98 protein-coding genes are annotated in these 98947 nt (G+C 67.7%); 38 read left to right on the top strand and 60 right to left on the bottom strand.

All coding sequences use genetic code 11. The annotated features are described in order from the left end of the window. Both ACI8U3_RS11590 and ACI8U3_RS11585 read right to left on the bottom strand, forming a co-directional pair. The coding region (locus ACI8U3_RS11590) for a dienelactone hydrolase family protein (protein WP_415015032.1) at positions 1 to 600 on the bottom strand (600 nt) is incomplete at its 3' end. Position 601: 1 nt separating this feature from the next. Then, entirely contained in the window at positions 602 to 2005 is a 1404-nt protein-coding gene (locus tag ACI8U3_RS11585; RefSeq protein ID WP_415015031.1) for a pyridoxal-phosphate dependent enzyme, read from the bottom strand. 118 nt (positions 2006 to 2123) lie between these two features. Between ACI8U3_RS11585 and rnr the strand changes: the two genes are divergently transcribed. From rnr to ACI8U3_RS11555, 6 genes are all read left to right on the top strand, one after another. Then, positions 2124 to 4433, top strand: coding sequence for a ribonuclease R (gene rnr / locus ACI8U3_RS11580; RefSeq protein WP_415015030.1), 2310 nt, complete (start codon positions 2124 to 2126; stop codon positions 4431 to 4433). A 60-nt stretch (positions 4434 to 4493) separates the two neighbouring features. Further along, on the top strand, positions 4494 to 5474 hold the full coding sequence (locus tag ACI8U3_RS11575) for a DUF4424 family protein (protein ID WP_415015029.1): 981 nt from the start codon (positions 4494 to 4496) through the stop codon (positions 5472 to 5474). A gap of 52 nt (positions 5475 to 5526) precedes the next feature. Continuing rightward, entirely contained in the window at positions 5527 to 6174 is a 648-nt protein-coding gene (locus tag ACI8U3_RS11570; RefSeq protein ID WP_415015028.1) for an NUDIX hydrolase, read from the top strand. A gap of 50 nt (positions 6175 to 6224) precedes the next feature. Next, positions 6225 to 6650, top strand: a complete 426-nt coding sequence (locus ACI8U3_RS11565) for a hypothetical protein (protein ID WP_415015027.1) — start codon at positions 6225 to 6227, stop codon at positions 6648 to 6650. A gap of 26 nt (positions 6651 to 6676) precedes the next feature. Continuing rightward, positions 6677 to 7204 carry a hypothetical protein gene (locus ACI8U3_RS11560; RefSeq protein ID WP_415015026.1) on the top strand — a complete coding sequence of 176 codons (528 nt, stop codon included), beginning with the start codon at positions 6677 to 6679 and terminating at the stop codon, positions 7202 to 7204. 165 nt (positions 7205 to 7369) lie between these two features. Next, positions 7370 to 7885 (top strand): hypothetical protein, encoded by a 516-nt coding sequence (locus tag ACI8U3_RS11555; RefSeq protein ID WP_415015025.1) that lies wholly within the window; start codon positions 7370 to 7372, stop codon positions 7883 to 7885. Here the strand turns inward: ACI8U3_RS11555 and recN are convergent. Together recN and ACI8U3_RS11545 are read right to left on the bottom strand one after the other, a co-directional pair. After that, positions 7842 to 9542 carry a DNA repair protein RecN gene (gene recN, locus ACI8U3_RS11550; RefSeq protein WP_415015024.1) on the bottom strand — a complete coding sequence of 567 codons (1701 nt, stop codon included), beginning with the start codon at positions 9540 to 9542 and terminating at the stop codon, positions 7842 to 7844. The two genes, ACI8U3_RS11555 and recN, sit on opposite strands and share 44 nt — an antisense overlap. Positions 9543 to 9631: 89 nt before the next feature. Further along, positions 9632 to 10492, bottom strand: coding sequence for an outer membrane protein assembly factor BamD (locus tag ACI8U3_RS11545; protein ID WP_415015023.1), 861 nt, complete (start codon positions 10490 to 10492; stop codon positions 9632 to 9634). Between the two features lie 175 nt (positions 10493 to 10667). Here ACI8U3_RS11545 and ACI8U3_RS11540 point away from each other — a divergent pair, with 175 nt between their 5' ends. The 4 genes from ACI8U3_RS11540 (at position 10668) to pth (ending at position 14309) form a co-directional block, all read left to right on the top strand. After that, positions 10668 to 11603, top strand: a complete 936-nt coding sequence (locus ACI8U3_RS11540; RefSeq protein WP_415015022.1) for a ribose-phosphate pyrophosphokinase — start codon at positions 10668 to 10670, stop codon at positions 11601 to 11603. Between the two features lie 92 nt (positions 11604 to 11695). Next, on the top strand, positions 11696 to 12772 hold the full coding sequence (locus tag ACI8U3_RS11535) for a hypothetical protein (protein WP_415015021.1): 1077 nt from the start codon (positions 11696 to 11698) through the stop codon (positions 12770 to 12772). A 151-nt stretch (positions 12773 to 12923) separates the two neighbouring features. After that, positions 12924 to 13607: a 50S ribosomal protein L25/general stress protein Ctc gene (locus tag ACI8U3_RS11530; protein WP_415015020.1), complete on the top strand. Its 684-nt coding sequence runs from the start codon at positions 12924 to 12926 to the stop codon at positions 13605 to 13607. An 84-nt stretch (positions 13608 to 13691) separates the two neighbouring features. Further along, positions 13692 to 14309 carry an aminoacyl-tRNA hydrolase gene (gene pth / locus ACI8U3_RS11525; protein WP_415015019.1) on the top strand — a complete coding sequence of 206 codons (618 nt, stop codon included), beginning with the start codon at positions 13692 to 13694 and terminating at the stop codon, positions 14307 to 14309. Here pth and ACI8U3_RS11520 read toward each other — a convergent pair. Further along, positions 14306 to 15016 (bottom strand): RlmE family RNA methyltransferase, encoded by a 711-nt coding sequence (locus tag ACI8U3_RS11520; RefSeq protein ID WP_415015018.1) that lies wholly within the window; start codon positions 15014 to 15016, stop codon positions 14306 to 14308. The two genes, pth and ACI8U3_RS11520, sit on opposite strands and share 4 nt — an antisense overlap. A gap of 68 nt (positions 15017 to 15084) precedes the next feature. On the opposite strand from ACI8U3_RS11520, the gene ACI8U3_RS11515 reads away from it, so the two are divergent. Then, on the top strand, positions 15085 to 15543 hold the full coding sequence (locus tag ACI8U3_RS11515; RefSeq protein ID WP_415015017.1) for a peptidylprolyl isomerase: 459 nt from the start codon (positions 15085 to 15087) through the stop codon (positions 15541 to 15543). A 46-nt stretch (positions 15544 to 15589) separates the two neighbouring features. On the opposite strand, the gene parC is transcribed toward ACI8U3_RS11515, so the two are convergent. Continuing rightward, the gene (gene parC, locus ACI8U3_RS11510) at positions 15590 to 17788 is read right to left on the bottom strand and encodes a DNA topoisomerase IV subunit A (RefSeq protein ID WP_415015016.1); all 2199 of its coding nucleotides are present in this window, start codon (positions 17786 to 17788) and stop codon (positions 15590 to 15592) included. Between the two features lie 136 nt (positions 17789 to 17924). On the opposite strand from parC, the gene ACI8U3_RS11505 reads away from it, so the two are divergent. Continuing rightward, complete coding sequence (locus ACI8U3_RS11505) at positions 17925 to 19649, top strand: cytochrome c biogenesis protein DipZ (RefSeq protein ID WP_415015015.1); 1725 nt, start codon at positions 17925 to 17927, stop codon at positions 19647 to 19649. A 162-nt stretch (positions 19650 to 19811) separates the two neighbouring features. Here the strand turns inward: ACI8U3_RS11505 and era are convergent, their stop codons facing one another. The 10 genes from era to folK all read right to left on the bottom strand — a co-directional run bounded on the left by era (position 19812) and on the right by folK (position 28152). Next, positions 19812 to 20762: a GTPase Era gene (gene era, locus ACI8U3_RS11500; protein WP_415015014.1), complete on the bottom strand. Its 951-nt coding sequence runs from the start codon at positions 20760 to 20762 to the stop codon at positions 19812 to 19814. Then, positions 20759 to 21466, bottom strand: coding sequence for a ribonuclease III (gene rnc, locus ACI8U3_RS11495; RefSeq protein ID WP_415015013.1), 708 nt, complete (start codon positions 21464 to 21466; stop codon positions 20759 to 20761). The genes era and rnc overlap by 4 nt, the downstream gene beginning before the upstream one ends. Before the next feature lie 4 nt (positions 21467 to 21470). Next, positions 21471 to 22355: a signal peptidase I gene (gene lepB / locus ACI8U3_RS11490; protein ID WP_415015034.1), complete on the bottom strand. Its 885-nt coding sequence runs from the start codon at positions 22353 to 22355 to the stop codon at positions 21471 to 21473. Positions 22356 to 22594: 239 nt separating this feature from the next. Beyond that, a complete protein-coding gene (acpS, locus tag ACI8U3_RS11485) occupies positions 22595 to 23020 on the bottom strand; it encodes a holo-ACP synthase (protein WP_415015012.1) in 426 nt (141 codons plus the stop codon). Continuing rightward, positions 23017 to 23772: a pyridoxine 5'-phosphate synthase gene (locus ACI8U3_RS11480; protein WP_415015011.1), complete on the bottom strand. Its 756-nt coding sequence runs from the start codon at positions 23770 to 23772 to the stop codon at positions 23017 to 23019. Before ACI8U3_RS11480 ends, acpS begins: the two co-directional genes overlap by 4 nt. Before the next feature lie 62 nt (positions 23773 to 23834). Beyond that, the gene (pyrE, locus tag ACI8U3_RS11475) at positions 23835 to 24422 is read right to left on the bottom strand and encodes an orotate phosphoribosyltransferase (protein ID WP_415015010.1); all 588 of its coding nucleotides are present in this window, start codon (positions 24420 to 24422) and stop codon (positions 23835 to 23837) included. Between the two features lie 46 nt (positions 24423 to 24468). Next, positions 24469 to 26625, bottom strand: coding sequence for a RelA/SpoT family protein (locus tag ACI8U3_RS11470; RefSeq protein WP_415015009.1), 2157 nt, complete (start codon positions 26623 to 26625; stop codon positions 24469 to 24471). A 131-nt stretch (positions 26626 to 26756) separates the two neighbouring features. Then, positions 26757 to 27116, bottom strand: a complete 360-nt coding sequence (gene rpoZ / locus ACI8U3_RS11465; protein ID WP_021698448.1) for a DNA-directed RNA polymerase subunit omega — start codon at positions 27114 to 27116, stop codon at positions 26757 to 26759. A gap of 98 nt (positions 27117 to 27214) precedes the next feature. Continuing rightward, the gene (locus ACI8U3_RS11460; protein WP_415015008.1) at positions 27215 to 27592 is read right to left on the bottom strand and encodes a hypothetical protein; all 378 of its coding nucleotides are present in this window, start codon (positions 27590 to 27592) and stop codon (positions 27215 to 27217) included. Beyond that, positions 27589 to 28152 (bottom strand): 2-amino-4-hydroxy-6-hydroxymethyldihydropteridine diphosphokinase, encoded by a 564-nt coding sequence (gene folK, locus ACI8U3_RS11455; RefSeq protein ID WP_415015007.1) that lies wholly within the window; start codon positions 28150 to 28152, stop codon positions 27589 to 27591. The genes ACI8U3_RS11460 and folK overlap by 4 nt, the downstream gene beginning before the upstream one ends. Here folK and ACI8U3_RS11450 point away from each other — a divergent pair. The 4 genes from ACI8U3_RS11450 (at position 28151) to ACI8U3_RS11435 (ending at position 30643) form a co-directional block, all read left to right on the top strand. Further along, the gene (locus tag ACI8U3_RS11450; protein WP_415015006.1) at positions 28151 to 28690 is read left to right on the top strand and encodes an NYN domain-containing protein; all 540 of its coding nucleotides are present in this window, start codon (positions 28151 to 28153) and stop codon (positions 28688 to 28690) included. The two genes, folK and ACI8U3_RS11450, sit on opposite strands and share 2 nt — an antisense overlap. Then, positions 28687 to 29328: a uracil-DNA glycosylase gene (locus ACI8U3_RS11445; RefSeq protein ID WP_415015005.1), complete on the top strand. Its 642-nt coding sequence runs from the start codon at positions 28687 to 28689 to the stop codon at positions 29326 to 29328. The genes ACI8U3_RS11450 and ACI8U3_RS11445 overlap by 4 nt, the downstream gene beginning before the upstream one ends. A gap of 59 nt (positions 29329 to 29387) precedes the next feature. Further along, positions 29388 to 30329 (top strand): hypothetical protein, encoded by a 942-nt coding sequence (locus ACI8U3_RS11440; protein ID WP_415015004.1) that lies wholly within the window; start codon positions 29388 to 29390, stop codon positions 30327 to 30329. A 122-nt stretch (positions 30330 to 30451) separates the two neighbouring features. Beyond that, the gene (locus tag ACI8U3_RS11435; RefSeq protein WP_415015003.1) at positions 30452 to 30643 is read left to right on the top strand and encodes a hypothetical protein; all 192 of its coding nucleotides are present in this window, start codon (positions 30452 to 30454) and stop codon (positions 30641 to 30643) included. Positions 30644 to 30651: 8 nt separating this feature from the next. Here the strand turns inward: ACI8U3_RS11435 and smpB are convergent, their stop codons facing one another. Together smpB and dapA are read right to left on the bottom strand one after the other, a co-directional pair. After that, positions 30652 to 31116: an SsrA-binding protein SmpB gene (gene smpB, locus ACI8U3_RS11430; RefSeq protein ID WP_415015002.1), complete on the bottom strand. Its 465-nt coding sequence runs from the start codon at positions 31114 to 31116 to the stop codon at positions 30652 to 30654. Further along, on the bottom strand, positions 31116 to 32003 hold the full coding sequence (gene dapA / locus ACI8U3_RS11425; RefSeq protein ID WP_415015001.1) for a 4-hydroxy-tetrahydrodipicolinate synthase: 888 nt from the start codon (positions 32001 to 32003) through the stop codon (positions 31116 to 31118). Before dapA ends, smpB begins: the two co-directional genes overlap by 1 nt. Positions 32004 to 32114: 111 nt before the next feature. Here dapA and ACI8U3_RS11420 point away from each other — a divergent pair, with 111 nt between their 5' ends. The 3 genes from ACI8U3_RS11420 to ACI8U3_RS11410 all read left to right on the top strand — a co-directional run bounded on the left by ACI8U3_RS11420 (position 32115) and on the right by ACI8U3_RS11410 (position 35983). Beyond that, positions 32115 to 34157, top strand: coding sequence for a transglycosylase SLT domain-containing protein (locus ACI8U3_RS11420; protein ID WP_415015000.1), 2043 nt, complete (start codon positions 32115 to 32117; stop codon positions 34155 to 34157). A gap of 159 nt (positions 34158 to 34316) precedes the next feature. Next, positions 34317 to 35243, top strand: a complete 927-nt coding sequence (locus ACI8U3_RS11415; RefSeq protein WP_415014999.1) for an NAD(P)H-dependent flavin oxidoreductase — start codon at positions 34317 to 34319, stop codon at positions 35241 to 35243. A 38-nt stretch (positions 35244 to 35281) separates the two neighbouring features. Further along, positions 35282 to 35983: a TorF family putative porin gene (locus ACI8U3_RS11410; RefSeq protein WP_415014998.1), complete on the top strand. Its 702-nt coding sequence runs from the start codon at positions 35282 to 35284 to the stop codon at positions 35981 to 35983. Between the two features lie 15 nt (positions 35984 to 35998). Here the strand turns inward: ACI8U3_RS11410 and ACI8U3_RS11405 are convergent, their stop codons facing one another. The 3 genes from ACI8U3_RS11405 to ACI8U3_RS11395 all read right to left on the bottom strand — a co-directional run bounded on the left by ACI8U3_RS11405 (position 35999) and on the right by ACI8U3_RS11395 (position 39302). Next, entirely contained in the window at positions 35999 to 36172 is a 174-nt protein-coding gene (locus ACI8U3_RS11405; protein WP_409751122.1) for a DUF1328 family protein, read from the bottom strand. A gap of 59 nt (positions 36173 to 36231) precedes the next feature. After that, positions 36232 to 38754, bottom strand: coding sequence for a DNA ligase D (gene ligD, locus ACI8U3_RS11400; protein ID WP_415014997.1), 2523 nt, complete (start codon positions 38752 to 38754; stop codon positions 36232 to 36234). 86 nt (positions 38755 to 38840) lie between these two features. Further along, positions 38841 to 39302, bottom strand: coding sequence for a hypothetical protein (locus ACI8U3_RS11395; protein ID WP_415014996.1), 462 nt, complete (start codon positions 39300 to 39302; stop codon positions 38841 to 38843). A 95-nt stretch (positions 39303 to 39397) separates the two neighbouring features. Between ACI8U3_RS11395 and ACI8U3_RS11390 the strand changes: the two genes are divergently transcribed. Continuing rightward, a complete protein-coding gene (locus tag ACI8U3_RS11390; RefSeq protein ID WP_415014995.1) occupies positions 39398 to 40801 on the top strand; it encodes a serine hydrolase domain-containing protein in 1404 nt (467 codons plus the stop codon). 118 nt (positions 40802 to 40919) lie between these two features. Then, positions 40920 to 41558, top strand: a complete 639-nt coding sequence (locus ACI8U3_RS11385; protein ID WP_415014994.1) for a DedA family protein — start codon at positions 40920 to 40922, stop codon at positions 41556 to 41558. A gap of 3 nt (positions 41559 to 41561) precedes the next feature. Here ACI8U3_RS11385 and ACI8U3_RS11380 read toward each other — a convergent pair whose 3' ends face one another. From ACI8U3_RS11380 to cysE, 13 genes are all read right to left on the bottom strand, one after another. Beyond that, positions 41562 to 43172 (bottom strand): SDR family oxidoreductase, encoded by a 1611-nt coding sequence (locus tag ACI8U3_RS11380; RefSeq protein WP_415014993.1) that lies wholly within the window; start codon positions 43170 to 43172, stop codon positions 41562 to 41564. Next, positions 43169 to 43594 carry a thiol-disulfide oxidoreductase DCC family protein gene (locus ACI8U3_RS11375; protein WP_415014992.1) on the bottom strand — a complete coding sequence of 142 codons (426 nt, stop codon included), beginning with the start codon at positions 43592 to 43594 and terminating at the stop codon, positions 43169 to 43171. Before ACI8U3_RS11375 ends, ACI8U3_RS11380 begins: the two co-directional genes overlap by 4 nt. Continuing rightward, positions 43591 to 43980, bottom strand: a complete 390-nt coding sequence (locus ACI8U3_RS11370; protein WP_415014991.1) for a RidA family protein — start codon at positions 43978 to 43980, stop codon at positions 43591 to 43593. The genes ACI8U3_RS11375 and ACI8U3_RS11370 overlap by 4 nt, the downstream gene beginning before the upstream one ends. A gap of 4 nt (positions 43981 to 43984) precedes the next feature. After that, positions 43985 to 45595 (bottom strand): M28 family peptidase, encoded by a 1611-nt coding sequence (locus tag ACI8U3_RS11365; RefSeq protein ID WP_415014990.1) that lies wholly within the window; start codon positions 45593 to 45595, stop codon positions 43985 to 43987. Positions 45596 to 45651: 56 nt separating this feature from the next. After that, positions 45652 to 47334 (bottom strand): M28 family metallopeptidase, encoded by a 1683-nt coding sequence (locus tag ACI8U3_RS11360; RefSeq protein ID WP_415014989.1) that lies wholly within the window; start codon positions 47332 to 47334, stop codon positions 45652 to 45654. A 248-nt stretch (positions 47335 to 47582) separates the two neighbouring features. Further along, entirely contained in the window at positions 47583 to 48371 is a 789-nt protein-coding gene (locus tag ACI8U3_RS11355) for a thiazole synthase (RefSeq protein ID WP_415014988.1), read from the bottom strand. Positions 48372 to 48472: 101 nt separating this feature from the next. After that, entirely contained in the window at positions 48473 to 49468 is a 996-nt protein-coding gene (locus ACI8U3_RS11350; RefSeq protein ID WP_415014987.1) for an aldo/keto reductase, read from the bottom strand. A 79-nt stretch (positions 49469 to 49547) separates the two neighbouring features. Further along, on the bottom strand, positions 49548 to 50543 hold the full coding sequence (locus ACI8U3_RS11345) for a DUF2272 domain-containing protein (protein ID WP_415014986.1): 996 nt from the start codon (positions 50541 to 50543) through the stop codon (positions 49548 to 49550). After that, positions 50528 to 52333, bottom strand: coding sequence for an aminopeptidase P family protein (locus ACI8U3_RS11340; RefSeq protein WP_415014985.1), 1806 nt, complete (start codon positions 52331 to 52333; stop codon positions 50528 to 50530). The genes ACI8U3_RS11345 and ACI8U3_RS11340 overlap by 16 nt, the downstream gene beginning before the upstream one ends. 34 nt (positions 52334 to 52367) lie before the next feature. Beyond that, positions 52368 to 53237: a 50S ribosomal protein L11 methyltransferase gene (locus tag ACI8U3_RS11335; protein ID WP_415014984.1), complete on the bottom strand. Its 870-nt coding sequence runs from the start codon at positions 53235 to 53237 to the stop codon at positions 52368 to 52370. Between the two features lie 60 nt (positions 53238 to 53297). After that, the gene (locus ACI8U3_RS11330) at positions 53298 to 53825 is read right to left on the bottom strand and encodes a hypothetical protein (RefSeq protein ID WP_415014983.1); all 528 of its coding nucleotides are present in this window, start codon (positions 53823 to 53825) and stop codon (positions 53298 to 53300) included. 111 nt (positions 53826 to 53936) lie between these two features. Then, a complete protein-coding gene (locus tag ACI8U3_RS11325) occupies positions 53937 to 54149 on the bottom strand; it encodes a DUF3126 family protein (RefSeq protein WP_021697123.1) in 213 nt (70 codons plus the stop codon). 77 nt (positions 54150 to 54226) lie between these two features. Next, the gene (gene cysE, locus ACI8U3_RS11320; RefSeq protein WP_415014982.1) at positions 54227 to 55051 is read right to left on the bottom strand and encodes a serine O-acetyltransferase; all 825 of its coding nucleotides are present in this window, start codon (positions 55049 to 55051) and stop codon (positions 54227 to 54229) included. Between the two features lie 135 nt (positions 55052 to 55186). Between cysE and ACI8U3_RS11315 the strand changes: the two genes are divergently transcribed. After that, a complete protein-coding gene (locus ACI8U3_RS11315; protein ID WP_415014981.1) occupies positions 55187 to 55780 on the top strand; it encodes a nitroreductase in 594 nt (197 codons plus the stop codon). Here the strand turns inward: ACI8U3_RS11315 and ACI8U3_RS11310 are convergent. Beyond that, positions 55764 to 56174, bottom strand: a complete 411-nt coding sequence (locus ACI8U3_RS11310; protein ID WP_415014980.1) for an NUDIX hydrolase — start codon at positions 56172 to 56174, stop codon at positions 55764 to 55766. The two genes, ACI8U3_RS11315 and ACI8U3_RS11310, sit on opposite strands and share 17 nt — an antisense overlap. Before the next feature lie 72 nt (positions 56175 to 56246). On the opposite strand from ACI8U3_RS11310, the gene ACI8U3_RS11305 reads away from it, so the two are divergent. From ACI8U3_RS11305 to ACI8U3_RS11290, 4 genes are all read left to right on the top strand, one after another. Next, positions 56247 to 57653: an FAD-binding oxidoreductase gene (locus ACI8U3_RS11305; protein ID WP_415014979.1), complete on the top strand. Its 1407-nt coding sequence runs from the start codon at positions 56247 to 56249 to the stop codon at positions 57651 to 57653. A 64-nt stretch (positions 57654 to 57717) separates the two neighbouring features. Beyond that, positions 57718 to 58491, top strand: coding sequence for a peroxide stress protein YaaA (yaaA, locus tag ACI8U3_RS11300; RefSeq protein WP_415014978.1), 774 nt, complete (start codon positions 57718 to 57720; stop codon positions 58489 to 58491). 84 nt (positions 58492 to 58575) lie between these two features. After that, positions 58576 to 59436: a 3-hydroxybutyrate dehydrogenase gene (locus ACI8U3_RS11295; protein WP_415014977.1), complete on the top strand. Its 861-nt coding sequence runs from the start codon at positions 58576 to 58578 to the stop codon at positions 59434 to 59436. 19 nt (positions 59437 to 59455) lie between these two features. Further along, complete coding sequence (locus tag ACI8U3_RS11290) at positions 59456 to 60505, top strand: patatin-like phospholipase family protein (RefSeq protein WP_415014976.1); 1050 nt, start codon at positions 59456 to 59458, stop codon at positions 60503 to 60505. Here ACI8U3_RS11290 and tatC read toward each other — a convergent pair. Genes tatC through tatA form a run of 3 tightly spaced genes read right to left on the bottom strand, consistent with a single transcriptional unit; the run spans position 60502 to position 62230 of the window. Beyond that, positions 60502 to 61383, bottom strand: a complete 882-nt coding sequence (tatC, locus tag ACI8U3_RS11285) for a twin-arginine translocase subunit TatC (RefSeq protein WP_415014975.1) — start codon at positions 61381 to 61383, stop codon at positions 60502 to 60504. The two genes, ACI8U3_RS11290 and tatC, sit on opposite strands and share 4 nt — an antisense overlap. After that, on the bottom strand, positions 61380 to 61988 hold the full coding sequence (gene tatB / locus ACI8U3_RS11280) for a Sec-independent protein translocase protein TatB (RefSeq protein ID WP_415014974.1): 609 nt from the start codon (positions 61986 to 61988) through the stop codon (positions 61380 to 61382). The genes tatC and tatB overlap by 4 nt, the downstream gene beginning before the upstream one ends. A 26-nt stretch (positions 61989 to 62014) precedes the next feature. Then, positions 62015 to 62230: a twin-arginine translocase TatA/TatE family subunit gene (tatA, locus tag ACI8U3_RS11275; RefSeq protein WP_415014973.1), complete on the bottom strand. Its 216-nt coding sequence runs from the start codon at positions 62228 to 62230 to the stop codon at positions 62015 to 62017. Positions 62231 to 62423: 193 nt separating this feature from the next. On the opposite strand from tatA, the gene ACI8U3_RS11270 reads away from it, so the two are divergent. Then, entirely contained in the window at positions 62424 to 63707 is a 1284-nt protein-coding gene (locus ACI8U3_RS11270) for an NAD(P)/FAD-dependent oxidoreductase (RefSeq protein ID WP_415014972.1), read from the top strand. A gap of 3 nt (positions 63708 to 63710) precedes the next feature. Here the strand turns inward: ACI8U3_RS11270 and ACI8U3_RS11265 are convergent, their stop codons facing one another. Both ACI8U3_RS11265 and ACI8U3_RS11260 read right to left on the bottom strand, forming a co-directional pair. Further along, positions 63711 to 64913, bottom strand: a complete 1203-nt coding sequence (locus ACI8U3_RS11265) for an exo-beta-N-acetylmuramidase NamZ domain-containing protein (RefSeq protein ID WP_415014971.1) — start codon at positions 64911 to 64913, stop codon at positions 63711 to 63713. After that, a complete protein-coding gene (locus ACI8U3_RS11260) occupies positions 64910 to 65485 on the bottom strand; it encodes a DOMON-like domain-containing protein (protein ID WP_415014970.1) in 576 nt (191 codons plus the stop codon). The genes ACI8U3_RS11265 and ACI8U3_RS11260 overlap by 4 nt, the downstream gene beginning before the upstream one ends. A gap of 151 nt (positions 65486 to 65636) precedes the next feature. On the opposite strand from ACI8U3_RS11260, the gene tyrS reads away from it, so the two are divergent. The 5 genes from tyrS (at position 65637) to ACI8U3_RS11235 (ending at position 69798) form a co-directional block, all read left to right on the top strand. Next, positions 65637 to 66932 (top strand): tyrosine--tRNA ligase, encoded by a 1296-nt coding sequence (gene tyrS, locus ACI8U3_RS11255; RefSeq protein ID WP_415014969.1) that lies wholly within the window; start codon positions 65637 to 65639, stop codon positions 66930 to 66932. 51 nt (positions 66933 to 66983) lie between these two features. Then, on the top strand, positions 66984 to 67334 hold the full coding sequence (locus ACI8U3_RS11250; protein WP_415014968.1) for a GIY-YIG nuclease family protein: 351 nt from the start codon (positions 66984 to 66986) through the stop codon (positions 67332 to 67334). Beyond that, a complete protein-coding gene (bcp, locus tag ACI8U3_RS11245; protein WP_415014967.1) occupies positions 67334 to 67798 on the top strand; it encodes a thioredoxin-dependent thiol peroxidase in 465 nt (154 codons plus the stop codon). Before ACI8U3_RS11250 ends, bcp begins: the two co-directional genes overlap by 1 nt. 226 nt (positions 67799 to 68024) lie before the next feature. Next, positions 68025 to 69179, top strand: a complete 1155-nt coding sequence (locus ACI8U3_RS11240) for a peptidoglycan DD-metalloendopeptidase family protein (RefSeq protein ID WP_415014966.1) — start codon at positions 68025 to 68027, stop codon at positions 69177 to 69179. Next, positions 69163 to 69798 (top strand): bactofilin family protein, encoded by a 636-nt coding sequence (locus tag ACI8U3_RS11235; RefSeq protein ID WP_415014965.1) that lies wholly within the window; start codon positions 69163 to 69165, stop codon positions 69796 to 69798. Before ACI8U3_RS11240 ends, ACI8U3_RS11235 begins: the two co-directional genes overlap by 17 nt. 187 nt (positions 69799 to 69985) lie before the next feature. On the opposite strand, the gene prfB is transcribed toward ACI8U3_RS11235, so the two are convergent. Both prfB and ACI8U3_RS11225 read right to left on the bottom strand, forming a co-directional pair. Continuing rightward, positions 69986 to 71111 (bottom strand): peptide chain release factor 2 gene (gene prfB / locus ACI8U3_RS11230; protein ID WP_415014964.1). Its coding sequence is split into 2 segments (ribosomal slippage): positions 69986 to 71041 and positions 71043 to 71111, totalling 1125 coding nucleotides; the frame shifts between segments, so codons are not numbered across the junction. Positions 71112 to 71184: 73 nt separating this feature from the next. Continuing rightward, complete coding sequence (locus ACI8U3_RS11225; RefSeq protein WP_415014963.1) at positions 71185 to 73638, bottom strand: penicillin-binding protein 1A; 2454 nt, start codon at positions 73636 to 73638, stop codon at positions 71185 to 71187. An 801-nt stretch (positions 73639 to 74439) separates the two neighbouring features. Between ACI8U3_RS11225 and ACI8U3_RS11220 the strand changes: the two genes are divergently transcribed. Continuing rightward, positions 74440 to 75018 carry a hypothetical protein gene (locus ACI8U3_RS11220; protein ID WP_415014962.1) on the top strand — a complete coding sequence of 193 codons (579 nt, stop codon included), beginning with the start codon at positions 74440 to 74442 and terminating at the stop codon, positions 75016 to 75018. Positions 75019 to 75023: 5 nt separating this feature from the next. On the opposite strand, the gene ACI8U3_RS11215 is transcribed toward ACI8U3_RS11220, so the two are convergent. After that, positions 75024 to 76205, bottom strand: a complete 1182-nt coding sequence (locus tag ACI8U3_RS11215; RefSeq protein ID WP_415014961.1) for an N-acetylmuramoyl-L-alanine amidase family protein — start codon at positions 76203 to 76205, stop codon at positions 75024 to 75026. A 484-nt stretch (positions 76206 to 76689) separates the two neighbouring features. Here ACI8U3_RS11215 and ACI8U3_RS11210 point away from each other — a divergent pair, with 484 nt between their 5' ends. From ACI8U3_RS11210 to ACI8U3_RS11200, 3 genes are read left to right on the top strand one after another with little or no spacing between them, the layout of a single operon-like run. Next, positions 76690 to 79233, top strand: a complete 2544-nt coding sequence (locus ACI8U3_RS11210; RefSeq protein ID WP_415014960.1) for an Rne/Rng family ribonuclease — start codon at positions 76690 to 76692, stop codon at positions 79231 to 79233. Between the two features lie 53 nt (positions 79234 to 79286). Beyond that, a complete protein-coding gene (locus ACI8U3_RS11205) occupies positions 79287 to 80732 on the top strand; it encodes a M48 family metalloprotease (protein ID WP_415014959.1) in 1446 nt (481 codons plus the stop codon). Between the two features lie 16 nt (positions 80733 to 80748). Further along, the gene (locus tag ACI8U3_RS11200; protein WP_415014958.1) at positions 80749 to 81606 is read left to right on the top strand and encodes a DsbA family protein; all 858 of its coding nucleotides are present in this window, start codon (positions 80749 to 80751) and stop codon (positions 81604 to 81606) included. An 81-nt stretch (positions 81607 to 81687) separates the two neighbouring features. On the opposite strand, the gene ACI8U3_RS11195 is transcribed toward ACI8U3_RS11200, so the two are convergent. Genes ACI8U3_RS11195 through petA form a run of 3 tightly spaced genes read right to left on the bottom strand, consistent with a single transcriptional unit; the run spans position 81688 to position 84448 of the window. Beyond that, positions 81688 to 82539, bottom strand: coding sequence for a cytochrome c1 (locus ACI8U3_RS11195; RefSeq protein WP_415015033.1), 852 nt, complete (start codon positions 82537 to 82539; stop codon positions 81688 to 81690). A 35-nt stretch (positions 82540 to 82574) separates the two neighbouring features. Continuing rightward, the gene (locus ACI8U3_RS11190) at positions 82575 to 83885 is read right to left on the bottom strand and encodes a cytochrome b (RefSeq protein WP_415014957.1); all 1311 of its coding nucleotides are present in this window, start codon (positions 83883 to 83885) and stop codon (positions 82575 to 82577) included. Between the two features lie 20 nt (positions 83886 to 83905). Then, positions 83906 to 84448, bottom strand: coding sequence for a ubiquinol-cytochrome c reductase iron-sulfur subunit (gene petA / locus ACI8U3_RS11185; protein ID WP_415014956.1), 543 nt, complete (start codon positions 84446 to 84448; stop codon positions 83906 to 83908). Positions 84449 to 84641: 193 nt separating this feature from the next. Between petA and ACI8U3_RS11180 the strand changes: the two genes are divergently transcribed. Then, positions 84642 to 85094, top strand: a complete 453-nt coding sequence (locus ACI8U3_RS11180; RefSeq protein ID WP_415014955.1) for a tRNA (cytidine(34)-2'-O)-methyltransferase — start codon at positions 84642 to 84644, stop codon at positions 85092 to 85094. On the opposite strand, the gene hflX is transcribed toward ACI8U3_RS11180, so the two are convergent. The 11 genes from hflX to ACI8U3_RS11125 form a co-directional block, all read right to left on the bottom strand. After that, entirely contained in the window at positions 85091 to 86395 is a 1305-nt protein-coding gene (gene hflX / locus ACI8U3_RS11175; RefSeq protein ID WP_415014954.1) for a GTPase HflX, read from the bottom strand. The genes ACI8U3_RS11180 and hflX overlap by 4 nt on opposite strands. After that, positions 86396 to 86641 (bottom strand): RNA chaperone Hfq, encoded by a 246-nt coding sequence (hfq, locus tag ACI8U3_RS11170; RefSeq protein WP_409693268.1) that lies wholly within the window; start codon positions 86639 to 86641, stop codon positions 86396 to 86398. Positions 86642 to 86753: 112 nt separating this feature from the next. After that, on the bottom strand, positions 86754 to 87617 hold the full coding sequence (locus tag ACI8U3_RS11165; RefSeq protein ID WP_415014953.1) for a D-amino-acid transaminase: 864 nt from the start codon (positions 87615 to 87617) through the stop codon (positions 86754 to 86756). After that, positions 87617 to 89035: a sigma-54-dependent transcriptional regulator gene (locus tag ACI8U3_RS11160; protein WP_415014952.1), complete on the bottom strand. Its 1419-nt coding sequence runs from the start codon at positions 89033 to 89035 to the stop codon at positions 87617 to 87619. Before ACI8U3_RS11160 ends, ACI8U3_RS11165 begins: the two co-directional genes overlap by 1 nt. A 9-nt stretch (positions 89036 to 89044) precedes the next feature. Further along, on the bottom strand, positions 89045 to 91315 hold the full coding sequence (locus tag ACI8U3_RS11155; RefSeq protein WP_415014951.1) for an ATP-binding protein: 2271 nt from the start codon (positions 91313 to 91315) through the stop codon (positions 89045 to 89047). A gap of 52 nt (positions 91316 to 91367) precedes the next feature. Next, positions 91368 to 92378 (bottom strand): tRNA dihydrouridine synthase DusB, encoded by a 1011-nt coding sequence (gene dusB, locus ACI8U3_RS11150; RefSeq protein ID WP_415014950.1) that lies wholly within the window; start codon positions 92376 to 92378, stop codon positions 91368 to 91370. Positions 92379 to 92387: 9 nt separating this feature from the next. Next, entirely contained in the window at positions 92388 to 93119 is a 732-nt protein-coding gene (locus tag ACI8U3_RS11145) for an RluA family pseudouridine synthase (RefSeq protein ID WP_415014949.1), read from the bottom strand. Between the two features lie 207 nt (positions 93120 to 93326). Next, positions 93327 to 93788, bottom strand: a complete 462-nt coding sequence (locus ACI8U3_RS11140) for a hypothetical protein (RefSeq protein WP_415014948.1) — start codon at positions 93786 to 93788, stop codon at positions 93327 to 93329. Positions 93789 to 93854: 66 nt separating this feature from the next. Beyond that, on the bottom strand, positions 93855 to 94229 hold the full coding sequence (locus tag ACI8U3_RS11135; RefSeq protein ID WP_415014947.1) for a DUF1622 domain-containing protein: 375 nt from the start codon (positions 94227 to 94229) through the stop codon (positions 93855 to 93857). Positions 94230 to 94288: 59 nt separating this feature from the next. After that, complete coding sequence (locus ACI8U3_RS11130; RefSeq protein WP_415014946.1) at positions 94289 to 94660, bottom strand: VOC family protein; 372 nt, start codon at positions 94658 to 94660, stop codon at positions 94289 to 94291. Continuing rightward, positions 94657 to 95973, bottom strand: coding sequence for a replication-associated recombination protein A (locus ACI8U3_RS11125; protein WP_415014945.1), 1317 nt, complete (start codon positions 95971 to 95973; stop codon positions 94657 to 94659). The genes ACI8U3_RS11130 and ACI8U3_RS11125 overlap by 4 nt, the downstream gene beginning before the upstream one ends. A gap of 188 nt (positions 95974 to 96161) precedes the next feature. On the opposite strand from ACI8U3_RS11125, the gene rnhA reads away from it, so the two are divergent. Then, positions 96162 to 96608, top strand: a complete 447-nt coding sequence (gene rnhA, locus ACI8U3_RS11120) for a ribonuclease HI (protein ID WP_415014944.1) — start codon at positions 96162 to 96164, stop codon at positions 96606 to 96608. 12 nt (positions 96609 to 96620) lie between these two features. Here rnhA and ACI8U3_RS11115 read toward each other — a convergent pair whose 3' ends face one another. The 3 genes from ACI8U3_RS11115 to ACI8U3_RS11105 form a co-directional block, all read right to left on the bottom strand. Then, positions 96621 to 97079 carry an NfeD family protein gene (locus tag ACI8U3_RS11115; RefSeq protein WP_415014943.1) on the bottom strand — a complete coding sequence of 153 codons (459 nt, stop codon included), beginning with the start codon at positions 97077 to 97079 and terminating at the stop codon, positions 96621 to 96623. Between the two features lie 3 nt (positions 97080 to 97082). Beyond that, on the bottom strand, positions 97083 to 98120 hold the full coding sequence (locus ACI8U3_RS11110; protein ID WP_415014942.1) for an SPFH domain-containing protein: 1038 nt from the start codon (positions 98118 to 98120) through the stop codon (positions 97083 to 97085). Between the two features lie 96 nt (positions 98121 to 98216). Continuing rightward, positions 98217 to 98947: DUF817 domain-containing protein (locus tag ACI8U3_RS11105; RefSeq protein WP_415014941.1), on the bottom strand; the 731-nt coding region annotated here is incomplete at its 5' end.

Genomic DNA, 98947 nt, shown 5'->3' with positions numbered 1-98947 from the left:
GGCGGCCCGGACACGCCGGGCCGGAACCACCGGATCATCCTCGGCGAAGACCATCAGCACCGGTGGACGGTGGGTGATCCTTTCCGGCACGGCGCCGCCGGCGACGGCGATGAAGGCGGATAGCCCGCCGTCAGCCAGAGCCACATTCAGGCCCAGGCCCGCCCCTCTGGAGAATCCCAGCCCCGCCACAGCGTCCGAATCCAAACCGGGCTGGTTCGCCAGCCACAGGGCGCCGTCCCGAATGGCCCGGCGCCAACGGCGCGCGGCGACCTCGCTGGACCGCCGCTGCCCCGGCGTCGCATCATAGTAGTTGGGCATGAGGCATGTGCAGCCCCGCGCCGCCAGGGCAAGCGCTCCCGGCGTGAACAGACGCACATCGTCCTGGGCGCCGCCCGACCCGTGCAGCAGGACAAGACCTTTTCCGGACAAGTCCCGTTCCCTCGCGCCCGGAGCCGGACGGAACAGCACGGCGTTGATCGGCGCCCAGGCGCTGTCGTAGGTCACGAGCTCAATGCCGTCCAACGACGTCTGGGCCGCGGTCCGGTCACGGCAGATGGCCGCTCCGGTTACGCCCGCGACCATGGCGCGCCGGCTCAGCATCTCACCGATTCAGGCTGAGGTGATTGATCAGGTCGGTGCGGGTGATCAGGCCGACGAATTTCTCGCCGTCCAGCACGATGGCCACCCGGTCCCGGTCGAAGATGGGGATCAGGGCGTCCAGCGGCTCGCCCACCTGCAGGGTGTCCAGATCGCGGATCATCACCTCGCCCGCGGTCTTCTTGAAGCGGGCCTCGCGGGTGATCTCGTCGGTGTTCAGCACATGGATGATGTCGCTTTCGTCCAGAATGCCCACCAGCCGCCCGTCCACGATCACCGGCAGCTGGGACACGTCGGCGCCCCGCATGCGCTTGAAGGCGGTGTCCAGGGTGTCGTCGGCGCCGATGGAGACCACCGCGCCCTCTTCGTACTTGCGGGTGATGACGTCCGACAGGTCGCCGTGCAGCTCGCGCTCGGTCAGGCCCTGATCGGCCAGCCAGGCGTCGTTATAGACCTTGGACAGGTATTTGGCGCCGGTGTCGCAAACGAAGCTGACCACCCGCTTGGGCTCGGTCTGTTCGCGGCAATAGCGCAGCGCCGCAGCCAGCAAGGTGCCCGAAGACGACCCCCCCAGGACGCCTTCCTTCAGCAGCAACTCCCGCGCCGCAGCGATGGCCTCGGCATCCGGGATGGAATACGCCTTGGCGATCTCGTTCATGTCGGTGGTGTGCGGCACGAAATTCTGGCCGATGCCTTCCACCGCGAAACTGCCTTCGGGGCTGGGCACACCCTCATTGACGAGGCCCGCCAGCACCGAACCCACGGGGTCCGCCAGGATCATCTCCGTCTTCGGCGAGACGGAATGCAGGAACTGACCGATTCCGGTGATGGTGCCGCCCGAGCCGATGCCGCAAACCACCGCGTCCACGTCGTGGCCCATCTGCTCCCAGATTTCCGGCCCGGTGCTGAGGCGGTGCGCCTCGGAGTTGGCCTTGTTGGCGAATTGGTTGACGTAGAAGCCGCCCGGCAGCTGCTGGGCCAGGCGCTCGGCCATGTCTGTGTAGTACTCGGGGTGGCCGTGCGGCACATCCGAACGCGTCAGGCGAACATCCGCGCCCATGGCCCTGAGATGCTGGATCTTTTCGCGCGACATCTTGTCGGGAATGACCAGCAGGATCTTGTAGCCCTTCTGCGTGCCGACCAGCGTCAGGGCCAGACCCGTATTGCCCGCCGTGGCCTCCACGATGGTGCCGCCGGGCTTGAGGAATCCCTCCTTCTCGGCCGCCTCGATCATGGCCAGGGCGATACGGTCCTTGATGGAGCCGCCGGGGTTCTGGCTCTCCAGCTTGAGGAACAGCCGGCACTTGCCGGTGTCGATGCGGGTGACCTCCATCATCGGCGTCTGGCCGATAAGATCGAGCACCGACCCGGCGGGATGGGTGAGGACGGGCGTTTCCGGTAGCGACATGCGCTGATGAACTCCTGAACGGGATTTTGGCCCGGAAGCTGATCGGGCGGCGCCGCCGCGTCAAGCGGCGCGGGTCAATGCGTGTGCCTAAACGCGATTCCCGCGCTACAGAGGGACCATGGCCAAATCCCCTCGCCGGCCCGCCGGCCTTCCCGATAAAGACACCCTGCTGCAATTCCTGCGCGAGGCGGGCGAGGCCGAGAAGGCCGACATCGCCCGCGCCTTCGGCCTGAAGGGCGTGGAGCGCCGGGCCCTGCGCGAGATGCTGAAGGAACTGGAGGCCGAGGGGCAGCTGGGCAAGCGCGGCCGCAAGGGCTTTGCGGAAGCCGGCGCCATGCCCCCGGTCGGCGTGGCCGACGTGGTGGAGCGCGACGCGGACGGCGACCTGTTCGTGCGCCTGACCAAGGGCGGCGAGGACGCGCCGCTGGCCCTGTTGCTGCCGGGCGACAGCGAGCGCGGCGCCGCGCCGGGTCTGGGCGACCGCATGCTGGCCAAGTTCGAGAAGGACGGCGACCAGTGGACCGCCCGCATGATCAAGAAGCTGGGCCAGAGCGCCCACCGGCTTCTGGGCGTGGTGCGCAAGGGCGGCCGCGAGACCCGCATCGAGCCGGTGGACCGAAAGGCCAAGGATTTCCTGGTGCTGTCGAAGCTGGAGGCCGAGCCCCTGCGCGACGGCGATCTGGTGCTTGCGGCGCTGGAGCGGTCGGAACGCCGCCACGGTCCGAAACAGGGCAAGGTGCTGGAGATCGTGGGCCGCGAGGACGATCCCCGCGCCGCCTCCCTGCTGGCCATCCACGCCCACGGGGTGCCCACGGGCTTCCCCGATGCGGTGGACGACGAGGCCCAGGCCGCCGAGGCGCCGACCCTGAAGGGCCGCGAGGATCTGCGCGCCATCCCCTTCATCACCATCGACCCCATGGACGCCCGCGACCACGACGACGCGGTGTTCGCCGAGAAGGATGACGATCCGAAGAACGAGGGCGGCTGGATCGTCTGGGTCGCCATCGCCGATGTGGCCGCCTATGTGCGCCCCGGCTCGGCTCTGGACCGCACGGCGCGGGACAAGGGCAACTCCACCTATTTCCCCGACCGGGTCGAGCCCATGCTGCCCGAGCACCTGTCGGCGGGGCTGTGCAGCCTGAAGCAGGGCGAGAACCGCGCCTGCCTGGCCGTGCGCATGGTTTTCTCGAAGGACGGCCGGAAGCTGTCGCACCGCTTCGTGCGCGGGCTGATGCGGTCTCACGCCAAGCTGGCCTATGAGCAGGCCCAGGACGCCATCGACGGCAAGGCCGAGGGCGAGACGGCCGACCTGACCGGCCCGCTGATGGAGCCCATCCTCTATCCCCTGTGGAACGCCTACGCCGCCATGCTGAAGGGCCGCGAACGCCGCAGTCCTCTGGCCATCGAAAGCAGCGAGCGCCGCATCCTGTTCGACAAGGACGGCGAGGTGTCGGGCATTCAGGCCCGCGTCTCCATCCCGGCCCACCGCCTGATCGAGGAGATGATGGTCCAGGCCAACGTCTGCGCCGCCGAGACGCTGGAGCAGAAGAAGACGCCCCTGATCTACAGGGTCCACGACACGCCCAGTCAGGAGAAGATCTTCAACCTGGCCGACTTCCTGCAGACCATCGGCATGCCCTGGACCAAGGGCGAGGCGCCCACCACCAAGCGTTTCAACCGCCTGCTGGACGAGACCCGCGAGAGCCCCCACGCCGAAATCGTCAACGAGGTGGTGCTGCGCAGCCAGATGCAGGCCATCTATTCGCCGGAGAACATCGGCCACTTCGGGCTGAACCTGGACCGCTACGCCCACTTCACCTCGCCCATCCGGCGCTATGCGGACCTGATCGTGCACCGGGCCCTGATCAGGGCGCTGAAGCTGGGGGACGACGGGCTGACCGATTCCGAAGCCACCGAGTTGCAGGCCATCGCCGAGCACATCACCGCCACCGAGCGCCGCTCCATGGCCGCCGAGCGGGAGGCGACCGACCGCTATGTGGCCGCCTTCCTCGAGGAGCACGTCGGCGCGACCTTCGCCGGGCGCATCAGCGGGGTGACCCGGTTCGGCCTGTTCGTGCGCCTGCAGGAGACCGGCGCCGACGGCATCGTGCCCATCTCGCAACTGGGCGACGAATATTTCGTCCACGACGACCGCGCCCACGCCCTGGTGGGCGACCGCTCCGGCAAGCGCTGGCGTCTGGGCCGCGAGGTGGAGGTGAAGCTGGTGGAGGCCACCCCCATCACCGGCGGCCTGGTGTTCGAGATGGTCAGCGAGCCCGAACCCCGCGATCCCAACGTCCAGGCCCCCCGTCTGGGCGTGCGCGGACGGGGCGGCGACGACCGGCCCAAGCGGGGCGTGAAGCGCCCGGGCGGGCCCAAACCGCCCTCCGGGGGTCTGAAAGGCGTCAGAAAAGGTAAGCGGCGCTAGGGTTCCGCTCGCAGCCACACCGGGATAACGTCGTCATCTGATCTCGGGGAGGGTTTGACGATGCGCCGATCCATCACCGCCGCCATGGCTGCGCTGGCCCTGCTGGCCGCGCCCGCCGCCGCCAATGACAGCGTGGCGTCCATGCAGGCAGGCGGGCTGGTTCTGGAGACGACCGACGGCATCACCATGCTGTCCGAGGACCTCTATCTGTCGGCGTCAGAGGTGCGCGTCACCTACCGCTTCCTGAATCATACCGCAGACGGCATCGAGACCATCGTCGCCTTCCCCATGCCGGACATCGAGCCCGGCTATGTGGGCGACACCGGCGGCGTGCTGGACGAGCCGGAGCGCATCCTGCCCTTCATCACCTGGGTGGACGGCTACGCGGTGCATACCGAGGTGGAGCAGAAGGCCGTGGTCGAGGGCGTGGACGTCACCGCGCGGCTGGCGGCGCTGGGCGTGCCGCTCAATCCGTACGGTCAGGACACCCTGGACGCGCTTCAGGCCCTGCCTGAAACCGTGCGCGACGAACTGGCGGCCGAAGGCCTCATCAGTCTGGGCGGCGCCGAGGGGGACCGATGGGCCTGGCCCGAGTGGACGCTCAAGACCACACACTACTGGACCCAGTACTTCCCGCCCGGGGAGGAATTGGAGATCCGCCACATCTACGCCCCGGCCGTCGGGGCCACCACGGTCACCACCGTCGGCAACCCCGTGGGCAGCGGCAACCCGGGAAGCGATTATGAGGACCGCTACTGCACCGACGACGCCCTGGTGGCCGCGGCCCGGCGCGGCTGGGCGTCCGGCCTGCACTATTCTGAGACCTGGCTGGACTATGTGCTGGTCACGGGCGCCAACTGGTCCGGGCCGATCCGGGATTTCCGGCTGGTGGTGGACAAGGGCTCCACCGACAATCTGGTGTCCTTCTGCGCCGAGGGCGTGACGCGCATCAGCCCGACGCAGTTCGAGGTGCGCCAGACGAACTACACACCCACGCGCGATCTGAACGTGCTAATCCTCAATGGTGCGCGATACGACTGAACCCTTTGACGCCGCCCAGGATCTGAAGGACGCCCCCCATACCGGCGCGCGCATGCGGCCAAAGGATGCGGCGACCCTGATCGTGACGCGGACCGCCGCCGGACGCACCGAGGTGCTGATGGGCCGCCGCGCGGCCGGGCATGTGTTCATGGCCTCCAAATGGGTGTTTCCGGGCGGCCGGATTGATCCGTCCGACTTCCGCGTCGAGGCGACAGGCGACCTGCCGAAACCCTCACAGGCGCTGCTGGCCCGCGAGATGCACGCCCGCCGGGCCCGCGCCCTGGCCCTGACCGCCATCCGCGAGACCTTCGAGGAGACCGGCCTGCGTCTGGCCCGCGCCGCCCCGCCCGCATCGATAGCCGGGCCCTGGCGCGGCTTCCGCGCCGTGGGCGCCCTGCCCGACCTGTCGGCCCTGACCTACATCGCCCGCGCCATCACCCCGCCGGGCCGCACCCGCCGCTTCGACGCCCGCTTCTTCATGGCCTCGGCCGACGCCCTGTTGGACGTCCCCGCCGCGCGCCCGACGGAGGAGCTGGACAAGGTGGCCTGGATCCCCATGGACGAGGCCCGCGCCCTGGACCTGCCCGCCATCACCCGCTTCGTCCTGACCGAAGCCGCCGAACGCCTGACCGCCCCGGATCGCCCCCTGCCCTATGTCCGCCAACTGCACGGGCGGCACCGGGTGGAGTATCTGGCCTAGACGCATGGGCCAAGCTTGCACCGCGCACAGCAAACCCGGACAATGACGAGATGTTGCTTTCGCTTTTCATGATGATTGCTTTGCAGCCGGGTCCGGTGGACGACTTGGCAGCGGAGGGCGAACGTCTCGGCAGATACTCGACACTGTTCGCCGTCTGCGCGCCCTACTACACGGTGGATCTGGCTGTCGGACAAAGCCTTGCGGAAGATTTCGAGCGGCGTTCCACCGATGCGGGCTGGACGGCCGATCAGCGAATGAGCGCCTACGACCGTGGGCGTGAGCTCGAGCGAGCCGAGATCGGGATCATTATGAATGCTGAGGGTGTGACCCCTCGACAGGCCCGTCGTCACTTGCGCCAGATGCTGCCTCGACTGCAAAGCCGCTGCCAGGCTCTGGCGAGAGAGGTTCCCGGCTCCATTGCCGACGTAGACGCTGGTGATCAACGGGTGGACGCCATGGCTCGTGGCATCCGCTGACTTGCTCAGGATAAACGGAGGCAAACATGCTGCTGACCGCCCTCATGGCTGGCTTGGTCCTTCAGAACGCCCAGGTTCCTCACCCCGAGACCCCCCAACAGTTCGCCGGGCGCCGGTCCAGCTATGTGCAGGGAACCCTGAACGTCGCGGCGGGCGAACGCGCCACCCTGCGTCGCAATGCTGACGGGACCTATGATCTCATTCAGGTCGACCGGATCGAGGTTCAGGACGTGCTGCCCCCGTCGGGATCACGCGAGCATCCCAACGGAGCGCCTCCTGGCACGTTGAGGTTCGGCCTGCACGCCCGACAGGATGTGGGTTCGCTGCTAAAGGTCGAGAACAACCAAGACGAAGGCCTCAGGTACACCGGCTTCGTCGTGCGCTATGTCGGTGGCCAGGCGCGAGGGCCTGATGAGACAGCCGTCTGCACGGTGCCGCCCGGAATGGCGAATTTCGAGCACTGGCCCGAGCCCGTCATCCAGGTGGTGATCGCCGGTCTGCAGCGGTCGGACGATGCCGTCCCGACCTGCCCGCCATCACCCGCTTCGTCCTGACCGAAGCCGCCGCGCGTCTGACCGCGCCGAACCGCCCCCTGCCCTATGTGCGGCAACTGCACGGGCGGCATCGGGTGGAGTATGTGGAGGGGTAGGAAAAGCACCCGCTTTGACACGAGCGGGCTGTTGTTTACTGATTTCGCTGAACGGGGGTCGGAGGGTCGGATGCTGCCAGCAGACGATAAGTCGCTTTTGGGGTTCAGCGCATTCTCAGTATTTGCAGTACTCGCCGGCCTGACTTTGCTGGTCGGCGCAAATCATGCTTCTCCCGGCTGTACCGGACCAGCCGTCAAACAATGCGATTATGTCGCCGTAGCGAAGGCGGCAGCATCCGCTGCGCCTTATCACTACCCCTTTCAGCCAGATCGCGGCTTCGACATTTTTGATCAGGGTTCTTCGGTTCTTGTGCAGGCAACTGACGAATTCAGCGCCCACTTAATCAATCACGGCTCATCTGTTCTCATCGACAAGAAGAGTTGTCGACCATGCGTTGTCAGCTATCATTACCCTGACCCGGTTTCCCGTCTCGACTACCAGCGGGGTGCCTTGATCCAGCAGATACCTCCCGAGGACCCGGTCGCAGCAGCCGAACGTCTGGAGAGAATTCGCGCTATTTTTCCGCCTTCGGTGTGGGCCGCTATCCAATCAACTCCCGCGCCGCCGCCCGCGCCGCATCCGTAATCTCCGCCCCCGCCAGCATGCGCGCGATCTCTTCCTGCCGGGCCTGATCCGTCAGCGTGTCCACCGAGGTGCGGGTCTCGCCCGCCACCTCGGCCTTGCGGACCTTCCAGTGGGCGTGGCCCTTGGCGGCGACCTGGGGGCTGTGGGTCACGACCAGGACCTGGGCGCCGTCGGCCAGACGCTTGAGGCGCAGGCCCACGGCCTCGGCCACGGCGCCGCCGACGCCCTGGTCCACCTCGTCGAAGATCATCACCGGCTGGACCCCGCCCCCGCGCTCGGCCAGGGCCGCCTTCATGGCCAGGGCGAAGCGCGCCAGCTCGCCCCCTGACGCGATGGCGTCCAGCGGGCCGAAGGCGGTCCCGGCGTTGGTGGCCACCTCGAACCGCACCGCCTCCGGCCCCTCGCGGCCCCGCCGGTCTTCCGGCAGCGGCTCCAGAGTCACCCGGAACTGCGCCCGCTCCAGCTTCAGCGGCGCCAGCTCGGCCTGAACCGCCGCGGCCAGCCGGTCGCCCGCCGCCCGCCGCGCCGCGGTCAGCACAGCCGCCGTCTCATCATAAGCCGTCCACGCCGCCGCCGATTCCGCCTCGGCCGCCTTCAGGGCTTCGGCGCCGTCCTCGATCAGGCGCAATTGCTCGCGGAACCGAATCCGCTGCGCCGGCAGGGCGTCCACGGTCACGTTCAGCTTGCGGGCCGCCGCGCGCAGGGCGAACAGGCGCTCCTCGGCCTTGTCCAGCTTGCCGGGCTCGAACTCGAAGGCGTCCGCCGCCGCGTCCACCGCCGCCACGGCCTCGACAGCCTCCACCAGCGCCCGGTCGATGGCCTCGCCCGCCGCCGCCAGCCGGGTGATCACCGGATGATCCTCGCCGGCGCCCGACTGCACCGCCCGCGTCCGCGCATGCTCCACGGCCCGGAAAGCCTGGGCCAGTTTCTGCGACAGCGTATCCCCGCCCAGCGAATCCCGCGCCGAGGCCAGGTCCGCCAGCGCCTTTTCCGCCGCGCCCAGAATGGCCCGCTCGCCCGCCAGATCGGCTTCCTCGCCCTCGCGCGGGTCCAGCCGGTCCAGCTCGGCCAGGGATTCGCTCAGCTCCTCGAAGCGCGCCCGCGCCGTCTCCGCCTCGGCCCGCAGGGCCGCCAGCGCCGCATCAGCCGCCTTCAACCGGTCATGGGCCGCCGCCACCGCGCCGCGCTCCGCTGACAGCCCGCCATAGACGTCCAGCATGCCCCGGTGGGTCTTGGGGTCCAGCAGGCCGACCGTCTCGTGCTGGCCGTGCACCTCCACCAGATGGGCGCCGATCTCGCGCAGGGCGGTGACGCCCGCCGGCTGATCGTTGATCCACGCCCGGCTGCGGCCGTCGGCGGTCAAGGCGCGGCGCAGGATCAGGTCCTCGCCCGGCGCCGCCTCGAATCCGCGCTCGGTCAGCATGTCGAGGAAGGACGGATCATCCGGCGCGCTGAACACCGCCGTGGCCACGGCCTGTTTCGCGCCGCTGCGCACCAGCCCTGCATCGCCCCGCCCGCCCAGGGCCAGGCCCAGGGCGTCCAGAATGATGGATTTGCCCGCCCCGGTCTCGCCCGTCAGCACGGTCAGGCCGTCCCTGATCTCCAGGTCCAGCGCCTCGACCAGCACCACGTCGCGAATCGACAGGCTTGAGAGCATGACACTCCGTCCGGCGCCCTCAGGCGGCCATCAGTGGAACGGGACGCGAACGTCCCCTCCCCCGACTAGCAGATTCGCGGCGGTTGCGATCAACCGGGAATGAGACGGCCCAGCCAGCCTTCGCGCTCGCCCTCAGGCTCCACATCCAGCCGCTGACCGTCGTTGGTCAGCAGGACATAGGCGTCCTGATACCAGCGGCTGCCGGGATAATTGTGGCCCAGCACCGCGCCGTTGCGGGTGGCTTCCTCGTCCAGACCCAGGGTCAGGTACAGCTCGACCAGACGATACAGCGCCTCCGGCGTGTGGGAGGTGCGCTGGAATTCCTCGTTGTCGATCACCGTGCGATAGCGGTTGATGGCCGCGAGGGGCTGCTGCTGACGCTGGTACCAGCGGCCGATCGCCATTTCCTTGCCCGCCAGCTGGTCGTTGACCATGTCGATCTTGATGCGGGCGTCGGCCGCATAGGGCGTGTCGGGATAGCGGCGATCCACATCGCGCAGGGCGATCAGCGCCTGTCCGGTCGCGGCCTGGTCCCGGCCCACATCAACGATCTGTTCGAAATAACAGACGCCCTTCATATAGAAGGCGTAAGAGGCCGAGGGGCTGCCGGGATAAAGCTGGATGAACCGGTCCGCGGCGGCGATGGCGTCCTGATACCGACCCTGCCGGTAAAAGGCGTACATCTGCATCAGGATCGCCCGGCGCGACCATTCCGAATAGGGGTGCTGGCGCTCCACCTCCTGGAAATAGGCCACGGCGTCCAGCCAGCGCTCACGCTCCAGCCGCTGAAAACCCGCATTGTACAGGGCGTCGACCGGACGCTCTTCGTAGACCAGACGGGGCCGGTTTTCGCGACCGGCGCAGGCGCTCAGGGCGGTGACCGCGGCCAGGGCGACGGCCAGCGCGCCGGCGCGGCGCTTGAATGCGGTATGCGGTGTCCTGAGCAGCAAAATCCGACCTCACGTGGCTGCGACCGCCCCAGGCGGCCGCTGAAAAGACAGTCCGGCGCTTCTACACCAGCGTTTTGTTCGCGCCAATGCGCCGTGTCCGGGTTGCTACCCGCGTCCCGGCTGGTAGAAGGCGCGACGAGTAATCGTGCCGATGACGGCGAAAGGATGACAGCCCATGAAGCTGCTGGCGGGAAACTCCAACCGCACCCTCGCCCAGGCCATCGCCGATCACCTGGACGGCCCGCTCACCCGGGCCCAGGTCAAGCGCTTCGCCGACAACGAGGTTTTCGCCGTCATTGACGAGAACGTGCGCGGCGAGGACGTCTTCATCATCCAGTCGACCAGCTATCCGGCTAACGACAATCTGATGGAGCTGCTGATCATCACCGACGCCCTCGTCCGGGCCTCGGCGCGGCGGATCACGGCGGTCATGCCTTATTTCGGCTATGCCCGTCAGGATCGGAAGACCGGCGGTCGCACGCCCATCTCGGCCAAGCTGGTGGCCAATCTGATCACGCGGGCCGGCGCCGACCGGGTTCTGACCATGGATCTGCACGCCGGGCAGATTCAGGGCTTCTTCGACATCCCGACGGACAATCTGCTGGCCACGCCGGTTCTGGCGCAGGACATTCGAGAAAACTACGACAAGACCTCGGATCTGATGATCGTTTCGCCCGACGTCGGGGGCGTGGTGCGGGCCCGGTCTCTAGCCAAGCGGCTGGATGCGGACCTGGCCATCGTCGACAAGCGCCGTCCCAAGGCGGGCGAGAGCGAGGTCATGAACATCATCGGCGACGTGGAAGGCCGCCGATGCATTCTGTTCGACGACATCGTCGATTCCGGCGGCACCCTGGTCAATGCGGCCGAGGCCCTGATCCAGAAGGGCGCCACCGAGGTGTCCGCCTACATCAGCCACGGCGTGCTGTCCGGCCCGGCGGTCAATCGCGTGGAATCCTCGGTTCTGAAGGAACTGGTGATCACCAACTCCATCGAGCAACCGCTTGAGGTGAACAACTGCGGCCAGATTCGACAGGTCAGCGTGGCGCCGCTGATCGGCGAAGCCATCAGGCGTATCGCCAATGAGGAGTCTGTCTCCAAGCTGTTCGATTAACGGTCGAAAAACCAAATCGGGGGCGATATAAGGGGATTGGTATTCGGACGCCGTTCCTGGGGGGCGTCACGCGTCCAGTGTTTAGGGATCGCATGATGCAGCTGGCCTTTCCTCGTCGTGGCCTCAGCCTGGCCGCCGCCTTCTCCGCCCTGGTGCTCGCCAGTTGCGAGACCCCTGAGCCTGAGCCGCCTCCGCCGCCTCCCCCCCCGCCGCCGCCGCCTGCCCTGGCGCTGAACAGCGGGATTTCAGAGACGGCCTCCATCTATGTGGCCTTCATGCGCGACGTGCGCACGATCGATCCGGCCATAACCAACGCCGCCAATATCGAAGCGATCATCAACCGCGGCGCGGCCTACGAATCAAACCAGCTTTCGCGCGGCATGGTGGCTTACGGCGCGATCCTGGCGCTGCAATCGACCGCTTTCGTAGAGGGCGTTCGCACCTACGCCGTCGATCCGGATCAGCGCCGGCAGGTGATCGAGCGCATCCAGACGGACCCCGCCTACGCCGCCCAGTTGCCGGGCGCGGCTGACGCCGCCGGGCTGGTGGTGGCCACGCTGCGTGAAGACTCCGAGGCCCTGGCCGCGCTCGCTCATATCGTGGCCGAAGACGCCTATACGATTCAGGAGCGCAACGATCCCCGTCGCGGTTGGTCACAGCAGGCCGTGCCGGATCGGGATCTGCGCATCCAGACCGTCCGTCGCCTGTCCGAGGCGCAGATGACGCCCAGCGTCGAGGACGCGACGCGCCTTCTGGCTGCGGCCCATGATGGAAACAGCCTGGGCTTGACCGCAGAAGCGCTGCAACCGCCCTACACCCCCGCCGTGGCTAACTCACTGGCCATCGCAGCGCTGGCGGCGCTCGGCGCGGGCGGCGAGGAATGGCGCGCCCATACGGAGGCCCTGACGCTGGAGCGCAACAGCCAGTTCTGCCTCAGCATGTCCAAGTTGAACCTGTACCAGTGCGTCGCCGCCGCCCGCCCGCATTACGAGCACATCTTCTGCGCCGGACGACATGTTATCGGCGACCTCGCCACCTGCACCGCGGAAGCGATCACGCCCGAGCCCATCGTTCTGCCCACCAGCTTGGCCCAGTCCACGCCGGTGGCGGCGGATGCTGCGGCCACATCCACCGAGGCGATCGAGGACGGGGTCGCTTCTCCCAACTAGGGCCGGTCGGCGCTTCGTCCGGCCTTTCATGGCCAGGCCTGTTGCGCTGGCGGGGCGAAGCGTGTAATGACCCGCGCTCTTGAATTCGAGGGTTTCGACCCCCGCCGCGCGGGCCGTTTTGCGCGGCGGTTTTGTTATTGAGGCGAGCCTGATGGCTGAGATCATTCTGAACGTGGATGTCCGCAAGGACGTTGGAACCGGCAGCGCCCGCTCTGCCCGTCGCGAAGGCTTCGTGCCCGGCGTGCTGTATGGCGGCGGCGAGAAGCCGGTGGCCATCTCGGTCAACGAGAAGGACTTCCGCAAGTCGCTCTACACCGGCAAGCTGCTGGGCCACCTGGTGACGCTGAAGTACGGCAAGGAAACCCAGCCGGTCATCGCCAAGGACGTACAGTTCGACCCCGTGTCGGACCGCCCCATGCACTTCGACCTGATGCGCGTTGACGCCAAGGGCGACGTGAAGATCTCGATCCCGGTTCACTTCAAGAACCAGGACGAGTGCGCCGCCTTCCGTCAGGGCGGCTCGCTGGAGATCGTGCGCCACGAAGTCGAGATCGTCGTCCGCGCCGATCGCATCCCCGAAGAGCTGGTCGTGGACCTGGCCGGCCGCGAGCTGGGCGATTCGATCCGCATGTCGGACATCACCCTGCCCGAAGGCGCCCACGCCACCATCACCGATCGTGACTTCATGATCGCCTCGATCAAGGTCTCCTCCGCCGCCCAGTCGGAAGCCGCCGACGAGGCTGCTGACGCCGCCGCCGAGGAAGAGGCCGCCGAGGTTCCGGCGACCGCCCAGGGCGACGACGCCGGCGAAACGGAAGAGAAGTCGGAAGACTGATCCCCGCCTTCCGGGTTGGAAACTTGAGGCGGCCCCTTCCGGCGACGGAGGGGGCCGTTTCCTTATGTGGGGTAGAGTGAAGCCATGCTGATTCTCGCCGGCCTGGGCAATCCGGGCGACAAGTACCGGAACAACCGCCACAACATCGGCTTCATGGCCGCCGACGCCATCGCGCGCCGCTGGCGGTTCGGGCCCGAGCGGGCCAAGTTCCAGTCCGTGATCTCAGAGGGCGTGATCGAGACACCAAAGGGCGAGGTGCGCGCCCTGCTGATGAAACCCCAGACCTATATGAACGAAAGCGGCCGCGCCGTGGGCGAGGCGGCGCGCTTCTACAAGGTCCCGCCCGGGGACGTGATCGTCTTCCACGACGAGATCGACCTGGCGCCGGGCCGTTTCCGCATGAAGACCGGCGGCGGCGCGGCGGGCCAGAACGGCGTGCGCTCGCTGATCAGCCATCTAGGCCCGGATTTCCGCCGCGCCCGTCTGGGCATCGGCCATCCCGGCGAGAAGCATCTGGTCATGCCCCATGTGCTGGGCGACTTCCACAAGGCGGAGCAGCCGTGGCTCGAGGCGCTGCTGAACGCCGTCGCCGACGCCCTGCCCTTCGCCGCCATGGGCGACGACGAGCGCTATCAGGGCGAGGTCATGCGTCTGGCCCCCGCCCCCAAGTTCAGCCCCCGTCAGGCGGCGCGCGACGCCTAACGCTTGTTCAGCGCCGCCATGAACACCTCGGACGAGCCCTTGCGGCTGGCCTCGGGCTTGATGAACTTCACCGTCTCGAATTCCGCCCGCAGCCGGTTCATCAGATCGCCCAGATCCGCCCCCTGGAAGGCCTTGGTCACGAACGACCCGCCCGGCTGCAGATAGGTGATGGCGAAGTCGGCCGCCGCCTCGATCAGCAGCACGATCTTCATGTGGTCGGTCTTGCGGTGCCCCACGGTGTTGTGGGCCATATCCGACAGCACCAGGTCCGGCGGCCCGCCCAGCAGTTCGATCAGCCGCTCGCCCACGCCGGGATCGGTGAAATCCGCCTCGATCAGTTCCGCGCCGGGAATCGGCTCGATGGGCAGCAGGTCCACACCCGCCACCGCCGTCGCGCCCCGCTTCAGCGCCACCTGCACCCAGCCGCCGGGCGCCGCGCCCAGGTCGATGACCCGCGACCCGGTCTTGATCAGATGCAGCCGGTCATCGATCTCGGTCAGCTTGAACGCCGCACGGCTGCGCCAGCCCTCGGCCCGGGCCTTCTCCGAGAACTTGTCCGCCAGCTGACGCTTGATCCATTCCTGGCTGGACAGCGACTTCTTGTCCGCCGTGCGGATCTTCTGGCCCATGCCGCGTCCGGCGGCGGTCCCGCCGGTGGGCGGGCGCACCATGCGGCGGCGTTCGGGCGGTTTTTCATCCTGGCTCATGAACGCTCCATAGCCCTCACGCGCTTCAACCGCTATGACCCCCGCAAGTTTAGACACGGAGAGCCCGAATGGCCGACACCCTGACCTTCACCCTCGACACCGGCGCCGGCACGGGCGACGTGGTGATCAAGCTGCGCCCCGACCTGGCCCCCGGCCATGTGGAGCGCATCACCGAACTGACCTCCGAGGGCTTCTATGACGGCGTGGTCTTCCACCGCGTCATCCCCGGCTTCATGGCCCAGGGCGGCGACCCCACGGGCACCGGCACCTCCGGCTCGTCCAAGCCCAACCTGAAGGCCGAGTTCAGCAAGGAGCCCCACGTGCGCGGCGTCTGCTCCATGGCCCGCACGGCGAACCCGGACAGCGCCAACAGCCAGTTCTTCATCTGCTTCGACGACGCCACCTTCCTGGACGGCCAGTACACCGTCTGGGGCCAGGTCATCGAGGGCATGGACCACGTGGACGCCCTGCCCAAGGGCGAGCCGCCCCGCGCTCCGGGCAAGATCGTCAAGGCGACGGTGGCCTAGGATCCCGCATCAGGAGAGGCGGTTCAGGCCGCCTCTCCTCGCTCCTTTAGCGGAACTTCCTCAGCCCCCGGGGCCCCTGTCGCCCTGCGGCGGCGCGCTTGCCCAGCCAGTCGCGCCAGTCGGGCCAGTTGCGGCGGCGGTCGCCGCCGTCGCGCCATTCGGGGCCTTCCCCGGCGTCGAACACGGTGATGTCGGCCAGGCCGCCCTGCTTGTAGGTCTGCAGCTTCACGCCCTTGCCGCGCGCCATCTCCGGCAGTTCCTCCAACGGGAAGACGAGGGCCTTGATGTTGTCGCCGATGACCGCCACGTGGTCGCCCGCGATGCGCAAACAGGCGGCCATGTCGCCGTTCAGCACCTGCTTGCCGCCGCGCTTCTGGGCCAGGGCGTCGTCCTCGGGTGTGACGAAGCCATAGCCCGCCTTTGACGCCACCAGCAGCTTCGCGCCCGGCTGGTGCGCCAGCACGTTCACGATGCCCGCGCTTTCGTCCAGATCGATCATCAGGCGTAGCGGCTCGCCGTGCCCGCGCCCGGACGGCAGCTTGTCGGCGCCGAGGGTGAAGATGCGGCCGTCCGACGCCGCCACCAGCAGCTTGTCGGTGGTGAAGGCGGGTACGAGGAAGGCCAGGTCGTCGCCCTCCTTGAACTTCAGCTCGGAGGGATCGTCCACCTTGCCCCGGGCGGCGCGGATCCAGCCGCGCTCGGACAGGATGACGGTGATGGCCTCGCGGGAGATGAAGGCGTCGATGGAGACGTCACTGACGTCGGGCGCATCGCCCATGGTGGTGCGGCGCGGCGAGATCAGGGCCTTGCGCACGTCCTGCAGGCCCAGCGCCAGCAGCTTGGTCTGTTTCGCCGGAGAGGCGATCATGGCCTTCAGACCCGCCAGTTCCTCGGTGAGTTCGTCGAACTCCTTCTGGATGGTCATTTCCTCCAGCCGCGCCAGCTGACGCAGGCGAGTGTCGAGGATGAAGTCGGCCTGCAGCTCGCTCAGGGCGAAGCGTTCGATCAGCCGGGCCTTGGGCTGGTCCTCCTCGCGGACGATGCGGATGACCTCGTCCAGATTGAGGAAGACGATCTTGAGGCCTTCCAGCAGATGCAGCCGTTTTTCAATGCGTTCCTGCCGCCATTGGCCACGGCGGATCAGCACTTCGCGGCGGTGATCGAGGAAGGCGACCAGACAGGCCTTGAGCCCCATGACCCCGGGCGTGCCCGTGGCGTCCAGCACGTTCATGTTGATGGGGAAGCGGACTTCCAGGTCGGAGAGCTTGAACAGGCTCTCCATCAGCACCTCGGGCTCCACCGTGCGCGATTTCGGCTCCAGGATCAGGCGGATGTCCTCGGCGGACTCGTCGCGCACGTCCGCCAGTAGGGGGGCCTTCTTGTTTTCGATCAGGTCGGCCAGGGCCTCGATCAGCTTTGACTTCTGCACCTGATAGGGCATCTCGGTGACGACCACCCGCCACATGCCCCGGCCCAGATCCTCGGTCTCCCAGCGCGCGCGCAGGCGCACCCCGCCCCGCCCCGTCTCATAGGCGTCGAGGATCGAGGCGGCGGACTCCACCGCCACGCCGCCAGTGGGGAAGTCGGGGCCGGGCACGATGGCCACCAGCTCTTCGGTGGTGGTCTCCGGCGCTTCCAGCAGCTTGAGGCAGGCGTCGATCAGCTCGGCGGCGTTGTGGGGCGGGATCGAGGTGGCCATGCCCACGGCGATGCCCGACGAGCCGTTGGCCAGCAGGTTCGGGAACCCGGCGGGCAGGACGATGGGCTCCTCGTCCTGATCGTCATAGGTGGGGCGGAAATCGACCGCGTTCTCGCCGATGCCCTCCAGCAGCAGCTGGGCCGCCGCCGTCAGCTTGCACTCGGTGTAGCGCATGGCCGCGGCGCTATCGCCGTCGATGTTGCCGAAATTGCCCTGCCCGTCCACCAGCGGATAGCGCTGGGCGAAGTCCTGGGCCAGGCGCACCAGCGCCTCATAGATCGAGGCGTCGCCGTGGGGGTGATAGCCGCCCATCACCTCGCCCACCACCTTGGCGCACTTCCGCGCCGCGGCCTGGGGGTTCAGGCGCATCTGGTGCATGGCGTACAGGATGCGCCGGTGCACCGGCTTGAACCCGTCGCGCACGTCCGGCAGCGCCCGGTTGGTGATGGTCGACAGGGCATAGGCCAGGTAGCGGCGGCTGAGCGCCTCGCCCATGGGCTCGTCGACGATGCGGCCGCCCTCGGGCGGCGGAGTGTGAACAGTCATGGGCCGTCGAATCAGGGATGTGGAGCCCGGAGTCTAGCCGAAGTCGGCGGTCGCCTTCAGGAAGCCGGGTATAAGTCGAACATCCGCGCCGCGCCGCGCCCCGTAGCTGAACCATGGCGCAACTCCCGAGGCCCGCATGCTGCTGCTGATCCTGTCCTATTTCGCCGGCGTGCTGACCATTCTCAGCCCCTGCATCCTGCCGGTGCTGCCGTTCGTGTTCGCGCGGGCGCAGCAGCCGTTTCTGACCGGCGGCCTGCCGCTGCTGGCGGGCATGGCCGTGACCTTCGCGGGCGTGGCGACGCTGGCGGCGCTGGGCGGCGGATGGGCGGTGCAGGCCAACGAAATCGGGCGTTGGGTCGCCCTGGCGGTGATGGCGGTGCTGGGTCTGACCCTGCTGATCCCCGCGCTGGCTGACCGGCTGACCCGGCCGCTGGTGGCGCTGGGCGGGCGACTGAGCGAGGCGGCGGGCGCTGAAGGCGGCGGACAGGGCGGCCGCATCGGCGCCTCGGTGCTGCTGGGCGTGGCTACGGGCCTGCTGTGGGCGCCGTGCGCGGGGCCGATCCTGGGGCTGGTCCTGACCGGCGCGGCTCTGCAAGGCGCCAGCGTGGGCACCACCCTGCTGCTGCTGGCCTACGCCGCCGGCGCCGCCACCTCGCTGGCCCTGGCCTTGCTGGCTGGCGGCCGGGTGTTCAAGGCCATGAAGGGCTCGCTGGGCGCCACGGAGTGGGTGCGCCGGGGTCTGGGCGCGGCGGTGCTGGTCGGCGTGGTGCTGATCGCGGCGGGGCTGGACACCGGCCTGCTGACCCGGCTGTCGGCGGGCTCCACCAGCCGCATCGAGCAGGGCCTGCTGGAGATGGGCGGGCGCGGCCCGCTGAACGCGGAGCGGGCGCCGCTGGACGCCCTGCCCATCATCGGCCCCATGCCTTCGCTGGACGGCGCGACCCAGTGGCTGAACGGCGAGCCGCTGACCGCCGAGGACCTGCGCGGCAAGGTCGTGCTGATCGATTTCTGGACCTATTCCTGCATCAACTGCGTGCGGACCGTCCCATATGTGCGGGCGTGGGCGGAGCAATACCGGGATGACGGGCTGGTGGTGATCGGCGTGCACACGCCCGAGTTCGCCTTCGAGAAGTCCGAGGGCAATGTGCGGGCGGCCATCGAGCGCATGGGCATCGACTATCCCGTGGCCATGGACAACGACTACAGCATCTGGCGCGCCTTCCAGAACCGCTACTGGCCCGCCCACTACTTCATCGATGCCGAGGGTAACATTCGCTACACCCACTTCGGCGAGGGCGGCTACGAGCACTCCGAACGGGTCATCCAACAGCTGCTGCGCGAGGCCGGTCAGATGGTGTCGGGCCAACTGGTGGACGTGCGCGCCGAGGGCGTCGAGGCGGCGGGCGACCTGCGCAACGTGGACACGCGCGAGACCTATGTGGGCTATGGCCGGGCCGAGAATTTCGCCTCGCCGGGCGGCTTCCTGCGGGATCAGGCGAAGACCTATGAAGGCGGAGAACCGGCCCTGAACGACTGGGTGCTGAACGGTCGCTGGACCGTGACGCGCGAGCACGCTGCGCTTCAGGACGCCGGCGGGCGCCTGACCATGCGGTTCCGGGCGCGAGACCTGCATCTGGTCATGGCGCCGGGCGACGACGGCCGCCCCGTTCGTTTCCGCGTCACCCTGGACGGCGAGGCGCCCGGCCGCGCGGCGGGCGTGGATATCGACGCCGAGGGCTATGGTCAGATCACCGAAGATACGCTGTATCAGCTGATCCGGCATGACCGCGCCCGCGAGCGGACATTCGAGATCGAGTTCCTCGACCCCGGCGCCCGCGTCTTCGCCTTCACCTTCGGCTAAATCTTCACGCTCCTACCGCTCACCCCAGCGAAGGCTGGGGTCCAGATCACAAAGAGCGGACAGATGGATGAAGGGCGCGCCTTCGCCGGAGTCGACCGAGCCCGCCATCTGGACCCCAGCCTTCGCTGGGGTGAGCGGCTGAAGATTGTCCCAGGCCAGGCTCTAGACGTCGAAATCCAGCCCGAACTGGGCGTACAGAGCCTTTGAGTCCTGCCACTTCGGATCGACCTTGACCGTGATGAACAGGTGGACCGGACGGTCCATCAGTTCGGTCAGCTCCTCACGCGCCTTCTGGCCGATCCATTTCAGGGTCTGGCCGCCCTTGCCCAGAATGATGGGCCGCTGGCTGTCGCGCTCCACATAGACGGTCTGTTCGATGCGCGCCGAGCCGTCCGGCTTCTCCTCGAAGGCGGTGGTCTCCACGGCGGCCGAATAGGGCAGTTCCTCGTGCACGCGCAGGTAAAGCTTCTCGCGGGTGATCTCGGCGGCCAGCACGCGCAGGGGCACGTCGGCGCTCTGCTCCTCGGGATACAGCCACACGCCTTCCGGCATCAGGGCCGCCAGACGGGCTTTCAGATCGTCCACGCCCGAGCCGTCCGCGGCCGAGATCATGAACACCTCGGAATAGACGCCCAGTTCAAACAGCTCCTGCGACACGCCCAGCATGGCGTCACGGCGCACGCCGTCGATCTTGTTCAGGGCCAGGATGGCCGTGGCGCCGGTGGCCTTGAGGTTCTCGGCGATGGCGCGCGTGTCCTCGATCTGGCGGTGGTCGGCGGCGGAGCCTTCGCGGGCGGCCACGGCGATCTCGGCGGCCACGTCCACCAGATGCACCACGGCGTCGGCGTCCTGGGCCCCGCCCCAGGCCGAGGCGACCATAGCCCGGTCCAGACGGCGGCGCGGCTTGAAGATGCCGGGGGTGTCCACCAGCACGATCTGGCTGGCCCCGTCGATGGCGATGCCCCGGACGGGGAAGCGCGTGGTCTGCACCTTCTGGGTGACGATGGAGACCTTCGACCCCGTCAGCCGGTTCACCAGCGTGGACTTGCCGGCGTTGGGCGCGCCGATGATGGCGGCGAAGCCCGCGCGGGGGGTGGGTGCAGTCTCGGTCAAATGACGCCTTCTCGGTTCAACAGGGCGACAGCGGCCGCCTTCTCCGCCTCCTGACGTGAACGCCCCTGCGCGGTCAAGGGTTCGAGGCCCTCGATCGACACCTGCACGGTGAATGTGGGGGCGTGGTCGGAGCCGGTGCGCTTGACGACTTCATAGGACGGCAGGGGCCGTCCTTGCGCCTGCGACCATTCCTGAAGCGCGGATTTGGGGTTGGCCAGGCGGGGCGCGGCGGGGGCCGCCAGCTCATCGGCCCAGGCGCGCTCGAACACCGCGCGAGCGGCGTCCATGCCGCCGTCCAGCCACACGGCGGCCAGAACCGCCTCCATGGCGTCGGCCACGATGCCGTCCTTGCGCCGCCCGCCGGTCTTGGTCTCGCCGGGCGACAGCCGCAGGGCCGCGCCCAGATTCAGCCGGTGGCCAACGCGGGCGCAGGCGGCCTTGTCCACCAGACTGTGCAGGCGCGACGACAGCTGGCCCTCGTCGGCCTCGGGAAAGTCGCGGCACAGGCGGTCGGCCACCAGCAGGCCCAGCACCCGGTCGCCCAGGAACTCCATGCGCTGATTGTCCGGCACGGGCTTGCCGTGGGGCATGCCCCCCTCCCCCACGCTGGCGTGGGTCAGGGCGCGGTCCAGCAGGGCGCGGTCGGAAAAATCGTGGCCGAGGCGGCGCTGAAGCTCTGCGACCGCCTCGGTTCGGGCGTTCATGGGATCAGTTCAGTCCGTTGAAGAAACGGCTGGGCCGCAGATTGGCGAACCAGCTCACCGGATTCCACAGCGAGGCGCCGGGCTCCCACGAGAACAGGACGATCTGGGCCTTGCCGACCAGATTCTCCTCCGGCACCAGCCCCACGTCAGCGCGGCTGTCGATGGAGTTGTCGCGGTTGTCGCCCATCATGAAGTAGTAGCCCTCGGGCACCTCGAACACCTGGGTGTCGTCAAGATCGAAGCCGCGGCCGAAGTCCTGGATGCGGAAGGTGCGGCCCTCGGGCAGGGTCTCATCCACCTGGGCCGCGTCCATGGGGCCAAAGGGGCCGTCGATACGCAGCGATCCGGCGGGGACGTTCTCCAGCGCCTGGCCGTTGATGTGCAGCTGTCCGCCGATCATCTGGATGCGGTCGCCGGGCAGGCCGATGACCCGCTTGATGTAGTCGGTGCGGTTGTCCTGGGGCAGCTTGAACACCACCACGTCGCCGCGATCCGGCTGGGAGCCGAAGATGCGGCCCTCGAACAGCGGCGGGCTCCACGGCAGGGAGTGGCGGCTGTAACCATAGTTCCACTTGGACACGACGATGTAGTCGCCCTCGTAGAGGTTCGGCTCCATGGACGCGGACGGAATGGTGAAGGGCTGGAACAGCAGCACCCGCAGCACCAGGGCGATGGCCAGGGCGTAGACGATGGTCTTGATGATCTCGACCGTCTCGTTCTGGGGCTTCTTGGTTTTCACGGGCTTTCCCTGAGAGCGCGCGGGACGATCCACGGGTTCGTCGTCGAAGGGCGCGTCGCCCTTGTCGCTCCAGATGGGGCGCGGCGGGGTCTGGCTGGTCCCCGAAACGGCGGAGACGGTGGTCGCGCCGGCGGCGGCCGCGGCCATCATGGCCTGATCGGTGGTTTCCGGCGCGGCGGGATCGTCGGCAGGGACGTGCTCATCGGCCGTGGGCTCGGCGGGCGGCTGTGTTTCGGCCAGCTCCGGCGCGGCGGCGGTTTCAGCCTCGTCGGTCGCGGGCTGTTCGACGTCGGGCGCATCAGGCGCGATGGCGGCGTCTTCGTCCCGGTCCGGCTTTTCTTTGTCTGTCATCGGATTTCACGCCCATCCCCGCCGCTTGACGCGGTCGTTCAGGCGCCTTCGGTAATGGTTGACGGGGTTGCGGGCAAGGCTTCGATCACCACGAACGCCAGGGCGTAGGGGTGTTCATCAGACAGCGTCAGATGGATTCGCGGTTCGTGACCCGGCGGCGTCAGGCGCGCCAGATGGTCCGCCGCATGGCCGGTCAGGGCCAGGGTCGGCTGGCCCGAGGGCAGATTCACCACCCCCATGTCGCGCCAGTAGACGTCGCGCCGCATGCCGGTGCCCAGCGCCTTGGCGCAGGCCTCCTTGGCCGCGAACCGCTTGGCGTAGCTCCAGGACGCATCGGGCTTGCGGTCCGAACGGGTGCGCTCCAGCTCGGTGAAGCAGCGTCGCTTGAAGCGGTCGCCGAACCGCTCCAGCGACGCCTCGATGCGGCGGATGTCGCACAGGTCCGCGCCCACGCCGATGATCACAGGCCTCGCGCCTCGTCCATCAGGTTCCGCATCCGCGCGATGGCGGGCGCCAGACCCTCGAAAATGGCCTCCCCGATCAGGAAATGGCCGATGTTCAGCTCCACCACCTCGGGAATGGCCGCGATGGGCGTGACGGTATCGTAGTCGATGCCGTGACCGGCGTGGACCTCCAACCCCAGCGCCGCAGCCTGAGCCGCCCCCGCCCGCAGGGCGGCCAGCTCAGCGTCGGCCTCCTCCACACGGCCCTCGCGGAAGGCGTCGCAATAGGCGCCGGTGTGCAACTCGACCACTGCGGCGCCCGTGCGATGGGCGGCGGCGATCTGGTCAGGGTCGGGCCCGATGAACAGGGACACTCGCGAGCCGGCGTCATTCAGCTGGGCCACGAAGGGCGTGATCCAGTTGTGGCCGCCCACCACGTCCAGCCCGCCCTCGGTGGTGCGCTCCTCGCGCTTTTCGGGCACCAGACAGACGGCGCGCGGGCGATGGTGCAGGGCGATGGCCAGCATCTCCTGGGTCACCGCCATTTCCAGATTGAGCGGCCGCGCCTGCTCCCGCAGCAACTCGGTCAGGCTGTCGATATCGCTGTCCGAGATATGGCGGCGATCCTCGCGCAGGTGGGCGGTGATGCCGTCCGCCCCCGCCTCCAGCGCCTCACGCGCCGCGCGCACGGGGTCCGGATGGACGCCGCCCCGTGCATTCCGCACAGTGGCCACATGGTCGATGTTGACGCCCAGGCGGACCCGCTCGGCCATCCCTCATTCTCCTCGCCCGATGCGGGCCATGTCTCTTCAGTCCGGCGCGCGCGCGGACTCTTTCAAGCTTTCGCCAGACGGCGGCTGCCCGGATCCTCGACCGGCAGCGCGGCCAGCTCGGGCGGCAGGGCGTCGGCGGGATAGGCGGGCACGTCCAGGGTGGCCAGGGCGATCAGGGGCACGCCCACGTCGGCGCGGCCGCCCGAGCGATCCACGATACAGGCGGCGGCGACCACCTCGCCCCCCGCCTTCTGGATGGCGGCGATGCATTCGCGGGACGACAGGCCGGTGGTGACGATATCCTCGACCATCACGACCTTTTCGCCCGGCTCCACCGAAAAGCCCCGGCGCAGGCGGAACTCGCCGCCCTCGCGCTCCACATACATGGACGGCACGCCCAGATGCCGCGCGGTTTCATAACCGGGGATGATGCCGCCCACGGCGGGCGAGATGGCCACGTCCACCGGGCCCACGGCGGCCGTCACCTTCTCCGCCAGCGCCTTGCACAGGCGGGCGCAGCGGTCGGCGTTCATGAACACCAGGTTCTTTTGCAGGAACACCGGGCTGTGCAGGCCGGATGACAACACGAAATGGCCTTCGCGCAGGGCGCCGGCGGCTCGGAATTCTTCAAGGACGTCGTCGGAGGTCATGGATAGCGGACCTAAGCCGCCCGCGCCGGTTCGGCAAGAGCCGCGCTCAGCCCCGCGCCCGCTCCACCGTGTCGACGCTGGGGTTGGCGCGCAGGGCGGCGATGATCTGGGTGGCGTGGCGTGCGTCGGCCACTTCCACGTCAATCTCCATGTCGAAGAAGTCCTGCTGACGGTGTGTCATGTTCAGGTTCAGGATGTTGCCCCCGGCCTCCCCGATGACGGTGGCCACCTGACCCAGCACGCCCGGCGCGTTGCGCATGGTGGCGACCAGACGGGTGGAGGCCACCGCATCCTGCTCCGCCTGGGGCGTCCACTGCAGGTCGGTCCAGACCGTATCGTCGTCGGCGAACTCCGCCAGGGTGTTGCAGTCGATGGTGTGGACCGTCAGCCCCTTGTCCGGCTCGATGATGCCGACGATGCGGTCGCCCGGCACCGGCGAGCAGCAGGCGCCGAAATGGATGCTGACCCCGGGGCGCAGGCCGCCGCCGCGCACGTAGAGGCGAGCGTCCGACCCGCTTTCGATGCGTTTTTTCTCGACAGGGTCCGGCCCGGCGTCCTTCAGCTTGGGGAACAGGACGCCGACCACGCGGGCCGCCTTCACCTGTCCCCGCCCGATCTGTTCGAACAGATCGTCCTCGGTCTCGATAGCCAGGGTTTCCAGCGCCGGCTTCACGGTGATGTCCCGCAGCGCCTTGTCCACGCGGGCCAGGGCCTGCTCCAGCGTCGCGCGGCCCAGCTTCTGGAACTCTTCCCGCTCAGACAGGCGGATGTGGCGACGGATGGCCGAGCGGGCGCGACCGGTGACGGTCAGGGAGCGCCAGTCGGACGGAATATCGGGCTTGGCGCCGCGGATGATCTCCACCACGTCGCCGTTCTGCAGCGGCGTGCGCATGGGCTTGAGCTCGCCGTTGATCTTCACGCCCACGGCGCTGTCCCCCACCTCGGTGTGGACGGCGTAGGCGAAATCCAGCGCCATGGCGCCGCGCGGCAGGGTGATCAACGATCCCTTGGGCGTGAACACGAAGACCTGATCCAGGTACATCTCCAGCTTGGCGTGCTCGACCCAGTCCTCGCCGCCCTCGCCGTGCTCGATCACCTGCACCAGATGGCGCAGGGTCAGCAGGGGGTCGCGACCGCCGCCCTCCTCCATGGCTTCGCGGTCGAAGCCGTAGGACTTGTTCTTGTAGCGCCAGTGGGCGGCCACGCCCTCTTCCGCCACCCGGTCCATGGCCTCGGTGCGGATCTGCATCTCGATACGCAGGCCCGACGGACCGACCACAGTGGTGTGAAGGCTGCGATAGTTGTTGGCCTTGGGCGTGGAGATCAGATCCTTGAACCGCTCGGGCACCATGGGCCAGGCCCGGTGGATGACGCCCAGGGCGCGGTAGCAGTCGTCTTCCGCCTGAACGATCACCCGGAAACCGTAGATGTCTGAGAGGGCCGAAAAGCCCAGCGCCTTGCGCTGCAGCTTGCGCCAGATGGAATACGGCGTCTTCTCGCGGCCGAACACGCGGGCCTTGATGCCCGCCTCCTCCAGCACGGTCTGAACCTCGCGGGCCACCTTCTGCACCGCCTGGCCGTGTTCGAGCCTGAGCGCCTCCAGCCGCCGCTCGATGGCGGTGCGGGCCGTGGGGTTCAGGTGTTCGAAAGCCAGTTCCTCGAGCTCGGATGCGATGCGGTGGATGCCGATGGACCGGCCCAGCGGGGCATAGACCTCAAGCGTCTCACGGCTGATACGCTCGCGCTTCTCGGGCTTCACGAACTCCAGGGTGCGCATGTTGTGCAGACGGTCGGCCAGCTTGACCAGCAGCACCCGCACGTCCTTGGAGATGGCCAGGATGAATTTGCGCAGGTTCTCGGCCTGGCGCGTGTGCTCGGCCTGAAGCTCCAGTCGCGACAGCTTGGTGACGCCCTCCACCAGAACGGCCACCTCTTCGCCGAACATGGCGGCGATGTCGTCGCGAGTGGCTGAGGTGTCTTCCACCACATCATGCAGAAGAGCGGTGACGATGGTGGCCGTGTCCAGGCGATAGTCGGTCAGAATGCCCGCCACCTGGATCGGATGGGCGAAATAAGGATCGCCCGAGGCCCGCAACTGCGAGCCGTGCATCTTCATCGCATAGACATAGGCCCGGTTCAGCAGACCCTCGTCGGCGGTGGGGTCATAGGCCTTGACCGCATCCACCAGTTCGAACTGGCGCATGACACGCGAACGGGCCGCGGCGGGTTTCGTCTCGCCCGCCACGGCCCGTTCAGAAGTTACAGCATCAGGAACCGGCGTGGACGCCTGTGGCCGCGCCGGGGAAATAAGGACTCCGTCGGCTGGCGCGGGCGTCAGTAGCGATCCTCCTGGCCGCCGTCACGGTCGCTCTGCAGGGCGCGGATCAGCTCCTGCTCGGCCATGTTCATGTGCTGGGGTTCAGCCAGCAGGGCCACGGTCTCGGCCTCGTCCTCGGCTTCGGTGCGCTCATCCACGCGTTGCAGCGTGGTGATGAGGTTTTCCTGCAGATCATCAGGAACCACGGTGTCGTCGGCCAGCTCGCGAAGGGCCACGACGGGGTTCTTGTCGTTGTCGCGGTCGATGGTCAGGGCGGCGCCGTTCGAGATGCCGCGCGCGCGGTGACCGGCCAGCAGGACCAGTCCAAAGCGGTTCGGAACCTTCTCGATGCAGTCTTCGACGGTGACGCGGGCCATGAATATCCTCGGAGGGGCTTGGGGAGAACAGGGGAAAATAGAGGGTTCGGCGTGATTGTGCAACGCCAAACAAGCGATGCGGGACGTCCGTTCTGGCGCTAGCGTACGACCAGATACCCATGCAGCCGCACAGAAATGAGCAGCCGATCATCAGGGGCTGGGCCTTCCTGATGGAAATCCACCCGAATATTTCGAATACTCCGCACCGCATAGCGTCGCAGATCGGGTTCTGGCGGGTCCTGCTCGGCGGTATCGCAGTCGACCAGCCTTCCCCGTTCATCGATCCGGCAATCCAGGGTGACCGTGAAAACGCCCGTCAGGCTTCCGGGCAGCGATACGGCTGACAAACGGCTCGCCGATGTGAAGCGGACGCTCTGGTCCGCAACGTCCCATGTTTGATGCCCCGTCGGCGGGGTCGAGCCGGGTTCCTGAAAAAGTACGAGCAACGAGGCCAGCCCAAGGATCGAACCGATCACGTCACGGCTCCCATGGGTCTGGCGTCCGTGCCGACCTTGCAGCCTTCGGCGAGCGTCTTCGCCGTCCTGGCCGCCGTCGGGTGCCGCCACTCAGGCGCAATTTCCGCAAGCGGCCCCATCACGAACAGGCGTTCGGCCGCGCGGGGGTGCGGCAGGATCAGGCCGTCCAGATCGCCGTTGAGACGGCCATAGGCAATCAGGTCCAGATCCAGGGTGCGCGGCGCGTTGATCCGACCGCGCTCGCGTCCGAACACTTCCTCCACCCGCCCCAGCGTCGCCATCAGGGCGTGGGGGTCATGGGCGGTGGCGACGACGGCGACCCCGTTGACGAAGGGCGGGTCCGACGGATCAGGCCAGGCGGCCGAGCGCCACCACGAGGACAGCGCCAGCACATCGACGCCTTCTGCGCGGAAACGGGCGATCGCGGCCTCCAGCAGTTCGACGCACGATGGCCAAACCCCCTTGTCATTCGAGCCCAGTGCGATCACCACTGAATCGTCGCCGTCGATGCGGATGTCCGGGTTGACGGACGGCTCCATATTTTGCGGATTTTCAGTCATGCATTTCTATCCGACGGATCGCATCGCGCTGTTCATCGACGGCGCCAATCTGTACTCGACTGCCAAGTCCCTCAACGTGGACATGGACTTCAAAAAGCTGATCGAGTTCTTCCGGTCAAATGGCGTGCTGGTCCGCGCCTATTATTACACGGCGATTGTCGAGGGCGAAGAATATTCGCCGATCCGGCCGCTGGTGGACTGGCTGGACTACAACGGCTTCACCATGGTGACCAAGCCGGTCAAGCGCTACACGGACTCGTCCGGCCACACCCGCACCAAGGGCAACATGGACGTGGAGATCGCCGTGGACATGCTGACCCTGGCGCCGACCATCGATCATGCGGTGTTGTTCTCCGGCGACGGCGATTTCCGCCGTCTGGTGGAGGCCGTACAGGACAAGGGCGTGCGGGTCAGCGTCGTGTCCACCCTCAAGAGCCAGCCGCCCCAGGCCGCCGACGAATTGCGCCGCGCGGCGGACCAGTTCGTGGACCTGTCCGATCTGATGGACGTCTTCGGAAGGCCGAGCCGCGAGGCATGAAGGCTCTGACACCCGAACCGCCCGCAAAATGCCCCCTGTGTCCCCGCCTGGTCGAATACCGGGCCGAGAACGAGGCCGCGCATCCTGACTGGTTCAACGGCGCCGCGCCGTCCTTCGGCGACCCCGAGGCGCGCCTGCTGGTGGTCGGCCTGGCGCCCGGCCGCACAGGCGCCAACCGCACGGGGCGGCCATTCACCGGCGATCACGCGGGCTGGCTGCTGTACGACACCCTGCTCAAGACCGGGTTCGCGCGCGGGGAATATGACGCTCGGCCCGACGACGGCCTGCAACTGGTCGACTGCATGATCACAAACGCCGTGCGTTGCGCCCCGCCGGGCAACAAGCCCTTGCCGATCGAGGAAAAGACCTGCCGCCCGTTCCTGATCGACCGGCTGGCCGCCCTGCCCCGGCTCCAGGTCATCGTCACCCTCGGCGACGTGTCGCGGCGAAATGTGCTGAAGACCCTCGGCCTCCCGGCCTCTGCGGCGCCGGCGGGTCACGGCGTTGAGGCCGACCTCGGCCCTTATCGCCTGATCAACAGCTACCATTGCTCGCGCCTCAACACGAACACGGGACGCCTGACCCCGGCCATGTTCGAGGACATCTTCAGGCGCGCGCGAGCCGTCCTCACCGACTGAATCGTGGACAGAACACCGGGGCTGATGCACGATCATTCGGCAAGCTCATGGAGTCCGCTATGATCGCCGCACTTCTAGCCTCCCTCGCGCTTTCCCAGTCGGCTCCGGTTGAAACGCTCAACCAGCCGCCGGTCGACCTTTCGGAAGTGGTCATTGAGGGACGGCGGCTCGAGGATCTGACCGAGGATTTCGTTCGCGAGGTGGCGGCGCCCTCCGCCGGACGGGGTCTGGCGCGATGGCGCGACGGGGTCTGCGTGGGCGTCGTCAATCTGCGCGCCGAACATGCCCAATACATCGCCGATCGCGTCTCCACCGTCGCCGAGGACATGGGCCTGAGAGCGGGCCAGCCGGGCTGCCATCCCTCCATCGTCATCGTGGCCGCCACGGATGCGAACGCCTTCACCGAGGAGTTCATCGACATGCGACCGCGCCTGTTCCGCGTGGGCGGTTCGGGAATGGATCGGGGACGCGCTGCGTTCGAGCGGTTTCGCACCACCGAACGTCCGGTGCGGTGGTGGGTGGTCAGCGCGCCGGTGGATGATGACACCGGCCGGATCGCGGTGCGCACCTTCGGCCACGTCAGCGGAAACGGCGTCGGTCCGCTCAGCGTCATGCAGTACGCGCCGCAAATCCGGGTGCGCAATGTCTCGAACCTCAGCACCCAGATCGTCAACGACACCAAGCGCGCCTTCATTATCGTAGATGTCGATCGCATCCAGGACGTCTCCCTGACACAGCTGGCGGACTACATCGCCATGGTCGCCCTGGCCCAGATCGATCCCGACGCGGACACCAGCGCCTATCGATCGGTGCTGAACCTGTTCGAGGATCCGGAGCAGACGCCCGGACTGACCCAATGGGATCTCGCCTATCTCGAGGGGCTCTACAGCGCCCAGCGCACGAACAGGCACCTGGCCACCAACGCCCGGGAGATCACCAGCTCGATCATGCGCGCGCACCGCACTCTGATTTCAGAGGATCAGGACGCCGCGCCCGAATAGACCGCACCCTCCTCGCTGTGTTTGTTCGGCAACGCCCCCAGGCGATCGTCAGGAACAAGAGGCATCGCCTGGAACACGAATCAGGCGTTCTCCGTTGAAGTCCCGCTGAGGGAGCAACGGATATGACCAGCAAACAGAGAACTTTCACCCGCAAGGAAAAGCGCGTCGCCCTGACCGCATTGGCTGTGGCCGTCGTGGTGGTTGCGGCGATGACCTTGCTGAACCCCCGCCCGCATCTGGGCGCCTATGAGACCAGCGGCGGCTTCGACGCCCCCGCAGGCGTGATGGACGCCCGCCCCATCGGCGCGGCCTGAGCCGGCTGTCAGCCCTTGTCGCGCAGCAGGCGGGCCTTGTCCCGCTGCCAGTCGCGCTCGGCGACCGCTTCGCGCTTGTCGTGGATCTTCTTGCCCTTGGCCAAGGCGATCTCCAGCTTGGCCATGCCGCGCTCGTTCAGATACAGCCGCACGGGAATAATGGTGCGGCCCTCACGCTGGACGGCGCCGATCAGCTTGTCGATCTGCTTCCTGTGCAGCAGCAGCTTCCGGTGACGGCGCGGCTCGTGGTTGAAGCGGTTGGCCTGTTTGTAGGGCGGAATGTCGGCGTTCACGAGGACGATTTCTCGCCCCTCCACCGCCGCATAAGACTCCGCGATATTGGCCCGTCCGTCGCGCAAAGCCTTGATCTCGGTCCCCAGCAGGGCGATGCCCGCCTCCATGTTGTCTTCGAGAAAATAGTCGAAGCGCGCGCGCCGGTTCTCAGCGATGGTTTTGGCCTTGCTCTCCGCCATCAGATCAGGCCCGCCGTGCGCATGGCCTCGTCGATGGCCGGCTTCACCGCGTCATTGCACGGGACCAGCGGCAGACGCAGGTCCTCGCCGCACAGGCCCAGCCGCGCCAGGGCGTACTTCGTCGGCGCCGGCGAGGAATCCAGGAACAGGGCGCGGTGCAGGGCGATCAGACGATCCTGCCACAGGCGCGCGCTTTCCAGATCGCCGCTCATGACCGCGTCATACAGGGCCACCATGCCCTCGGGCGCCACATTCGACGTAACCGAGATCACCCCGTGACCGCCGTGCGCCATGTAGCCGAGCCAGCTGGGGTCGTCCCCGGAAATCAGGGCGAAACCGTCCATGGCCGGGGCCGCGCGCATGCGGCTGATCCGGCCCATGTCGCCGGTGGCGTCCTTGATCCCGACGATGTTGGGATGACCCGCCAGCCGCTCCACCGTCTCGTTGGCCAGATTCACGCCGGTGCGACCCGGCACGTTATAGAGCAGAACCGGCAACTGCACCGCCTCGGCCACGGCGTGGAAATGCTGGAACAGGCCTTCCTGGCTGGGACGATTGTAATAGGGCGTGACGACCAGGGCGCCGTCCGCGCCCACCGCCTTGGCGTGCCGGGCCAGGTCGATGGCCTTGTCCGTGGCCGAGGCGCCGGCGCCGGCGATGACGCGCACACGCCCGGCGGCGACGTTCACGCACAGTTCAACCACCCTGTGATGCTCTTCGGGATGCAGGGTCGCGCTCTCGCCCGTGGTGCCCATGGGCACCAGGCCATGCACGCCGGCGGCGATCTGACGCTCCACCAGGGCGGTGAAGGCGGCTTCGTCCACCTTTCCGTCACGAAGAGGTGTGATCAGGGCGGTGATGACGCCCTTGAACAGGGGAGCAGTCATGTCGGATAGCAGTCCAGGGCGTGAAAACGGGGCGACGAGCGCCTTGAAGGACAACGGGAATAGGTCGCCAAGGCGGCGACCGCAACACTGATGATTGGACCAGGACTTATCATGTTCGCACAGCTGATCGCCGTTATGCTCGCCTCCAGCATGACGCAACCGGTGCCCTACGAGCAGGTCGCTGGCCAGGGTTCGCAGACGCGGACCTATCAGGGCGCCGCCTCCATCAGCGCCGAAGACATGGCCCTGTTCCGTGAGGGGCTGTCCGCCGCCCGGGCCCAGGACGTGGTCCGCGCCCAGGACGCCGCCGCCCGCATCAGCGACCCGGTCGCCCGCAAGCTGGTCGAGTGGGCCCTGATCGACACGGCGGGCGATCAGCTCAGCTACGCCGCCCTGGCCGCCGCCAACGTCAGCATGGCCGACTGGCCCCGCTATGAAAGCCGCCGCGCCCACGCCGAGGTCGCGCTGGAACGCGCAGCCATGCCGGCCGACGTGGTGATGTCCTTCTTCGGCCAGACCCAGCCCACGACCGCCCAGGGCGCGTTGGCTATGGCCGGCGCGCTGGAACAGAACGGCCGCGCCGAGGAAGCCCGCACCCTGATCCGCACCTGGTGGCGCGACCAGTCGTTCGAGGCGCCTGAGCAGCAGCGCATGCTGGACCGCTTCGGCCGCTATCTGACCCAGGACGACCATGACGCGCGCCTGTCCATGCTACTGCTCGGGCCGCACGGTCCGGCCACGAACCAGATGGTGACTCTGGCCTCGCCGGAGCGCCGCGCCGTCGCCAATGCTCACATGGCCCTTCGCGGCGCCTACGCGCCCGACACCATCGTGGCGGGCCTGACTATGCAGCAAGCGATCGATCCGGGCGTGGTGCTGGAGCGGGTGCGAATCCTGCGCTCCCAGAACCGCCAGTCCGAGGCCTTCGCCCTGCTGCAGTACCTGCCGCCGGCGCCGACCCATTCCAGCGGCCAGTCGACCTTGTGGAGCGAGCGCCGCAACTACTTCCTCGACGCCCTGCAGATGCGCAACTGGCAGGCCTCCTATCATTCCATGGCCGGCCACGGCTTCGAGAGCGGCGAGCGGGCGGTGGACGCCGAGTTCTTCGCCGGCTGGGTCGCCCTGACCAAGCTGAACGATCCGGCCACCGCAGCACGCCACTTCGAGGCGCTGCGCCAGATGTCGTCGACCCCCATCACCCAGGGCCGCGCCCTGTACTGGCTGGGCCGCGCAGCCGAGGCCGCCGGCGATGCGCAGGGCGCCCAGGGCTGGTATGAGCAGGGCGCTCAGCACATCCAGAGCTTCTACGGCCAGCTGGCCGCCGAGAAGGCGGGCCAGACCACCATCACCCTGCCGGGCGACCCGGAGCCCACCGACGCCGACCGCGCGCGGTTCGAGGGGCTGGAGCTGGTGCGCGCGGCGCGTATCGTCGCTGATGCCAACGAGATCGGCCTGTACAACACCTTCGTCTATCACGCCGACGACGTGGTCGAGGGGCCCATGGAGCTGGCCCAGCTGATCGACATGTCGCGCGGCTATGGCGAGTGGTTCACCTCCATGATGATCGGCCGGGCAGCCAGCCAGCGCGGCTATCTGATGCCCGAGCGCCAGTATCCGGTTCAGATCCCCACCGCCGTGCCGGGCGCCGCGCCCATCGAGTTCACCCTGGGCATCACCCGTCAGGAAAGCAGCTTCACCCCCCGCATCGAGTCCCACGCCGGGGCGCGCGGCATGATGCAGTTCCTGCCCTCCACCGCCTCGGGCGTGGCGCGCCGCATGGGCCTGCCCTACAGCCCCGAGCGCCTGTGGGAGGCCGACTACAACATGCAGCTGGGCAGCTATCACCTGCAGGAGCTGGCCGACCGGTTCGGCGGCTCGTGGCTGCTGGCGGCCATCGGCTATAACGCTGGGCCGGGCCGTCCCGACCAGTGGGTCGCGCGCTGCGGCGACCCGCGCGGCGCCATGACCTCGCCGCCGGACTTCATCGAGTGCACCCCCTTCACCGAGACGCGCAACTACATGATGCGGGTGATGGAGAACGTGCAGATCTACCGCGCCCGCCTGAACGGCGGCACGGGCGAGCTGCGCCTGTCCGAGGATCTGGCGCGCGGGACCGGCTATCGCTCCGGCCCCCAGCCCTATCAACCGCAGTAGCGGTCCGCGTCCGGTCGGAAGGGCGTGGCTCGCGCCCTTCCATCAACCCGCATCGACGGGCGCCTTGGCGCGAGTACAGTTCTCCTGCACCGTCACCGCGCATTGCCTTACGCGGCGACAGGCCGCTATGCGTAGTGAAACGAAACCCAGGAGACGCCCGTGGCCATTCCCGCTTCGCTGGACAAGAACCTCACCCTCCCCGTCATCGCCGCGCCCATGTTCCTGGTCTCCGGCCCGGACCTGGTGGTGGAGACGTGCAACGCCGGCATGATCGGCACCTTCCCCTCCCTGAACCAGCGCACCACCGAAGGCTATCGGGACTGGCTGGTGGAGATCAAGGAACGGCTGAAGCCCGACGCCGCGCCCTTCGGCGTCAACCACATCGTCCACCCCACCAATCCCCGCCTTATGGCCGACATGATGGTGTCGGTGGAGCATCAGGTGCCGCTGATTATCACCTCCCTGGGCGCTGTGCGTGACGTGGTGGACGCGGTGCACGGCTATGGCGGCGTGGTGTTCCACGACATCGCCAATGTGCGTCATGCGCGAAAGGCGGCGGAGGCGGGCGTCGACGGCCTGATTCTGGTGGCCAACGGGGCCGGCGGCCACGCGGGGGTGGTCAACCCCTTCGCCCTGGTCAACGAGGTGCGCTCCTTCTTCGACGGAACCATCATTCTGTCGGGCTGTTTGTCCACGGGCCAGGACGTGGCCGCCGCCCTGATGATGGGCGCCGACTTCGCCTATATGGGCACCCGTTTCATCGCCACGACCGAGAGCATGGCCCAGCCCGAGTACAAGCAGATGATCGTGGACTCCGGCGCCTCCGACGTCACCTACACTCCGGCCGTCTCGGGCATTCCCGCCAACTTCCTGACACCGTCTCTGGTCGCCAACGGCATCGATCCCAAGTCCCTGCCCGAGCACAAGCTGGACATGGGCGAGGAGGCGCGGGCCTGGAAGACGGTCTGGTCCGCCGGTCAGGGCGCGGGCGGCGTGCGTGACGTTCCGACCACAGCCGAACTTGTCCGTAGGCTGAATGATGAATTTGTATCGGCTTGTGATAAATTCGTCAGAAAGCGGAGTTAATGGCGGCGTCACATCGCCAACAGAATCTGAGTCGCCTCATGCTCCGCACCGCCCTTCTGGCCGCCGCCATCGTCGGCCTGTCCGCTCCTGCCGTGTCGGCGCAGGACACCGGGTTCAGCCTGCCTGACGGCTTCGGCGTCGAGATCGGCGCGGGCACCGACAACCGCTCCAAGAACGCTTCAAAAACCAATGGCGAGGCCTACGCCTACGGCATCGTGGACTACGTCCCGCCCACCGGAGACATCTATTTCTCCGGCTCCGTTGAAGGCGTCGATTCCAACGGCGCCGATTGGGAGTCCAAGCTGCTGGTGGGCTGGACGCCCCAGTTCGCCGGCTTCGACTTCGACATCAACGCCGCCCACAAGTGGCTGATCGACCCGGTCCCCGGCACGGACAACGGCGCCTGGGAGTTCACCGCCAACATGTCCCGCTCCATCGGCCCGGCCAGCGCGCGCCTGCAGTATCAGTACTCGCCGGACTCCAACGGCTCGACCGCGAGCTTCAGTTGGGTCGAGGCCCGCGTGGGCTGGGACTTCACCCCCCGCCTCGAAGGCACCGCCGCCATCGGCCGCCGGGAACAGCGCAACAGCGTCGACTATACCGGCTGGAACGTCGGCGCGACCTACGCCCTGACCCAGAACCTGGAGCTGGACGTGCGCTACTACGACACCGACGTCGATATCCCCGCAGACGAAAAGTACGACGACACGGTGGTGGCCGAGATCAGACTCGCGTTCTGATCCCGGCGTCTCCCGTCAGGTGACTTTCTTGGCCACCGTGAAGCCCAGAACCAGCAGCACCACGAACACCACCACGGCGGCGATGGCGAGGAACTGCGCGATCCCGGCGGCGGCGCCGGCGATCCCGGTAAAGCCGGCAAGCCCGGCCACAATAGCGATAACGGCGAAAATCAGCGCCCACTTCAGCATGTCGTTCTCCTTGTTGAAGGCCGGGTAAGGGCACGCAGACACGGGCGTTCCAACATTCGCTAGTCCACGCCCACCTTCTTCAGGATGGGCCGCAGGGACACCTCGCCCTTCCTGAAGTCCTTCCACGGGTCGGGCTTCTTGAGCAGGCCCGGCGCCGTGCGAAGGGTGTAGGCCTTGGGGTCCAGCCCCTTGCGCACCTGCCCCCACGACAGGGGAAAGGCTATGGTCGCCCCCGGCCGCGCCCGCGCCGACCAGGGCGCCGCCGCCGTCGCCATGCGCCCGTTGCGCAGGTAGTCCAGAAAGATCTTCCCGCCCCGCGCCTTCTTCGACAACGTGGTGGTGTAGCGATCTGGCGCCGCGTCCTTCACCTGTTCGCAGACCGCCTTCGCGAACGCCTTGGCCTGATCCCACTCCACCCGGCTGCGCCCGTCCGCCTTGATCGGGACCACCACGTGCAGCCCCTTGCCGCCCGTCGTCTTCACGAACGGGTTCAGGCCCAGCGCCTCCAACGCGGTCTTCATGTCCTTCGCCGCCGCGATGACGTCCTCGAAATCCAGCCCCTCGTCCGGGTCCAGATCGAAGGTCAGCTGCTCGGGCGTCTCCGGATCGCCCGGCTTGCAGCCCCACGGGTGCAGCTCAATGCCCCCGGACTGGGCGATGGCCACCAGCCCGCCCACATCCGACGCCGCCAGATAGGGATTGCGCTGCTTCACATCGATCAGCTTCAGGCGCGGACTCGACCCCTTCATGGCGTGGCGCTGGAAGAAGGTCTCCCCCTCAATGCCATCCGGCGCCCGGATGATGGAGGTGGGCCGGTCCGCCACATGGGGCAGGATCCGCTCGGCCGCCATTTCCATGTAGCGCGCCAGATCCGCCTTGGTGATCGCCGCCTCGCCGTCATGGGCGGGCCAAAGCGCCTTGTCGGGACTGGAGATGGTAACGCCGGCCACCACCACCCTGCCCTTGGGGCTCACCGTCTTGGCCGGCGCCTGCGGCGCGTCGGTCACGTCCTTCGGCGCCTTGTCCTCGCGCAGGCCCTTGTAGGCCGCATGGCGCAGGGTCCCGTTCTCGGTGAAGCCCCCGTGCTCGATCTCGGCCACCAGCACCGGCTCGACCCAGTGGATCTCCCGCCCCCCTTTCGGAGTCCCCTTGCCCGCGAACGGGCTGTCGTCAGACGCGGCGCCTTTCAGCGCCGGGACCAGCACCTTGGTCAGCGCCGCGCTGTAGCCCGTGCCCACCCGGCCCAGATAGCGCAGGCCCTTGCCTTCCCTGACCCCCACCAGCAGCGAACGGAATCGCGTGCCCTTCTCGGACGACCAGCCGCCGATGATCACCTCGTCCCGGCCCCGGCACTTGGACTTCACCCAGCTGGCCTGGCGCCCCGCCCGGTATGGCGCGTCCAGCTTCTTGGAGATCACCCCCTCCAGATCCATGCGGCAGGCGCTGTCCAGCACCGCCTGACCCGTGGTGGCGAAATGCTCAACGAACCTCAGGTTCGGCCCCGCCTCCCCAACCCTGTCCACATAAGCCTGCAACCGCGCCTTGCGCTTGGCCAGCGGCAGCTTGCGCAGATCCTCAGCCCCCTCGAACATCAGGTCGAAGGCGAAATAGATGAGCGCGTCCGTGCGCTCCTCGGAAATGGCCGCCTGCAACGCCGAGAAGTCCGGCATGTGCTCGTCATCCAGCGCGCACAGCTCCCCGTCGATCACCCCGTCGGGCCAGTTGGCCGCCTGCTTGGCCAGCGCGGGGAACTTCGCCGACCAGTCCAGCCCGCTGCGCGTGTAAAGCTTCGCCTTGCCGCCGCCCACGGCGATCTGAATCCGGTAGCCGTCGAACTTGATCTCGTGGGCCCAGCCCGACGCGCCCGGCGGATTGTCCACCACCTTGCACAGCTGGATCGGCGTGAACGCGGGCGCCCCCTTGCCCGTGCTCTTTTGCGCCTTCGTGATCTTCGGCTTCGCCGGCTCCTTGCGCTTCGTCGGCTTCGACGACGTCCATTCCGCATCGCCCCCAGCGATCTCCGCCAGGCTGCGGCCCGTGGTCACCGAGGCGTCGATCTCGGCCAGGGCGTCGCCCTCGCCCTCCACGGCGTGCTCGTCCTTCTCCTTGACCAGCAACCAATTCGACGGCCGACCCCGGTCCGACTTCAGCCGGATCAGCGCCCAGCCGCCCTTCAGCCGCTCGCCCTCCAGCGTCAGCTTGACCACACCCTTCCTGAAAGCCGCGTCCACATCCTCGTCCTGCGGCGTCCAGACGCCCTCGTCCCACATCTGCACCGTGCCGGCGCCGTAGTTGCCCTCCGGGATCGTGCCCTCGAAGCCGCCGTAGTCCATGGGGTGGTCCTCCACCTCCACGGCCAGCCGCTTGACCGACGGGTCGCGCGACGGCGCCTTGGTCACCGCCCAGGACTTCAGCACCCCGTCGTGCTCAATGCGGAAATCATAGTGCAGCCGCGTCGCCGCATGGCGCTGGATCAGATAGCGCAGCCCGGCTTTCGACCGCGCCGCCTTCCGGCCCTTCGGCTCGGGCGTCGACTCGAAATTCCGTTTGGTCCGATAGGTCTTGAGCTCGCCGCGGGTCATATGCGCGGATCCTCCCTCGCACGGTTCGAGAGCTGAACGCGCTGGTGGTGGAATCGCTCAGTCGGCCGGCTTCACCAGGGGATCGGTCAGTTCTGACCTGGCCCGGCCCCGCATCGCACCAACTGCACCGCTTCGTTCCCCCGGTCGGCCCAGGTCAGGGTCAGACGGTCTCCAATCACCCGCATGTTGACCGTCTCCTGGCTGGTCATGCCCTCGGCCTCGCACGACAGACTGGCGTCATAGCTGTCACCAGCCTGTTCGATGGCGGTGATGTCGCAGCGGTTCTCATATCCCTCAAACCGTTCGGCCGAGATGCGGATGGGAACCTGATCTGTGGTCGCCGAGGTGTTCTCGCACCACGCTTCCTGCGCCGCCCAGGTTCCCACGAAGCTTTCCGGTCCCTCGCCCGGCTGGATCGGGGCGGTGGGATTGACCATCGGCGCCTCGGTCACCGGTGCGGCCGGTTCTGTCGGCGGATTGGTTTGATCCCCGCACGCGGCGAGCAACAGGACCGCAGCGGCGGGAGCGATCAGCAGGGCGTGTTTCATGTCTCCCGAAACGCCGAACGCCGCCGATCGTTTCCGGCGGTCTTGACCCGGCCCTTCCGCCCCTCTTGGATCGGCGCGAACACGGGAGACGGCCAATGCAGCGGAAACTTCTCGGCGCGACCCTCGTGCTGTGCCTGACCCTCGGCGGCGGCGCCCAGGCCCAGGACGCGCCGGACCGCGCTCGTCTGTCGCTGGCGGCCGGTTACAAGGCCGCCTTCCTGTGCAGCGGCATGTTTAACGGGGGGCTGGACGAGGCGACCGTCGCCTCCGACGACCTGACCCGCATCTATCAGGAGCTTCGCGCGCCGGTGGCCGAGCTGCCGGCCGCCATCGATCAACAGGCCCGCACCGTCACCGTCCCCTTCGCCGACGACATGGCGCCCCGCACCGCCGTCTGGCGACCCCATCTGGGCTGCGTCCAGCTGCCGCCCGGCGCCGACGCGGACGATGCAGCCATGGCGCCGCGTCTGAACAGGGACGGCCCCGATCTGGCCGCCACCGACGCCCTGCCCTGGCCCCGCGGCGACGCGGGCGCCCTGTCCGACCGTCCCGCCCCGGCGGCGCTCGACTCCCTCGTCGCGTCGGCCTTCGACCGGACCACTTATGGCGAGGGCAGCGAGACCACAGCTGTCATCGTGGTCGCAGATGGTCGCATCGTCGCCGAGCGCTATCGCGAAGGCTTCGGCCCTCACGTCTCCCAGCGCACATGGTCGGTGGGCAAGAGCATCGCCGCCTCGGTCATCGGCGCAGCGGTGCATCAGGACATCATCGACGTGAACGCTCCCGCCCCCGTGCCCGAATGGTCCCGTCCCGGCGACCCGCGCCGGTCGATCACCCTCGAGAACCTGCTGCACATGGCCAGCGGCCTTGATACCGAAGGCCCCGGCAACCGCACCGACGCCATCTACTTCGGCGGGACCCTGGTGGCCGAGCGGTCCGCCGTCCTGCCCCTGCTGGCGCCGCCCGGCAGCCGCTGGCGATACGCCAACAACGACACCCTGCTGGCCATGCGATCCCTGCGCGCCGCCATGGACGACGATGATCGCTATCTGGATTATCCCTTCGAATCCCTGCTGTGGCGCATCGGGATGACCCGCACCGTTCCCGAGACCGACTGGGACGGCGACTTCGTCTTCTCCAGCCAGGTCTGGACCACCGCCCGCGACATGGCGCGGCTGGGCCTGCTCTATCTGAACGACGGCGTCTGGGAGGGCGACCGCATCCTGGCCGAGGGCTGGACCGACTATGTGGCCGAGCCAGCCCCAGCCCAGCCGCCGCGCGGCGCCGGTTACGGCGCCCAGTTCTGGCTTTTCGGCCCCGAACAGAACCTGCCGGAGGGGACCTATGCCGCCCAGGGCAACCGCGGCCAGTATCTGTTCATTGTGCCCGAGCGGAACGTACTGGTGATCCGGCGCGGCTTCGACGCCGTCGGCCCCGGCGGCGAAGGCTTCGACATCGCCCGCTTCACCGCCGACGTCCTGGCGGCATTGCCGCGATGAGCGGCGCCGCATCTGCGTCACACCGTCGCCCGGATTGTCACAATTCGGCTGTCCCTCTGTGGTCAGAGGATGCGAACCGCCTATATCGACCCTCTACCCTCTCGCGCCGGAGTTGCTGTTGGAAGACCTGATCGCCGACCTGAACACGTTCATGCAGGAGCATGTCATGTGGGCCGCCCCGATCCTGGGTCTGATCACCTTCGGCGAATCGATGGTGTTCATCGGCGCCTTCTTCCCCGCCACCATCCTGATGGTGACGGCGGGCGGCCTGATCGGCGCGGGCGTGCTGCACCCGGTTCCTGTCCTTCTATGGTGCATCGCCGGCGCGACCCTCGGCGATGCGGTCTCCTACTGGATCGGCCGCCGCGTCGGCCCGCGCGCCTGGCGCCACCCCTGGCTCAAGCCGCACCGTCGCCCCCTGGCGCGGGCGCGCCTGTTCTTCCGCCACTACGGCGTGACCTCGATCTTCCTGTGCCGGTTCATGGGTCCGGTGCGCGCCTTCGTGCCCCTGATCGCGGGCATGACCGCCATGGGCCAGACCAAGTTCCAGCTGGCCAATTTCTTCTCGGCCGTTGTCTGGGTGCCGGTGATGATCGCGCCGGGCTGGCTGGTGGCCGCAGGCCTGACCCAGTTCGCCCACCTGGACGAGCACCTGCACACCGCCGGCATCGTCGCCGCCATCGCCCTGGTCATCACCATCGCCACCGTCGTGGCCTGGAAGCTGATCAGCAAGAAGCTGATCCGCGAGGGCGCCTGAGCTTCAGTCCGCCCGGACCAGCCAGCCGCGATACCGAACCAGCCGCCCGACCAGCGGCGCCCGGATCTCCACGTCGAAGGTGAACCGACCCCGGTCGTCCACCGCCTCATGGGTGCGCGTCTCCGGCGCCAGCCGGCCGGGCAGAGGCAGCGACCCCAATCGCCATCCCGCCACCTCGTATGTCAGGCGTTCAGGGCTGGCGCTCAGGCGCAGGTCGAAGGTCAGCAGGCCGAACCGTTCCGACACCCCGCCCGGTCGATCTGACAGCACGCTGCGGAATCGGTCCCGGCCAATCGTCCGCCGCCACACCGAGCCCTCGGGACCAGCATCGATCGCCACCTCCACAGGAGCGTCGGCCTGCTCGCGAGGAAAGCCGAATACGGCGGCGACCAACCGACCCATTCGGGTCTGCGCTCCCTGCGTCGACGCCCGGCCTCGCCAGACCGACCGACCCATGGTCCGGTGCAGCGCCTTCATCGGCGTGGGCAGTTCCTCGAACCCCGCCGCTGCCCGCTCGAACAACGCCAGTGGCGTCACCTCAATGGCCGTGGCCAGCCCGTGCCGCGCCAGAAACGGCGCCATATCCGTGAGGCTGAGCAAACCGACACAGGCGCCCGCACCCGGCTTCGTGAGGCCGTCAAAGATCGCCGCCACCGCCGCCGCAGCGGGCAGCGCGGGCGTCACCGGTCCCCTGCCTGGCGGCGCCGTCAGGCTCCACACCGCGCGCGCCGGACGACCTTCCGCGTCCAGCCCCCGCGCCTCCACCCGCATCGCGCCCCGGTCGTCCCCGATCATCGCGAACGGCTTCGCCATCGCGGTCAGCGCCGGCGCGGCCGCTCTCAGCTTCACCCCCGTGAGGGCCGACAGGCCGCCCAGCATCCAAGCACCCAGATGCAGCAGGGGCGGCTCCAACCCCGCCAGAAACAGCGCGGACCGGGTCGGACGATACCGCGCCGCCATCAGATCCAGATCCGGCGTCTCGCACAGCGACAGCCACCGCCGCCCCGCCGCTCCCATCTGGCGCCGGTACAGCCCGCCCCAGCCGCGCCGCTGACGCCATCCTCCGTCGCTGAACACCTGCACCGGTCGCCCCAGCCAGGTCAGGATCGCCTCCATCACCGCCCGGCCGCGCGGCGCCCGCGCCCCCGGCGATATGGCCGCCTCCACATGATCGATGCCCCGCCAGCCTTCCGTCAGGTGATCCAGCACCGCGTGCGACAGCGCCGGGGTCGAGCTGGCGCCGGTCAGCAGCGTCACGCCCGCCGCCCGCGCCTCGCCGTCCAGCGCCGCGAACCCGGTCACGAAGTCCCGCGCATCAGCCAGGTCCACATAGTGCAGCCCCGCCTCCATCGCCGCCCGCGCAACCGTCGGCTCCCCGCCCTGAAACGGCCCCGCCGCGTCCACCACCACCGCCGCGCCCGTGGCGTGCAGCTCCTCCACCGTCACCCGGTCCCGGTCCAGCCACACGGCCGTCCCGCCGATGCTGTGCGCCGTCGTCTGGGCCCGCTCCAGATTCCGCCCCGCGACGATCACCGACAGCCCCATCGCCGCCAGCTCCCGCGCCAGATGCCCGCCGAACACCCCCGCACCGCCGATGACCAGCACCTTCGTCACAGGAACCGCGCCCGCTCGTCGGGCCCGGGAACCATGCAGGCCTCCGTGCGCCTGAAGATCGCATAACGATTGCGCGCGATCAGGTCATACAGCGGATCGCGCATCCAGCGCGGGACATGGCGCAACGTCCCCAACCAGCGCACGCCCTTCAGCATGCCCAGCACCGACAGCGCCGCGTCTGACTTCATCAGCGCCCGTCCGTCCATGATCGCGACATTGGTTTCCGGTGCGTCGGGGTTGACGCCCAGCCGCACAGCCAACGCTCGCCCCTGCGCCGACTGGATCGGCAGGAACCGGAACCGCGCCTCCGGGTCCCTCGCAATCACGAACCGAACCCAGCGCGAACAGAACACGCAGACCCCGTCGAACAGGATCAGACCGTCGGCCAGATCCGGTGCAGGGACGGGCGCCCAGCGGCTCATGCCGCCGCCACGGCCTCGATCTCCACCAGCCACGCCTCATCGAAGAGGTCAGTGATGATGACGGTCAGGGCTGGCTGGCGATGCTCCAGCACCTCCAGCCGAACCGCCCGGTTCTCCAGCGCATAGGCCCGGCTCGACAGGAACGTCGTGACCTTGACCAGATTGTCCAGGGTCATGCCGGCGGCTCGCAGCTGCGCCTCGATGTTGGCCCAGCACTGGCGGCACTGTTCTGTGAAATCCGGCGACAGGCCTCCGTCGGGCTTCACCGGAATCTGGCCCGACAGATAAAGCCAGCGGGTCGCGCCGGTCACTTCCACCGCCTGCGGATAGCTGCCCTGAACGGGCGGCGAGCCATCGCCGGTCAGGGGAGTGAGGCGCGCCGCCATGGGCCTACTCCCGACTGGCCGCGCTGCGATCACGCACCGCGCCGAACTCCGACGTGGGCTTCCACGACGGCCAGCGCTCGCTGTCCGCCAGATCGACCGTCAGCCGGTACAGCAGGGTCAGGTTCTCGACAGCCGATGAGAAATCGAGGTCCTGGCTCCATTCGTCGCTGGGCTGGTGATAGTCGCTGCGGAACTTCGCCTGATAGGCCGGCAGACCCACCTCGCGCCCGCCCTCGTCCAGATCCACCCCGTGCCACGGCATCAGCGCCGGCACGCCCGCCCGCGCGAAGGCGAAGTGGTCCGAGCGATAATAGAACCCCTGCTCCGGCTGGCCGTCGTCGGTGACATAGCGCCCCTCCGCCTCGGCCAGAACCTGCAGCTCGTCCTCCAGACTGTTCTGCCCCAGCCCGAAGATCGGCAGATCCCGCGTCGGCGCCGACAGCGGCAACATGTCGATGTTGATGTTGGCCACCGTCGTCTCCAGCGCATAGACCGGATTGGCCGCATACCAGAACGCCCCCAGCAGGCCCTGCTCCTCCGCCGTGACATGCAGGAACACCACGGACCGCTCGAACGGCCCGGCGGCCTTCAGCTCACGCGCCATCTCCACCAGCCCGACGGTGCCCGAGGCGTTGTCCCAGGCGCCGTTGTAGATGTGGTCGCCCTCGCCATCCCCGCGCACGCCCACATGGTCCCAGTGGGCCGAAAACACGATGGTCTCCTCCGGCCGCGCGGTCCCCGGGATGCGCGCCAGCAGGTTCCACGACCGCTGGGTTTCCACCGTCTCCTCGGCGTCCACGTCCAGGGTCACGCCCTCCAGCGCCACGGCCCGGAACTCGCCCCCGCCCAAACCGGCTGTCACGTCTTCGAGCGTCAGCCCCGCCGCCTCGGCCCATTGTCCGAAAGTGGCCGCCAGCACCGTCCCGGTGAATTCCAGATCGTCATTGCCCGGCGACAGGGTGCGGCGGCGATCGTTGAACTGCGCCCGCCGCGCCCAGGCCGGTTCGTCGGCTGTGGCGTCCACCAGCGTCAGCACACCCACCGCCCCGCGCCGATAGGCTTCCGCCGCCTTGGCGGAATCGCTGGCGTATGCCGTGCGATACTCGCCGTTGAACAGTTCCCCGTCCGGCTCACCCGACACGAAGACGACCACGGCGCCGTCCACGTCCATGTCGCCATAGTCGTCCCAGTTCCGCTCCGGCGCATGGATGCCGTATCCGGCGAACACCACCGGCGCGCCGCTGACCTGCGCCCGTCCGTCATTGGACGCCGCCCGCAACAGCACGCCGTCCTCCAGAGCGTGACCCTCGCCGTTCGCGCGCCACGCCGCCGTCGCGGGGCGCACCGGCTCATAGCGGCTCAGGTCCACCGGCTGCAGCCACTCACCGTCCGGCCCGCCGGGCTCCAGCCCCAGCGCCTCATACTGCGCAATCAGCCAGCCCAGGGTCATGCCCTCGCCCACCTCGCCCGGATAGCGCCCGGCGAAGGCGTCGGTGCTGATGGTGCGCACGCCCTGCGACAGGCGTTCGGCGGAAAAATCCTGGCTCTGCGCCGGCCAGGCGGCGAGCAGCAGGGCGGCGGCGGCCACGCGGCCGGTGATCTGAAAACGAGTCACGTCATTCTGTCCTTGGGAAATTTGGGCGACCCGTACGATCCGGCCGCCCTCAAGCCTTACTGGCGCGCGTCGGCGCTTTCGGCGCGCACGGTGATGAACTCGGAGGTCGGGCGCCACTCGGGCCAGTCCCGGCTGTTCGCCAGACGCGCGCCCACCTCGTACCAGATCTCCATGTCCTCGATCATGCCCGCATAGTCGAAGTCCGGCGACCACTCGTCCGCCGCCTGGTGATAGCGGGTGCGGCCGTATTCGGCCCGCGCGTCGATGCGGGGCTGCACCGGCTCGTCGCGGAAGGTCGTTCCTCCGCCCGCATAGATCATCGGCACGCCGCGCTTCACGAACGGGAAGTGGTCCGAACGGAAATAGCCGCCCGCCTCCGGCCGCGGATCCGGCGTCACCGTGCGGTTCAGCTCGGCGGCGGCCGTCTCCACATAATCGTCCAGCGCCGACTGACCGTGTCCGGTCACCGCCATGTCCGTGGTGCGACCATAGACGTTGGCGCTGTCGATGTTCACGCCCGCCACCATGGTCTCCAGCGGATACAACGGATTGGCTGCGTAGTATTCGGCCCCCAGAAGCCCGCTCTCCTCGGCGGTGAAGCCCATGAACACTACCGAGCGTTCCGGCTGCGGTCCGGCGCCGAAGCGGCGCGCGATCTCGATGATCGCGGCCATGCCCGAGGCGTTGTCCACCGCGCCGTTGAAGATGCCGTCGCCGCTCGCGTCCGGCTCGCCCATGCCGATGTGGTCCCAGTGGCCGCCGTACAGGATCGTCTCGTCCGGGTGCGTCGTGCCGCGCAGAACGCCGATGACGTTGTCGGTCTGGATGGTCGAGGTGGCCACGTCAAAACTCACGTCCATGGACGCGCCGTCCAGCGCCACCGGCTGGAAGTCCCGGCTGCGCGCCGCGAGCTTCAGGGCCTCGAAATCCTGTCCGGCCCGGCGGAACAGATCCACCGCCACGTCGCGCTGGATCCACGCCTCCACCGGAATGCGCTCGTCCGCCGCGTTCTGGCGCACGATGTCGAACTGCGGCCCGCTCCACGAGTTGCGCACCGTGGCCCAGCCATAGGACGCCGGCGCCGTCTCGTGCACCACCAGCACGCCCGCCGCCCCGCGCCGCGCGGCTTCCTCGTACTTGTAGGACCAGCGCCCGTAATAGGTCATGGCCCGGCCGCCGAAGGTGCCCAGCTCAGGCTGTTCAAAGTCGGGATCGTTGACCAGAACCACCAGGATCTTGCCCCGCACGTCCATGTCCTTGAAGTCGTCCCACTGACGCTCCGGCGCGGTCACGCCATAGCCCACGAACACCAGCTCGGCGTCCTCCAGGTTCACCGCCTCGCCCGGCAGGCGGGTGGAGATGGCCACCTGCTCGCCCTGGGTCACCGGCAGGGTCCAGTCGCCCACGCTCAGGCTGGCTTCGATGTCCGACGCCTCGAACCGGTTCAGGGTCACCGTCTGGGTCCAGCCGCCGTTCTCGCCGCCCGGCGCCAGCCCGGCGTTGGAGAACTGCTCGATCAGATAGGCCACGGTCAGCTGCTCGCCCGCCTCGTCCTGGCCGATGCCGCGTCCTTCGAAGCGATCATCCGACATGGTGCGGATGTGGTCCGACAGGCGCTGGGCCTCGAAGGCGACAGGCTCCCCGCCCATGTCGGCGGTGGTGGCGCAGGCCCCCAGCGAAAGCGGCAGGGCGAGCGCGGCGCTCGCCATCAGGACAGCGGCGAAACGGGCAGGACGCATGGCAACCTCGGATGCGGTTTCAGGATTGCGCGCACCCTATCCAGCGTATTGACCGGTGTCGATAATCCCCTCCCTCTCCCGATGGGAGAGGGCTGCGCGCAGCGGGGAGCGAAGCGAGCCGCTCCTTCGCGCGCAGGGTGAGGGGCGGCTGGCTCACGGGGGAAAACCGACCCTCATCCCCCGCGCCAGAACCTCCGCTGCGCTCCGGTGCGCGGGTCCCCCTTCTCCCATCGGGAGAAGGTCTGAATTCAGATCAACCCCGCCAGCGGCGACGACGGGTCCGCATACAGCCGCTTCTTCATCCGTCCGGCCAGATAGGCTTCCCGCCCCGCGATCACCGCATGCTTCATGGCCCGCGCCATGCGGATCGGCTCGCGCGCCTCGGCGATGGCGGTGTTCATCAGCACCCCGTCACAGCCCAGCTCCATGGCCACCGCCGCGTCCGACGCCGTGCCCACGCCCGCGTCCACCAGCACCGGCACCGACGACTGCTCCACGATCAGGCGGATATTGATGGGGTTCTGCACCCCCAGACCCGAACCGATGGGGGCGCCCAGCGGCATGATGGCCACCGCGCCCGCGTCCTCCAGCTTGCGCGCATAGACCGGGTCGTCGGTGCAATAGACCATCACCTCGAATCCCTCGGCGGTCAGCAGTTTCAGCGACCGCAGCGTCTCCTCCATGTCGGGGAACAGGGTCTTCTGGTCGGCCAGCACCTCCAGCTTCACCAGGGTCCAGCCGCCCGCCTCGCGCGCCAGCCGCAGGGTCCGCACCGCCTCCTCGCCCGTGAAACACCCCGCCGTGTTGGGCAGATAGGTATAGCGCTTGGGGTCCAGAAAATCCGTCAGCACCGGTTGGCCCGGATCGGTCAGATTCACCCGCCGCACCGCCACGGTCACGATCTCGGCCCCGGCCGCCTCGGCGGCGGCGGCGTTGACGGCGTAGTCCTTGTACTTGCCCGTCCCCACGATCAGGCGCGAGGAGAAGGTCCGTCCGGCGACGGTCCAGGTGTCGTTGGTCTGTGTGGTCTCGGTCATGGCGTTCACCTAGGCCGCCGCGCCCTGAAGGGAAAGGGCCGGAAACCGCTTTTGAACCCTCCCCGGCGACGGCTCAGGAAAACCACCCCGAACAGGAAGTCCTAACCGTTCAGCGCCTTCATCGCCGCTTCCGGATAACGATCACCGTCGGCGGCACCCTTGGGAAACACCGCCTCGATCCGGGACAGGTCCTCCCGCGTGAGGATCACGTCGAGCGCGCCGACGTTCTCCTCCAGCCGGCTCACCCGCTTGGTGCCGGGGATCGGGACCAGGTCGTCCCCCTGGGCCAGAACCCAGGCCAAGGCCAGTTGGGCGGGGGTAACGCCCTTGTCGGCGGCGATGGCTTTCACCTCGTCCACCAGCCGCAGGTTGCGGGCGAAATTCTCGCCCTGGAAGCGGGGGTTGGACTTGCGCGAGTCGCCGTCCTCAAAGTCGTCGGGCGAGCGAATGGCGCCGGTCAGAAAGCCCCGGCCCAGAGGGCTGTAGGGCACGAAGCCGACGCCCAGTTCGCGGCACGTGGGCAGGATCTCGTCCTCCACGTCGCGGGTCCACAAGGAGTATTCGGTCTGCAGCGCCGTGATGGGGTGCACCGCGTGGGCGCGGCGCAGGGTGGCGGCGGACGCTTCGGACAGGCCGAGGAAGCGGACCTTCCCCTCGTCCACGAAGCGGGCCATTTCGCCGACGGTGTCCTCGATGGGCGTCGCCGGGTCGACCCGGTGCAGGTAGTACAGGTCGATTGTCTCGACGCCGAGACGCTTCAGGCTGCCCTCCACCGCCCGGCGCGCATTGGCGGGCGAGCCGTCCAGCGGCATGCCGCCGCCGGCCACATAGTCGGTGCGGATGCCGAACTTGGTGGCGATGAAGGCGCGGTCGCGCTTTCCGGCCAGGGCCTTGCCCACCAGTTCTTCATTGGTGTGGGGCCCGTAGATTTCGGCGGTGTCGAACAGGGTGACGCCCAGATCCAGCGCCCGGTGGATGGTGGCGATGGACTCCGCCTCGCTGTCGGCGCGGCCGCCGTAGAAGGCGCTCATGCCCATGCAGCCCAGACCGATGGCTGAAACATCGGGGCCGCTCGGGCCCAGTTTGCGCGTCTTCATGGGGCGCTCTCCTGCTGATGTGGGGAAGGGGCGACCGTGGCCGCCGACCGCTTTCAGTTGGGCGCCGGGCGGGCGGGATTCAAGGCGCGTTCATGGCCCGGATGGTCGGGGTCGCGTCGAGGGCGTTCGGCGCGATGGCGGGGGCGCGCAGCTTAAGATGGGCGAACATGGTGCGCGCGCCCTCCAGATCGTCCTCGGCCAGCGGGCGCAGATGCTCGCCGTCCCGCACGCCGGGCAGGATGGTCAGGGTGACGCTGTTCATGACGTTGCCGCCGATCATGTGGAACAGGCCCGCCTCAGCATCGACGCGGACCACGATGTCGCAGTGGAGCGGCGCGTATTCACCGGTTTCGCGGCGGCGGTCGGCCAGGGTGCGATAGCTGGCCGAGCCGCGCGCGTTGCACAGCAGGTCGCCGGGCTGGATTTCAGCCTCGCCCGCATCGTGCGCCACGAAGGCGGCGTCCGGCGCCTGGCCGTCGCGGGCGCGGATGGCCTGATCGATATAGACCCGATGCGAGATGTCGCGGGCGAACTGGCCCATGTCGCCCAGCCCGCCCTCGCACATGACCCAGCTGATGAAGGCGGCGGACCAGGGCTGCACCCAGTCGATGGGGCGGTCCGTGCGGCGCCATTGGCGGTTCTGGTCGCCGATGACCTCGGCGCCGTCCGGAGTGGCGGACCAGTAGCCGGCGACCGTGGCGGTGACGCGCTCGCGGTCCTCCCAGTCGCCGAAGCGCAGCATGTGGCGCGCCTGTCGCGGCGCCGGGCGGCGCGGGTTCAGCGCATCCGGCACGACGCCGTCAGGCAGGCGTCCCGCCTCCACCGGGCGCGCGTCCACGGTCTGGAAGCCGAAGAAGGCCCACTCCTGAACCGCCACATCGACGATGCGGCGACGGGCCCAGTCCGTCGGGCCGGCGCGGCAGCCGGACTGGATGACGCGCATGACGCCCGGCTCGCCCGCCACGCGCTCGGACGGCGGGATCACATCGAAGGCGTCACGCGGCAGACGGGCGGTCTGCGCCTGAACCGGCGTGGCCAGCCCCAGCGCGATGAGCGCGGCTACAGCGGCGCGCACGCGGCCTCCAGCCACGCGCGGACGTCGCCGTCCACGTGCGGGCTGATCTTCTCCAGCACTTCGGCGTGGTAGGCGTCCATGTAGGCGCGCTCTTCCGGAGTCAGCAAGGCGGTCTCGATCAGGCGCCGGTCGATGGGGGCGAAGGTCAGGGCCTCGAAGCCGTGCATGGGGCGCTCGCCGCCCTCGATGGGCGCGGCGGGCGTGACCACCTGCAGGTTCTCGATACGGATGCCCCAGTGGCCGGGCTTGTAGTAGCCGGGCTCGTTCGAGACGATCATGCCCTCCATCAGCGGCTGGCTGTTGGGCGCCTTGGCGATGCGCTGGGGGCCCTCGTGGACGCCCAGATAGCTGCCGACGCCATGACCCGTTCCATGGTCATAGTCGAGGCCCGCCATCCACAGGGGCAGGCGCGCCAGGGCGTCCAGCTGATGACCCGTGGTCCCCGCGGGGAAGCGCACGACGGTCATGGCGATGTGGCCCTTGAGGACGCGGGTGAAGCGGTCCTTCTGTTCGGCGGTGGGCTCGCCGATCGCCATGGTGCGGGTGATGTCGGTGGTGCCGTCCAGATACTGGCCGCCGCCGTCCACCAGCAGCAGACTGCCCGTCTCGATGCGGCGGATGGTGCTGGTGACCGGCTTGTAGTGCGGCAGGGCGCCGTTGGGGCCGGCGCCGGCGATGGTGTCGAACGACAGATCCTTCAGGGCGCCGGTGGCCTCGCGGAAGCCTTCCAGCTTTTCGACGATGGCCCGCTCGTCGGGCAGGGTCTGCTGCGCCTCGGTGGCGACCCAGTGCAGGAAATTGGCGATGGCGGCGCCGTCGCGGATGTGGGCCTGACGACTGCCCTCGATCTCCACCGGGTTCTTGACGGCGCGCGGCAGGGCGCAGGGATCGGCGGCGCGGACCACGGTCGCGCCGGCGCCTTCCAATTGGTCGAAGTACCAGGCCGAGGATTGGGCCGGATCGATCAGGACGCGCTTGCCCTTCAGCGCGGCGATGGCGCCGGGCAGGTCGTCGGGCGTTTCGAGGGAGACCTGATTGCCCAGCCATGACGGCAGGTCGCCCGTGACCTTGGCGGGGTCGAGGAACAGGCGCGCGGTTCCGTCGGCGCTCAGGATCGCCTGGGCCAGCGGCAGAGGCGTACGGATCACGTCGCCGCCGCGAATGTTGAACAGCCAGGCGATGGAGGACGGCGCGGTCAGCACGGCCGCGTCGGCGCCCGCATCGTCCAGTCCCTGCCCCACCCGGGCGCGCTTGGAGGCGCTGGTCTCGCCCGCATACTTGTCCGGATGCGGAACCACGGGCGCCTGGGGCTGGGCGGGACGCTCGGCCCAGGCTGCGTCCACCGGATTGACCTGGACCGGCTTCAGCTCGGCGCCCGCCTTGTTCGCCGCACGCTTGAGACCGGCCAGAGCGTCGGGGCTGTGCAGGCGAGGGTCATAGCCGATCACGGCGCCCTTCGGCGCGTTGGCCAGATAGGTCGGGACATCGTCGGGATAGGACAGGATGTCGAACTGGTCCGCATCCACCTGGGCGCGGACCTGAACGGTGTAGCGGCCGTCGGCGAAGACGGCGGCGCGGTCGGTCATGACCACGCCCGCGCCGGCCGAGCCGGTGAAGCCGGACACCCACGCCAGCCGGTCGTTGGCGGCGGGCAGGTATTCGTTCTGGTGCTCGTCCTCGTGCGGCACGAGGAAGCCGTCGAGGCCCTGGGCCTTCAGTTGCTCGCGGATCAACGGCAGGTGTTTGGCGCCGAAGGTCGGGTCGGTGGTTTCGTCGAAGGTCTGTCTCATGGGCGCATGACTTACGCCCATCATTCCGCCGCTTCTACCCCATGCGGCGCAGGACCAGCGCGCTCCAGGCGTCGCGGTGGATGCGGCGCTCCAGCCGAAAGCCGCGCGACAGATAGGCGGCCGAGACGCGGCGCTCCTGGGTGCGCAGCAGGCCCGAGAGGATGGCCACGCCGCCCAGCTTCAGCGACGTCTTGATGTCCTGCGACAGGGCCACCAGCGGCGGGGCGAGGATGTTTGCGAACACCAGATCATAGGGGCCCTGACCACGCACGGTCTGATCATTGAGGCCCGAGGCGTGAACGAAGCGGGCATGGGCGGCGTTCAGTTTGGCGTTCTCGTTGGCGATGCGCACGGACGGCTTGTCGATGTCGGTGCCGAGCGCGACGGCGCTGCCCGTCTTGGCCGCCGCGATGGCCAGCACGCCGGTCCCGGCGCCCACGTCCAGAACGCGCTCGAACCGCTCGCGCTTGAGCAACTCGTCGAAGGCGACGAGACAGCCGACCGTGGTGCCGTGGTGGCCGGTGCCGAAAGCCGCGCCCGCATCGATCATCAGATTGACGGTGTTGACCGGCACGCGGCCCTCGTCGTGGGCGCCATACACAAAGAAACGCCCGGCGCGCACCGGCGGCAGGCCCGACAGCGCCATGGCCAGCCAGTCGGCGTCGGCCAGTTTCTCAACGTGCACGCGCAGGCCGTCGTGCTCACGCAGGCGCGCGGCGATGCCGTCGGCTTCCTCTGTCGACGTGGGGAAGGCGTCGATGCGCCATATGCCCTTGTCCTCGTCCTCTTCCAGGATCGAGTAGGTCGCGCCCTCCAGCATGGGGTCGGCGTCCACGGCGGCGGCTGCGGCCTCGGCGATTTTTCGCGCGCCACGCGCAATTATTTGAACGGCGGACTCGGACATTTCTCAAACATCGGTATGGTGTGGAATCGCAAGACAGGAGCGCGCCCCTGTGCGCTCGTATCACCGAGGGGTCGGGGAATACATGGCCAAGAGTCCAACCACGCCGAAAACAACCGCCGCGAAGAAGCCCGCGACGGCCAAGACGACGGCGACGAAATCCGCCGCAGCGAAACCCGCTGCAAAGACTGCTGCGCCCAAGGTCGCCGCCAAGCCGAAGACCACGGCCGCCAAGGCGCCGGTGAAGACGTCGGCGGCGAAGGCGCCCGCCGCACCGAAGACCGCCGCTGCGAAGAAGCCCGTCGCCAAGGCGACCGCGCCCAAGACCACGGCCGCGAAGAAGCCCGCGACCACGGCGGCAAAGAAACCCGCCGCGCGCACCTCGGCCGCCAAGCCGAAGACCTCGGCCGCAACCCGCTCGACCACGGCGCGGACAACGACCGCCCGCCGCACGACCACAGCCGCTCGCCCGGCTCCCGCCCCGTCGCCGAAGGCGTCCCCCGCCCCGGCGGCCACGCCCGCTCCGGCCGCCGCCGCGCCCGCCGCCTCGACCCCGTCGTCGTCGCGCAGCGCTCCGGCGAAGAAGGGCATCCTCGCCCGTATCGGCGACGCGATCTTCGGCAAGAAGTAAGCCGCGCCTGAAACGACAAAGCCCCGGACGGTCAAACCGTCCGGGGCTTTTTCATGCCTCGTTCTCGGCGATTACGCCGGGGGCAGATCCTCGGCCAGGATCGCCATCTCGAACATGAACGAGCCGTCGTCGTCCTCATCCTTGAAGACCACGCCAATGAACTCATCGTCCACATAGACCTCGGCGGAGTCATTCTGCTTGGGGCGGGCCTTCAGATTGATGCCGCCGGTGTTGAAGGTGCGCTTCAGATGGGTCTCGATGCGCTTGATGTCGGTGTCGTTCACGGTGGAGCGGCCTCTATGATTTGAAGGCGCGGACCCTATTGGAGGCCGCACCGCTTTTCAAACGCACTGAACAAAAATCAGATCACGAAGTCATAGGCCACGTCGGCCAGGGTGTGATCCATGGTGCGGGCGGGCTGGTCGCCCGTGGGGCAGTTGACCAGACGCGCGGGCACGCCGGCGGCGGTGCAGTGCGCGGGCACCGGCTTCAGCACCACCGAGCCCGAGGCGACCTTGGCGTAGTCGCCGATCACGATGTTGCCCAGCACCTTGGCCCCTGCGCCCAGCAGGACGCCGCGCCCGATCTTGGGATGGCGATCGCCGCGCTCGGCGCCCGTGCCGCCCAGGGTCACGGCGTGCAGCATGGAGACCTCGTCGCCCACCACCGCCGTCTCGCCGATGACGATGCCGGTGCCGTGGTCGAAGAACAGGCCGGCGCCCAGCTGCGCCGCCGGATGGATGTCCACCTGGAACAGTTCGGACATGCGGCTCTGGAAATGGAAGGCCAAGGTCTCGCGCCCCTGGGTCCACAGCCAGTGCGAGACGCGGTGCGCCTGAATGGCCTGGAAGCCCTTGAAGTAGAGGAACGGCTGCAACAGCGACTTGATGGCGGGGTCGCGCTCCTCCACCGCCTGCAGGTCGGCTTCGGCGGCGGCGACGATGGCCGGATTGGCGGCGAAGGCCTGGGCGCAGACCTCGCGCACGCTCATGGGCCCCAGCTCGGCGTCGCCCAGCTTGCGCGCGATCTGATAGCTGAGAGCGCCGGCCAGATCGTCGTGGGAAAGAATCGTGGCGCTCATCAGGGACGACAGGCGCGGCTCGTCGCGCGCGGCCTGTTCGGCGGCCTCACGCAATTCTCGCCACCGTGACGACGTATCGCTGACCAGTTCCAGTGGCTGCGCCATGAGCAATCCTTTCGCGCGGGCCCGAGCCATCGAAACTTAGGCCTGGAACGTTGGTTGCAAAAGGCCGGCGCGGAAATTGCGATCAATTCTCATATGGGACTGGCGCGGGGCGGCCTGCGGGCCTAGCTAACGACCATGAGCCCTTACGCCCCCGTCGGCGCGCCCCTGCCCGCCCCTGAACCGTCCGAAGCCTATCTGAAGCGCCTGTCGAACCGGCGCTCGACCCCCGCCCAGACCATCGGCGCGCCGGGACCGAGCGAGGACCAGATCGCGCGGATCCTGTCGGTGGCGGCGCGCACGCCTGACCATGGCAAGCTGTCCCCCTGGCGCTTTGTCATTCTGGGCGCGGCGGCCAAGGGGCGGATCGCGGATCAACTGGAGCCCATGGCGCCGGACCCCAAGGGCGTCGCCGTTCTGGCCAAGCTGCGCGCCTCCCCCGTCTGCGTGATGGTGGTGGCGACCCCGGTTCAGGGCCACAAGATTCCAGTCTGGGAGCAGGAGTTGTCGGCGGGCGCCGTGTGCATGAACCTGTTGCACGCCGCTGACGCCCTGGGGTTCGCCGCCAACTGGATCACGGACTGGTATTCGTACGAGCCCGCCGCGATCGCCCTGTTTGGCGTGAAGGACGGCGAGCGCATCGCCGGCTTCATGCATCTGGGCACGCCCGCCGCGCCCGCGCTGGAGCGGGACCGTCCCGATCTGTCGGCCCTGATCAGCCGCCTGGACTGAGGGTTTCGCGCGCGGCGGCGTGGATGACGCGCCGCGTCTCCTCCCAGGCCACCAGATCGTCCACCGCCGAAAGCGGATGGAACGCCGCCTCGGCCGCGTCATCCCCCGCCACAGGCTGACCGGCCCGCCATTCGGCGCGGTAGTCAATCATCACATAGTGCCGGTCGTGGTCCGGAAAGACGCCGTCCACCACGGCCAGCAGGCCGGTGATGACCGCATCGACGCCCGTCTCTTCCTTCAGTTCGCGCAGGGCCGCGTCCAGTACCCGCTCGCCCGGCTCTATCCGGCCCCCCGGCAGGCTCCATTCCCCCAGGCGGGGCTCAGTGCCGCGCCGGATCAGCAGCACCTGGTCACCCTTGAAGCACACCACGCCGACGACGGGCACAGGGGTCATTCAGTAATCCTCACGCGGTCGATCACGCATTCTGGCTTCCCTGATCCATGAGGGTTTGAGACAAGCGTGTCCATGCCCGCACCCTCCCCCGCCGTCATCGACGAACTGAAATCCGTCCTGGGCCCGAAAGGCTGGACGCAGGACGCGGACCTGATCGCCCCGCGCGTGGTCGAGTGGCGCGGGGCATGGGAGGGAAACACGCCGATCCTGCTGACTCCCGGGTCCACCGAGGAGGTGGCGCGGGCCGTGGCGGTCTGCGCGCGCGAAGGCGTGGCCATCACGCCTCAGGGCGGCAATACAGGATTGGTGGGCGGCCAGATTCCCTATGGCGAGGTGCTGATCTCGACCAGCCGCATGCGCGCGGTGCGTCAGGTGCTGCCGCTGGAAGACGTGATGGTGGTGGAGGCCGGACTGACGCTGAAAGAGGCGCAGGATGCGGCGGCGGGAGCGGACCGCTTCTTTCCGCTGAGCCTGGCGGCCGAGGGTACGGCGACCGTGGGCGGCGTGATCTCCACCAACGCAGGCGGCACGGCTGTGCTGCGCTACGGCGTGGCGCGCGACCTGGTGCTGGGGCTGGAGGCGGTACTGCCAAACGGGAAAATTTTCCACGGGCTGAAGCGGCTGCGCAAGGACAACACCGGCTATGACCTGAAGCACCTGCTGATCGGGGCCGAAGGGACGCTGGGCATCGTCACGGCGGCGGCGCTGAAGCTATTTCCGGTGATGCGGTCGCGGGCGACAGCGGTGGTCGGGCTGGAGACGCCCGCCGCGGCGCTGGAACTGCTGGCCGCAGCCAAGGCCGAGACCGGCGGGGGTGTCGAGGCGTTCGAGCTGATGAACCGTCAGGGCATCGAGATCTGCCTGTCCCACATCCCTGACACCCGCGACCCGCTGGATACGCCGACGCCCTGGGCGGTGCTGATCGAACTGGTTTCAGGCGAGCCGGGCGCGGCCGAGCGCGGCATGGAGCGCATTCTGGAGGACGCCTTCGAGCGCGGCCTGATCTCGGACGCGGCCATGGCCCAGAACGCGGCGCAGGCGGGCCAGTTCTGGCGGCTGCGCGAGGAAATGTCGGCGGCCCAGAAGGCGGCGGGCGGCGGATGGAAGCATGACGTGTCCCTGCCCCTGACCGCCCTGCCGGAATTCGTCGAACGGGCCCACGCGGCGCTGAACGCGCGGTTCGAGGGCATCCGGCTGGTGACCTTCGGGCATCTGGGCGACGGCAACCTGCACTACAACGTCGTGCCGCCGGTCGGCGCGGACCCTAAAGCCTTCGCCGCGCGCAAGGACGAGGGCGCGCGAATCGTCCACGACATCGTGGGCGAACTGGCGGGCTCCATCTCGGCCGAACACGGTCTGGGGCGGCTGAAGACGGAAGAGGCCCTGCGCTACAAGGATCCGGTTCAGGTGGCGGCCATGCGGGCGGTGCGCGCCGCCCTTGATCCACAGCGGATCATGAATCCGTCGGTGCTTTTCTGACCGTCAAGGTTCCAATCGCGGGCCGCACGGCCTATCTGCCCCGAAACCTCCGGAGGCCGTGCCTTTGCTTATCGTCCTGTCGCCCGCCAAGCGTCTGAACTATTCCGAAGCCCCGATGGCGATCCAGCCGACCCGACCGCGCTTCGATTCCGACATCGCCGAGCTGGCCCAGGTGACGCGCAAGCTGACGCGCGCGGACCTGCGCAGGCTGATGGATATCTCCAAGCCGCTGGCCGACCTGAACCACGAGCGTTTCCAGGCCTTCGACCCCCACAGCGACGAGGGCGCCCTGCCCGCCGCCTTCGCCTTCGCCGGGGATGTCTATGAGGGACTGAGGGCGCGCGAGCTGGACGACAAGGCGCTGGCCTGGGCGCAGGATCACCTGCGCATCCTGTCGGGCCTGTATGGCCTGCTGCGGCCGCTGGACGCCATCCAGCCCTATCGTCTGGAGATGGGCACGCGGCTGCGCACCAAGCGGGGCGGGACGCTGTATGATTTCTGGGGCGACCGCATCGCCACGAAACTGAACGCCGATGCCGAGGGCCAGTCGGACCCCACCCTGGTGAACCTGGCCAGTCAGGAATATTACGGCGCCGTGGACGCGAAGGCCCTGAAGCTACCGGTAGTGACGCCCCAGTTCCGGGAACTGCGCGACGGCGAGAGCCGGATCATCTCGTTCTTCGCCAAGAAGGCGCGGGGCCTGATGGCGCGATGGGCGGTGGACAACCGGGTGGAACGGGCCGAGGACCTGAAGGGCTTCGATCTTGAAGGCTATGCCTTCGACAAGGCGGCCTCCAGCGATGTGGAGTGGATATTCATCAGGTCGGGAAATTCCTGACACCCTGTCGCCACGAGGGCAGACTGCGGCTAGATTGGCTCAAAGAACCGGCGGGCGACTCGCCGGCAGGATGGAAGACCCCGCATGTTCCAGTGGCTGAAAGGCATCTCCGGCTCCGACACGGCGAAAGACGCGCCGCGCCCGATCAATACGGACGTCAATGACCTGAAGGGTCAGGTGGCCGTGATCTCGGGCTCCACCTCTGGCATCGGCCTGGCGCTGGCCCGTGCGGTGGCGTCCCGTGGCGGCGACGTGGTGCTGAACGGCCTGGGCGACCCGGCCGAGATCGAACGCACCCGTTCGGGCATGGAGGCCGCCTATGGGGTGAAGGTTCGCTATCACGCCGCCGACATGCGGAGCGGCAGCGAAGTGGCCGACATGGTCGCCTTCGCGCGGCACGATCTGGGCCGGCTGGACATTCTGGTGAACAACGCCGGCGTCCAGCATGTGGAGGCCATCGACAAGTTCCCCGCCGACAAGTGGGAACAGATCATCGCCATCAACCTGTCCTCGGCCTTCTATGCGATCCGCGCCGCCGTGCCGATCATGAAGGCGCAGGGGCGCGGGCGGATCATCAATGTGGCCTCGGCCCACGGGCTGGTGGCCAGCCCCTACAAGTCCGCCTATGTGGCCGCCAAGCACGGGGTCATCGGCCTGACCAAGACCGTGGCGCTGGAGCTGGCCGAGCAGAACATCACCTGCAACGCCATCTGCCCCGGCTTTGTGGAGACGCCCATCGTCGAGAAGCAGATCGCCGATCAGGCCCGCACGCGCGGCATCTCGCGGGAATCGGTGCTGTCGGAAGTGATCCTGAAATCCCAGCCGACGCGGCGGTTCGTGACCACGGACGAGCTGGCGGGCATCTTCCTGTATCTGGTCAGCGATCTGGGGGCCTCGGCCAACGGGGCCAGTTTCTCCATCGACGGCGGCTGGACCGCACAGTGACGGGCGCGGGGGGCGAGGCTTGCTGAAGCGGAAAAAGCCCTCCGATCCCAACCGGCTCCGGCCCATCTGTCTGGGGCTTCAGGGCGGCGGCTCGCACGGGGCGTTCCAGTGGGGCGTGCTGGACCGGCTGCTGGAGGACGGGCGGCTGGAGATCAAGGCGGTGACCGCCGCCTCGGCCGGGGCCATGAACGGCGCCGCGCTGATTTCCGGCATGGCGGCGAACGGGCGGGACGGCGCCCGCGAGGCCCTGGACAAGCTCTGGCGCGAGACCAACCAGTCCGGCGGCCGCAACGTCTTCGGCGACAGCGGCGTGTGGAACGCCATGACCAATCCCGGCTGGCTGAAGGAGACGCCGTTCTGGCGCTCGTTCAAGGCCATGGCCATGTCGTCCAGCCCCTATGAGTTCAACCCGTTCAATCTGAACCCGTTGAAGCGCGTCATCGACGCCTCGATCGACTTCGAGGCCGTACGCGCCTCGCCGATCAAGCTGTTCGTGTCGGCGACGGCGGTGAAGCACGGGCGACCGCGCATCTTCAAATCAGACGAGATGAGCGACGAGGTTCTGATGGCCTCGGCTTGTCTGCCCCACCTTTTCCACGCCGTGACCATCGACGGCGAGCCCTACTGGGACGGCGGCTATCTGGCGAATCCGGCGCTGTGGCCGCTGTTCTATGACGACACGCCGGACGACATCCTGCTGCTGCCGCTGAACCCGTTTGAACGGGAAGACACGCCAAAGGCGCCGGGCGAGATTATGGACCGCATGAACGAGATCGCCTTCAATGCGCCCCTGACCGCCGAGCTGCGCGCCGTGGCCTTCGTGCAGGAGCTGATCGAGGACGGTCAGCTGACCGAGCGGGCGCGCGGCCGCTACCGCCACATGCTGCTGCACGCCGTTTCGGCGGACGGCCATCTGGACGACCTGTCGCTGGGGTCCAAGTTCAACACCGAGTGGACCTTCCTGCAGAGCCTGAAGGCGCGCGGCCGCGAGGCGGCGGACCACTGGCTGGAAAACTGCCTGCCCGCCGTCGGCGAGCGGTCCAGCATGGATATGAAGCGGTTTCTCTAGGCGGTCAGGCCAGCGGCCTCGTCCTCGCGGCGCCGGCGCGTCTCGATCAGGCGCACGCACCAGATCGAGATTTCGTAAAGAACGATCAGCGGGAACGCCAACATGCTCTGGCTGATGGGATCCGGCGGCGTCACGAAGGCGGCCACCACGAAGATGCCGACGATGGCGTATTTGCGCCCCTTGGACAGGGCCTCTGCGCTGACGATGCCCGCCAGGCCCAGAAGCGTCATCACCACCGGCAACTGGAAGCAAAGGCCGAACGCCAGCAGCAGGGCCGTCACCAGATTCAGATAGTCCGACACCCGCGTCATCAGGGCCACCGACACCTCGGCCGTGGCGATCTGCTGGCTCAGCGAGAACCACATGACGAAGGGCAGCATGATGAAATAGACCATCGCCGTTCCGATCAGGAACAGGATGGGCGCGGCCAGCAGGAACGGCAGGAACGCCTTGCGTTCGTTGCGATACAGGCCCGGGGCCACGAAGCCGTACAGCTGCCAGGCCAGGATCGGGAAGGTGATGACGATTGCGCCGAAGGCCGCCAGCTTGATCTTGGTGATCAGGAACTCCAGCGGCGCGGTGGAGATCAAGCCTACGGCTGAGCCACCCTCGGGCAGCGGCGTGACCCCGGCGGTGGCCAGGATAAGCTCCAGCGGGGATACCCCCTCCCCGCCCGACGCCTCGTGCAGGGCGAAGGCGGCGGCGAACGGCTTGACCAGGAACACATACAGCGGCCCGGCGAAGGCGAAGCACAGGATGAAGCCGAGGATGAAGGCGGCGACACAGACCAGCAGTCGGCTGCGCAGCTCGGTCAGATGCTCCAGCAGCGGCGCGCGCGAGGATTCGATCTCGGCTTCCTCGTCCTCGGGGCGGGTCATGAGCCGGCCTCAGGGGTCTTCTTCGCTGCGGGCTTCCGACGCGGCGCGGATTTCGCAGGTTTCTCGGCCACAGCCTTGGCGGGCGCCGACGTGGCGCTGGCGGCTTTGGGCTTGGACTTCGCAGCCGGTTTAGCCTTGGGCTTCGCGGCGGTGGACTTCACAGCGGCGGAAGTTTTCGGCTTCGCGGTCGCGGATCTGGGCGCCGCAGTCTTGGGCGCAGCGGCCTTAGTCTCGGCGGGCGCCGCAATGGCCGGGGGCGCGGCCGGGGCCGGCGGATCGGAGGCGCCGTAGCTGGTGGGCACCACCGGCTTGTTCAGATCGTCGCTGATCTGGCGGAACGCGGCTTCGGTCTCGGCGCCCAGGGGCTTGGCCAGGTTGCCGGTGCGCAGGGCCTCGACCTCCTTGCGCAGTTCATCCAGTTCGGACTGGCGCGCCATCTCGTCGAAGCTGGCGCGGAAATCGGCCGCCATGCCGCGCGCCTTGCCCATGAACTGACCCACCCGCCGCATCAGCAGCGGCAGGTCTTTCGGCCCCACAAAGATGAGCAGGATGATGCCGATCAGCAGAACTTCGGTGGCGCCGATGCTCGGACCCAGACCGCCCATGAATCAAGCCCTCTCCGCGAACGCGGTCAGCGTTGGGCTTCGTCTTTTTCGGCCTCGGTGCGCGGCAGGGCGCCGGCCGGGGTCTCGTTCTTCTTGTCGTCGTCGCCGCCGGACAGGCCGTCCTTGAAGGCGCGAATGCCCTTGGCCGCGTCGCCCATCAGGCCGGACAGCTTGCCACGGCCGCCGAAGAGCAGCAGCACGATGACCGCGATGATGATTATCTGCCAGATGCCGGGCTGCATGAGGTCTCGTCTCTGAATCCGAAAGCGGCGGCGGTATGCCGACGCGAACTACAGGTGATCATATAGGGCATCGTCGGGGGGCAAGCCAAGAAATCCGTTGCCCCGGCGCGGCATATTATCCCTGTGCGGATCGCACGAACGGGGACGGCGTGCGTTAAGGGTGACGGAGACGAGCCACACAACGGGGACCGACATGCATGCGGATTTCGTCATCGTCGGCGGCGGCGCCGGGGGCCTTCTGCTGGCCGCGCGACTGGGCAGGAAACTGGGCCGACGGCAGGGGCGACGCCGGGTGTTGCTGGTCGACCGGTCGCCGATTCATATCTGGAAACCCAGCCTGCATGAGATCGCGGCGGGCACGCTTGATGCGCATCAGGAGGGACTGTCCTACCCGATGCTGGCGCGGCGTAATCACTTCAAATTCAGCCTGGGCGACATGGCCGGGATGGATGCGAAGGGCAAGCGTCTGACGCTGGCGGAAATGCGCGACCTGGATGGCAAGGTGATCGTGCCAGAGCGGGTCGTGGGGTTCGAGCGGCTGGTGCTGGCGACCGGCAGCGGCTCGAACCTGTTCGGCACGCCGGGAGCGGCCGAGCATGCTCGCCTGCTGGAGGACACCGAGGACGCGCGCGTTTTCCAGCAGCGCCTGACCACGGCCTTCATGGCCACCGCCTTTTCAAAGGAGCGCGTGCTGAGGGTCGCCATTGTCGGGGCCGGGGCGACAGGGGTGGAACTGGCCGCTGAACTGCTGGAGGCCCACGACGCGTTTCAGGAGGCCCTGGCCCACGATCAGCAATTCAGGCTGGAGGTCACCATCGTGGAGATGGCGCCCCGCATCCTGGGCGGCCTGCCCGAGCGGGTGGCCGATCAGGCGGCCGCGGCGCTGGCCCGGAAGGGCGTGCGGGTGATGACCGAGGCGAAGGTGGAGCGGGTGCGCGCCAATGGGCTCGACACGTCTCAAGGCGAAGTTCCCGCCGATCTGATCGTCTGGGCGGCGGGGGTAAAGGCGGACGAACGGAACACGGCGTTCGGCCTGAAGACCGGGAAGCTGAACCAGTTCGTCACGGACGAATGCCTGCGAACCTCTGAACCCGGGATCTGGGCCATGGGTGACTGCGCCGAGACGCCCGGCGCGAACGGCCGTCCCCTTCCCGCCCGCGCCCAGGCCGCGGCGCAGCAGGCGGACTACCTGGCCGAAGCGCTACAAGCGGATGCAGCGGGTCGGCGCAGCGGCAAGGCGTTCGTCTATCGGGACCACGGCTCTCTGGTTGCGCTGGGCGACGACGAGGCGGCCGGGTCGCTGATGGGCGGCCTTTTGGGCGACCGGTTCTTCATCGAGGGTCTGATGGCGCGCTGGGCCTACATGTCGCTGCATCTGGACCACCACCGCCGCATTCTGGGTCCGGTGCGGACGGCGGTGCTTGCGCTGGCCCGGCTGATGCACAACCGCATATCAGGCCGGCTCAAGCTGCACTGAGCCTCAATACAGCAGGAAGGGCTGTCTTTCCTCGATCCACGCCGCCTCGTCCAGCGTGGTCAGGGCGTCCAGATCGGCGGGCGTCGTGGCGGGGTCATCGACCCATTCACGCAGGGCTGGGCCGCCGTTGATCACGTCGATGGGCAGCTTTCCGAAGGCGTATTCATACGGGAAGTCGCGCCACAGGTCGTAGTCGGGATACAGCCGCCGGATCGCCTTGAAGCCCAGCGCCTGCACCCGCCACGGGCGGAAGGCGGCGTGGTCGTAGTGCGGGCCGTCCACGTGGATCTGCACGCCGCTGCACAGCTTGCCCACGTGCTTGTGGAAGGTGGGCTCGAACCACATGTCGCGCAGCACGCAGCCGCCCAGCCAGTCGGGCGCCAGGGCCTGCATTTCGGCGATCACGGCGCGGGCGTCGATGTCGGGAGCGCCGAACAGCTCCAGCGGCCGCGTGGTGCCCCGCCCCTCCGACAGAGTGGCGCCCTCCAGCATCACCGTGCCCGCATAGGCGCGGGCCATGGACAGGTTGGGCGCATTGGGGCTGGGGTTCACCCAGGCCCGCTCCAGCAGTGGCCAGCCGTGGCCGGGCGCCTGATCGGGCATCCAGTTTTCCATCGTGATGACATGGCAATCCACGTCGATCCTGAAGTGATGGATGAACCAGTGGCCCAGTTCGCCCATGGTCAGGCCGTGGCGCATGGGGATGGGTCCGGCGCCCACGAAGCTCTCCCAGCCGGGCCGAAGGGTCAGACCCTCCAACGGCCGCCCCGCCGGATTGGGCCGGTCCAGAACCCAGACGGATTTGCCGTGTTTCTGCGCCGCCTCAAGCACATAGAGCAATGTGGTGACGTAGGTGTAGATGCGGCAGCCCAGGTCCTGAAGGTCGATCAATATGACGTCGAAGGTCTCCATCCACTCGTCCTTCGGACGGCGGACCTCGCCATAGAGGCTGAACACCGGGACGCCGTGGATCGGATCGCGATAGTCCGGGCTCTCCATCATGTTGTCCTGAAGGTCGCCCTTCATGCCGTGCTGAGGGCCGAACAGGGCGGTCAGGGTGATGTCGTCGCAGGCCGCCAGGGCGTCCACCGCGTGGGTCAGGTCCGCCGTCACCGAGGCCGGGTGGGCCAGCAGCGCCACCCGCCGCCCCTTCAGGTCGCGGCGCAGCGCGGGATCGGACAGCAGGCGATCGAGGCCGAATTTCATGCGGAGCTCTCGGGCAGGGTCAGGAGGAATGAGTCGGGATGGTGAAAGTCGGGCTTTTCCGCCGGATGCGCCAGCGCCCAGTAGCTGATGGCGCCGTCGAGGGTCTCGATCACCGCCGTCAGCCCGATCCGCCCGTCCACTTCGGGGGGCAGGATGAGGTCGGTCGTAAGCACGAAGGTCTCCGGTGTCTGGCGGGTGACGATCATCGGCGCGGGCTGTTCCAACGGGCACATGCCCTCACGATAGCCGTCGAACCCATAGGCGGCCCAGGCGCCGGAGGGCGACAGATTGTACTCCGCATAGCCCTGGCCGCACCCGGCGAACGCCTCGAAACAGGTGGTGCGCCACAGGCCGTCGGCTCTGACTCTGGCTGTGGGCTTGGGAAGACGCAGGGCGGCGATCAACCCGGTGACGCGGTATTCGATGTTGAGGACGACGCCCGTGCGGCGGGCCTCGACCTGAATCTGCAGGCCGGCGGACGACGTCGCAGGGTGCGGGACCAGTTCGACCGTGATCTCCGAATCCGGCCTGGAGAATATTTCGCCAGAATCGTCCGAAATGGTCCCCTCCACAAATGCGGCGCTCCCTGCCGCTGAAAGAGCGGCTGCGCACGAGCCACTCGCTTTAACACGCCCGGAAACAGGGGGTGAACGTCATTGTCTTCAACCATGCGCGCGGGTCGTGCTAAAGGCCCTGCTCCCCAACGCTCAAGCCGCTTTGACCATGACCGACACCGCCTTCAAGTCCGACTTCCTCAAGACGCTGTCCGAGCGCGGCTATATCCATCAGATCACCCATCCGGTCGAGCTGGATGCGGCGGCGAGTTCGGGCGTGGTGTCGGGCTACATCGGATTCGACGCCACGGCGCCGTCGCTGCACGTGGGCTCGCTGATCCAGATCATGATGCTGCGCCGCCTGCAGCAGGCGGGGCACCGGCCCGTCGTGGTCATGGGCGGGGGCACCACCAAGGTGGGCGATCCCACCGGCAAGGACGCCTCGCGGCCCCAGCTGACCGACGCCGACATCGCCGCCAATATCGCCAGCATCCGCACGGTGTTCGAGAAATTCCTGACTTTCGGCGACGGCCCGACCGACGCGGTCATGATCGACAACGACAAGTGGCTGTCGAAATTCGGCTATGTGGAGTTCCTGCGCGAGTACGGCACGCAGTTCACCGTCAACCGCATGCTGGCCTTCGACTCGGTCAAGCTGCGGCTGGAGCGGGAACAGCCGATGACGTTCCTCGAGTTCAACTACATGCTGATGCAGTCGGTGGACTTTCTGGAGTTGAACCGCCGCCTGAACGTGACGCTGCAGATGGGCGGATCGGATCAGTGGGGCAACATCACCTCCGGCGTGGACCTGGTGCGGCGGATGGATCAGAAGTCGGCCTTCGGCCTGACCACCCCCCTGCTGACCACCGCGTCTGGCGGCAAGATGGGCAAGACCGCCCAGGGCGCCGTGTGGCTGAACGCGGAACAGCTGAGCCCGTATGATTACTGGCAGTTCTGGCGCAATGTGGACGACGCGGACGTGGGCCGGTTCCTGCGCCTGTTCACTGATCTGCCGCTGGACGAGATCGCGCGGCTCGAGGCGCTGGAAGGCGCCGGGATCAACGACGCGAAGAAGACCCTGGCCGATGCTGCGACCACGATGCTGCATGGAGCGGATGCGGCGCTAAAAGCCCGCACAACATCAGAAGAAGCCTTCGAGAAGGGTCACGCCACAACGGACCTGCCGACCCAGGAGTTCGTCTGGGCAGGGACGCCGGAGGAACAGGAACGGCATGGAGGTCCCTTCCAGAAGCGACAGGCGGAGGCCCTTTTGAAAGCTTCCGAACTGTCACCTTCGATCGGGCAGGCTCGAAAGAAGATTCAGAACGAGGGTGTGTGGATCAATGACAATCTCATCAAGGATCCGAGCCAGTGGTTCGGTCTCGATGATATTGATTCCGACGTCGGTGCCTTCAAGGTGAAGCTTGGCAAGCGTGGCCAGATCGTGCTCGTAAAGCCCATCTAAATTCCGCTCATCCCCGCGCACGCGGGGACCCAGATCGGAGCAGGCTCAGTCGTGGCCTTTTACACCTACATTCTGGCCAGCCGCCGAAACGGCACCCTCTACACCGGCTCGACCGACGGTCTCATCGCTCGCGTCAGTCAACACAAGGCGAAGACGTTAGATGGGTTCACGGCGCAATACGGCGTGGATCAGTTGGTCTGGTTCGAGGTTCATGAAACCCGAGACGGCGCTTTCCGTCGTGAGCGGCAAATCAAAAAATGGAAGAGGCGCTGGAAGGTGCAGATGATAGAAGAGCACAATCCCGACTGGCGTGACCTGTATGATGAGGTGCGACTCGGCAATCTCAGAGATGCGTCAGACTGGGTCCCCGCGTGCGCGGGGATGAGCGGAAGAGAAGAGTGATGGAAATTATTGAAGGCGCCCCCGCCCCCGCATTCGACATGCCCACGGACGGCGGCGGCCAGGTCAGCCTGGACGGGCTGAAGGGCCAGTGGGTGGCCCTTTATTTCTATCCCAAGGCGGACACGCCCGGTTGCACCAACGAGAGCAAGGACTTCTCGGCGCTGAAGACGGCGTTCGGGCGCGTCAACGCCGTGGTGATCGGGGTGTCCAAGGATCCGGTGAAGAAGCTGGACCGGTTCAAGGACAAGCACGAACTGAACATCACCCTCGCCTCCGATGAAGGCGGCGACGTCTGCGAGCGTTACGGCGTCTGGGGCGAGAAAACCCTGTACGGCCGCAAATTCATGGGCATCGAGCGGGCCACCTTCCTGATCGATCCCGAGGGTCAGGTCCGCCGCGTCTGGCGCAAGGTCAAGGTGCCCGGCCACGCCCAGGCGGTGCTGGACGCGGTGAATGGCGCTTAACCCCGTCCTTTTACGCGGCTGTCACGGCCATCGTTCATAATGATTGACGTATCGTTGGTTGATAGACGTCAGTCCGTGCGAAATACACGCGGCAGGCGAAGTTAACCCCGGTGAGCATCGCGGGCGGTGAATCCTGGCGCCCGCAGGCCGTCTTTCACGTGAACGCTCTTGCGCCAGCTGGACTGTTCACGGATAACGACCGCCTGACGTTGGGGGACGTTAACTGATGATTAGGACTTTCGCTTCCCGGCTCTCGGACCTGATAGAGCGAATCTTTCCGGAGCGGCATCTTTACCTGAGATGCAACGGCGAGACCCGGGGCTATGTGCTGACAACAGGCCGCCAGATGTTGATGGCCGGGACCGCCGCTGTCCTCGGCGGATGGATGGCGGTCTCCACCGGCGGTTTCGCCCTGACCGCCATTTCCGAAAGCCGCGCCGAAGCTGAGGTGGTCCGCGCACGCGCCGCGTCGGAACGGGTCAACGCTGACCTTCAGGCGCGTCTGGAAAGCGCCGTCATGCGCATGTCGGCGACCACCGGGTCGCTGGAGGAAACCGCCCAGATGGTCGAGCGGCGCCACGCCGCCCTGACCCAGGTCATGGGCATGTTCAACGGCATCCCGGGATCGGAAGAGGTTCTGGCCCCCGCCGCGCCGCTGGACCCCGACAACAACTCTCCCATTCGCCGCATCGCCGCCATACAGACGGATCAGGAACGCCTGATCGCCCGCGCGGAGTCGTTCGCGGACAACCGCGCCGAGCGGCTGCGTCTGGCGTTCCGGCTGGCCGGCTTGAACCCCTCGGCCTACGCCGGGGCCGGGACGGCGCTGGGCGGACCGCTGGTGGAGGCGCGGGATCCGCGCGCCCTGGCCGCCGTGCTTGACGTGGACGAAGCCTTCGCCATGCGCATCCGCAGCGCGGCGGACAATCTGTCTGACATGCGCAGCCTGGCAGACGCCGCCGAGCGGCTGCCATTCGATCGTCCGGTAGGCGCGGCGCGCACCACCTCGGGCTTCGGCGTCCGATTTGATCCCTTCAACGGCCGTCCGGCCCTGCATCAGGGCCAGGACTTCGCCGCGCCGCGCAACACGCCGATCCTGGCCACCGCGCCGGGCGTGGTGTCCTTCGCTGGCGTGCGCGGCGGCTATGGCCGCACGGTCGAGATCGACCACGGCGGCGGGTTCAAGACCCGCTTCGCCCACCTGAATTCCATCGCCGTCCAGCCGGGCCAGCGCGTCGCCGTCGGCCACCGGATCGGCGGCATGGGCACCACCGGGCGCTCCACGGGCGTGCATCTGCATTACGAAGTGTGGATGAACGGCCGACCCCAGAATCCCGCCCGCTTCATGAGAGCCGGAGAGCAAATTGTTCAACAAGACTAAGCCCGCCGCCAAGCCCCTGCGGTCTGAAGAGCCCATCCCGCCGCTGCCTGACCTGCCCTCCCCCAGCCAGGCCAAGCGCCCCGCGACGACATCCGCCGCGCCCCAGCAATCCGCCTCGATGCCGTCGCAGGTTCCCACGGGCAAGGGCCTGTCGACCCTGTCGGCGGACCTGACGTTCGAGGGCAACGTCTCCGGCGCCGGCGACCTGCAGGTGGACGGCACGGTCAAGGGCGATCTGCGCGTCGGCCGCCTCATCGTCGGCGAAACCGGCGCGGTCGAGGGCAATGTCTCGGCCGATTACGTGGAAGTGCGCGGCCGCATCGTCGGCGGCGTCAACGGCAAGCAGATCAAGCTGCTGGGCACCGCCTATGTCGACGGCGACATCACCCACGAACAGCTGTCCATCGATGTGGGGGCCTATTTCCAGGGCCGCTGCATTCAGGGACGTCGCGACGCCGCGCCGTCCGCCGCTCCGGCCTCGACGCCTTCGCCAGCTCAAGCGCCTGCGCCGTCCGCCTCTTCGTCGGCCGCCCCCGCCAGCACACCGGCGCCCGCTTCGGCGTCCGCCCCGTCCGGCGACCAGACCATCCAGCCCTTCCAGGCCAAGACTACGGCTTAAGTCGGTTACCTTCTCCCGTTGGGAGAAGGGGGAACCCGCGCACCGGAGCGCTTCAGCGACCCGGTGCTGGCGCGGGGGTTGAGGGTCGAGCGGTTCAGAAGTCCGCCAGCCGACCCTCACCCTGCGCGCGAAGAAGCGGTCTGCTCCGCATCCCGCTGCGCGCAGCCCTCTCCCAGTGGGAGAGGGATCAATCCTCGGCCGCCTCGCCGCGCTTGTCGCCGACGCGGGCGGCCAGGGCCGCGCCCATGAAGGCGTCCAGATCGCCGTTCAGCACGCCGTCGGTGTCCGACGTCTCCACGTTGGTGCGCAGGTCCTTGACCATCTGATAGGGCTGCAGGACGTAGCTGCGGATCTGATGGCCCCAGCCGATGTCGGTCTTGGCGTCGGCCAGCGCCTGGGCCGCCGCCTCGCGCTTCTGAAGTTCCAGCTCGTACAGGCGCGCGCGCAACATCTTCCAGGCTTGCTCGCGGTTCTGGTGCTGTGAGCGCCCGGCCTGGCAGGCCACCACGGTGTTGGTGGGGACGTGGGTCAGGCGCACCGCCGAGTCCGTCTTGTTGATGTGCTGACCGCCGGCCCCGGAGGCCCGATAGGTGTCGGTGCGCACGTCCGACGGATTGATGTCGATCTCGATGGTGTCGTCCACCACCGGCGACACGCCGATGGAAGCGAAGGAGGTGTGCCGCTTGGCCGCCGCGTCGAACGGACTGATGCGCACCAGCCGGTGCACGCCCGATTCCGACTTCAGCCAGCCATAGGCGTTGGGGCCTGAAATCTGGATGGTGGCGGACTTGATGCCCGCCTGTTCGCCGTCGGTCTCTTCCTGAATCTCGACCTCATAGCCGTGCGCCTTGGCCCAGCGGCTGTACATGCGCAGCAGCATGCCGGCCCAGTCGTTGGACTCGGTGCCGCCGGCGCCGGAGTTCACTTCCAGATAGGCGTCGTTGCCGTCCGCCTCGCCCGACAGCAGGGCCTCCAGCTCGGCGCGGGCGGCGCGGTCCTTGATAGATTTCAGGCTGGCGCGGGCGTCCTCGAGCGTGGCCTCGTCACCCTCTTCATCGGCCATTTCGGACAGCATGACGGCCTCTTCCAGACCGTTTTCCATCTCGCGCACGGCGTTGATCTGGGCTTCCAGACGCGAACGTTCGCGGCTGACGGCCTGGGCCTGATCAGGGTTGTCCCACAGGGTCGGGTCTTCGACGCGAGCGTTCAGCTCGTCGAGTTTTCGGAGCGCAGGCTCCCAGTCAAAGACGCCTCCTGAGCAGAGCCAGGCTCTGCTCGATGTCGGCCTTGGCGGCCTCGACATCCGGTCTCATCGCATATCTCCCGAGCGAAAAAGGGCGCGCCGCCCGAGGGATTCGGGCGGCGGCGGAAAGGTGATCTAGTCGGTCAGTACAGTCCGCTCAAGTCCTCGGCCGGTTCCTGGGCCGGGGGCGCGGGCTGGGTCGGGGCCGGAGCGGCCTGTTGTTCCTGGGCCCGACGCTGGGCCTCACGCTGCGCCTCGGCCTCACGGCGCAGCACGTCGGTGTAGGCCTGCGGCCCGTCCCAGACCTGGGGTTCGGGCGCGGCTTCAACCACCCGCTCGGCGCCGGGGCGGAAGGCTTCCTCGATGCCGTTGACGGTGCGGAAGATGGCGTTTCGCGGCCGCACGAACGGACGGGCAGGCCGCTCCTTCAGCGCCTCGGTCATGAAGTTGATGAAGATGGGAACGGCCGTGGCGGCGCCCGCCTCGCCCGATCCCAGCGACCGGTTGTCGTCATAGCCGACGAACACGCCCACCACGATGTCGGTGGTGAAGCCCACGAACCAGGCGCTGCGGTATTCGTTGGTGGTGCCGGTCTTGCCCGCCACCCAGCGGCCCAGGCCGCGCGCACGCACGCCGGTGCCGCGCTGGATAACGCCTTCCAGCATGGAGCTGATCTGATAGGCGGTGATGGGGTCGATGACCTGTTCGCCGCGCGGGGTCAGGCGGGGCGAGGCGCCGCCGTCGAAGCCGCGCCCGCAGGTGCGGCAGCCCCGGTCATCGGCGCGATAGACGGTTTCCCCGTTCCGGTCCTGAACCAGTTCGATGAGGTAGGGATCGACCTGGCGTCCGCCGTTGGCGAACGCGGCGTAGGCGGCGGTCAGCCGATAGGGCGTGGTCTCGCCGGCGCCCAGCGACAGGGACAGGTTCGGCGCCATGTCCTCGGCCACGCCCATCCGTTCGGCCAACTCCACAACATTGTCCATGCCGACCGCCTGGGCCAGACGCACGGTCATCACATTGCGCGACAGCTCCAGACCCCGACGCAGGGTCTGCGGACCATAATACTGGCGGCTGTAGTTCTCTGGCGTCCAGCGCTGACCGTTCGCGCCGCCCGGGAACGATATGGGGGCGTCCAGCACCACGCTGACCGGCGTGAAATCACCCTCGAGCGCGGCGGCGTACACCACAGGCTTGAAGGCCGAACCGGGCTGGCGCTCCGCCTGGGTGGCGCGGTTGAAGCTGGACAAGGCATAGGAATAGCCGCCCACCATCGCCAGAACCCGCCCGGACTGCGGCTCGATGGCCACCAAGGCGCCGTTCACGTCAGGCACCTGTTTCAGGGAAAACTGGCCGCCGTCGGCCGGCTCCACGAAGATCAGGTCGCCGACCTCGAGCCCGTCGCCCGCCCGAGCCCAGGCCACGTCGGCGCTCAGCAGGGTTCCGGTTTCGTCGTCCTCGGCCGTCCGGATACGCACCGTATTGCCGCTGACGCTTTCCACCAGAGCGGCGCGCCATTCCCGGCGCTCCGGCGGCGCGGATTGCTCGGACGCCGCCTCGCGCCAGTCGTCGGACGGATCCACATTGCCCCAGGCCCCGCGCCAGCCGTGACGTCGGTCGTAATCCTCCAGCCCCTGCATCAGCGCGATGCGCGCGGCGGACTGCAGCGACGGATCCAGCGTGGTTCGCATGTAATAGCCGCCGGCGTTGATGTTCTCGCCGAACATGCCCAGAGCCCGGCGGCGCGCCTCTTCCACGAAGAAGTCGGCGTCCCGATACTGAGCCCGGCGCGGCGCGTCCTGGGTCGTCAGCGGACGGGCCCGGGCGGCCTCGTAGGCTTCCTCGGTAATGAAGCGGTTGGAGCGCATGGCGCCCAGCACCCAGTTGCGGCGGTCCAGCGCGGCCTCGGGCCGGCGGATGGGGTGATAATTGTTCGGCCCCTTGGGCAAGGCCGCCAGGAACGCGGCTTCATCGACCGTCAGCTGGTCCAGCGACTTGCCGAAATAGTTGAAGGCGGCCGAGGCCACGCCATAGGACCGATAGCCTAGGAAAATCTCGTTCAGATACAGTTCGAGAATTTGCTCCTTGGACAGCGTCGCCTCGAGGCGGCTGGCCAGAATCGCCTCGCGCAGCTTGCGGCCGATAGTGCTCTCGTTGGTCAGCAGGACGTTCTTGGCCACCTGCTGGGTGATGGTGGAGCCACCCTCCAGCCGGCGCCCCTGCGCGGCGTTCAGCACGTTCTTGAACATGGCGCGGCTGACGCCGCCCACATCGATGCCGCCGTGCTGGAAGAAGTTGGAGTCCTCGGCCGCCAAAAACGCCTGCACCACATGGGCCGGGATCTGGTCGTAGGTCACATAGATGCGGCGTTCCTGCGAGAACTCGCCGATCAGGGTGCCGTCGCCCGCATAGACGCGCGTGGCCGTGGGCGGACGGTATTCCGCCAGCTCGCCCGCGTCGGGCAGGTCATGAAACAGCCAGGCCGCATAGATGGCCAGCAGCACCCCCGCCAGGGCGATGGCGCCCAGCAGGCCGATGCCGGCCAGAACGAACCAGCGTTCGCCGATCGTCTTCACGCGGAACTCCGAAAAACGCCCCATGCGGCCGGTATTAGCCCGCGTCCGCCGAGGGCGCCAGTGGGCAGCTGGAGGATCGCCGCTCATGTGGCCGCGAACACGTTTGCGTCATGCCGCCCCCCTCGTGACGGCTTCGGCGTTATGCTCGGTGACGTTGTATGCCGGGACAGGAGGATCGAATGACAGAACCGACCACGGTGGAGGGTATACTGATCGTGGGGCAACGCCGCCCGCCCGGCAGCACGGGTCCATTCGGCGGAGGCGGCGGAGGCCTCGGTGAGGGGGGGATGAACAGCAGGAAGTTCCCGAAGACCCGGACGCCGCCGGCAGCCCCAACGATCCCTGCATAGCCCCGGAAACGCGCCTGGAATGGAACGCCGATGCGGCTGCGGCGGAGGCCTTATCCGAATTCTATGCAAAAGCCGAAGAACTGCAGGATGATGGGCTCTATGAACGAGAGTTCGGAGCAATGGTTTATGGCGATGAGTTTGGTAACGTGTGGCTCGGCCCTATTACACCCGGCCCGAAAATGGCTGGCACTGTCGTTATTGATGATACGGTGATCACGCCCGGCACACTTTTAGGATTCATACATACTCACCCCTCCCCACAAACTGAGCCATCTGCGGGAGATTGGAATTTATTTAATCAGTATTACGAGTACGTGGGAGGCGAATCTGGACGCGGAAATTTGCTGAGAATGTACGTGGTTTCTCGCGACAATTCTGAAGAACCAAACTCACTTTTCCGAATTCGGATTTACACCAACGATTCGGATCAAAGCAGCGACAGCCCCGGACCAGAAGTCAATCCGGAGGGTCAGCCATGTCCGTAGTCTTCGCTCGCTTGTATAGTCTGATTCTCGCTGTATCACTCATCGCCACCGCAAACATTTCTCTCGCAGAAGATAATGTTGATTTTCTAGAGAGATTGAAGATGCTGAGAATTCAAAATGAAAATCCACAGGCAATCGCGATTATCGAAAGAGATATTGACGAAGAAGCCGCAGGATATTCATTTTATCAGCTCTCTCGCACGGGAGATGGTCAGACAAATTGGATCGTTCGTCGAGAATTTCTGCTTGGGCGGTCTGAAAACGCGATTTCTTGGGCAGACATGTCCGAGTGTCCGCAGGTTTTCGGATTGATCGACTGGATGGAGAGAATCCAAATTCCCAGCATCAGGTTTTCCCGATTTCAACCGGTCGCACCACAGGGGGCAAACCTAACTCCACCTATCCCTGCCTTGCATCGAGATCTGATCGTTCTGTGGGGGCGCAGCCGTCAAGGCGACCACGAGTACGTGGAGGTCACGATAGAAAGCCGTGGAGGAGTCCTCGCAAATTGGTCGGAAGCCTTGGTCAATGACTTGGCCCCTTGCTGGAAACCCGTCCCTTCGAACTGACCTTGCTAGCGTCCGCCGCCTGCCTGGCCGGCGCCCGCGACCATCACGCTCTCGTCCGGCTGGTCAAAATAGCGGTCGATGCCCTGGGCCACGGCGCGCATCAGCCGTCGGCGGCCGCTTTCGTCGGTCAGAAGCTGTTCGTCGTCCGGATTGGTCATGAAGCCCATCTCCAGCAACAGGGCCGGAACGTCGGGCGCCAGCAGCACCTCGAAATTGGCGTCCCGATGGCTGCGGCCCAGCATGGGGTGGCCCGATCCTTCCAGATGGGTCAACAGAATGCGCGCGGCATGGGCCGAGCGGTTCTGGGTGGCCCGCTGGGTCATGTCCAGAAGGATGCGGTCAACGGAAGGGTCACGCCCCGGCAGTTGCAGGTCGGCGTGCCAGTCCTGACGGCCCGTGGCCACGCGAATCGCCCGCGCCGAGCCCTGCTCCGACAGAGTGTAGACGCTGGCGCCGCGGGTGGTGTTGTCGTTGCCCGCGTCGGCGTGCAGCGAAATGAACAGATCGGCGTCGGCCTCGCGCGCGATGGCAACCCGGCGCGACCGGGTGACATAGACGTCGGAGGTGCGGGTCAGCATGACGCGATAGCCGCCGATGCGCTCAAGCTCATCTTTGAGGGTCAGGGCCGCCTGCAGGGTCACGGCGCTTTCGTTCACGCGCCCGCCCAGGGTTCCGGGATCGTGCCCGCCGTGGCCGGCGTCGATGACAATCAGCGGGGGCCGGGTCCGCGCCTGGGCCGACGCGGTGTAGCGGGGCGGATTGCGGTCGGGCCGGGCGGCGATCACGGCGTCGGTGGCCTTCAGGTCCACCACATAGCGATAGTGGTTCACCCCGTCGCCGGGTGGCAGCAGGAAGCGGCGCTCCACCTCCGCCCCGCCCGCCAGATCCAGCGTCAGTTCGGCCCCGCCGCCCGCGCCGCGCATGGCGTAGCCGCGCACCAGACCCAGGCCGCGCCCTTCCACGCCGCGACCGGCCGACACGCCGGACAGGCTCAGGACGACGCGGCCGCCCTCCCCCGCCTCGACCAGATTGCCACTGGCGGTGCGCTCCATATCGATGACGATGCGGGTCCGGTCGGCGTCGCCGCCGAAGCGCACGCGCAGCACATCGCCCTGGGCCCCGGTGGCGAAACCCGTGTTCGCCGCCAGGACGGCGACGGAAAACACGATCAGCGCAGCCAGGATCAACAGGCCGCGCCGAACGCCGCCTCCTTGCCCCGCAAAGCTTTCAACCATTCGCGACATGCGCGATGCACCCACCGGAAACAGAACCTTTGGCCCGATCATGCCACATCGTGGTGTGCAACGGGTTAAGGCGGACGCCGCTTTCCATTCGGCTCGCGCATCACTATGCTATGCACAGGTCGTCCGCCGCGAAGGTGTGCGGACGGTCCTTTTCCGCCTTATCCGACGGGTTTTCCGGACCATCCGGCCGACTCGCTCACCTGAGGCCGCAAGCGCCGCGTGCGCACCGGTCTTGGAGCAACGATAATAATCATGGGCCTGACGCCTTCCGTCTCCCCGCAGCCTGACGACGCAGCCGGCGCCCCTCGCGCCCGCGTCCGCTCGGCCTATGGATCGACGCGGGCCATGCCCCTCATGTCATACCGGCGAGCCGCTCGCGCCTTCCTCATGGAAGGCCGGGGACCGGCGCGCCCTGGAGATACCCTTAATGTCGAAGACAATGCTGATCGATGCGGCGCACGCGGAAGAAACGCGCGTCGCTATCGTGGACGGCCGCCAGGTCGAGGAATTTGATTTTGAATCCAAGGCGCGGCGACAGCTGCGCGGCAACATCTATCTGGCCAAGGTCACCCGCGTAGAGCCCAGCCTGCAGGCGGCCTTCGTGGAATACGGCGGCAATCGCCACGGCTTTCTGGCCTTCAACGAAATTCACCCGGACTACTATCAGATCCCGGTCGCCGACCGCGAAGCCATCATGGCCGAGACGGACGACGACGGCGACGAGCATCTGGAGCGTGAAAGCGCAGACGACGAGTCCGAGGGCGGTCCGGCCGAGGAAGAACGCCTGAAGCGTCGCCTGATGCGGCGCTACAAGATCCAGGATGTCATCAAGCGCCGCCAGATCCTGCTGGTGCAGGTCGTCAAGGACGAGCGCGGCGCCAAGGGCGCGGCCCTGACCACCTGGCTGTCGCTGGCGGGCCGCTACTGCGTGCTGATGCCCAACACCGGCAAGGGCGGCGGCATCTCCCGCAAGATCACCCAGGCCACGGACCGCAAGCGCCTGAAAGCGGCGGCGGCGGCCCTGGAAGTGCCCAAGGGCATGGGCCTGATCATCCGCACGGCCGGCGCCAAGCGCACCAAGGCCGAGATCAAGCGCGACTACGAGTATCTGCTGCGCCTGTGGGAGACGATTCGCGAGACGACCCTGAGCTCCAACGCCCCCTCGCTGATCTACGAGGAAGAGAACCTTGTCCGCCGCGCGGTGCGCGACATGTTCGACAAGGATTTCGACGGCATCCAGGTGGAGGGCGAGGAGGGCTGGCGCGAGGCGCGGGACTTCATGCGCGTGCTGATGCCCTCCCAGGCCAAGAAGGTGCACCTGTACAAGGGTTCCAAGCCCCTGTTCGCCGCCCAGGGCATCGAGGACATCCTGCACCAGATCCACCAGCCGGTGGTGCCCCTGAAGTCCGGCGGCTATCTGGTGATCAACCAGACCGAGGCCCTGGTGGCCATCGACGTCAACTCGGGGCGCGCCACCAAGGAGCGCAACGTCGAGCAGACGGCCTACAAGACCAATATGGAAGCGGCCGTGGAGGCCGCCCGCCAGCTGCGCCTGCGCGACCTGGCCGGCCTGGTGGTCATCGACTTCATCGACATGGATGAGTCCAAGAACAACCGCGCCGTGGAAAAGGCGCTCAAGGACGCCCTGGCCGCCGACCGCGCCCGCATCCAGATGGGCAAGATTTCGGTCTTCGGCCTGATGGAGATCAGCCGCCAGCGTCGCCGCATCGGCGTGCTGGAAGGCGCCACCGAGGTGTGCCCTCACTGTCAGGGCGCCGGCCGCATCCGCTCGGTGGAATCGGCGGCGCTGATGGCGCTGCGTCTGGTGGACATCGAAGCGGGCAAGGGCGGCGCCGGATCCATCAACCTGCGTCTGTGCACGGCTGTGGCCCTGTACGTCCTGAACCACAAGCGCGCCTATCTGAGCCGTCTGGAGCAGCAGCGCGGCCTGTTCGTCAATGTGATCGTGGACGACAGCCTGGCCCAGAACGAGCACGTCATCGAACGCACCGAAACCAATGAGGACTTCGAGGCGCCTTATCAGGACACCGCCCCCGCTCCCGCCGATGATTTCGATGATCTGGCGGTCGAGGACGACGGCGATGAGGACGAATTCGAGGACGAGGAGTCCGACGAGGACGACGACTCTGATCGTGACGGCGGCCAGCGCAGCGAGGCGCGCGACGGCAATGACGACAGCGGCGAAGGCCGGGGCCGTCGCCGGCGCCGTCGTCGGCGCGGCGGACGTGGCGGCGAGGACGACGAGTCCGGCTCCGCTCCGGCGCGCGAAGGCGAGACCTTCGAGGCCGCCAGCAATGACGACGAAGGCGGCCGTCGCCGTCGCCGTGGACGTCGTGGCGGTCGGCGGTCGCGCGAAGAAGGCGATCGCGATTCCTACACCTGGGTGCGCGGCCGCACGCCGTCGGTCCAGGATCCTTACGTCTGGTTCAATCCGCTGGACCTGATGGAGGGCGGACGTCCCGAACGCGCCGAACGGCCCGAGCGTGAAGAGCGTGAGGAGCGGACCGAAAAGCCCAAGCAGCCGCGCCGCAGCCGTCATGAGGCCGCCAAGGCCCGCGCTGCGTCCGAAGGCATGACGCCTGAAGAGGCGAAACCCCAGGTGGAGCCGGACGCCGTGTCCGCCCCGGTCGCGGACGCCGTCGAAGCGCCCAAGCGCCGGCGCGTCCGCCGCAAGCCGGCCGCCGACGTGGCTGGCGAGACGCCGGAGACCCCAACGGTCGATACCCCCGTTGCGGACGAGGCCCTCGTGCAGGCGACGCAGCCTGAGCCGGAGCCCGCCGCACCCCAGGCCGCGCCTGCGCCGGAACCGACGCCCGAGCCCGTGGTTGCGCAACCGGCCTCTCAGCCGGAGCCGGAAGCCAAAGTCGACGTCGCCGCGTTGATCGAGGCGGATGACGCCCAGATTTCGGCGCCGCCGACCAAACCCAAGCGCGGGTGGTGGCGCCGATGAGCCGGGATCGCTAGATTGGGTTGAACGCGGGGGCGTAGTCGAGGAGTTCGCACATGGCCTGGCCTCGTCGTCTCTTGTCCGGCGTCGCAGCTGCAGTGGCGGTCACCGCCGGACTGGGCGCCGCCGATTCCGCCTCCGCCCAGTCGATCATTCGGGATACCGAGGTCGAGGCCATCATCCGTGAATGGTCTGATCCGGTGCTGGACTCCATGGGTCTGGAGCCGGACGACGTCACCATCCTGCTGATCAACGACCCGACGCTGAACGCCTTCGCCACGCGCGGACAGATCATGGGCTTTCACACCGGCCTGATCCTGGAGACGGACACTCCGGGGCAGCTGCTCGGCGTGATCGCCCACGAGGCGGGCCACATCAAGAACCGCCATACCCTGCGGGACGGCGCCTCGGATGCGGGCATGCAGCCGTTCCTGGTGTCCATGGCCCTTGGGGCCCTGGCCATCGCCGCCGGCGCGCCAGATGCCGGCGCGGCCCTGCTGGGCAGCTCAGGCTATTTCGGCACCATCGGGGCCCTGCAGTACATGCAGAGCCAGGAGGGCGAAGCGGATCTGACCGGCGCCCAGGCCCTGGATCGCGCGGGACTGTCTGCGCGCGGCCTGGTTGAGTTCTTCGAGGAGTTCCGGGCGCAGGAAGTGTTCTCCGACGCCCGTCGCTATCCCTATTTCCGCAGTCACCCTCTGTCATCGCGGCGGATCGAGAACCTGCGGCGGCCGGTTGAGAACCTGCCCAACTATAACGCAGCGGAGCCGGCGCAGTGGGCTGACCAGCACGCGCTCATGCTGGCGAAGATCGAGGCGTTCCTGAACCCGCCGGCGCAGACGTTCCGCAAGTACCGCGAAAGCGACACCTCCCTGCCCGCGCGCTACGCCCGTGCGATCGCCTGGTATCGCCAGGGGGAAACCGCACGTGCGGTCGAGGCGGTGGACGCCCTGATCGCGGAGGACCCTGAGAACCCCTACTACTGGGAACTGAAGGGCCAGATCCTGTTCGAGGCCGGGTCGCCTGCGGACGCGGCCCCCGCACACGAGCGCGCAGTTCAGCTCATGCCTGAAGATGCGCCCCTTCTGCGAATCAATCTGGCCCACGCCCTCATTGAGACCAATGATGAGACGGTGCTCGACCGGGCCATCACCGAATTGCGCCGCGCCACCATCGATGAGCCCAACAATCCCATGGCCTGGCGCCTGATGTCCCAGGCCTATGCGAGCCTCGGCCTCGAGGGCGAAGCGCGGCTGGCCTCGGCGGAGTATCACTTCTCGGTAGGCCAGCAGCGTCAGGCGACACAGTTCGCCCTGCGGGCCAGGGACATGCTGGAACCCGGCACGATCGAATGGCGACGGGCCGTGGACATCGTCCTCGCCTCCGGGGCCACGCCCGAGGATCTGCAGGATCTGGATCGGCGTCAGGAAGAACGGCCACGGTCCCTGCGTGAAGAGGTGACGTCCCGTCGCCTGTCGCACGCCCCGGCGCATCAGCACTGAGTCTTCAGGAGTTTCCATGACCGACGACGCCGACCGCCCGGCCGGGCGCCCTTCTGACCGTTCCGGCGGCTGGCTCCGCGATCCGCGACTGGGCGCCGTGGCTCTGGGCGTGTCGGTGGTCGCGCTGGGCGTCTCGGCCCTGCCCTTCCTGACCGGCGGCGACTTCGACGGCCGTGTGCGCGCCTATCTGCTGAACAACCCCGAGGTTCTGGAAGAGATGCTGCAGGCCCGGCAGGTCCAGCAGCAGGCGGCGGGCAATGAGGCGATCAATGCGGCCATCACCGCCGATCCCTCCCTGATCGCCCATGATCCTCGCGATCCTGCGGTGGGGCCGGCCCCGGAGCAGGCCACCGCGACGGTGATCGAGTTCTTCGACTACCGCTGCCCGGGCTGCAAGTCCGTGTCGCCGGGCCTTCTGGAGCTGATCCAGTCCAATCCCGACGTTCGCTTCGTCTTCAAGGAGTGGCCGATCCTGGACCGAGGCGACGACGCCACGTCCAACTACGCTGCTCGCGCCGCGCTGGCGGCCCATGCGCAGGGCCGCTACCTGGAGGTCCACCAAGCCCTGATGGCCGAACCGGCGCTGGACGTGGAGGCCGTGGACCGGGTTCTGCAGGAAGCCGGTCTGGACATGGCCGCCGCCCGCGTCTTCATCCAGTCGGACGAGGCCCAGTCCCACGTGGCGCAGATCTATGAGACGGCGCGGCGTATGAACCTGCAGGGCACCCCGACCTTCATCGTCAACGGACGCGCCACCGACGGTATCGATCCGCGCGTCGTGGCGGCGGCCATAGCCCAGGCGCGTGATTCCGCTCGTCCGGGGCCGGCGCCCGGCTCGTCAGCCGGCGCGGACACGGCAGCATCCGCCCCATAGGGGCTGAGGTGGTTCCGGAATCAATGAAGCCCGCGACCATCTGATCGCGGGCTTCATTTCTTTGGGCTGATTGGCGACGCCTTAGTGCGACACGTTGCGCCAGATGCGGCGGTAGCTGGCGTAGGTGATGCCGGCGAACAGCAGCAGATAGATGAACACGGCCATGCCGGTGCGCTTGCGCTCTACTGCCCGCGGGTCGGAGGCCCAGGCGATGAAGGCGGCCACGTCGCGCGACATCTGATCGACCGTCGCCTCGGTGCCGTCGTCATAGGTCACCTGACCGGCCCGCAGAGGCGCCGGCATGGCGATGAAGCCGCCGTAGGGCACATGGTCCGGGTCGCCTTCCCAGAAGGGGGTCATGTCGCCGGCCATATAGGGATTGTAGTACTGGCCCGAGGCGATGCGCAGGCCCTCGGGAGCCTCTTCATAGCCCGACAGCAGCGAGTAGATGTAGTTGGCGCCGTCGTGACGGGCCTTGGCCATCACCGACAGGTCGGGCGGGAAGGCGCCGCCGTTGGCCGCAGCGGCGGCCGTGGCGTTCGGATAGGGGTTCGGGAAGCCGTCGGCGGGCGTGCCCGGGCGCAGAATCGCCTCGCCGGTCTCGGAATCGATGTCGGCGATCTCGAACTCGGCGGCCAGGGCGCGCACGAAACGGTTGTTGTTGGGATTGCTCTCGTGCGGATCCCAGAACGGCCCGCCCTCTTCACCCAGATTGCGGAAAGACAGCAGGTCCATGCCGTGACAGGCGGCGCAGACCTCGCGGTAGACCTTGTAGCCCCGCTGCAGCTGACCCTGGTCGAAGGTGCCGAACGGACCCTCGAAGCTGAAATTACCCGAGCGCGGGTGCTTGGCCTCACCGGCCGCCAGCACGGGCGAAGCGGCGGTCATGCCCAGGGCGGCGACGACGGCGGCGACAGCGGCCTTCACGGCCATGCGGGGGGCTTTGGCGACAGGACGCGTCATCGCGCTCAACCCTTCTTCTCGGTGTGGGCCTCGACGGGCGAGGACAGGACGGGTTCGGAAATGGATTCCGGGATGGGCAGCGGCTTCTCCCTCAGACCCACCAGCGGCATGATCACCAGGAAGAAGGCAAAGTAGAACAGGGTCGACAGTCGGCCCAGCCACAGGAAGCTGTTCAGATCGCCATCCACCAGGGTGAAGGTCGAGAACCCCGGGATCACGTGGGCGTCCGGCAGCTCGGCGCCGCACCAGCCCAGGATGAACATGTTCACGATGAACAGCACGAAGAAGATCTTCATGACCGGGCGATAGCGCATCGAGCGGACTCGCGACGTGTCCAGCCAGGGCAGAACGAACAGCACCGCGATGGCGCCGAACATGGCCACAACGCCACCGAACTTGTCGGGAATGGCGCGCAGCACCGCGTAGAACGGCAGCAGGTACCATTCCGGCACGATGTGCGCGGGCGTCACCAGCGGGTTGGCCGGGATGTAGTTGTCGGCGTGGCCCAGGGCGTTCGGGTTGAAGAACACGAAGTACGAGAACAGCAGCAGGAACAGGATGACCGCGAAACCGTCCTTGACCGTGTAGTACGGGTGGAAAGGCAGGGTGTCCTTGGCCTGACGGTCCTTGGGGATCAGGACCCCGACCGGATTGTTCTGGCCGGCGTGGTGCAGGGCCCACAGGTGCAGCACCACGCAACCGGCGATGACGAACGGCAGCAGATAGTGCAGCGAGAAGAAGCGGTTCAGGGTCGCGTTGTCGATGGCCGGACCGCCTTGCAGCCAGGTCAGGATCGGACCGCCGACGATCGGGATGGAGCCGATCAGATTGGTGATCACCACCGCGCCGTGGAAGGACATCTGGCCCCAGGGCAGCACATAGCCCAGGAACGCCGTGCCGATCAGCAGGAAGAAGATCAGGCAGCCGACGATCCAGATCATCTCGCGCGGCGCCTTGTACGAGCCGTAGTACAGCCCCCGAGCCATGTGGATGTAGGCGGCGATGAAGAACATCGAGGCGCCGTTGGCGTGGACATAGCGGACCAGCCAGCCCCCGTTCACGTCGCGCATGATGCGTTCAACCGACTGGAACGCCATTTCGGTGTTGGGCACATAGTGCATGGCCAGCACGATGCCGGTGACGATCTGTATGCCCAGGCACAGCATCAGAATGCCGCCGAAGGTCCACCAGTAATTCAGGTTCCTGGGGGTCGGCAGGCTCATGTAATCCGCGCCGAAACGGATGATCGGCAGGCGGCTGTCCATCCACCGCTCGAAAGCGGTCTTGGGGACGTAGGTGGATTCGTGGTCGCTCATGATCTCTCTTACGTCCGCGCTCAGCCGATCCGGATCCGGGTGTCGCTCAGATACTCATACTCCGGCACCACCAGGTTGGTGGGCGCCGGGCCTTTGCGGATACGGCCCGAGGTATCGTAGTGCGAGCCGTGGCAGGGGCAGAACCAGCCGCCGAAGTCGCCGGTGCCGAAGGTCGGCACGCAACCCAGGTGCGTACAGGAGCCCACGAGCACAAGATACTGCTCATGCCCCTCGATCACGCGGTCCGTGTCGGCCTGCGGGTCCTTCAGGGCGTTCATGGGGGTTTCGCGGGCGGCCTCGACCTCGGCCGGGGTGCGGTAACGCACGAACACCGGCTTGCCCTGCCACTTGACCACCACCTGCTGGCCTTCCTGAACCTTGGTCAGGTCGAACTCGATGGACGCCAGGGCCAGGGTGTCGGCCGCCGGGTTCATCTGGTTGATCAGCGGCCAGACCGCAGCCACGCCGGCGCCGGCCGCAGCGGCCCCCGCGGCGATGTGAATGAAATCACGACGAGTGGCGTCTTGCCCTTCGCCTTCAGGATGCACGACCGATTCGGCCAATGTCTCACCTCTGCAGAACCCAGCGCCGATCCGGAACAGAACGACGCAGTGGTGCGTAAACCCTGCGGGACCGTTCAGTCCATGCCTCGGCCCCGGTTTGCGGCGGTTCGCCGCAAGTCGCTGACGCTTCATGAGAAACGTTCGCAATTAAGGCCGCGACAAGGCCCCGCCCCGCGCGTATGAGGGCCTTAGAATGCGTCTCGCCCTTTTTCAACCTGACATTCCCCAGAACGTGGGGGCCTGCATCCGATTGTCGGCCTGTTTCGGGGTTCCGCTGGACGTGATCCGGCCAACCGGCTTCGCTCTGGACGACCGGTCCATGAAGCGCGCGGCCCTGGATTACGGTCCCCTGTCCCACATGACCGTGCATGACGACTGGGACGCCTATGGCGACGCCGGCCAGCCGGGGCGACTGATTCTGTTCACGACGAAGGCGGCCCAGGTCATGAGCGACTTCGCTTTTCGTCCGGACGACCGCCTGCTGTTCGGGCGCGAGACCGCCGGGGCGCCCGATTTCGTGCATGAAGCGGCCGATGCACGGCTGTTCATTCCGATTCGCCCCGAAGCCCGTTCCCTGAACCTGGCGACCTCGGCGGCGATCGCTCTGTTCGAGGCGCTGAGGCAGACGAGCGGATTGCCGGTCTAAAGGCCGAAGCGCTGTTCGAAGCGGCCGAGGGCGGCGGCGGGGAGTTTGACCACCAGGTGGACGCGGCCCTCGGCGTCGGTGTCTCGGAAGGTGACGCGGCCGTGTTCGTACAGCCAGGCCAGGGCCTCGCCCTGTTCGGGGGCCAGGGTCAGGCGGGTTTCCGGCTCGTCGTCGATCTGGGCGGCGATGGCCTCGCGAAGGGACTCGATCCCCTCCCCCGTCCAGGCGGACACGGCGACGGCCTTGCCTTCATGAAGCTGGCGGGCGGCCTGCCCCAGCACGGCCTCGCGGTCCTCATCGGACAAAAGATCGATCTTGTTCCAGACCTCCAGCACCCGGCGGGAGCGGCCCTCGGGCACGGGGATCTGCTCCAGCACCTGCTCCACGTCCCGGCGCTGGGCCTCGGTGTCGGTGCTGGCGATGTCGCGCACGTGCAGGATCAGGTCTGCCTCGCCCACCTCCTCCAGCGTGGCCCGGAAGGCGGCCACCAGCTCGTGGGGCAGGTCCGAGATGAAGCCCACCGTGTCGGCGATGATGGCCGGACGGCCCTGGGGCAGGCGGATGGTGCGCTGGGTGGTGTCCAGAGTGGCGAACAGCAGGTCCTTTGCCAGGACCTCGGAACCCGTCAGCCTGTTGAACAGCGTCGACTTGCCCGCATTGGTGTAGCCCACCAGCGCCACGGACGGGAACGGGACGCGCTTTCTGGCCTTGCGGTGCAGGGCGCGGGTGCGGCGCACCTCCTCCAGTTCGGCCTTCAGCTTGTCCATGCGGTCCGCGATCATGCGCCGGTCCAGCTCGATCTGGGTTTCGCCGGGGCCGCCGGTGGAGCCTGTGCCGCCGCGCTGACGCTCCAGGTGGGTCCAGGTGCGCACCAGCCGCGAGCGCTCGTAGTCCAGACGCGCCAACTCCACCTGCAGCCGCCCCTCGGCGGTGCGGGCCCGGCGGCCGAAGATTTCGAGGATCAGGCCCGAGCGGTCGATGACCTTGACCTCCCACGCCTTCTCCAGATTGCGCTGCTGCACCGGGGTCAGGGCGTCGTCGATGACCACCACATTGGCCTCGGCGGCGCGGATCAGGGCGGCGATCTCGTCCACCTTGCCCATGCCGAACAGGGTGGCGGGCACGACCCGGCGCACGCGGGCCACCTCCGCGGCACGCACGTCAAGGTCCAGGGCGGCCGACAGACCCACGGCCTCTTCCAGCCGCTGCTCGGCAAGGCGCGCCGAGGCGCCGCGACCGTCAGGGTGAATGACGATCGCGCGCTGAACCTCGGGGGCGTGGTCGATGAATTTGGAGGTCAATCAGTCCTCATCCGCCTCGGGCTCGTACAACTGCACGGGCGCCGACGGCATGATGGTCGAGATGGCGTGCTTGTAGACCAGCTGGGACTGGCCGTCGCGACGCAGAAGCACACAGAAGTTGTCGAACCAGGTGACGATGCCCTGCAGCTTCACGCCGTTCACCAGAAAGATCGTCAGCGGGGTCTTGGTCTTGCGAACGCTGTTCAGGAAGGCGTCCTGTAGGTTCTGTCTCTTGTCTTGCGACATGGCAGGTTTGTCCTGTCTTCGTTGTTGATCACCGCGGCCGGGGAGGCGGCCGGAGACGACGGATGCGCCGTCCACCGAACCCTAGCCCGCGTGCAGGCGCGACGGCAACGATCTAGATCGCCTCGTCGCGGGTCTTGTCCAGATAGAGATCGCGTAGGCGTTTCGCCAGTGGCCCGGGCTTTCCATCGCCGATCTTCGCCCCGTCGATGCCCACCACCGGCAGCACGAAGGCGGAGGCGGAGGTGACGAAGGCCTCGCGCGCCTGTTTGGCGTCCTCAACGCTGAAGGGCCGCTCGTCGATGGTCAGGCCCTCGTCCTTGACGATCTCCATCAGGGTCTGGCGTGTGATCCCGCGAAGGATGTTGGCCTGGATGTCGCGGGTCCTGAGCGCGCCGTCCTTGTCCACAATCCAGGCGTTGTTGGACGTGCCCTCGGTGACCAGCCCCATCTCGTCCACCAGCCAGGCGTCGCCGGCGCCGGCGTCCAGCGCCGCCTGTTTGGCCAGCACGTTGGGCAGCAGGCCCACCGTCTTGATGTCGCAGCGGCCCCAGCGGTTGTCCGGCTGGGTCAGGACCGTGATGCCTTTGGCGGCCTTGGCGTCAAGCGCATCGAAGTTCATGGACTTGGCGGTGACCACGACGCTGGGCGGCGTGCCCGGCGGCGGGAACGGATGATCGCGGCGCGCCGTGCCGCGGGTGACCTGCAGATAGACGATGCCGTCCCGCACCCGGTTGCGGCGCACGGTCTCGCGCAGCACGCGGGTCAGGGCCTCGCGGCTCATCGGGGGATCGATGCGGAGTTCGCCGAGGCTACGGAACAGGCGGGTCATGTGGCCATCGAAATCGGCCAGGCGACCGTCCGCCACGGACCAGACCTCATAGACGCCGTCGGCGAACTGGAAGCCCCGGTCCTCCACATGGACCACCGCCTGGCCGTGGGGCCGATAGACGCCGTTGACGTAAGCGACCCTGGACATCAGTCCCCGTTCCCTTCCTCGTCCTCGCCGCCGCCGCGAACGGGCGCCACGCCCAGCGATTTCAGCTTTCTGTGCAGCGCCGATCTTTCCATGCCGATGAAGGCGGCGGTGCGCGAGATATTTCCGCCGAACCGCATGATCTGCGCGGTCAGATACTCCCGCTCGAACACCTCCCTAGCCTCACGCAGCGGCAGGGCGATGACCCGCTCGGCGCCCAGGGATGAAGCCCCTCCGGTGCTGGACACCTCCTGCGGCAGCATATCGGCGGTGATGGGCTCGGACGCGTCGCCGGTGGCCAGGATCAGCAGGCGCTCTACGTTGTTGCGCAACTGGCGCACGTTTCCGGGCCAGTCGTGGACCTGCAGCACCGCCAGGGCGTCGTCGCTGAGGATGCGGCGCGGCAGCCCCTGGGACTCGCACAGGGTGTCAATGAAGTAGTTGACCAATTCGCCGATGTCGTCCCGGCGCTCGGACAGGGGCGGCACCCGGATCGGCACCACATTCAGGCGGTGGAACAGGTCCTCACGGAAACGACCTTCGGCAATCTCGTGGCGCAGGTCGCGCGAGGTGGAGGTGATGACGCGCACATCCACCTGAACGTCAGTGTCCCCACCCACGCGGCGGAAACGCTGCTCGACCAGAACACGCAGGATGCGGCTCTGGCTCTCGCGGGGCATGTCGCCCACTTCGTCCAGATACAGGGTGCCGTTGTGGGCGCGCTCGAACACGCCGATCTTGGAGGGCCGACCACCCTCGCCTTCCTCGCCGAACAATTCCACGTCCAGCCGCTCGGGCGTCATGCCCGCAGCCGAGATGGCGACGAACTCGGAGCGGGCGCGGGGACTGCCATCGTGAATCTGGCGGGCCACCAGTTCCTTGCCCGATCCGGGCGGTCCAGCCACCAGGACGCGGCTGTTGGCCGGCGCCACCTTCGAGATGGTCGAGCGCAATTGCTGCGCCGCATTTGACGATCCGATCAAACCGGTCGGCACGAAGGCCTTGGCCCGCAGGCGCCGGTTCTCGCGCTTGAGGGTCGAGGCCTCCAGCGCCCGTTCCACCACAAGGATCAGGCGATCGGACTTGAACGGCTTCTCGAGGAAATCATAGGCGCCGCGCTTCAGCGCGCTGACGGCGGTCTCGATGTTTCCGTGGCCGGAGATCATGACCACCGGCAGGTCGCCGTCCAGCTGCATGACCAGGTCCAGCAGCTCCAGCCCGTCCATGCCGCCGCCCTGCATCCAGATGTCCAGCACCAGCAGGGACGGCTTGCGCGCCCGGATGGCAGCCAACGCCTCCTCGGAGTTGGACGCGGTGCGCACCGCGTGGCCCTCGTCCTCAAGAAGGCCGGAAACCAGATCGCGGATATCCGCCTCGTCATCGACGACCAGGACGTCGGCGCCGCCAGGGGTGACTCGCATATCGCCTCGCTATCGCTCCGGCGCCGGCTGCCCGGCGCCTGATGAATTGGAAATCTGAAGGGGAATGATCATGCAGAAGCGCGCGCCCTTGAGCCGCTGGGCGTCGGCCAGCTTCAAGTCGCCGCCGTGGTCCTCGCAGATGCGCTTGACGATGGCCAGACCCAGACCCGTCCCCTTTTCGCGGGTGGTGACATAGGGTTCGATCAGCCGGTCACGATCCTTTTCCGGTAGCCCCACGCCGTCGTCCTCAATGATGAAGGTGGCCTTGCCGTCCTCGATCTCGAGCGCCGCCGAGACCCCGCCGGCTGCCTTGCGGCCCTGCGCCCTCGCGGCCAAGACCGCCTCGCCTGCGTTCTTGAGCAGGTTGGTCAGCGCCTGGGCCACCATGCGGCCGTCGCAGTGCACGATCGCGTCGGGAGTCGGCTCGATCAGATCGAAAACGATCTCGGGATCGGCGACCCGGCGAGCGAAGACGGCTTCGCGCAACAGCTCGGCGGCGTCCTCGGGCGCGAACCGGGGGGCGGGCATGCGGGCGAAAGAGGAGAATTCGTCCACCATGCGGCCGATGTCGCCCACCTGCCGGATGATGGTTTCGGTGCATCGGTCGAAGGTGTCCACGTCATCGGCCACCTGGGACCGGTATTTGCGCCGAAGACGCTCGGCCGAGAGCTGAATGGGCGTCAGCGGGTTCTTGATCTCGTGGGCGATACGGCGGGCCACGTCCTTCCAGGCGGCGTTACGCTGGGCCGTGACCAGTCGGGTGATGTCATCGAAGGTCAGAACCATTTCGCCGCCAAGCCCGCCTTCGACGCGCACGCGCAGACGCAGGGTTTCGCTTTCACGCGTGACGTCGATCTCCTCATCCACGCGAGCCTCGCCCCGCGCGACCAGATCACCCAGTTCCGGCGCCACCTTCGCCAGCGCCTTGCCCAGCACCTTGGGCTCATCAATGGCCAGCAGTTGAAGGGCGCTGTCGTTGATGGCCGAGATGCGGCCCTTCCTGTCCAGACCGATGACCCCGGCGCTGACGCCGGACAGGACGGTTTCAATGAACAGGCTGCGAGCCTGCGCCTCCTCGCTGGCGGCCTTGAGGGCCGATTGCTGGGCCTGCAAATCTCCGGTCATGCGGTTAAAGGCGCGGCCAAGGACCGCGATTTCCTCCGGGTCGCCCGTGGAGTCCACCCTCGCGGACAGATCGCCCTCCGCGACCCTGTCCGCAGCCTGAACCAGGCGCGCCACCGGCCGCGAGATGGCGTTTGCAGCGGCCAGCCCGAGCCAAACCGCGCCCACGAGCACCAGCAGCGCCGTTTCCACATAGCTGAGCGCAAAGGCCGCCTGGATGCGGGCTCGGCTCTCTTCCGCCTCGCGATACGCTTCGATGGACTCGATTGAGGTGTTCATCTTGCCGATGAGGCCCGGCACCAGCGGGCGCACCATGTAAAGATAAGCGTCGCCATAGTCGGGCAACGGATAGAGGATGCGTATGGCGTCGGGATTCTGGGTGGCCTCCACCGCCGCCTCCTCGCCGGCGGCGGCTGTGCGCAGGGCCGAAGACGGCGGGCCCAGATAGGGCGGCGCGCCGGGCGTCTCGCCCCTGGCGAGCACCTCGCCCTCACCGTTCAGGATATAGATTGCCGGATAGCCGAAGAAACCCGCGATCTGGGTCAGGGCGCCGGAGAACTGGATGCGGTTGGGGAACACCTCTCGCACCTCGCCGCCCAGCTCATTCGAAATCGTGGCCAGGTCACGCTCCATGTCGGTCTGCACGTCCAGCACATAGGCCCGGCCGATATCGGCGCCGTTTCTGACCGCCGACTGAACATTGTCGCTGAACCACTGGTCCACGCCGCGGTTGACCAGAACCCCGAAGGCGATGGCGATGAGGATGGCCGGCACCACCGACACCAGGGAGAACAGGGTGACGAACCTCAGGTGCAGGCGCGCGCCCGCGTCGCTCACCCGCTCACGCAGAAGGTCCAGCACACGCAGACCCACCACCAGCGCGAGAAAGACGATCAGCACCAGATTGGCCAGAAGGATGAGCAGCACGGCCCGGCTGGCCGCCGCCTGCGCCCCGCCCTGGCCGCTGTCCACGCCTGGCGCGGCCGCCACCAGCCACACGCCCGCGCCGGTCACCACGGCAGCGACCGCATAGGCGATCCAGAAAAGCGAGCGTCCGCGGTTCTGCCCGGCGCGAGCCCACAGCTCGCGCAGGCGACCGCCGAGGGTGTCGGCCGGCTCTTCTCCGATGCGGCTATGTTCGGGCGCGCGGTCGGTCATGGCCCGAGGTTAGGCCGCGCTGTGGCGAGAACTCAACACAAATGTTGCGGAATTACGCCACTCTCTGGAGTCCTGGCGGCGCCCAAAGGTCCGAGAGCGCCGCCTCCACCGCCTCGGGGCTTTCCAGACGACACAGGCGCGCCTTGGCCTGGCGCCGCTCCAGCGGACAAGCCGGCCAGGGCGCCTGTTCGATGTACCAGCCCAGATGCTTGCGGAACATCTTCAGGCCCAGCCCCTCGCCGTAAAAAGCCAGGGTCTGGCGGAAATGGTCGAGCACGATGGCCAGACGGGCCTCCGCATCCGGCTCGGCCGCCGCCGGGTCGCCGTTCAGGGCCGCGTCCAGATGGGCCGCCAGCCAGGGGCGCCCATAGATGCCCCGCCCCAGCATGATTGCGTCGGCGCCGGACGCCGCCAGCGCCGCGCGGGCGTCGGCGGGGGTCAGGATGTCGCCATTGACGATGACCGGAATGGAGACCGCCGCCTTCACCTCGCCCACGGCGTCCCAATCGGCCTCTCCCGTATAAAATTGCTTGCGGGTGCGGCCGTGGACGGTGACGGCCTGCACCCCGAGCGCCTCGGCCCGGCGGGCCAGCTCGGGCGCGTTGCGGCTGGCGTCGTCCCAACCGAGACGCATCTTCACCGTCACGGGCCGCGACGTGGCCTTCACCACCGCCTGGATGATGGCGCAGGCCAGATCCAGATCGCGCATCAGGGCCGAGCCTGAGGCCACGCCCGTGACCTCCTTGGCCGGACAGCCGTAGTTCAGGTCGATGATGTCGGCGCCCGCGCGCTCGGCCATGGCGGCGCCCTCGGCCATCCTGCCCGGGTCGCGGCCCACCAGCTGGATCACCGTCAGGGGCAGGCCCTCCCCCACCGCGGCGCGGCGCACTACGTCGGGGCGGGCGCGGGCCAGCTCGGCGGCGGCGACCATCTCGGTGGCCACATAAGGCGCGCCCAGCGCCGAGGCCACGCGCCGGAACGGCAGGTCCGTGATGCCGGTCATGGGCGCGGTCAGCACCCGGCCGGGCACAGTGACGTCGCCGATCTGAAGCTTGCCCTTCATGTCGGTGATCTAGAGGCTCAGGCTCGCGCGGTCCATCAGGGCGCGGAAATCGGCCGGAAGCGGCGCCTCGACCGTGAGGGTTTCACCCTCCGGATGCGGGAAGGTCAGCCGGGCGGCATGCAGCATCAGGCGCGGGGCCGCCCCGCCGGAGAAGGTCAGGGGCCCGCCATAGCGTGCGTCGCCCACCAGCGGCCGCCCGATGTGCGCCATGTGCACCCGCAGTTGGTGCATGCGCCCGGTCATGGGCTCCAGCTCGATCAGGGCGCCCTGATCGTTGGCGGAGAGGGTGCGGTAGCGGGTGCGCGAGGGTTGGGCGCCGGGCGTCCCCTCCTCAACCACGCGCATGTGGCTTTCGCGGCCCACTTCCTGCCGCAGCAGGTGGGCGTCGATCTCGCCGCCGCGCGAGTCCGGCGCGGACTCGATCAGGGCCAGATAGGTCTTGCGGAACCGCTTGGCCTGCAGCGCCTTGCCCAGAAAGGCCGTGGCCGGCTTGGTCTTGCCCGCCAGAATGACGCCGGAGGTGTCCCGGTCCAGCCGGTGCACGAGATCGGGCCGCTTGCCGTTGGACCGGGCGAAGGCCCAAAGCAGGTCGTCGAGGGTATGCGCCTTGATGCGTCCGCCCTGGCTGGACAGGCCGGAAGGCTTGTCAAAGGCGATCACGTGCGCGTCCTCGTGGATGACCCACGAACGAACGGCGGCGATGTCCTGATCGGACAGGGTGACGGGCGGCTGGAAACTCAAATCACTCTGACCTGCGGCTCGGCATGACCCTTCTCCCGATGGGAGACGGGGGAACCCGCGCACGAGGACGCGAAGTGTCTTCGTGTTTGCGCGGGGGATGAGGGTCGGCTGTCTACACGGGATGCACCGGACCCTCACCCTGCGCGCGAAGGACGGATGCTGGCGCATCCGTGCGCGCAGCCCTCTCCCACCGGGAGAGGGACGGACCTACCGCAGAACGCCCTTCTTGCCCATGGTCCAGGCGTACCAGGCCAGGAAGGCGGCGATCACGACGATGACGAACGGCATCCAGCTCATCATCGCCATCTCGGGCGGCAACGGCGGCGGGTTGATGAATTTGCCGTAGATCAGGCTGACGACCGCGCCCAGCAGCGACAGGGCGAAGGCCGGAACAGCCAGCCTGTTGCGCAGCAGCAGCAGGATCGAACCGATCACCGCGCCCCAGACGCCCAGGATCCAGGGCCCCCACATCCACGTCGGCATGGCCAGATAGTAGTCGATCATGGCCTGCGAGAAGCCCATCTCGCGCATGTAGGCTTCGCCCCGCGTGGTGGTCATCACGAAGTCGAAAGCCCCGAAGCCGTTCCAGAGCAGCGAGACGATCCCCACCACCCACAGATGCCACGGGGTCTTACGAACGGGCGAGGCGCCCAGCGTTCCATCGGTCATCATTCCCTCCCACAAGAACTTCCGATGGGCGGACGCTACGCCGATTTCAGCAAACGGCAACGGTTATCAGTCGTCACTCTCGGGACGACCGCGCGCATGCTCGATCTCGCGGCGCAGAAAATGGTTCAGGGCCGTGCGCAGGGCAGCGATGGCCGCCAGTTGCCCAATCTCCGTCCAGGTCGGCGCCACGGCGGTCTTGAGGATGTCGGCGGCCAGCAGGAACTCCAGCCCCAGCACCAGCCAGCGGCCCAGCCGCAACCGGATCTCCTCCTTCTTGTGCAAGGCCGGATAGGTGCGCCCCTGCGGGTGCAGTTCGGCGTTGAAGGCGGCCACCACGCGGACCACAGCCTCCACCACGGCGGCGGCGATGATGACCACGGCCAGCAGTTCGACGCCGGTTGCCAGCCACAGGACGACGCTCTTGAGGCTTTCAGGCTCCATCCGGGCCTAACGTGTCCGGAGGAACGGGGTTCAGTGTTCCCAGCAGTAGCTCGCGCCGCTCAGGCCTTGAGCCGCCACGGCGGATCCACCCGGTTCTCGCCCGCGAAGTAAAGACACAGTCGGTTCCCGTCCGGATCGCGCAATCGGGCCTCGCGCCATAACCAGCGCTGATCGGCGGGATCACTATCGAACACCACGCTATCGGCTTTCAATCTCGCAGCTCGACTTTCCAGATCCTCACACTCGAAATAGATGAGCGTGCCGCCCGGCTTGATGGCGTCAGCCAGGTGCACCGAAAATGTCGCGCCGCCCGGACAGAGGAGGCGTGCGTAGTGATCCGTCGATACGATCAGCTCCAGGCCCAGGCGCTGATAGAAGGCCGCGGCGCGCGCGATGTCGGCGACCTCGACGGTGACCTGATTGAGATTCATTGGGCCTCACCTTCCCCTTTCACGCCGCCGCGCATCTGCGCCCACCGCTCCAGCCGCTCCCTGACCTTCGCCTCGTGGCCCTCGCCTTTCGGCTTGTAGAAGACGCGGCGCTCCATCTCGTCGGGGAAGTAGTTGGCGCCCGAGAACCCCTCCGGCGTGTCGGGGTCGTACTGGTAGCCCTTGCCGTAGCCGAGGTCCTTCATCAGCTTGGTGGGCGCGTTGCGGATGTGGGCGGGGGGCATGAGGCTGCCGGTTTCGCGGGCGGCTTTCGACGCGGCCTTGTAAGCCTCATAGACGCCGACCGACTTGGGCGCGGTGGCGAGATGGACCACCGCCTGGGCCAGGGCCAGTTCGCCTTCGGGGCTGCCGAGAAAATCGTAGGTGTCCTTGGCCGCATTGGCGACGAGGATCGACAGGGGGTCCGCCTCGCCGATGTCCTCCACCGCCATGCGCACGATCCGGCGGGCCAGATAGAGAGGATCCTCGCCGCCGTTCAGCATGCGCGCCAGCCAGTAGAGGGCGGCGTCCGGGTCCGACCCGCGAACGGATTTATGCAAGGCTGATATGAGGTTGTAGTGCTCTTCGCGGCTCTTGTCGTAGGCGGGGGCGCGCTTCTGCAGCGTGCCGGCGAGGGCCTGGACGTCCAACGGTTCGCCGCCGGCCAGGCCGAACAGCACCTCGGACATGGTGAGCAGGTAGCGGCCGTCCCCGTCCGCCAGCGCCAGCAGGGCATGGCGCGCTTCGGGGGTCAGGGGCAGGTCCTTCTCCTCCTGCGCCTCAGCCCGCATCAACAGTTGATCCAGCGCCTCGTCGTCCAGCCGTTTCAGCACGAACACCTGCGAGCGGGACAGCAGCGCGCCGTTCAGCTCGAAGGACGGGTTCTCGGTGGTGGCGCCCACGAGGGTGACGATCCCTTCCTCCACGAAAGGCAGGAAGCCGTCCTGCTGGGCGCGGTTGAAACGGTGGATCTCGTCCACGAACAGCAGGGTGGACTGACCGGCGGCGCGGCGCCCGCGCGCGGTCTCGAACGCCTTCTTCAGGTCCGCGACGCCGGAGAACACCGCGCTGATCTGCTGGAACTGATAGCCCGCCGCCTGGGCCAGCAGACGGGCGATGGTGGTCTTCCCCGTGCCCGGCGGGCCCCACAGGATCATGGAGCCCAGACGCCCGGCCTCAATCATGCGGCGGATCGGCCCACCCTCGCCCAGCAGATGATCCTGGCCCACCACCTCGTCCAGCGAACGCGGGCGCAGGCGATCGGCCAGGGGTGCGTCAGGGGGATGGACGCCGGAGGCTTCAAACAGATCACTCATGGATGACAGATAGGGTCTACGGCCAGAACCGTCACGTCGCGAGTTTCCTGCATTCGGCTGTTTCGCCCTGCCGGGACGCCAGCGCGGTCAGTACTGGCGAAATCCTCATCGATTTCTCGGCGGTGGAGATGGATCACCGGTCGTCTCCTGCTATCAGGCCCTGCAGCGATTCCGCTGCTCGCGGGTGAATGCAGATCTTGTCCCACGTCATCATCCACACCGACGGCGCCTGTCGCGGCAATCCCGGTCCCGGCGGCTGGGGCGCTGTGCTGCATTGGGGCGAGCGCGAGAAAGAGCTGTGGGGCGGCGAAAAGCTGACCACCAACAACCGCATGGAGCTGATGGCCGCCATTCAGGCGCTGGAGGCCCTGACGCGCCCCTGCAAGGTCGAGCTGCACACCGACAGCAAATACGTCATGCAGGGCATCGAGCAGTGGATCCACGGCTGGAAGGCCCGGGGCTGGAAGACGGCGGACAAGAAGCCGGTCAAGAACGAGGACCTGTGGAAGCGCCTCGACGCCGCCCGCGCCCGCCACGACGTGCGCTGGCGCTGGGTCAAGGGCCACGCCGGTCATGAGTGGAACGAACGCGCCGACGCCCTGGCCAACCGGGGCGTGGATGAGCTGAAAGGCTAGCGTCCGATCTGGCTAGACCGCCCGCACCTTAAGGCGCGATCCGATCACCGATTCCACCACCACGGCCTGCCCAACCATGGGCGCCTCGCCGTCGATCTCGGCGGGCCATTCGGACCCCGAGATGAACACCCGGCCGCGCCCCTCGGCGAAGGCCTGGACCACTTGGGCCCGCTGGCCCACCAGCCGGCTGTCGCGGTCGTTGATGTCCGCCGCATCGCCCGGATTGATCCGCTTGATGAACCGCCGCGCCAGAACGGTGAACACCACCGTCAGCAGGGCGAAGACGATCAGCTCCCCGGCCCCGCCCAGCGGCAGGCCCAGGGCGGTCAGCACCGCCACCACCCCGGCGGCGGCGGCGGGCCACAGCAGCCATTCGGTGGTCATGGTGACCTCCACGGCCAGCAGCGCCACGCCGATGGCCAGCCAGATCCAGAACGGCTGGGCCGAATACAGATCGATCAGCCAGTCCATGACCTACTCCGTGCTGGGGACAGACCCGCCGCGCGGACGGCGCGGAGCGGTCTGGGGCGGCGGGGGCGAGTTCGTGGTGGTCGGACGCGGCGCCGGGCGAGACGCCTGGCGATCGTCGCGGCGGTCCTGCTGCTGGTCCTTCGCCAGCCCCACCAGTTCGCCCAGACCGGCGATGGTGCCGACCAGTCCGCCCATCTCGGCGGGGACGATGACGGTCTTCTGCTGCGGGCTGCGGGCCAGCTCGGCGAAGGCCTCCACGTATTTCTGGGCCACGAAGTAGTTGATGGCGTTGACGTCGCCCGCCGCAATGGCCTGGGACACCATGGCGGTGGCGCGGGCCTCGGCCTCGGCTTCCCGCTCGCGGGCCTCGGCGTCGCGGAAGGCGGCTTCCTTGCGGCCCTCGGCCTCCAGGATCGCGGCCTGCTTGGCGCCCTCGGCGCGGGCGATGGCGGCCTGCTTCTCGCCGTCCGCCTCGGTGATGATGGCGCGCCGCTCGCGCTCGGCCTTCATCTGGCGGGCCATGGCGTTGGTGATGTCCACCGGCGGGGTCAGGTCCTTGATCTCGATGCGGTTGACCTTGACGCCCCACGGCTCGGTGGCCGCGTCGATCACGGTCAGCAGGCGCGAGTTGATGCTGTCCCGCTGGAACAGCACCTCGTCCAGCTCCATGGAGCCCACCACGGTGCGCAGGTTGGTCGAGCACAGCTGGGTGATGGCGTAGTTCAGGTCATCGACCCGGTAGGCCGCCGCCGATGCGCTCATCACCTGGATGAAGACGATGGCGTCCACCTTCACCATGGCGTTGTCCTTGGTGATGACTTCCTGCTGGGGCACGTCCAGGACCTGCTCCATCATGTTCATGCGCCGCCCGATGCCCTCGACGAAGGGCGTCAGGAAGCTGATGCCGGGGCTCAGGGTGCGGGTGTATTTCCCGAACCGCTCCACGGTGAACTCGCGCCCCTGCGGCACGATCTTGATGACGCTGAACGCCAGGGCGATGGCCATGACCACCAGCACGATCGCGAATACGGACAAACCCATGAGCAGCCTCCCTTTGTGCAGGCAGGTTAAGGCGCCGGGAACCGGGAGACCATCGAAACCGGAACGGGAAAGATTACATCCGCGTCATCTGGCGCGTTATCTGGGCTCCGCCTGCGGCCGGTGCACCAGCGACACCAGCACCACGCTGATGATCATCAGCAGATACCAGCTGCCCAGCTTGGCCAGGGACACCGGCGCCCAGCCGTCCGCCTGATCCGGATAGATCCACGCCCGCGAGAAGGTGCCCACGTTCTCCGCCACCCAGATGAACAGGGCCACCAGAAAGAACCCCAGCAGAATGGGCATCCAGCGCCGCGTCCGGTCCGGCGTGAAATAGAACCGCCCGCGCCAGAACAGCACCGCCGTCAAGGCGAACAGGCCCCAGCGAATGTCCACCGTCCAGTGGTGGGCGAAGAAGTTCACATAGATGCCCGCCGCCAGCAGCCAGGTGGTCCACAGCGGCGGATAGCCCGTGAACCGGATGTCGAAGATGCGCCAGATGCGGGCGATGTAGCTGCCCACAGCCGCATACATGAAGCCCGAGAACAGCGGCACCTCGCCGATCCGCAGCAGGCTGGGTTCGGGATAGATCCACGAGCCCGCGGCCGTCTTGAACAGCTCCATGATCGTGCCGACGATGTGGAAGACGAAGATCACCTTCGCCTCGTCCCAGCTCTCCAACTTCAGCAGCAGCATGGCCGCCTGGATCGCCACCGCGCCGATAACCAGAAAGTCGTACCGGGCCAGCGGCGCGTCATCGGGATAGAACAGATAGGTGCCCAGCAGCAGGACCAGCATCAGTCCGCCGAACAAACAGGCCCAGCCCT

The sequence above is a fragment of the Brevundimonas sp. genome (assembly GCF_047617075.1).
GTDB lineage: Bacteria > Pseudomonadota > Alphaproteobacteria > Caulobacterales > Caulobacteraceae > Brevundimonas.
Note: the sequence above shows the minus strand (reverse complement) of the source record. Positions and strands in the feature narration are given on the sequence as shown.

What these genes read in the sequence shown, in the direction of transcription:
- ACI8U3_RS11135 (WP_415014947.1), bottom strand. Translation starts at nt 94,229, where the DNA reads ATGGAGCCTGAAAGCCTCAAGAGCGTCGTCCTGTGGCTGGCAACCGGC.
- ACI8U3_RS11585 (WP_415015031.1), bottom strand. Translation starts at nt 2,005, where the DNA reads ATGTCGCTACCGGAAACGCCCGTCCTCACCCATCCCGCCGGGTCGGTG.
- ligD (WP_415014997.1), bottom strand. Translation starts at nt 38,754, where the DNA reads ATGACCCGCGGCGAGCTCAAGACCTATCGGACCAAACGGAATTTCGAG.
- lepB (WP_415015034.1), bottom strand. Translation starts at nt 22,355, where the DNA reads ATGATGGCCGCGGCCGCCGCCGGCGCGACCACCGTCTCCGCCGTTTCG.
- ACI8U3_RS11195 (WP_415015033.1), bottom strand. Translation starts at nt 82,539, where the DNA reads ATGGCCGTGAAGGCCGCTGTCGCCGCCGTCGTCGCCGCCCTGGGCATG.
- ACI8U3_RS11310 (WP_415014980.1), bottom strand. Translation starts at nt 56,174, where the DNA reads ATGACCCCTGTGCCCGTCGTCGGCGTGGTGTGCTTCAAGGGTGACCAG.
- dapA (WP_415015001.1), bottom strand. Translation starts at nt 32,003, where the DNA reads ATGACTGCTCCCCTGTTCAAGGGCGTCATCACCGCCCTGATCACACCT.
- ACI8U3_RS11555 (WP_415015025.1), top strand. Translation starts at nt 7,370, where the DNA reads ATGCTGCCAGCAGACGATAAGTCGCTTTTGGGGTTCAGCGCATTCTCA.
- ACI8U3_RS11165 (WP_415014953.1), bottom strand. Translation starts at nt 87,617, where the DNA reads ATGTCCAGGGTCGCTTACGTCAACGGCGTCTATCGGCCCCACGGCCAG.
- ACI8U3_RS11305 (WP_415014979.1), top strand. Translation starts at nt 56,247, where the DNA reads ATGCCCGCACCCTCCCCCGCCGTCATCGACGAACTGAAATCCGTCCTG.
- rnc (WP_415015013.1), bottom strand. Translation starts at nt 21,466, where the DNA reads ATGAACGCCCGAACCGAGGCGGTCGCAGAGCTTCAGCGCCGCCTCGGC.
- ACI8U3_RS11560 (WP_415015026.1), top strand. Translation starts at nt 6,677, where the DNA reads ATGCTGCTGACCGCCCTCATGGCTGGCTTGGTCCTTCAGAACGCCCAG.
- ACI8U3_RS11505 (WP_415015015.1), top strand. Translation starts at nt 17,925, where the DNA reads ATGCTGCTGCTGATCCTGTCCTATTTCGCCGGCGTGCTGACCATTCTC.
- ACI8U3_RS11395 (WP_415014996.1), bottom strand. Translation starts at nt 39,302, where the DNA reads ATGAAACACGCCCTGCTGATCGCTCCCGCCGCTGCGGTCCTGTTGCTC.
- ACI8U3_RS11205 (WP_415014959.1), top strand. Translation starts at nt 79,287, where the DNA reads ATGGCCTGGCCTCGTCGTCTCTTGTCCGGCGTCGCAGCTGCAGTGGCG.
- ACI8U3_RS11420 (WP_415015000.1), top strand. Translation starts at nt 32,115, where the DNA reads ATGTTCGCACAGCTGATCGCCGTTATGCTCGCCTCCAGCATGACGCAA.
- ACI8U3_RS11565 (WP_415015027.1), top strand. Translation starts at nt 6,225, where the DNA reads ATGTTGCTTTCGCTTTTCATGATGATTGCTTTGCAGCCGGGTCCGGTG.
- ACI8U3_RS11410 (WP_415014998.1), top strand. Translation starts at nt 35,282, where the DNA reads ATGCTCCGCACCGCCCTTCTGGCCGCCGCCATCGTCGGCCTGTCCGCT.
- pyrE (WP_415015010.1), bottom strand. Translation starts at nt 24,422, where the DNA reads ATGACCTCCGACGACGTCCTTGAAGAATTCCGAGCCGCCGGCGCCCTG.
- ACI8U3_RS11540 (WP_415015022.1), top strand. Translation starts at nt 10,668, where the DNA reads ATGAAGCTGCTGGCGGGAAACTCCAACCGCACCCTCGCCCAGGCCATC.
- ACI8U3_RS11405 (WP_409751122.1), bottom strand. Translation starts at nt 36,172, where the DNA reads ATGCTGAAGTGGGCGCTGATTTTCGCCGTTATCGCTATTGTGGCCGGG.
- ACI8U3_RS11435 (WP_415015003.1), top strand. Translation starts at nt 30,452, where the DNA reads ATGACCAGCAAACAGAGAACTTTCACCCGCAAGGAAAAGCGCGTCGCC.
- smpB (WP_415015002.1), bottom strand. Translation starts at nt 31,116, where the DNA reads ATGGCGGAGAGCAAGGCCAAAACCATCGCTGAGAACCGGCGCGCGCGC.
- ACI8U3_RS11240 (WP_415014966.1), top strand. Translation starts at nt 68,025, where the DNA reads ATGATTAGGACTTTCGCTTCCCGGCTCTCGGACCTGATAGAGCGAATC.
- ACI8U3_RS11155 (WP_415014951.1), bottom strand. Translation starts at nt 91,315, where the DNA reads ATGACCGACCGCGCGCCCGAACATAGCCGCATCGGAGAAGAGCCGGCC.
- ACI8U3_RS11270 (WP_415014972.1), top strand. Translation starts at nt 62,424, where the DNA reads ATGCATGCGGATTTCGTCATCGTCGGCGGCGGCGCCGGGGGCCTTCTG.
- ACI8U3_RS11360 (WP_415014989.1), bottom strand. Translation starts at nt 47,334, where the DNA reads ATGCGTCCTGCCCGTTTCGCCGCTGTCCTGATGGCGAGCGCCGCGCTC.
- ACI8U3_RS11335 (WP_415014984.1), bottom strand. Translation starts at nt 53,237, where the DNA reads ATGTCCGAGTCCGCCGTTCAAATAATTGCGCGTGGCGCGCGAAAAATC.
- ACI8U3_RS11130 (WP_415014946.1), bottom strand. Translation starts at nt 94,660, where the DNA reads ATGAATCTCAATCAGGTCACCGTCGAGGTCGCCGACATCGCGCGCGCC.
- ACI8U3_RS11140 (WP_415014948.1), bottom strand. Translation starts at nt 93,788, where the DNA reads ATGACCGATGGAACGCTGGGCGCCTCGCCCGTTCGTAAGACCCCGTGG.
- bcp (WP_415014967.1), top strand. Translation starts at nt 67,334, where the DNA reads ATGGAAATTATTGAAGGCGCCCCCGCCCCCGCATTCGACATGCCCACG.
- tatB (WP_415014974.1), bottom strand. Translation starts at nt 61,988, where the DNA reads ATGGGCGGTCTGGGTCCGAGCATCGGCGCCACCGAAGTTCTGCTGATC.
- cysE (WP_415014982.1), bottom strand. Translation starts at nt 55,051, where the DNA reads ATGGCGCAGCCACTGGAACTGGTCAGCGATACGTCGTCACGGTGGCGA.
- ACI8U3_RS11575 (WP_415015029.1), top strand. Translation starts at nt 4,494, where the DNA reads ATGCGCCGATCCATCACCGCCGCCATGGCTGCGCTGGCCCTGCTGGCC.
- ACI8U3_RS11370 (WP_415014991.1), bottom strand. Translation starts at nt 43,980, where the DNA reads ATGGCGGCGCGCCTCACTCCCCTGACCGGCGATGGCTCGCCGCCCGTT.
- ACI8U3_RS11110 (WP_415014942.1), bottom strand. Translation starts at nt 98,120, where the DNA reads ATGGGTTTGTCCGTATTCGCGATCGTGCTGGTGGTCATGGCCATCGCC.
- folK (WP_415015007.1), bottom strand. Translation starts at nt 28,152, where the DNA reads ATGACTGAAAATCCGCAAAATATGGAGCCGTCCGTCAACCCGGACATC.
- rnhA (WP_415014944.1), top strand. Translation starts at nt 96,162, where the DNA reads ATGCAGATCTTGTCCCACGTCATCATCCACACCGACGGCGCCTGTCGC.
- ACI8U3_RS11515 (WP_415015017.1), top strand. Translation starts at nt 15,085, where the DNA reads ATGGCCGACACCCTGACCTTCACCCTCGACACCGGCGCCGGCACGGGC.
- rpoZ (WP_021698448.1), bottom strand. Translation starts at nt 27,116, where the DNA reads ATGGCCCGCGTCACCGTCGAAGACTGCATCGAGAAGGTTCCGAACCGC.
- dusB (WP_415014950.1), bottom strand. Translation starts at nt 92,378, where the DNA reads ATGAAGGGCAAGCTTCAGATCGGCGACGTCACTGTGCCCGGCCGGGTG.
- rnr (WP_415015030.1), top strand. Translation starts at nt 2,124, where the DNA reads ATGGCCAAATCCCCTCGCCGGCCCGCCGGCCTTCCCGATAAAGACACC.
- ACI8U3_RS11535 (WP_415015021.1), top strand. Translation starts at nt 11,696, where the DNA reads ATGATGCAGCTGGCCTTTCCTCGTCGTGGCCTCAGCCTGGCCGCCGCC.
- ACI8U3_RS11115 (WP_415014943.1), bottom strand. Translation starts at nt 97,079, where the DNA reads ATGGACTGGCTGATCGATCTGTATTCGGCCCAGCCGTTCTGGATCTGG.
- ACI8U3_RS11210 (WP_415014960.1), top strand. Translation starts at nt 76,690, where the DNA reads ATGTCGAAGACAATGCTGATCGATGCGGCGCACGCGGAAGAAACGCGC.
- ACI8U3_RS11160 (WP_415014952.1), bottom strand. Translation starts at nt 89,035, where the DNA reads ATGCGAGTCACCCCTGGCGGCGCCGACGTCCTGGTCGTCGATGACGAG.
- tatC (WP_415014975.1), bottom strand. Translation starts at nt 61,383, where the DNA reads ATGACCCGCCCCGAGGACGAGGAAGCCGAGATCGAATCCTCGCGCGCG.
- ACI8U3_RS11390 (WP_415014995.1), top strand. Translation starts at nt 39,398, where the DNA reads ATGCAGCGGAAACTTCTCGGCGCGACCCTCGTGCTGTGCCTGACCCTC.
- ACI8U3_RS11200 (WP_415014958.1), top strand. Translation starts at nt 80,749, where the DNA reads ATGACCGACGACGCCGACCGCCCGGCCGGGCGCCCTTCTGACCGTTCC.
- ACI8U3_RS11330 (WP_415014983.1), bottom strand. Translation starts at nt 53,825, where the DNA reads ATGCCCTTCTTCGCCGGAGCGCTGCGCGACGACGACGGGGTCGAGGCG.
- ACI8U3_RS11570 (WP_415015028.1), top strand. Translation starts at nt 5,527, where the DNA reads ATGCGGCCAAAGGATGCGGCGACCCTGATCGTGACGCGGACCGCCGCC.
- parC (WP_415015016.1), bottom strand. Translation starts at nt 17,788, where the DNA reads ATGACTGTTCACACTCCGCCGCCCGAGGGCGGCCGCATCGTCGACGAG.
- ACI8U3_RS11125 (WP_415014945.1), bottom strand. Translation starts at nt 95,973, where the DNA reads ATGAGTGATCTGTTTGAAGCCTCCGGCGTCCATCCCCCTGACGCACCC.
- ACI8U3_RS11190 (WP_415014957.1), bottom strand. Translation starts at nt 83,885, where the DNA reads ATGAGCGACCACGAATCCACCTACGTCCCCAAGACCGCTTTCGAGCGG.
- ACI8U3_RS11350 (WP_415014987.1), bottom strand. Translation starts at nt 49,468, where the DNA reads ATGAAGACGCGCAAACTGGGCCCGAGCGGCCCCGATGTTTCAGCCATC.
- tyrS (WP_415014969.1), top strand. Translation starts at nt 65,637, where the DNA reads ATGACCGACACCGCCTTCAAGTCCGACTTCCTCAAGACGCTGTCCGAG.
- ACI8U3_RS11355 (WP_415014988.1), bottom strand. Translation starts at nt 48,371, where the DNA reads ATGACCGAGACCACACAGACCAACGACACCTGGACCGTCGCCGGACGG.
- hfq (WP_409693268.1), bottom strand. Translation starts at nt 86,641, where the DNA reads ATGTCGCAAGACAAGAGACAGAACCTACAGGACGCCTTCCTGAACAGC.
- ACI8U3_RS11180 (WP_415014955.1), top strand. Translation starts at nt 84,642, where the DNA reads ATGCGTCTCGCCCTTTTTCAACCTGACATTCCCCAGAACGTGGGGGCC.
- ACI8U3_RS11445 (WP_415015005.1), top strand. Translation starts at nt 28,687, where the DNA reads ATGAAGGCTCTGACACCCGAACCGCCCGCAAAATGCCCCCTGTGTCCC.
- ACI8U3_RS11375 (WP_415014992.1), bottom strand. Translation starts at nt 43,594, where the DNA reads ATGAGCCGCTGGGCGCCCGTCCCTGCACCGGATCTGGCCGACGGTCTG.
- ACI8U3_RS11315 (WP_415014981.1), top strand. Translation starts at nt 55,187, where the DNA reads ATGAGCCCTTACGCCCCCGTCGGCGCGCCCCTGCCCGCCCCTGAACCG.
- ACI8U3_RS11295 (WP_415014977.1), top strand. Translation starts at nt 58,576, where the DNA reads ATGTTCCAGTGGCTGAAAGGCATCTCCGGCTCCGACACGGCGAAAGAC.
- ACI8U3_RS11225 (WP_415014963.1), bottom strand. Translation starts at nt 73,638, where the DNA reads ATGGGGCGTTTTTCGGAGTTCCGCGTGAAGACGATCGGCGAACGCTGG.
- ACI8U3_RS11520 (WP_415015018.1), bottom strand. Translation starts at nt 15,016, where the DNA reads ATGAGCCAGGATGAAAAACCGCCCGAACGCCGCCGCATGGTGCGCCCG.
- ACI8U3_RS11220 (WP_415014962.1), top strand. Translation starts at nt 74,440, where the DNA reads ATGTCCGTAGTCTTCGCTCGCTTGTATAGTCTGATTCTCGCTGTATCA.
- ACI8U3_RS11470 (WP_415015009.1), bottom strand. Translation starts at nt 26,625, where the DNA reads ATGCGCCAGTTCGAACTGGTGGATGCGGTCAAGGCCTATGACCCCACC.
- ACI8U3_RS11450 (WP_415015006.1), top strand. Translation starts at nt 28,151, where the DNA reads ATGCATTTCTATCCGACGGATCGCATCGCGCTGTTCATCGACGGCGCC.
- ACI8U3_RS11340 (WP_415014985.1), bottom strand. Translation starts at nt 52,333, where the DNA reads ATGAGACAGACCTTCGACGAAACCACCGACCCGACCTTCGGCGCCAAA.
- ACI8U3_RS11265 (WP_415014971.1), bottom strand. Translation starts at nt 64,913, where the DNA reads ATGAAATTCGGCCTCGATCGCCTGCTGTCCGATCCCGCGCTGCGCCGC.
- recN (WP_415015024.1), bottom strand. Translation starts at nt 9,542, where the DNA reads ATGCTCTCAAGCCTGTCGATTCGCGACGTGGTGCTGGTCGAGGCGCTG.
- ACI8U3_RS11440 (WP_415015004.1), top strand. Translation starts at nt 29,388, where the DNA reads ATGATCGCCGCACTTCTAGCCTCCCTCGCGCTTTCCCAGTCGGCTCCG.
- tatA (WP_415014973.1), bottom strand. Translation starts at nt 62,230, where the DNA reads ATGCAGCCCGGCATCTGGCAGATAATCATCATCGCGGTCATCGTGCTG.
- ACI8U3_RS11480 (WP_415015011.1), bottom strand. Translation starts at nt 23,772, where the DNA reads ATGGCCGAGCGGGTCCGCCTGGGCGTCAACATCGACCATGTGGCCACT.
- ACI8U3_RS11530 (WP_415015020.1), top strand. Translation starts at nt 12,924, where the DNA reads ATGGCTGAGATCATTCTGAACGTGGATGTCCGCAAGGACGTTGGAACC.
- pth (WP_415015019.1), top strand. Translation starts at nt 13,692, where the DNA reads ATGCTGATTCTCGCCGGCCTGGGCAATCCGGGCGACAAGTACCGGAAC.